Source organism: Nocardiopsis moroccensis (assembly GCF_055763695.1).
The window spans coordinates 3,016,535-3,130,629 of the sequence record NZ_CP199747.1 but is presented as its reverse complement, the minus strand read 5'-3'; the positions used below and the strand labels follow the sequence as shown (position 1 = coordinate 3,130,629).

Here is a 114,095-nt window from a genome sequence, read left to right as displayed (position 1 = left end):
CCGTCTCACCCTGTGGATAACTCCGTGTGCCCGGCGACGGCGCGCTATACCCTGGGGGTGACCCCCCTGACCCGGTGCCCTTCGACGCGGCAGGGCCCACCGGGCCGGGCGGCCTCCGACCAAGAAAGAACCTCATGAGTGACATCGAGCGCGAGGTCCACGCGGTAGCCGAACGTGCCAGGGACGCGGCGGCCGACCTCGCCCCGCTCAGCCGTGCGGTGAAGGACGAGGCCCTGCTGGCCATGGCGGACGCCCTGGTCAAGCGGGCGGACGAGATCACCGCCGCCAACGCCGAGGACGTGCGGCGGGCCCGAGAGGCCGGTACCGGCCCGGCCATGGTCGACCGGCTCACCCTCGACCCGCAGCGGATCGAGGCCATCGCCGACGCCGTGCGCGAGATCGTCGAGCTTCCGGACCCGGTCGGTGAGTCCGTGCGCGGCGGGATCCTGCCCAACGGCCTCGACCTGCGCCAGATCCGGGTCCCGCTCGGGGTCGTCGGCATCATCTACGAGGGCCGCCCCAATGTCACCGCGGACGCCGCGGCCCTGTGCCTCAAGAGCGGCAACGCCGCCCTGCTGCGTGGCTCCTCATCGGCCTACAGCTCCAACACCGCCATCATCGGGGTGCTCCGCGACGCCCTGGCCGGGACCGGGGTTCCGGTCGACGCCGTCCAGATGGTCCCGGGGCGCACCCGTGAGTCCTCCAACGCGCTGATGCGGGCCCGCGGACTCGTGGACGTGCTCATCCCGCGCGGCGGCGGCTCGCTCATCCAGGCCGTGGTCCGCGACTCCACCGTCCCGGTCATCGAGACCGGTGAGGGCCTGTGCCACGTGTACGTGGACGCCGACGCCGACCTGGACAAGGCCGTGGCCATCGCGACCAACGCCAAGGCCCAGCGCTGCTCGGTGTGCAACTCCGCCGAGACCCTCCTGGTGCACGAGGCCGTGGCCGAGGCCTTCCTGCCCCGGGTGCTGGCCTCCCTCGCCGATGCCGGGGTGACCGTGCACGGTGACCCCCGCGTCCTGGAGACCGCAGCCGCGCACCCGACCGGTGCCACCGTGGTCGAGGCCACCGAGGAGGACTGGGCGGCCGAGTACCTGTCCATGGACCTGGCCGTGCGGGTGGTGCCGGACGTGGACGCCGCGCTCGCGCACATCAGGAAGTACTCCACCCAGCACACCGAGGCGATCATCACCGACTCGCTCAGCACCTCCCGGTACTTCGTCTCCCGGGTGGACTCGGCGGCGGTGATGGTGAACGCCTCCACGCGTTTCACCGATGGCGGTGAGTTCGGTTTCGGTGCGGAAATCGGTATTTCCACCCAGAAGCTGCACGCCAGAGGGCCGATGGGGCTCCCTGAAATGACGTCCACCAAGTACGTGGTCACCGGAGACGGTCACCTGAGGTAATCACCCGCCGTTGCTTCGGCCTTGAACGGCCGCCCGGAGAACCGGGCGGCCGTTGTCGTTTCCGCCCACCCCGGAGGCGTTCCCGTGCCCCAGGGGTAGCTTGTGCCACAACGACCGTTTTCCTTCTGGAAACCTGGACAGAAGCGAATCTTCTCCGGACAAGTATTCCCAAAGCGCTCGCCTCTCGGTACTTTCACTGTGGTGTCACACGGCGCTCTCACCGCACCCCCACCAGAGCGTCGGCCCCCACCGGTCACGACGAAAGGAAATCCCCCGCATGAAGCTCGGGAGTAAGATCGCGGCGTCCACCGCCACAGCTGCCCTGGCCATCGGCGGCGTCACCCTCATGGCCGCACCCGCCCAGGCAGACCTGGTGACCGTGTGCTCCGGACACGGCGGCGCGGTCACACTGCCCACGGACCTGAAGGTCCCGGCCGGCGCGAGCTGTTTCCTGGACGGCACCGTCATCCAGGGCGACGTCACCGTCGAGGGCGACGCCAACCTGCACGTTCTCGGTGGCCAGATCGACGGAGAGGTCACCGTCTCCAGCAACGGTTACTTCGACGCCTCCGACACCTCCGTCGAGGGCGATGTGGTCAACTCCGGCTCCTACGGGACCTACCTGGAGGAGGGCACCTCGGTCGCCGGTCTGAGCGCCACGGCTGCCGAGGGCGCCGCCAACGACGGCTTCGTCTTCGTGGTCGACGCCTCCGCCTCCTCCATCGACGCCCAGGTGGGCGAACTCTACGTCTCCGGCGCCCGCCTCGGCGGTGTGTCCGCCGACGGCACGGAGTACGCCGACGTCTTCGACAGCGTGGTCCGCGGCGACCTGTCGGTCTCCGGTACCTCCTCCGGCGCCATCCTGTGCGACAGCGAGGTCCTGGGCAACGCGACCTACGCCGACAGCAGCGGCCCGGTCGCGGTCGGCGCGGGTGAGCAGGACGGCTTCTGCTCCTCCGTCAACTACGTCGACGGCGACCTGTCCGTCACCGGTGTCTCCGGCGGCGTCTACATCGACAACAACATCGTCGGCGGCGACCTGACCACCGCCCAGAACAGTCCGACCGCGCAGGTCGGGGACAACAACCGCGTCCGCGGCGGCATCATCACCGAGGAGGTGGCCATGCGTACGATGGCCGCCGAGGTGACCGCCGAGTTCGAGGAGCACGAGGCCGAGCTGGAGGAGACGGTCGAGGAGATGCGCTCCGAGACGGTCGAGGAGGCCATGGAGGCCGGCCCCGCCTTCTAGGGTCCCTTCCGGTCGAGCGGTACGACCCGGCAGGGGACGGCCGCCCTCCCGGCACCACACAGCGCCGACGGCCCCGCGCCGTCGGCGCTGTGCGCGTGGGCGCCCGGAAGACCCGCGGAAATCCCGAACCTCCACGTGAACCCCACTCACCCCGGTCGCCCCGTACGTATGTCGTGGCGGTGACGACGGTCATGGACCGGTGATACGTTCCGGGCATGGCTGACTCCGAACGGCGTGTCGTGGTCTCCGGTGGTTCCAGCGGTATCGGCAGGGCCACCGTGTTCACCTTGGCGAAGGAGGGGGACGAGGTGATCGCCCTCGGGAGGGACTCCGGGCGGCTCGCCGCCCTGGAACGCAGAGCCCGCGCCCACGGGCTCAACGTCACCTCCCGGGTCTGCGACCTCACCGACGAGAGCGCGGTCCGGACGCTGGCGGACGAGTTGGGCGAGATCTCGGTACTGGTCAACAACGCGGGGACGGCGCAGAGCGCCCCCCTGCCCGGCACCAGCCTCGAACTGTGGGAACGCCACCTGAGCACCAACACCACATCCGCGTTCCTGCTGACCAGGGCCCTCCTGCCGGGCATGCTCGAACGCGACGAGGGGCGCGTGGTCTTCGTCGCCTCCACCGCCGCGCACACCGGCTCCCGTTACACCGCCGCCTACACCGCTTCCAAACACGCGATGCTCGGCCTGGCCCGCTCCGTGGCCGCCGAGGTCGTGGGTACCGGCGTCACCAGCAACACCGTGTGCCCCGCGTTCGTCCGTACCCCACTGACGGAGCGGTCGGTCTCGCGCATCGCCCAACGCACCGGTCGCGAGCCCGAACAAGCCGAGGCCGCCCTGGCCAGGACCAGCCCGCTGGGCCGCCTCATCGAGCCCGAGGAGGTGGCCGCCGCGATCTCCTACCTGGCCAGCCCCCTGGCCCGAGCGGTCAACGGACAGTCCCTGACCATCGACGGAGGCGGCATCCAGCGGTGAGCCCGTCCCGGGTGTGCGCCCCGACCGGACAGCGGCGCCGTTTCGCCCTGTACCGGGAGGTCGGTGTGGCCGCCGTGCCCCTGGACCGGCCGGCTCAACGCCCTGACCTCCGGGGCTGCTGGGTTCCTCCAGCGAGACAGACGCCGCCCGGCACCGGCGGCGCCCCGACCCACCCCGACCCAGGGAGAGCACGGTGGTAACCGCCTATGGTGAGCACCCCAGCCAGATCGTCCACCGCTGGGCGCCGCAGGGGACCGACGCCCCCGCCCCCGTCGCCGTCCTCCTGCACGGCGGCTGGTGGCGGGACCTGCACGACGCCCGCCTGATGGACCCGCTCGCCCGTGACCTGTCCGCCGCCGGCTGGGCGGTGTGGAACGTCGAGTACCGGCGGACCGGGGCGGACGGCGGGGGTTGGCCGCAGACCCGCGACGACGTCGCCCGCGCCCTGGACCTGCTCGCCGCCACCGCGGCCCGGGACGAACGCCTCGACACCTCGCGTGTGGTCTCGGTCGGCCATTCCGCCGGAGGCCACCTCGCCCTGCTGACCGCCGCGCATTCTCCGGTCACCTCCGTGGTCCCGCTCGCCCCCATCACCGACCTGCGCCGCTGCGCCGAGACCGGGTTGGGGGAGGGGGCGGTCGGCCCCTTCCTGGGCCCCGAGCCCTCACCGGAGCTGTACGCCGAGTCCTCTCCGCTGCACCGGCTGCCGTTCGGTCTGCCCCAACTGCTGGTGCACGGCGCCGACGACCAGCGCGTCCCGGTCGCGCACAGCCGCGACTACACGGCCGCCGCCCGGGCCGCGGGCGACCCCGTCCAGTACCGGGAGGTCCCCGGGGCCGACCACTTCGCCGTCATCGACCCCGCAGGCACCGCCTGGCGCGCGGTGCGCGAGACACTCGCGACCGGCTGGGGCTGACCCGGCGGAACCGGGGACGGACCGGTCGTCCGTGCACCGCCCTCGGAGACCCGCCCGGTATCCCGGACGCATCACGGGGCGGTCGCCGTCTCGGCTGTGGCCGCCCCGTGCCTGTGGCAACTCCTCGTTTCCCTCAGCCCCGGTTCCGCTCCCGTACCGGGCCGGGGCAGGTCAGTTGCTGTTGCCGCCACCGCTGCTGTCGTCGCCGCCGTTCCGGCCGCTTGCGGTGCCGCCGCCCTGGCCTCCCCGCCAACGGTCGGCCACCGTGTCGAAGAACTGGCCCCCGGCGCGCCCGGCGCCGCCCGCCACGTCCCGGATGGTCTTGACCAGCGGATCCGAGCTGCGGTTCCACCCCTCCCGGTAGGACCTGGCCGCGTTGGCGGTCTCCTCGGAGACACTGGCGTCCCGGTCCGTGGCACGGCGCGGGTACTCGCCGTCGACGATCCGCTGGTAGTCGCCGCTCTCGACCCACCGGTGCAGCTCGGCCACCCGGACCACCGCGAACGGGTGGCTCTGCGGGACGGTGGTCATCAGCTTGAGGACGCTGTCCACGGCGTCACCGCCGCTCTCGTACTCGCGGGCCTGTTCCATGAACGCGTCGGGATTCATCTGGGACAGGTTCGAGCCACCGGCCAGCTTCATCAGGGCGCGCTTGGCGGCCTCGGGGTTCTGGCAGGTCAGCAGACCGGCACGGTCGCTGGAGAGCTCCGACTTGCGCTGCCACTCGCGCAGCCCCGCGAGGATCGCCTGGATGGCGATGGCCCCGAGCGGGATCCACATGATCTTGGTGGACAGCCACACCAGCAGGAGGAGAATGGTGCGGTACACGGCGTGGCCGCTCAACACGTGACCGACCTCGTGGCCGATGACGAAACGCTTCTCCTCGGCGTTGAACAGGTCGAACAGGCCGGTCGTCATGACGATGAACGGCTTCTTGCGGCCGATCGCCATGGCGTTGGGCTGGGGGTCCATCTTGACGTAGAGCTCGGGCACCTCGTCCAGGTCCAGGACGTAGGCGGCGTCGCGGAGGTAGTCGTGCAGCTCCGGGAACTGCGTGGGGCTCACCCGCACGGCGCTGGAGAGGAACATCAGGCGCAGCGAGCGCTCGTTGATCCGCCCGAAGAGGGACTTGACGAGGGTGTCGAACCCTGTCAGCGAACGCAGCGCGACCAGGGCGCCACGGTCCGCGGGGTGCTCGTAGGCACGAGGGGAGATGTCTGTGAGCCGGACACGTACGCGGTCTGGTGAGTTGGCCATATCGGCATGCTATGCGCCGCGTTGCCGCTTGGCCACGGTTTACGGCGAACGAGATATGACGTGATTCGCCGGTGTTTCACGAAGCCTCTGGGGAAGCAACGCGACACGGTCCTTGTTTGACCAGTTCCAGGGAATAACACGCCCGCGGTCCCACGGCGGGCGGACCCGGGCACCGCCAACGGTGTCCGGGGTCGGCTACCCTCGGTTGGCCGAAACCGGCAACACGGCAGCGCCACTGCGAAACGGAGCGCACAGTGACACAGCAGGCCACCGGCGTCTCCCACGGGGGGAGTTCCCCCGCGCGACGAGACGGTTCCGCGCCGACCAAGGTCGGCATCATGGGCGGCACCTTCGACCCCGTCCACCACGGACACCTCGTCGCCGCCAGTGAGGTCGCACACCTCTTCGGTCTCGACGAGGTCGTCTTCGTCCCCACCGGCCAGCCCTGGCAGAAGGATCTCGACAAGGTCACCCCCTCCGAGGACCGCTACCTCATGACGGTCATCGCCACCGCCGAGAACCCCCAGTTCAGGGTCGACCGCATCGAGATCGACCGCTCCGGGCCCACCTACACCCTCGACACCCTCCGTCAGATGCGCGCCACCTACGGCCCCGAGGTGGACCTGTACTTCATCACCGGAGCCGATGCCCTCGGCGCCATTTTGAGCTGGCACAACGTTGACGAACTCTTCGACCTCGCACATTTCGTAGGCTGTAACCGGCCCGGCCACCACCTCAGTGACACCGGCCTGCCCGAAGGCAAGGTCTCCCTGGTGGAGGTCCCCGCGCTCGCCATCTCCTCATCCGAGTGCCGCGAACGCGTCCGCAAGGGCGAACCCATCTGGTACCTCGTGCCCGACGGCATCGTCCGCTACATCAACAAGACCGGGCTCTACCTGGAGTCCTGAACCGCGCCGCGCACCACCCGGTCCGCGCGGCACCAGCCGAACACCGAACAAGTAAGGCAGCAAGCACAACGTGACAGCCACCGACAGGGCCGTGGAACTCGTCAAGGTCGCCGCAGAGGCCGCCTCCGACAAGCTCGCCCAGGAGATCATCGCCTACGACGTCAGCGACCAGCTCGTCATCACCGAGGCCTTCGTGCTGTGCTCGGCGCCCAACGACCGCCAGGTCCGCGCCATCGTCGACGAGGTCGAGGACCAGCTGCGCATCAAGTCCGGTGCCAAGCCCGTCCGCCGTGAGGGCGAACGCGACGGCCGCTGGGTCCTCCTGGACTACGCCGACATCGTCGTCCACATCCAGCACGAGGAGGAGCGGGGCTACTACGGCCTCGAACGCCTCTGGAAGGACTGCCCGGAGATCGAGCTCCCCGAAGGCGCCCGCGGTGCCGAACGCACCCCGCTGGACGAGCAGTAACCTCCGCGCGGCCGTCCAGGTCGCAGAACAAGAGAGACACACCGCGTGAGTGAGACCCCTCGTGTGCTGTTCTGGCGGCACGGACGCACCGCCTGGAACGTCGAGAAACGCTTCCAGGGGCAGACCGACATCGACCTCGACCCGGTCGGCCACGCCCAGGCCGAACGGGCCGGTCGGCTCCTCGCCACCCTGAATCCCGACGTCATCGTCGCGTCCGACCTCAAACGCGCGGCCGACACCGCCGGGTACCTCAGTCGCGCCTGCGGGGTCCCGGTGGAGTACGACAAGGCGCTTCGCGAACGCTTCGGCGGCTCCTGGGAGGGCTTCACCGCGGCCCAGCTCGCCGAACGCTGGCCCGCCGAACACCCCACCATGAGCATCCCCGACGGGGAGGACGTCGCCGAGGTCGGGGACCGGATGCGCGCCGCCGTCGACCGGGGCCTGGCCAGGACCCCGCCCGGCGGTCTCCTCGTCATCGTCAGCCACGGAGCCGCCCTCAGGATGGGGATCTCCCGCATGCTCGGTATCCCCGACGAACGCCGTGAGCTGCTCGGGCCGCTCAGCAACTGCTGCTGGTCCGTCCTCCAGGCCCGCGGGGACGCCTGGCGGCTCATGGAACACAACGCCGCCAGCCTCCCCGAGCCCGTGGTGCTCAGCGACGACGCCTGAATCCGTTTCGACGGACCGCCAACTTTCCGCTAAGGTTCAGGGAGTCGGAAGGGCAAGCGCCCGGCCGACTCCCGCAAGGGGCTATGGCGCAGTTGGTAGCGCGCCTCCATGGCATGGAGGAGGTCTGGGGTTCGAATCCCCATAGCTCCACAAACTCAGGGCGACCCTGCTCGCGCGTCACCGCGCTCGCCGGGTCGTCCTTCGTGTTTCCCGGGGGACGGCCCTACCGGAGGGCGCGGAAGAACGCGCACACGTCGTCGATCAGCAGGGCTGGCCTCTCCATGGCCAGGAAGTGGCCGCCCTCGCCGAGCTCGGTCCACCGCACCACGTCGTGGTCCCGTTCGGCCCAGGCGCGGACGGTCACGTCGTGCGCGGACAGCAGCACACCCGTCGGCACCGTCCCGCGACCCGGGGACCGGGAATCCGAGTTCTCGCCCCAGACCGCATCGGCGCCGTCCGGACCCCCGCCCCCCTCGCCCGCGCCGCTCCAGCCGCTCGCCGAGATCTCCTCGTAGTAGACCTGTGCGGCCGAACCCGCCGTCCCGGTCAGCCAGTACAGCGACACACACGTGAGCATGCGGTCACGGTCGAGGGCGTCCTCGGGCAGCCCCTCCTCGGGCATGGACAGTTCCTTGAACTTCTCCACTATCCAGGCGAGCTGGCCCACCGGTGAGTCGGTCAGCCCGTAGGCGACGGTCTGCGGGCGTTTGCCGTTGCACCGGAGGTAGCCGTCGTTGAAGTCCTGCACGGACTCCCAGCGGCGGCGGTCCGCGCCCTCAAGAGCCTTCTCCTCCTCGTCGCTGCAGGGGAAGGTAAGCATGGCGTTGAGGTGCAACCCGACCACGCGGTCCGGGACCTGTTCCGCCATCTCGGGGGCGACCCACGAACCGACGTCGTAGCCCTGGACGCCGTAGCGCCCGTAGCCCAGCCGGGACATCAGCTCCACGAACACCCCGGCCATCCGGGACGCCCCCATCCCCGGACCGGCCAGGGGAGTGGAGAACCCGAACCCCGGCAGGGACGGGATGACCAGGTGGAACGCGTCCGCCGGGTCGCCGCCGCGAGCACGCGGGTCGGTGAGCGGACCGATGACGTCCAGGAAGTCCGTGACCGCCCCCGGCCAGCCGTGCAGGAGGATCAGAGGTGTGGCGTCCGGCTCCGGTGAGCGCACGTGCAGGAAGTGCACGTTCTGTCCGTCGATCTCGGTGGTGAACTGCGGATACGCGTTGAGCTCCGCCTCGTGGGACCGCCAGTCGTAGGAGGTGCGCCAGTACTCGGCGAGACCGCGGAGATAGTCCACCGGGACGCCCCGGCTCCACCTCGTACCGGGCAGCTCGTCCGGCCACCGGGTACCGGCCAACCGCGCCCATAGGTCGGCCAGGTGCTCCTCGGGGACGTCGATGCGGAAGGGGCGGACGGCCTGTGGTTCCTGCTGTGTGTTCGTCATGGCCTCACGCTAGGAGCCGGTTGGGACAGGTTCCTTCCTAACCGGCGGGCAGAATGGAATCCATGGCTGAGACCTCCGCACGACTGCTCGCGCTGCTGTCGCTGCTCCAGACCCATGGGCAGCGCTCCGGGGCCGACCTGGCCCGGCGCCTCGGCGTCACCACCCGCACCGTACGCCGGGACGTGGACCGCCTGCGCGAACTCGGTTACCCGGTGCTCGCCGCCCGGGGGGCCGCCGGCTACCGGCTGGGGAGGGGTGCCGCCATGCCGCCCCTCCTGCTCGACGACGAGGAGGCCGTGGCCGTGGTCGTGGGCCTGCGCACCGCCGCCGACGGTTCGGTCAGCGGCATCGAGGAGGCCTCGCTGCGCGCGCTCGGCAAACTCGAACAGGTGCTCCCCTCCCGGCTGCGACAGCGGGTGAGCACCCTGCACGGCGCCACCGTGCGGGCGGGCGCCGAACCCGGGCCGACGGTGTCCCACGGAACGCTGATGGCGGTCGCCGAGGCCTGTCGGCGCAGGGAGAGGCTGCGCTTCGACTACACCAGCTCGCACGGCGGTGAGTCGGTCCGCACCGTCGAGCCGCACAGCCTGGTCAGCTTCGGCCGCCGCTGGTATCTGGTGGCCCTCGACACCGACCGCCGGGACTGGCGCACCTTCCGCGTGGACCGGCTGGTCCCGCGTACCCCCACCGGGCCCCGGTTCGAGCCGAGCCGCCCGCCGCACGGCGACGCGGCCCGCTACGTCTCCCACCAACTGTCCTCGGGCGTCTGGCCCCACCGGGCCGTCGTCCGGCTGCACGAACCCGTCGACGCGGTCGCCGACCGCGTGTGGCCGGGCATGGGGGTGCTGGAGGCCGTGGACGAGCGCTCCTGCCTGTTCCACCTGGGCGCGGAGAGCCCCGACCAGCTGGTCTGGATGATCACCTCGGTCAATGTCGACTTCACCCTGGTCAGCGGCCCGCCCGAACTCGCCGGGGTCCTCCGGGGCCAGGCCAGGAGGTGCGTCGCCGCCCTGGCCGGCTGGGCGGAAGCAGAAGGGGGCCGGGAGGAGTTCCGCGAGTCCTGAGCCAGTCGGGGCTTCGACTCGGCGAGCCGCTCCTGGGCTCGGACCAGTTCGGAACGCGACCGCACGACCAGCGCTGCGAACTCCGCACAGGAGGGCGTGAGCTGGGCGGAGGAGGTCAGGTACTCGTCCCAGAGGGAACGATCAACTCTTTCGGCAGAGCTGAACAGCCACCCCACCATGGTCAGTGCGGGACTGATCCCCGTGGGAGAAGCTGCCCGAAGCCTGGCTTGGGAGCGCTCCCGGATTGACCTGCAAATACAAATATTTTTTTATTTTTTATGCGTATATGTGTTATATTCCCTATTGGTTTGGATGTGCGCTTCGACCTCCCCTATCCGCATACCCCTGCCGCACGGTTTTCAGGAGACCCAGGTGCGCGTATTCCGTGGGTCCCTCCGCCGTGGGTGAAACGAGAAGGGAAGTACACGGTGAAAATCGCCAAACGAGCCGCTCTCACGGCGCTCCTCTCCGGGGTCCTCACTCTGGGGGCGATCGTTCCCGCTGCCGCTGTCATCTCCTACCCGGGCGGAGGCACCTGGGACTCGGGACTGACCTCCGATCGTGTCTACTCCAACTACCTCCACTCCAAGTGCCACAGCTCCGCCGCCTACGGCACCTACAAAAGCCATGGCCTGGGCAACCCGGGTTCCTGGTCGTACGCCAACGCCCCCCGGGCCAACAGCAATAACCAGACCTACTGGAACAACAATGTGACCGGTTGTCGGCCCACCGCGTAGGTCTACCGGCCAAGGGCGCCGACACGGTTCCGTCGGCGCCCGCAGTGACAATTCGGAGATCACGTGCTCCACCGCAGTATTGCCCTTTCCCACGTGGGGATTCTTCTCGTCGCGGCCTTCCTCTCCTTTCTGGCGGTACGTTCTTACGAGGAGATGGCCGTAACGGTTCCCTCGGGGACGGTCTGGGTCAACAGCAGTGCCGGGGACGCAGAACTGCCACAGATCATCGAGACGGTCGAGGGGTTCGCCACCCGGACCGGGGTTACCGTGGCACTCCAGACCCCTGATCTGCACGACCCCGGGAGCATCCGTCACCTGTACCTCGCGGCCGGAGCCCCGGGCACGACCGCCGCTGACTGGGTGGAGAACGGTTACCCTTCCTTCGGGCACACCGTGCACACCGAAGTCCACCCCTTCTCGGAACTGCGCCAACCCGACCCGCGCGGCTTCTACCTGGTCTTCGGCTCCGAAGAGGACACGGCGGCATTCGAAGCCGCCCTCGCCGGGGTCGGTCTGCACGACACCTTCGGGTCGGGCGCCCAAGAGCTGCGCTGGTTCCACCTGTTCCAGCCCGGCGGCGACCTCAGCGTCGCGTTGTTCATCATGGTGCTGCTCTCCGCCACTGTGAGTGCCTCCGGGGTCCTGCTCAACGCTCGCTCCTACGGGGTCCTGCGTCTGCAGGGCCACTCCTACGGTCGTATCCTCGGCCGCGATCTGGCCCAGCTCGGCCGTTTCCATCTGTCCGCGGGAACCGTGACCGCGGCAGCCGTCGTGCTCGCCCTGTACCTCTACAACGGACTGGACCAGTTCGTTCTTTTCGCCGCTGTCGCCGGCTGGCTCCTACTGCTGTTCCTGGTGGCCGGGCTGTGTGCGCACGCCTTCGCCCTGGGCCTGCTGCACGCCACCGACATCCCCGGGGCGCTCAAGGGCCGGATGCCGACCCGGTTGGCCGGAGCGAGCGCCTACGTCGTCCGTGTCCCCGCCCTGGTGTTGGTGCTCGGAGCGCTCGGAGCGGTCGCGGTCTCGGCTCAGAACGTGCGTACCCAGGCGGAGGGTTCCGCCAGCTTCGAACAGGCCGGCGACGCCTCCCGCATCGCTCTTACCGGCAGCGTGGACATGAGCGGACAGGGAGACGACCGGATGGATGACCTCATCGCCGAGTGGTTGCGCGACGCTGACACCGAAGGGCAGATCGTTCTCAGCGCGCAGGAACGCGGTGAGACCCTTCTGCCGGCCGGGGCGCCGCGCCCCGTGTTCGACGTACTCATCGTCAACGACACCTACCTGGAGCACGAGAGGATCCACGCCCCTGACGGGCAGCGCTTCGGGCCGGCCGAAGGGGCCCGCCTCCTCGTTCCCGAGTCCTTGGCGGCTCAGGAGGAGGCACTCGCCCTGGGTACGGCCGAATGGCTCCACTACTCCGGCGCGGAATCGCTCGACCAGGACCTGGAAGTGCTGACCAGCGCCGACGGGCAGCGGATCTTCACCTACGGCTCGGAGAAACCGGGGGAGTTCTACAGCCGGCCGCACCTGGAGGACCCGGTGGTCCTCGTGGTGCCCAACGGCGGTCTCGGTGACCTGGTCTACTTCAGCTTCGCCACCCGGTCGGCGATCGTGTTTCCCGACCCCGGGGTCGCCGAGGCGATCATCGCGGAGCCACCGTTCTCCACCTATGTCAACGGTCTGCAGGCGGTGGCCACCGGCGCCGCCGACCAGCACGCCTCACTCGTCCGCGACCTGAGGTTGCAGAGCTTCAACCTTGCGGCGGCCACCGCGGTGCTCCTGATGACCGCGGTCGCCGCCTGCGTCATCCACGTTCGTACCCAGGCGCAGACGATCTTCGCCCGGCACCTGAGCGGGTGGACCTTTTCCGCCACGCACCGGCGCCTGCTGCTGGTGGAGGGGGCGCTAGCCGTCGGGTTCGTCAGTTGGGCCTGTTGGCGCACCGTCGTAGCCCTGGACCGGTTCGCCGATCCCGAGCTGCCGGTGACGGGGCAGCCCACCGCGGCTGTGGCCGTCCTCCAACCGTTCCTGGCCCTGGCCATCGCCGTGACCGGACTACTTCTCGTCCTCGCCGTTCTCGGTTGCTTTCACCGCCGTATCGTCCGTGAGGGGGCGTCCCAGGCGTGACCCCCAAGGAGACCACCGTGATCAGTGCACACGACCTCAGCAAGTCCTTCGGGCAGCGCGTCCTGTGGCAAGGGGTCGGCCTGGACCTGCGCCCGGGGTCGACCCTGGCCCTGGTCGGGCCCTCCGGTAGCGGCAAGACCACCCTCCTCAACTGTCTGGGTTTGCTGGAGGAGCCCAGCAGTGGCGAGATCGTGTTCGACGGCCGCAAGGTCACCGCCTTCGGAGCAGGCGGGCGCCGCCGGTTCCGTCGCGACCACCTGGGCTATCTGTTCCAGAACTACGCGCTCATCGAGAACGCCACCGTGCGCCAGAACCTCGACGTGGTCTCCAAGGACCGCGTTCGCCAGGCGGAGGCGTTGGAAAGGGTCGGCTTGGCCGGGTGGGGGCGGGAGAGGGTGCACCACCTGTCCGGGGGTGAACAGCAGCGGGTGGCCTTGGCCCGTCTGATGGTCAAGAAGCCCTCGTTGGTCCTGGCCGACGAACCCACCGGTGCTTTGGACGGTGGCAACGGCAGGATGGTCGTCAACACGCTGACGGAGATGGCCGGGGAAGGGTGCGCGGTCGTGATCGCCACGCACAACGACGTGGTCCGAGACGCCTGTGACGAGGTCTTCGACGTGGCCTCGGTGTCCTCGAAACAGCAGGAACGGCGAGGGTAGGAGAGAAGGCCGGGGCAGACGGGCGAGGGCCCCGGACACGCGGCCAGGCCCTACTGTCACCGGGTGGGAGCCCGTTCGCTTCGGCGTCGGCCACAAGGGCCCCGCCACGGGGGCGAGGGGCGGCACCGTCCCGGGAGCCCGGCCCCGTGGCCTCGCTGAGTTGGGGAGCCCGCCTGGTGCGGTCAGGCTCCGGCGGGCACCCCCTCGCCCCGGCTCCCGGTCTCGCAGATGTGCAGCGCCGTCACGAGGTTCCGGTACAGGGTGTCCTGCTCCAGGAGCTCCTCGTGGGTGCCCTGGGCGCGGATCCCGCCGTCCTCCATCAGCAGGATGCGGTCCGCGTGGATGACCGTGGACAGGCGGTGCGCGATGGTCACCACGGCGGCCCGCTCGGCCTGTCGGCGCACGCTCCGGGTGACGGCGGCCTCGGTGATCGCGTCCACCTGTGAGGTGGCCTCGTCGAGCAGCAGTACGTCCGGGGAGCCGAGCAGGGCGCGTGCCAGGGCGATGCGCTGCCGCTGGCCGCCGGAGAACGAGGTGGCGTCCAGGGGTGTGTCCAGCCCCTCCGCCAACGAGTCGACCTTCTCGGCCAGGAGTACCTCCTCCAGCACCCGCCGGACCTCCTCCTCCCCGGCCCCGGGCCTGGTGAACAGCAGGTTCTCGCGGATGGTCCCGGGCACCACCGGGGTGTCCTGCTCGACGTAGCAGAAGTGCGACCGCACCTGCTGCGGGGACAGCTCCCGGTAGGGCGTCCCGTCGAGGGTGATCCGGCCGTGCTCGGGTTCCAGGAAACGCAGGAGCAGGGAGAACACGGTGGTCTTGCCCGCGCCGGAGGGGCCCACGATCGCGGTGTGACCGCGTCTGGGAACGACCAGGTCCACGTTGTCCAGGGCCGTGGCGGCGCCCGGCGCGTACCGGGCGGTGACCCCGCGCAGCTCCAGCAGCGGGCTCCCCTCTCCGGCGCCATCTCCGTCGGCGGAAGCGCCAGTGGTCTCCGGAGCGCTCTCCGGGGTCTGGGCCGTGGGTTCGAGCGGAATCGCCTCCACCTCGCGGATGCGCCTGGCGGCGGCGATGCCCGACTGGAGGGTGGTCACACTCTGGGAGAGCTCCATGACCGGGGTCATCAGGGTGAACGCGTACAGCAGGAACGCCACCAGGGTGGAGACCGCGATCTCACCTGAGGAGACCCGGACCGCTCCCACGCCGAGGATGGCGATGATCGCCAGCTGGATGCCGCCGAAGGCGATCGTCCAGGCCACGGCCTCTCGGCGCACCGAGCGGATGCCGTGCCGGGCCGACTCCTGCGCGTGTGTGAGGATCTGCGAACCCAGGCGCTCCTCGGCCCGGCTGACCTTGACCGTGCGGATCGCGCGCAGGGAGCCGTCGAGCACCCCGCCCATGAGCCCGAGGGAGTTCTGCGCCTTTTCCTGGGCCCTGGCGATGGCGGGCATCAGGGTGAGGAACAGGACCGTGACGACGATCACCGCACTGGCGGTCACGCCCAGCAGGACCAGGTCCAGGACGCCCATCATGACCAGCGTTCCGACCAGGAGGACACCGCCGTTGACCAGGCTGATGACGCTGCTGGAAGCCGCCTCGCGCAGCAGCACGGTGTCGGAGGTGGCCCTGGTGACGAGTTCCCCGGAGGGTCGTTGGGAGAGCGGGATCAGGGCTGCCCGGAAGTAGCGGCGCACGAGGGAGGTGCGCGCGTCCAGGACGACCCTCTCCGCGACGGCGCCGAGCACGATCCAGTGCCACAGGCCGGTCACCATGCCCACGCCGAAGAGACAGAGCAGGATCGTGATCGGCATGGCGAGGCTGCCCGCCTCGGAGACGGTGTCCAGTACGAGCTTGACCACCATCGGGTTGGCCAGTTCGAGGGCGGAGCCGAACAGGGCCAGGACCAGGCCCAGCAGGAGTTTGCGCCGGTGCGGGCGGACGAAGGACCAGAGCACCCTCAGCTGGGCGAAGCGCGGCTCCGGTGTGCTCGCCCCGGCTTCTCCCGGTGGCGCTAGCGAAGCATTGTCTACCTTTGAATGACCTTTCATACTCCAAATTAGGTCACAGGTGACCGATTATTGTCAACGAAGTACCCACGCCTCTAGGATGAGGGCATGGTGAAGAGTGCCTCCTCAGAGGAAGAGACGAGGACCCGCGCACGGACCCGCAGAGCGATCCTCGACGCGGCGGTGGACGTGCTCGCTGAGAACCGGGCGGCGCCGCTGTCCCAGGTGGCCGCGCACGCCGGGGTGGCCCGCAGTACACTGCAGCGCTACTTCCCCGAACGCGCCGACCTCATCACTGCGCTGGGCGAGTACTCCGACGAACTGGCCCAGGAGGCCACCGAACGGGCCCGCACCACCGAGGGCCCCGCCATCGACGCCTTCTCCCGCCTGGTGTCCGAGTACTTCGAGCTGCGCAGGATCGCCATGATCGCCTTCGGCGGCGAGGACCAGGCGCAGGAGTACGACGAGGAGGCATGCGGGCCCAGCGACCTCGCCCTCTACGAACTCGTCGAACGCGGACACGAGGACGGCACCATCGACCCCAGGATCACCCCGCTGTGGGCCCAACAACTCCTGTGGTCCTCGCTCTACGCGGGATGGCTCTACGTGCACGTCGCCAGGGTCCCCGCCTTCGAGGCCCACAACATGTGCCTGATGTCGTTGGTCAAGGCCCTGGCCCGGGACCGCAGGGGCTGAACGGAGCTCTCCTGGGTCGCCGGGGGCAGGAAACGGGCCGGGAGGCCGGTGCGCCGGACCCGGCCGGTCCTGTGTCGGAACCCCCGGAGGGGGCCGGCCTCACAGGTACAGGCCCGTGCCCCGCTCCGGCGCCTCGTTCGCGATCGCGTGCACGTCCCGCTCCCGCAGGATCACGTACCGCTCGCCGTTCAACTCGACCTCGCCCTGCTCCTCGGGGTCGAAGAGCACGCGGTCACCGGTCTTCACGTGCCGGGCACCGGTCCCGGCGCCGCAGACCTCACCCCACGCCAGCCGGGTCGCCAACTTGACCGTGTCCGGGATGACCAGACCCGCGCTGCTGCGCCGTTCACTCTTGTCCGGGACCGCCTTCACCAACAGGCGATCATGGAGCATCTGGATTTCAAGCTTGGATTCGGGCACCAACCCAGGATATTCGGCCTCGGCCGGCCTCGGTTCCACGCTCCCGGGGTACGCAGGAAGCCCCCTCGAAGCCATCCGGGGGCCACCCGTGGTTTCACCCTGGTTCGACCCAGTCTTGACTTCCTGTAGAGTATTCACGTGCCGAGCGGGGAAACCGCCCGGCCCACCAGGGGCTATGGCGCAGTTGGTAGCGCGCCTCCATGGCATGGAGGAGGTCTGGGGTTCGAATCCCCATAGCTCCACGGACTCAGGACGACTCTGTTCGCGCGTGATCGCGCTGGCCGGGTCGTCCTTCGTTTTTTCCGGGGAGACCCCCGAAGCCCCCGAGATACCCCCCTGTGGCCGGGGGCGCGCGGATCGGTGGGCTGAGTGAGGTCCTTGCCCACAACGCGGGGCTGCGCCTCGTGAGTTGTGGTTGATTCGCGCAGGGTCCACAAGCAGGCCCGTACGGTCAGTCGCTCCGCGACCTTCCGTGCGGGCCTGACCGCTGTCCAGGAGGTACTTCCCGCCCTGGAGCGTTCACCGGTCCGGTTCGTCACCGTACGGCGCCGTGCGTGAACAGGGCCCCGAGCCAGACCAGGCCGAGAAGGATCGTCGCGCGCTGTACCAGGCCGGCGTACCGGGAGTCGTTCTCCCAGGCCCGCCCGAAGACACCGGTGCCCACGGCGGCCGCCGCGCAGACGATCCCCGAAGCCCACTTCCAGGCCGGATCCGCCAGTACGAACGCGGCGACCAGCGCCGTCCCGGGCAGCAGTGTGAAGACGACCGCCCCGGCCGCGTCGTGGATCCGGTGGGAACGGGACAGCTCCTCGGGGGTTCGGTCCGGGGTGCCGGGCGGGTAGCCCCGCATCGGGTCCATGGCGAACACCCCCGACGCCACCAGCGCGAGGCCGAGAGCCCCGGCCGCGACGGCGAGCAACAGGCTGTCGAACACGGCGGGGACGGCGCCCGCGCCCGCCGTGACCAGCAGCCCGCACACGATGAAGTTCGTGGTCTGCAACCACCCGCGGGAGCCGAGCGCCAGGGCACTGACCGGTTGCCGCACCGGGTCGTAGCCGGGCCGGGTGAGGCCGTCCACCAGGAAGACGGCGTTGAACAGCAGGGCCCCGGCCGCGCCCGCCCACAACAGCGCCGTCACAGGGGGAAGTCCGCGTCATCTGCTGTCCGCATGCGACGACCCTAGGCCGGTCGGGCCGACCGCGGCAATCCCCGATCCGTCCGGGATCGCGGGCCGTGGCGCGATCCGGGACCCCTCAGTCCGACCGTTCCGGGCCGGACCGACCGTCGACGAAGGCCAGCAGTTCCGGGTCGTCGGAGGTCAACCGGTCCACCTCGGTGCCGCCGTCACAGGTGAGCATCGACACCGTCACCGTGGTGTCCGTGCGCGCCACCACCCGCCACAGCGCGCCGTGCTCCTCCCAACGCGACAGGGCGGCGACGTGCGGGTTCGACGGGTTCTCCTCGGACGTGCTCACAGCAGCCTCCCTCCCTCCGGGACGCCCAGGGTAGGGGAGGGCGGCGGCCCCCTCCGGGACCCGGAGGGGGCCGACGGCTCAGGACGGGAGCGAGTAGGAGGTCAGCACCGCCGCGTGGTCGGTGGTCCACTCGTTGTCCGCGTGCTCCGGGACCGGGGCGGGGTCCCCGACGACCAGGTCCTGCGAGTCCAGGACCCCGAGATCGCCCGCGTGGTAGACGAAGTCGATCCGGTCCTGCGGTTCCGCACGGCCGGTCGAACCCCCGTGGAACGGGTACAGCGGCGACCATGTGGTGCCCGGGTCGGCCACCGGGTCGGGGCGGGCCACCCGGTAGGAGTCCGTCAGCCCGGCCTCGGTCGGCAGCACCGAGGTGGGCCAGGGCACGTCGGCGTACCCGCAGTTCCTCTCCCGCGTCTCCTCGGTCCAGTCCAGGTGTGAGGGGGCGTTGAAGTCGCCCAGGAGCAGGACCGGGACCTCCCCGGCCGCGTCCAGCTGGTCGGACATCGCGTCGAGGGTGTCGGTGATCTGGGGGGTGCGGCCCGACTGGGCCTCCCGCGCCAGGACCTCCTCCACCCCCATCCCGTCGAAGCAGAAGTCATAGGGTCCGTACGGGGTGTAGCCCAGGTGCACGTTCCACAGGTTCACCTGTGACTCCTCGCCGTCGAGCGCGATCCGCACCCCGCCCGAGGCGTTGACCTCCCCGTACTCCTCCACGATCGGGTAACGGCTGATCACTCCGAGGCTGTTGGAACCCTGCCAGTGGTACCAGCCCAGGGCCTCGGCCAGCCGGGCGGCGTGTACGCCCTGCGTCTCCTGGAGGCCGACGACGTCGGCCCCGCTCTCCAGCAGGAACCGGACCTGCTTCTCGTGGTGGCCGTCGACCTGGGTGCCGCCGTGCCAGGTGTTGAGGCTCATCACACCGAGCTCGTCGACGAGCGGCTGGTCGTGGCGGCGTACCGGGACGGTCACGTCCAGGCGTGCCGTGGACCCGTCCGCCCCGGCGGCCTCGACCGTCACCCGGGCCGAGGAGTGGTCGGGGCGGGACACCCCGGGCGGGGTCTTGCGCTGGGCCGAGGCCCGCGGAGTACCCGAGAGGGTGCCGTCCGACGACACCTGGACCCAGTCGTCCCCGTCGACCTTGCCGAACTCCGTTCCCGGACCGCCGCCCGTGACCAGGCCGCTCAGGTCCGCCTCGTAGGGCTGGCCCTGGCGGGCGTTGTGCAGGGTGGCCTCCGGGACGGGGAAGGAGACCGGGCCCTGCGAGAACAGTTCCACCCCGATGGGCTCGGCCAGCCACCCGTAGCCGTCACGGGCCAGGTAGAAGGCGGTGTAGGAGCCGGGTTCCAGGGAGTCGGCGGACAGTCGCACGGTCCCCTCCGACTCGGGCGCGTACTCCCAGACCAGGGAGGGGGCGACGTACTCCTCGTCCACGGGGCCGCCCCCGGAGGCACGGTACAGGCCGACCCAGTTGGCGGGGTGCGGGTCGGGTGTGGAGTAGGCGAAGGTGAACTCCTCGCCGTCGGTCAGGGACAGGGTGCCCTGCGGGGTGGCGGAGACGGGGTGGGCGCCCAGTGCCAGCAGGAGGGCGGTGAGGACCGTCGGGATCAGGAAACGGACACGCATCCGGGGGAGGGCCTCTCGTTGCGGGGGACTGATGATCAACCACCATCCGGTACCCGGGAAACGGGCGTCCCCAACCTGCGGGGAGCACGGATCAAGAGGTGGTGAACAGTCCGGTGCGCCCCGGGGCTCCGGCGCGCGGGGGCGCCTCTCCTCAGCCCGTCGGCCCGGAGAGCGGCGCGGCCGTGGAGCCGCGGACGACCAGACTCGGGGTGAGCACCTCGTGGCGTTCCCCGGTGCGCCCGCCCATCCGCTCCAGCAGCAGTCCGGTGGCCAGCCGCCCCATCACCAGGCGCGGCTGGTCCACACTGGTCAGCCGGGGCCGCACGGTCTCCGCCAGTGACGTGTTGTCGTAACCCACCACCGAAACCCCCTCCGGGGCGGCCCGCCCCGCCTCGTGCGCCCGGTCCAGTACGGCCAGGGCGGCGAGGTCGTTGACGGCGAACACCGCCGTGTGCCCCTCGCCGAGCAGTGCGGCGGCGGCCCGTTCCCGGCCCCGGGCGGGGTCCCCGACCCCGTGCACGGCCGTCCGCCCGGCCAGTCCCAGGGCACGCATGGTCTCCCGGTACCCGGCCTCGCGGGCCCGCGAGGCCGGACGTCCGGTCCCCGCCAGGTGTGCGATCCGTTCGTGCCCCAGTTCTGCCAGGTGCCGCACGGCCGCCTCGGCCCCGGCCCGGTCGTCGTTGGCGACGGTGTCCACCCCCGGCGCGAAGGCCTCCGGACGTCCCACCATCACCACCGGCACCCGCCGCGCAGCGGCGGCCAGTACCTCCGGGTCCAGCCAGGAACTGACCACCACCACCCCGTCCACGTTCAACTGGAGCAGGGCGTCCAGCTGGCGGGTCAGCCGGGAGCGGTCCCGGCGCCCGTGCGCCAGCAGCACGGTGAACCCGCGCTCCTCGGCCGATTCCTCCACCCCCGACACGACCTCGGTGTGGTACGGGTTGGCCAGGTCGGTCAGGAGCACCCCCAACAGCATGGTGCGGCCCTGCACGAGCCCGCGCGCCAGCATGTTGGACCGGTAGCCGAGCCGCTCGGCGGCGGCGAGGATCCGCGCGCTGGTCGCCTCGCTCACCCCGTGTTCGCCGCGCAGGGCCAACGACACCAGGGACTTGGACACCCCGGCGGCGGCTGCCACGTCCACGATCGTCGGGCGCGGTGCGCGCCGTTCCTCTCCTTTTGTCACAGGTACATTCTGGCCCGGTCCGGGCAGTGGGGCACATCCGGATCTGGAACGTTCCAGGCGCGTTTCCCGAAGATCCACCCGGGGGTCGCCCGGAGTCCGGGGCACGTCTCTAACGTCACTGGTGAACACGGATCCCACCGGCAGGAGACACTCCTTGGACACGGCCCCGCTCCGGCACCGCCCCGACGCCCTCCTCCTGGACTTCGGCGGCGTCGTCTTCCAGACCCGCAAACGGCCCGAGGGGCGCTCGGACGTCACCCGCCACCTGCACGAGTTCCTGGCCCGCGCAGGCCACCGCGTCGACCCCGCCCTGCTGCGCGGCTCCCTGGACGCCGGCCTGGCCGCACTGAAGGACTGGAAGAACGCCGCGGGCCGCCGCCGCACCCCGACCGAACTCGACCACCGCACCATCTGGACGGACTTCCTCGCCTCCGACCTGGACGACCGAGCCCGGGAACTCCTCGCCGGCAGTGCCGCGGACCTCCTGGCCGACATGTCACCGCTGATCTCCGAGCACGAGGTCCGCCCCGGCGTCCGCGACCTCCTGGCCGCCGCGCAGACCCTCGGCGTGCGCGTCGGCATCGTCTCCAACGCCCACTCGGGGCGCTCCCACCGCCGGATCCTCCACGAGGCCGGGCTGGAGCACCGGTTCGGCGTGCAGGTCTACTCCGACGAGGTCGGTATCCGCAAGCCGCATCCCGAGATGATCGCCCTCGCCGCCCGTGCGCTCGGCACCGTGCCCGCTCGCTGCTGGTACGTGGGCGACACCCAGGACCGGGACGTCGTCGCCGGGCGCCGGGCCGGTGTCGGCGCCGTGGTCCTCACCCGCCACCACCACACCGACCACCCGCCCTACCCCGTCCGCGAGCACGCCGACGCGGTCCTGGACACCCCCGAGGGCCTGGTCACCCCGCTGCTGCACAGCCTCCCCGACGAGCCCGCGCACCGGGACGGCGCTCCCGCCGTCCCGGGCTCCGTACCCGCCCGGGCCGCCCGGCAGGCACCGGAAGCCGGGGAGCACGCCACTCCGTCCTCCGGCGACCCCGCCGGACCGGGGTCCGCGACCACCCGCCGGGTGCCCGGTGCGCTCCTCCTCGACCAGGGCGGCGTGATCGCGCGCTCCACCGCCACCCCCGACACCCAGCGCGACTTCGCCCGGAGCCTGGCGGCCCGCCTGGACCGCGTCGGGTACGCGGCCACCACCGACACCGTCCTCGCCCTCGTCCTGGCCGGCCGCGACCGCTACCGCGCCTGGAAGGCAACCCATCCCTCCGGCGGCCCGATCCCCGAGATCACCCCGCGCCGTTTCTGGTTCGACATGGTCGGCCGCGACCTGCCCGCCCGCGCCCGCTCCTTCCTGCTCGCCGAGTCGTCCGAACTCACCCTGGAGTACGCCCGCTCCAAGAGCCACGCCGTCATGCGCTCCGGGGTGCGTGAGGTCCTGGAGTTCTGCGCCGAACACGGCGTCCCCGTCGGGATCGTGTCCAACACCGTGTGCGGACGTGCCGTCCGGGAGGAACTCGACCGTTTCGGCATCCTGCACCTGGTCAGCGCCCACGTGTACTCCGACGAACTGGGGCTGCGCAAACCCGACCCCGCCACGGTCCGCGCCGCCACCACCGCCCTGGGCGTGGCCGCCGCGGACTGCTGGTTCGTCGGTGACAAACCCTGGCGCGACACGGCCGCGGCCCGACGCGCGGGGGTCGGGGTCCCGGTGATCGTCCGCGGAGGTTCCGCCGCCGACGACCAGATCAGCTCCGCCCAGGACGGCCCCGCCGAGCTGCGTCCCGCCCACGTCATCGACGAGATGGGCGAACTGCTCGGCCTGTGGACCGAAGCCCCCGTGCCCTCCGGCACCTGAACCCGGCCGGCCCGGCCATCGCACCGGCGCCGCCCGTCCCCGTTCCCCGACCGACCCTGTTTCCCCTCGTTCCGGCGAAAGGCATCCCCATGGCCGAGTCCTCCCGCCCCGCCACCCCGCCCACCCGCACCACCACACCCCGGCGCCACGGACCACCCGAACTCAACTCCGGTCAGAAGCTCATGGTCTTCGTCCTGTCGATGACCCTCTTCGGCCTCGCGAACATCGTCACCGAGGTCATCCCCGAAGTCCGGGTAGGACCGGTCGAGGTGGGAGTCTCCTACCTGGCCTTCGTCCCGGTCATCATGGTCGCCCTGTTCAACCCGCTCTACGCGGCCCTGGGCGCCCCGCTCGGTGAGATCGTCTTCGTCGACCTGCTGATGGGCGACTTCTCCGGCATCGGTGAACTGGAGGGCTACCTCCAGATGTTCCTGGGCCTGTACATCGCGGGCTGCCTGGTCCGCGACCCGCGCAGCCCGCGCCAGCTCTTCGCGGCGGGTGCGGTCGTCGTCATCGTCGACAAGATGCTCTCCGGGATCGTCGACATCGCCAAGGTGTCGGTGGGCGTGGAGGACGCCGAGTTCGTTCCGGGCCTGCCCCAGTCCATCCTGCTGCTGGAGGGCGTCGACTTCGTGGTCGCCCTGCTGGTCAGCGGAATCCTCTTCGGCGCCCTCCCAGCGATGGCCCTCGCCCCGCGCCTGTACGGAAAGATCGAACCCCTCCTCGGCCTGGCGCCGCGCGACCCCGGCCATCCGATCCCGCTCGCCCAACGCGGCACCGCCGCCTTCATGCTGCTCGCCCTCTTCCTCTCCTTCGTGTCGATGATCGCCGCGTTCACCTCGGAGATCTTCGACAACTTCGGGGTGTGGGAGCCGGACTTCATCGAGCAGCACGGCGACCGCTTCCTGTGGATCGGGGTGTCGGCGGCGCTCATCGTGTTCGTCGCCCTGGTCGCCGCAGTCCGGTTCGTGCTCGCCTCGCGGCGGGCCCGGGCCGCCCAGGGGTCGGACAGCCCGGACGCGCAGAACACGGGGGAGCGGCGGTGACCGGTAACGACAACACCCCGGCGATCGAGGTGTCGGGGCTCTCCTTCCGCTATCCGGGCGCCGACCGCGACTCGCTCACCGGGGTGGACCTGCGGATCGAACGCGGCGACTTCACCGCCGTGGTCGGCGGCAACGGCTCCGGCAAGACCACCCTGTGCAAGACCTTCAACGGGCTGGTCCCGCACTACTGGTCGGGGACCTTCGACGGGGCCGTCCGCGTGATGGGACACGACACCCGCGACCTGTCCGTGGGCGCCCTGTCCCACCTGGTCGGATACGTCTACCAGGATTTCGGCAACCAGCTGGTGCGCCCCACCGCCCGGGACGAGGTCTCCTTCGCCCCGGTCAACTTCGGCCTGGCCGACCACCGCGAACGCACCGATGAAGCCCTGGAGCTGCTCGGCGTCGCCCACCTCGCCGACCGGTTCACCTGGCAGCTGTCCGGCGGCCAGCAGCACCTGGTCGCCCTCGCCGCCATCATGGCCCTGCGTCCCGACGTGGTGGTCGTGGACGAACCCGTGGCCGAACTCGACCCCGTCCACGCGGACGGGATCTACGAGGCCCTCGCCGACCTCAACACCCGGCTCGGGACCACGGTCGTCGTCATCGAGCACCACGCCGAGTACGTCGCCCGTCACGCCCGCTCCGTCGTGCTGATGGCCGACGGGGCGACCGTGTGGCACCTGCCGGCCCGGGAGGCGATGGAGCGCGTCGCCGAACTCGAACGGCACGGCATCCCCGCGCCCCAGGTCGTCCGGGCCACCCGGAGCCTGGCGCCGTGGGCGCCGGTTCCGCTCACCGTTGAGGAGGCCGCCGGGCACCTGCGCGAGCACTTCTCCGACCCCGGCGGCTCGGCGTCCCCGGACCCGGGCGCAGACCCCGGGCCCTCGCCGCCCACCGCCCCGCCCGCAGCGGCGGGCCCTCCCGAGCCCCGTCGGGCCCCGGGGGAACCGGTCGCCGAGATGGTCGGGGTCCGGCACGGCTACCGGGAGGTCGGCGGCGGCCTCGCCGTCGTCCTGCACGGGTTGGACCTGACTCTGCGCGACGGTGAGCGCGTCGCCCTCGTGGGTGGCAACGGTGCGGGCAAGTCCACGCTGATGCGCCTGTTCACCGGCCTCAAGGTGCCCCGCGAGGGCACCGTCCGGGTGGGCGGCACCGACACCCGGACGGTGCGGCCGGCGGCCCTCGCCGACCGGGTCTGCTACCTCTACCAGCGCCCCGAACAGATGTTCCTCAAGGACAACGTGCGCGAGGACGTCGCCATGTTCCCCCGGGGCAGGGGCCGTTCCGACACCGACGCCCTGGTCGCCGACGTCCTGGACCGGGTCGATCTCACCGGCCTCGCCGACCGCGACGGCCGGCTCCTCTCCGGCGGCCAGCAGCGTCGGGCCACCCTCGCCATCGGTCTGGCCATGCGTCCCGCGCTGCTCCTGCTCGACGAACCCACCTCGAGCCTGGACACCGCCAGCCGCGACGCCGTCATCGCCATGCTCGACGCCCTCGCCGACACCATCCGCTGCACCGTGGTCGCCACCCACGACATGCACCTGGTCGCCGAGTGGGCCCACCGCGTCCTCGTCCTCGACCACGGGAGGATCATCGCCGACACGACACCCGCCGCGCTCTTCGCCGACCAGGCGCTGATGGCCTCCGTCGGTCTGGTCGCACCCCAGATCACCCGCCTCGGACTGAGCCTGGGACTGAACCCGCCGCCCCTGTCCGTCGGGGAGATGCTCGACCGGCACCGGACCACCGGGAGGATTCGTGCGTAAGGAACGAGACGGAATCTCCGTGGAGTGGGTCAAGCTCGAACTGCTCCGTACCGCCTACGCCACCCGGGGCGGGCTGCTGGCCGCCCGCGATCCGCGGTTCGTGATCGGCTGGTACCTGATCTTCGCGGTCGTGCCCTGGTTCACCCACAACATCACCGTGCTGGCCGCGCTGTTCACCGTCTGCGCCGCCGCAGTCTTCCTCAGCCGGGTCGGCCCGCTCGTCCTCGGCCTGTTCGTCATCGGGTTCGTCCTGGAGAGCCTCTACGTCCTGTTCGCCGCCTGGCTCTTCGGCGGCGACATGAGTACCGTCCTCGCCCTGGTCGTCCTCACCCTCAAGCTCGCCACCATCAGCCTCGCCAGCATGGCGGCCTTCGTGTCCCTGGACCCCGAGAAGCTCTCCGACGGCCTTCTCAGCATGCACGCCCCCGCCATGCTCAGTTTCGGCGTGAGCTACGGCTACCGGATGCTGCCCGTCCTGATGGAGGAGTTCCACACCGTCGTCGACGGCCACCGTCTGCGCTCCGCGCCCCTGGCCGCCAAGGGGTTCCTCGGCTGGCGCGTGGTCGTCCGCACCGCCACAACCCTGGTCCAGGCCTTCTACCCGCTCATGCTCAACACCGCCAAACGCACCCGCACCACCGTCGAGGCCCTGGAGACCAAGGGGTTCACCTACGCCGCCGAACACCCCGACGGCCGCCGCATCCGCCTCGCCCACCTGCGCGCAGACCACCGGGACGTGCTCCTCATCGCGGTGACGCTCCTGCTCGTCGCCGTCTCCTTCGCCCTCGGCCACGCCTACCCCCTCCAGGCGGGAGTGGGCTGAAACACCCTCCGACCCCGTACAACCCACTCCCCACCTCCGCTAGACTGGTGCCACAGCTTCACGGGGCTATGGCGCAGTTGGTAGCGCGCCTCCATGGCATGGAGGAGGTCTGGGGTTCGAATCCCCATAGCTCCACGGACTCAGGACGACCCTGCTCGGCGGATTTATCCGATCGGGCAGGGTCGTTCGTCGTTTCTGCCGAAGGGGTGGCCCCGACTCTCCCAGCCGCCGCGTGGCCAGGGCCGCGGCCGGACCCTCCCTTCCTAGACTGGGCGGATGGACCACGCCGCGAACGGACACCCGACCGACGGACCCGGGTCGGACGAGGTCCAGGAGGCGGACGAGGGCAGCCCCGTCAGCCGGGCTCTGGAGGGGATCCGCGAGGAGGTCGCCGCTCTGACCGGCGGGCGGGTGGCGGACTACATCCCCGAACTCGCGCACGCGGACCCGGACGCGTTCGGCATCGCCGCGGTCAGCGCCCACGGCCGCTCCTACTGTGTCGGCGACGCCGAGCACGCCTTCACGCTCCAGTCGATCTCCAAACCGTTCGTCTACGCGGTCGCGGTGGAGGAACTCGGTCTCGACGCGGTCCACGGACACGTCGGCGCCGAGCCCAGCGGGGAGCCGTTCAACGCGATCAGCCTCGACGAGCGCGGCCGCCCGGAGAACCCGATGATCAACGCGGGCGCCATCGTGACCACCTCCCTGGTCGGAGGGGCGGGAGGGCGGTTCGAGCACATCCGCTCCGTGCTCTCCGACTTCGCCGGGCGCCGGCTGTCGGTCGACGAGGACGTGTACCGCTCGGAGGCGGAGACCGGGCACCGCAACCGGGCCCTGGGCTACCTGAGTCTGGCCGGAGGGGTCCTCGTCGGGCCCGTGGAGGAGGCCGTCCAGGACTACTTCCGCCAGTGCGCCCTCAGCGTCACCGTGCGCGACCTGGCCGTCATGGCGGCCACCCTGTCGGTCGGCGGGGTCAACCCGGTGACCGGTCGCCGGGTCGTGTCCCAGCGGACCGCCCGGCACGCCCTGTCGGTCATGGCCAGTTGCGGCATGTACGACCGGGCGGGGGAGTGGGGTCTGCGCGTCGGGATCCCCGCCAAGAGCGGTGTCAGCGGCGGCATCCTCGCCGCGGCGCCGGGGGCGTTCGGCCTCGGGGTGTTCAGCCCGCCGCTGGACGAGGCGGGCAACAGCGTGCGCGGAGTGGCCGCCCTGGAACGGCTCTCCGACGACTACGACCTGCACATGCTCCGGACCCCCTCGGAGCCCCCGTCCCCGATGCACAGCGTGACCCGGGCCGGGGGCACGCTCGACGTCCGCCTGCGCGGCGAGATCGACTTCCTCGCCGCCGAGCAGGTGGTGTCCCGGCTGGCGGAGGCGATCGACGACGCACGGGTCACCTCCGTCAGCGTCGCCCTCGAACGCGTCTCCGGGCTCAGCGACGCGGCCCGGTCGCTGCTGGCGGCCGAACTCACCGAACTCGCCGACGCCGGGGTCGACGCCACGGTCAGCGACCCCCGCGGCGTACGCCGGGCCTGACCGTCACGGAAAGTCTCTCGCGCACCCCTTGACCCGGGGGTCCCACGGGCGCATAATCAACCTAACGGTTTATCAACTGGAAGGTTGAATGCACTGATGGCGAACGACCCGCTCAGCCTCACGTTCGCCGCACTGGCGGACCCGACCCGCCGGGAGATCCTCGCCCGGCTGGCCGAGGGCGAGGCGACCGTCAACACCCTGGCGGAACCGTTCGACATGAGCCTCCAGGCGATCTCCAAACACCTGAAGGTCCTGGAGCGGGCCGGACTCATCACCCGGGGGCGCGACGCCCAGTGGCGGCCCTGCCGCCTGGAGGCCGCCCCCCTGGAGGAGGTCGACCAGTGGGTGGACCGATACCGGGACCGGTGGGAGGAGCGCTTCGGCCGCCTCGACCGGGAACTGCGCAGGATCCAGAACAGCACCGAGGGAGAGAAGAACCATGAGTGACCTCCAGGTCGTCGCCGAACCCGGCCGCCAGGACATTCTCATCACCCGCACCTTCGACGCGCCGCGCGAGACGGTCTGGCGCGCGCTGACCGAGCCCGAGCTCGTGGCCCGCTGGTTCGGGCTGGACGAGACCACCACCGAGGTCGACCCGACCGAGGTCCGCACCGGCACCCCGTGGCGGGCCTCGGAGAAGACCCGGGACGGCGAGGTGTACACCTTCCACGGGGTCCACCACGACGTCCGGGCCCCGGAGCGGATGGTGCGCACCTTCGAGTTCGAGGGCCACCCCGGCCACGTCTCGCTGGAGACCCTCACCCTGGAGGAGGCCGACGGCCGTACCGAGTACCGCGTCGTGGCCCTCTTCCAGTCCGTCGAGGACCGGGACGGCATGGTCGCCTCCGGTATGGAGTCGGGCCTCGCGCAGTCCCTCGACAAGCTCGACGAGGTCCTGCGCTCCCTGCGCTGACCCCGGACGTCTCCGGTCCGGACCGCGCCTTTCGGGCCGGAGACCGCCTGTGGACGACGCCGAACCTGTCGTCGCGGCCCGGTACTGTCGACCCGTGGCAGATCTCCCCGACGTTCCCACCCTGCTCGGCGCGGCCGTCAAGGCCCTGGGCGGCAGCAGCCGAGAGGGCCAGCAGACCATGGCCGACGCCGTCTCCTCGGCGGTCGAACAACGCGAACACCTGGTGGTCCAGGCCGGTACCGGCACCGGTAAGTCCCTGGCGTACCTGGTGCCCGCGATCAGACACGCGATGGCGACCAGGACACCCGTGGTGGTCTCCACGGCCACCATCGCGCTGCAGAACCAGCTCATCGACCGCGACCTGCCGCGTCTGGCCGCCGCGCTCGCCCCGCTGCTGCCCCGCGAGCCCACGTTCGCGGTCCTCAAGGGGCGCCGCAACTACCTGTGCCGCAACCGGATGCAGACCGCGTCGGACGAGGAGGCGGAAGGCACCGAACTCTTCGACGCCCGCCAACTCTCCTCCCTCGGCCGCCAGGTCGCGCGCGTGCACGAATGGGCCGAGGACACCCTCACCGGTGACCGCGACGAACTCGTCCCCGGCGTCAGCGACCTGGCCTGGCGCCAGGTCTCCGTAGGCGGGAACGAGTGCATGGGCGCCCGCGTGTGCTCCTTCGGCCAGGAATGCTTCGCCGAGTTCGCCCGGGAGGCCACCACCGGCGTGGACGTGGTGGTCACCAACCACGCGATGCTCTCCATCGACATGTCGCAGGGCTACCACCTCCTGCCCGAGCACAACACGATCATGATCGACGAGGCCCACGAACTCGTCGACCGGGCCACCTCGGTGGCCACCGGAACCCTCACCGAGCGCGCCGTCACCGCCGCCGCCAAACGCGCCGCACGCCTGGTCGAACCGGGTGTCAGCGAACGGCTCAGCGAGTGCGCAGACGGACTGTCCCTGATGTTCACCGAGGTCCCGGAGGGCCGCCTCGACCAGATCGACGACGGCCTGGCGGGCGCGGTGGCCGCCACCAGGGACGCCGCGGCTGCCTGCGTCGCCGCCATCGGCCCCTCCCCGGGCGAACTCGACCCGGACACCGCCTCCGATCGCCGTCTGGCCCTGGCCGCGCTCGGCGAGGTCCGGGAGGCCGCCGAACGGGTCCTGGAGTCCTACGAGCCCCCGCTCCGCGACCGCACCGAGATCGTATGGCTCACCAAGGGCATGTCCAGGCCGCCGGCGCTCAACGTCGCCCCGCTCGGGGTGGGCGGGCTGTTGCGGGAGAAGCTCTTCGGTGACCGCACCGTCGTGCTCACCTCGGCCACCCTCACCCTGGGCGGCGACTTCACCGCCCTCGCCCGGCAGTGGGGGCTGGGCCGCGAGGCCGCCCAGGAAGCCGCGGACCGGGCTGCCCGAGCCGACGCGCCGGACACCGGCCCCGAACCCGTACCGGCCGCCGAGGACACCCGGGACGCGGCGCAGACCACAGGAGAGGGGTCGGCGGACGACGACGATGACGGCCCGCACCGTGCCGCCGGGGAACCGCGCTGGCGCGGACTGGACGTCGGCTCCCCCTTCGAGCACGGCCGCAGCGGCATCCTCTACGTCGCCCGGCACCTGCCCAAGCCCGGCCGCGACGGGCTCTCCGAGGAGTACCTCGCCGAGATCGCCGGGCTCATCGAGGCCTCCGACGGCCGCGCCCTCGGCCTGTTCTCCTCGATGCGGGCCGCCCAGCAGGCCGCCGACGAACTCCGTGAACGTCTGGACCAGCCCATCCTGTGCCAGGGCGAGGACTCCACCGGCCAACTGGTCCGCCGCTTCGCGGAGGAGGAACGGTCCTGCCTGTTCGGCACCCTGTCCCTGTGGCAGGGCGTCGATGTGCCCGGCCCCTCGCTCCAACTGGTCATCGTCGACCGCATCCCGTTCCCGCGCCCCGACGACCCGTTGGCCTCGGCCCGCCAACGCGCGGTCTCCGCCCACGGCGGCAACGGCTTCCTGGCGGTGTCGGCCACCCACGCCGCGCTGCTGCTCGCCCAGGGCACCGGACGCCTGCTGCGCTCCACCGAGGACCGCGGGGTGATCGCGGTCCTGGACCCGCGCCTGGCCACCGCCGGCTACGGCGGGTTCCTCAGAGCCTCCCTGCCCCCGTACTGGGGTACCGCCGACCCGGAGGTCGCCCGTTCCGCCCTGCGCCGCCTGGCCGAGAAGGCCGAGGCGGACCGGGGAGAGACCGCGGCCTGACCCGGGGCCCGGCGGTCCCGGCCCTGGTTCCGGCACGACGGCGGCCGACCACCCGTGGGGGTGTCCGGCCGCTGCCGTCGTTCCGTCCGGGCCGCGGCCCTGCGCCCCGTACCCGTGCGGTTCTCCTGTTGTTCCGGGGTGCTGCTCCGCACCCGTGCCGGCTCAGCCCTTGGTGCGGTACCCGAAGAGGCGGACCGCGTAGCCGGGGGAGTCGTCCTCCGGTTCCTGGATCTGCCAGCGGTCGTCGTGTTCGCCGACCAGCAGCTCGTTCCACATCATGTCGATGAGTTTTAGCCGGGACACCACCGAGGACTCGGGGTCCAGCACGATCGAGTAGGCGTGGTCGGTGAGCCGTTGGGTCACCATCCCCACGGACTGGCCGTCCCAGATCGCCGGGACGGAGGCGTGGCCGACCTCGACCCCGCACAACCGGAGCTGCTCCACCTCCTCGTCGAGTGCTTCGGCGGCCAGCGCGCCGTCGAGCTGGAGGGCGTCCTCCAGCTCGTCGCGTTCCTCGTCGGTCCGCAGGTAGGCGTGGTAGGTGCGGTAACCGCAGGTGCGGCACTTACGCCAGACCACGCAGCGGGCCAGCCCGTAGGCGGACTGCGCCTCGCCGACGCTCTGGTGGTCGCTCACCTCGCGAACCATGCCGCATTCGCAGCACAAGGCAGTGAGATCCTGCTTCATCGGAGTCCCCCCTCCCAGGTGAGTATGCGACGGATGGGGGTCGTTAGGGAACCCGTTCGGAGAGGAAGTCGCGGCAAGGACTCGTCATCAATGCCCAAAATGACCGAGCGACGGGTTTCGGACGTGCTCAGAGGGGGCGTCGGCGTGGCCGACCTCACCTCGGGCGGGGGCTCTCGGAGCTCTTCGGCGGCACTTCCCGCCGGGGCCCGGGAAGGGCTGTCCCACCGGGGACCGGGGCGGTGCGAAACCGGGGCGGTGTCACTCGTCCATGCTGAGACCGCGCTTGTTACGGGCGGTCCAGTCGCGCATCCGCTGGGGGTAGCCGACGATCTGCACGTCGTAGGCGGGCGCCGCGAGCTTGCTCGCGACCTTGCGGATGACCTCCGGGGAACCACAGCGCCGACGGATCCACTCGCCGTCGGTGGCGACCGCCACGGCGGTGGTCCGGGTGGCGAAGGTTTCGGGCTCGACGAAGAACTCCACCCCCACCCGGCTCTTGGCGAATTCGATCAGTGCCTTGATGTCCGAATCCTCGGAGACGCGGTCGAAGCGGGCCTTGCCCTTGCGGTTGGCCTTACGGAGCCCGAAGCGGTCTCGCCATCCCATGGGTGCTCATGTCCCCTTACTGCCTGTCCGTGACTGTCGTCCATGCGCACCGTCGAGTGTATCGGCCCGGAATCGGCCACAGCCGGGCTCCGAACGCCCAGGCTGCACCGGTTTCAAGCGTTTTCCGGACAGCTCTGTCACCGCGCTGCTACGTTCTGTTCACGCGTGACTCAGTCAGGGGGAGAGTATGACGATGTGGACATGGGCGGGGGAGGCAGGACGCCAACTACGTGCCGCGGGGCAGGACGAACTGGCCGAGGCCGTCACCAGCCTGCCTCAGCTCAGCGAGGCGGGCGACGCGGTCAAGGTGGAGGCGCTGGCCAGATCGGCGATGCGTACCGCCAGGCGCCTGGTCGCCGAAGCGGGCAACACCGAGGCCGCGGTACCGGGGGTGTTCGGTCCACCGACACTGTTCTTCCTCGCGCACTGGCCGCTCGCCGTGCGCGTGGGAGCGCTCGCCGAGGGCCGCAGGGCGCTGGAGCAGGCACGGGCGGCCGCGGAGGACGAGCCCGCTCCGCACGCGCACGGGCCGCTGCCGGTCTCCGCGCTGGAGACACTCGTCCGCTGCCACGCCAACGTCGACGCCCAGGGCACCACGGAACAGCGCCGTGAACTGCTCAGCGCCCAGCGCCTGTCCGGCTGGGAGAGCACCCCGGCCTGGCCCGCGTTCACGCTGGCACGGGTGCACCTGCTCATCGACGAGGGCCGGGCCGACCGTGCCGAGGCGGAGCTGCGCCGTTACGAACACACCGCCACCGGTCCGGCGGTCCTCGGCGCCGACGGGGTGTTCTCCATGGTCCGGGCCCTGCGCCACCAGGACAGGCACACCGACGCCCTGGACGCCCTGGACCGGATGGAGGCCGAACTCGGCCTCGGCGACACCGGCGACCCCGCCGGCAACCCGCGGCGCACGGCGCTGCGCCGAGTGATCCGCTTCGAGCGCGCCCGGCTCCTGTCCTGGCTGGCCCGCCTCGGCCTGTGCGACGCCCACAGGGCGATCGGGCTGCTGCCCACGGTGGAGGAGGCCGAGACCTACCCGAGGCTGCGCCCGGCCTGGGTGGAGGCGGTGGAGAACCTGGTGTGCCAGGGCAGCGTCCGCAACGACTGGCGGCTCGGCGTACGGGTGACGACCTGGTCCCGCTATTTCGAGCGGGTGGGCGCGCCGCGGCGCGGGGCGGAGCTCGCCCTGGCCGCCACCCGCCTGGCCAGCGGCCGGGGCGCGCGCTGGGTGGCCGAGTGCTCCGCACAGCGGGCCGAACGCCTCATCCGTGAACTCGGCGGGGCCGAGGAGATCATCGGTGACCTCGTGGAGGTCCGGTCGATGGTGCGGAGCATGAAGCCGATCCAGCCGATGGCCCCGGCCCAGAACATCCTGGAGTTCCTCCGGGCCCAGCGGACCGAGGACGTCAACCCCGAGGAACAGGCGGAACAGGTCAACGTGGCGCTCGCGGAGCAGCCGCACGACACGGCGCTGCTGAGCGCCCTGGGCCAGGTAGGCCGGACCCTGATGCTGTCCGACGCCGCGACCGAGCCCCAGTGGCGCCACGTCCGGGCACAGCCGGGTGACCAGCGCGCCGCCCTGTCGCTGCTGGAGACGCTGCTGCACGACAACGACACCGCGGGGGTGCGGAACCTGGTCAGCACGCTCGCCGCCGGGGCCCTCCACCCGGAGGGCGCCGGGGCCGCGCAGTTCAGTACGAGTCGCTGAGGGCGCGCGGTCGAGGCCGGCCGCCGTCCTCAGCCGCGCGGATCGGCGCCCGCCGCCAGCGAGCGCCCTGCCGGGTAGCTCAGGGCGGCCTCCGGCAGGGCCGCGGGGCGGCCGCTGGCCAGGACGGTCACCCTTCCCGCCCCGCGGGTCGCCGCCCGGTCCGCGCCGATCCTGCGCAGGGCCTGGGCGGCCACCGCCCGGGCCGCGGTGAACAGTTCGGCCCGACCGGACAGGGCCTCGGAGATCTCCTCGCCCACCAGGTCGTAGTGCGTGCAACCCAGCACCACCCCGCGGACGTCGGCGGGGGTGAGAGCGGCGGCGTAGGCCACGGCGTCGGCGATCAGGCCGGGGTCGGCGGACTCCACCGCCTCGGCCAGGCCCTTACAGGCCACCGGGGCCACCGACACGTCCCGCGCGAAGGTCTCCACCAGGCGGCGCTGGTAGGCGCTGTAGGTGGTGGCCTCGGTGGACCACACCGCGATCGGGGTCCCCGGGGCGGCCGCCGGTTTGATGGCGGGGACCGTGCCGATCACCGGGACCCCGGGCTCGAACTCGGCGCGCAACTCGTTCAGGCCGTGCACCGACGCCGTGTTGCAGGGCACGACCACGGCGTCCAGGGAGCCCGCGGCGTCCAGGGCGGCCCGGGCCCCGGCCAGGGCCCGGGCGATGATCTGTTCCGGGGTATGCAGACCCCAGGGCATGTGGTCCGGGTCCATCGACAGGAACAGGTCCGCGTCGGGCCGGGCCGCGTGCAGGGCGGCGGCGGTGGACAGCATGCCGATACCGGAGTCAACGAGAGCGATGCGCACGGAACGGAATCCTACGCGGATCAGGGCGTGGCCATAACAACACCGCAGGTGAGGGCCTCCGGCTTCTGCCGTCGGCTCCGCCGTGCGCCCCGTAGGGCAAGACACGTACCGAAATGGGGTGGCCGAGGACCGTTACCGATAGGTAGAACTGAGGGGATCGGCCTGCCGCGGAACGCCGTCCCGGTCCCGGCCGACCCGCGCTGTGCGTCGTAGCTCGTGAGAAAGTCAGGGGATCCGACATGACTCCGAAACAGCCCGGTACGACTTCGGGGCAGCAGGTGAACTCCGGGTCAGGGCTCGCCGAGCACATCGCGGCGGTCCAACGGTTGCGCAGGGAGTACCGGGAGCTCCCGGAGGGAGCCCCGGTCCGGTTGGCCAAGCCGACCTCCAACCTCTTCCGTTTCCGCGAACCCTCCTCGGCCCCCGCCCTGGACGTGTCGGCCTTCTCCGGGGTCATCTCCATCGACCCGGTGGAGCGCCTGGCCGACGTCGGTGGCATGACCACCTACGAGGAGCTCGTCGCCGCGACCCTTCCCCACGGCCTCATGCCCATGGTCGTACCGCAACTGCGCACCATCACCCTGGGCGGGGCGGTCACCGGTCTGGGCATCGAGTCCTCCTCGTTCCGCAACGGGCTGCCGCACGAGTCGGTGCAGGAGATGCAGATCCTCACCGGTTCGGGCGAGGTCGTCACCGCCACCCGGGACAACGAGCATCGGGACCTGTTCCACGGTTTCCCCAACTCCTACGGGACGCTCGGCTACAGCCTCCGCCTGCGCATCGAACTCGAACCCGTCTCCCCCTACGTGCACCTGCGCCACCTCAGGTTCCACGACGCGGACGAGGCGATGGACGCCCTCGGCCGGATCTGTGCCGACGCGGCCCACGAGGGGCAGCCCGTCGACTTCGTGGACGGGGTCGCCTTCGGCCCCGGCGAGCTCTACCTGTCCCTGGCCCGCTTCACCGACCGGGCGCCCTGGACCAGTGACTACACCGGTAACGACGTCTACTACCGCTCCATCCCCCGCTACGCGGAGTCCGGGACGACGGCCGGACCCGGCGACTACCTCACCACCCATGACTACCTGTGGCGCTGGGACACCGACTGGTTCTGGTGCTCCCGCGCCTTCGGCACCCAGAACCCGCTGGTGCGCCCGCTGTGGCCGCGCTCCCTCAAACGCTCCGACGTCTACCGCAGGCTGGTCGCCTGGGACCGGCGCACCGACTTCTCCCGTCTGCTGAACCACTACCGGGGCCGCCCCCCGCAGGAACCGCTCATCCAGGACGTCGAGGTGGGGATCGAGCGCGGGGCGGAGTTCCTGGACTTCTACCACGCGGAGGTCGGCATGACCCCGGTGTGGATGTGCCCGCTGCGGCTGCGCGAACCCCGCCGCCCGGGCCTGGCCGAGGACGAGCACGTCTGGCCGCTGTACCCGTTGGAGAACGACCGCCTCTACGTGAACTTCGGGTTCTGGGGAATGGTCGACATGAAGCCCGGCCAGCGCCGGGCCCACCACAACCGCCGTGTGGAGGAGGAGGTGGCCCGGCTCGGTGGGCACAAGTCCCTGTACTCGGACGCCTTCTACACCGAGGACGAGTTCTGGGACCTCTACAACGGCACCGCCTATGACCACCTCAAGGAGGCCTACGACCCGGACGGTCGGCTCCTGGACCTGTATGCCAAGTGCGTACGCAACCGCTGAACAGTCGACACCGGCCCCAGCAGCTGTCGCCGGCCGGTGGACACCACCGCTGAGCAGTCGGACACCACCAACGGGAGGCGACCCATGGCCACGGGCCGCATCCGAGAGGGGAAAGGAACAAGAGCATGCGGCTTGCAGAGATCTTCGAGCGCGTCGTCGGCCCTGACGCGCCGATCCGTTTCACCGCCTACGACGGCAGCACCGCCGGGGACCCGAACAGCGAGGTCACGCTGAACGTGCGGACCCCGGCCGCCGTCAACTACCTGGCCCAGTCGCCCAACGCCGTCGGCCTGACCCGCGCCTACGTCTCCGGCCACCTGGAGCTGGAGGGCGACATGTACACCGCCCTCAGACGGATGGCGGACTTCGTCTTCACCGAGGGCGTCAACGTCTCCGCCCGCGACGTTCTCGAGATCGTCCGCTCGGTCGGCTGGGTCAAGTTCGTGAACAGGGTGGCACCGCCGCCCCAGGAGATGCGGCCCGGCACCCTGCTCGGCCGGGGGATGCGGCACTCCAAGGAGCGCGACGCCGAGGTCATCCACCACCACTACGACGTGTCCAACGAGTTCTACGAGATGGTCCTCGGGCCGTCGATGACCTACACCTGTGCGGTCTTCGACGAGGAGGACGGCTCCCTGGACCGGGTGGACGCCTTCGACGGGGCCCTGGAGTCCGCGCAGTTCCGCAAGTACGACCTGGTCTCCCGCAAGCTGGGCCTGTCGGAGGGCATGCGCCTGCTCGACGTGGGCTGCGGGTGGGGCGGCATGGTGCGCCACGCCGCCCGGGAGTACGGCGTCAAGGCGGTGGGGGTGACCCTCTCCAAGGAGCAGGCCGAGTGGGGTGCCAAGCGGATCGCGCAGGAGGGCCTGACCGATCTGGCCGAGATCCGGTACATGGACTACCGGGACGTGCCCGACGGCAGCTTCGACCGGATCAGCTCGATCGGACTCACCGAGCACATCGGGGCGAGGAACCTGGACTCCTACTTCGCCTCGCTCAACGACAAGCTGGTGCCGGGCGGAAGGCTGCTCAACCACTGCATCACCCGGCCCCGCAACGACCTGAAGCCCATGAACACCAAGGGCGTCATCAACCGGTACGTGTTCCCCGACGGCGAGTTGGAGGGACCCGGGCAGATCCAGACCGCGATGAACGACGCCGGGTTCGAGATCCGCCACCAGGAGAACCTGCGCGAGCACTACGCCCTGACGCTGCGCCACTGGGGGGCCAACCTGGAGCGCAACTGGGACGAGGCCGTCGCGGAGGTCGGCGAGGGCACCGCGCGCGTGTGGCGGCTCTACATGGCCGGGTGCGTCCTGGGCTTCGAGCGCGACGTCGTGCAGCTCCACCAGATCCTGGGGGCCAAGCTCGACGGCACCGACGCCCACATGCCCCTGCGTCCGGATTTCTGACCGCCGCCTCCCGGACCGCTACGGCGACCGCACGGGGGTGTTCGCGCGACGCGGACACCCCCGCCCGCACGTCCCGGCCTGCACCACACGGCGGCCCCGAGACGGCATCATGGTGCCGACGCGTCCCACGACGCGAGCCCTCGCACCGAACCGCCGCACGAACCGCCCGGGCCCTGGGCCCGGGAGTCCGCACCCAGCACCGTGAAGGGACCCCACCGTGTCCTCCGACGACAACACGCCCCGGGGCGAGCAGACACCCGGGAACGACCTGCCGGACCACGTCAAGGAGACCGCGATCGCTCTGGTGAGCGCCTACGCGGACCATAACCGGGAGGAACTGGACCGGGCCGTCCCCCGGGCGGCGGACGACGTCGACGACGTCCACTCCGAGCTCAAGGTGATCGCGGCCTTCCTCGGCCGTCGGGTCCAGGGGACCGGTGTCGTGTGGAAGCCCGCCGACTCCCGCGAAGCGGTGGCCCGCACCGTCGCGGAGATGCTCCCGCCGGAGCTGGAGTTCGCGGTCTCCACGGCCTGGGAGGCCCACTCGGTCGGTGAGGAGGAGGCCGCGGAGCGCTTCGCCCAGGGCGACCCCATGGTGTTCGTGCACATGCTCGCCGCCTTCTGCGCCGCCATCGGGCTGGCCGTCTACAAGCGCGCCGAACTCGTCTCCACCCTGCGCCAGGTGTCCGGCCTGAGCGGCTGAGGAACGGTCTCCACCGGACACGCCCTAACGGCTCAGCCACAAGTCGCAGTGGTTTACTTCACAAGACGCCGTTCATTACGTAGGTTTCCTACCAACCCCCAGGGGACCCTCGAAAGGAACGGGAGGCGAGCCGATGGCCCGCAGACGAGCACACAAGTACGTCCCCCTCCCCGCAGCCACACTGGCCCTGGTGCTTGCGGCGACCGCATGTGGCGGCGGGGGCGGTGACGCGTCCGCCGACAGCCTCCAGGTGTGGATCATGGAGGGCACCAACCCGGACGCCACCGCCTTCTTCGACGCGGTCAACGAAACCTTCACCGGACAGACCGGTATCGACGTCGACGTCGAGTTCGTGCCGTGGGCCGATGCCCAGGACAAGATCTCCACGGCGATCGCCGGCGGTACCACACCGGACGTCATCGAGCTCGGTACCACCTTCACCCCGGAGTTCGCCGACGCCGGCGCCCTGCACGACCTGTCCGGCTACGTCGACGACCCCTCCCGGTTCCAGCAGGAGATGTACGAGATGGGCGTCATCGACGACGCCGCCTACGGTGTGCCCTGGTACGCCTCCATCCGCTCCATCATCTACCGCAAGGACATCTTCGACGAGCACGGGCACCAGGAGCCGGAGAACTGGGACGAGCTGCGTCGGACCGCGCTCGACCTCGCCGAGGCGGAGGAGGACATGATCGCCTTCCCGGTGCCCGGATCGGCCCAGTACTCGGTCATGCCGTGGATCTGGGGCGGGGGCGGGGAGGTCGCGGTCCAGCAGGACGACGGAACCTGGACCTCCACCATCAACTCCGAGGAGGGGCGCGCCGGGGTGGAGTTCTTCACCGGCCTGGCCCTGGAGGACGGCCTGTCCACCACGGGTGCGGTCAACTGGAACGAGATCGACGTCATGGAGTCCCTCGCCGACGAGCAGGCCATCATGGCGATCTCCAACAGCTCCAACCCCAAGGCCATCATCGAGTCCAACCCGGACCTGGAGGACAAGCTCGGCGTCTTCGTGCTGCCCGGCCAGGAGAGCGGCTACACCGACTCCTTCGCCGGCGGGTCCCTGCTGTCGGTGTTCGAGGGCACCGGCAACGAGGAGGCCGGCTGGCAGTACGTCGACCTCCTCACCAGCGGCGAGTACTTCGAGCGCTGGGGTCAGGAGAGCGGTTTCTTCCCCGCGGGCGTCGCGGAGATCGAGGCGTACGCGGACTCCGACGACCCGCTGGTGCGGCCGTTCGCGACCCAGCTCCTGGAAGCCGGGCGCAGCACCCCGGCCGTCCCGGCCTGGTCCCGGGTCGAGGCCGAGGGCGTCATCGTCGGAATGCACCAGGACATCCTGAACGGCAACGCCACCGTCGAGGAGGCCACCGACAGCGCGGCGGAGGCCATCGAGCGCATCCTCAACGAGGGCAGTTAGTTGCCCCTCACCGCCCCGGTCCGACCGACCGAAGGCGGGAGGCGGGCGCCGGTCCTGGGCATGCGCAGGCGGCGCGCCCTCCTGCCCTGGGCCCTGCTCGTCCCCCCGCTCGGGGTCATCGGCCTCCTGCTGCTGTTTCCCATCCTTCGGATCGGGTGGCTGTCCTTCCGGGACTTCAAGCTCCGCAACCTGGTCTCCGGCGAGTCGGACTTCATCGGCCTCGACAACTACGCCGCGCTCCTGACCGACCCGTACCTGTGGCGGGTCGTCCTGGTCAACACCGTCGTGTTCGCCGTGGTCGCGGTGCTCGCCACGGTGGTCCTGGGGACGCTCGTCGCCCTGCTGCTGGCCAACCTCAAACCCGTCACCAGGGTCATCGTGGTCTCCTGCATCATGGTGGCCTGGGCGATGCCCGCGGTCAGCGGTACCTACGTGTGGATCTGGATCTTCGACGTCGACCAGGGGATCGTGGCCCAGACCCTCAAGGCCCTGGGCGTGATCGAACCCGCGGGCTACAACTGGTTCGCCGACCGGTTCTGGTTCTACGCGATCGTCACGCTCAACATCGTGCACAGCGGATTCCCGTTCGTGGCCGTCACGGTCCTGGCCGGACTGCTCACCGTGCCCGGGGAGCTGCACGAGGCGGCGCGGATCGACGGCGCGGGCGCCTGGAAGCGCTTCTGGCACGTCACCTTTCCCACGCTGCGCCCGGTCTTCGCGGTCGTGACGGTGCTGTCGACCATCTGGGACTTCAAGGTGTTCGCGCAGATCTACCTGATGCCCGGCGGTGACGTCGGGGGGTCCCAGATGCTCAACCTGGGTGTGTGGGCCTACGTGCGGTCCTTCGGTCAGAACGACTTCGGTACCGGCTCGGCCATCGCGGCCATGCTCACGCTGCTGCTCCTGGGAGTGACCGTCCTGTACCTGCGCGCGATGTTCCGGGAGGACGAGCTGAGATGACCGGGCCGCACCAGCTCCGCAGCACACCGGCCGTCGGCACACCGGTGTTCCCCCCGCTACGGGGGCCGTACTCAGCCCGGGTCGGGGACCAGCTTCTCCCGCACCGCCCGCCAGTCGACCGAGGTGAGCGAACGGCGGTCCAGGTCCTCGCGGACCGCGGCCATGGTGCGCAGGTCGTAGTCGCTCAGCGGCTTCCCGTCGTCGTTGTCCCGGTTGACCAGGCTGTCGACGTACACGTGGAGCCGTCGGCCGCTGGCGTCCCGCAGGGCGTGCCGGACCGCGCTGTCGCGGAACCGGGCGTCGTGCGGGATCCAGGCGGTGATGACCTCGGTGGGGGAGGGTGCGGCAGGGTCGTTCACGCTCTCCACCGCCCGTTCCCGCTCCGCGCCCGTCCGATCGAGGAGGATTTTAGGGCATGTCCGGTGGGGGCACGCCCCGCCGCCCGCCACTCCGGCGGCGGGGCCGCTCTCCCGAACCGGGTCCCGACGGCCGCCGGGGCGCCCCGCACGGACCCGGGGACAACCCCTTCGCCCACGAGGAGGTCCGTTGGACACGCACACCGTTGAGAGGGCTTCCGCCCTGACCGGGGACGAGTGGCGGGCACGGCTTCGCGCCTCCCGGCGCCGGGGCGGCAGGCTCCGGGCGGGCCGCCTCCTGGGCAAGGCCGCCGGGGTCGGCGCGATCCTGTTCTTCACCCTCTTCCCGGTCTACTTCATGCTGGTCAGCGCCTTCTCGTCCAGCACGACCTCCGGTGGCGGGGCGCTGCTGCCGACCGCGCCCACCCTCGACAACTTCGTGTACGTCATGACCGAGGGCAACTTCGGGCTGTACCTGCGCAACTCGCTGACGGTCGCCGGGATCACGGTGGCCTTCGCGTGCGTGCTGTCGATGCTGGCGGCCGTGGCGGTGGCGCGCTTCCGCTTCAGGTTCCGCACCGCGGTGCTGGTGATGATCCTCGTCGTGCAGATGGTGCCCCTGGAAGCGCTGGTCATCCCGCTGTTCATCCAGGTGCGCGACCTCCAGCTGCTCAACACCGTTCTGGGTCTGAGCATCGTCTACGTGGCGCTGTCCCTGCCGTTGGCGATCTGGATGATGCGCGGCTTCGTGGCGGCGGTCCCCAGGGAGGTGGAGGAGGCCGCCTACATCGACGGCGCCTCCTGGCCGCAGATGTTCTGGAGGGTGCTGTTCCCGCTGGTGGCCCCGGGCCTGGTGGCCACGGCGATCTTCTCGTTCATCGTGGCGTGGAACGAGTTCGTGCTGGCGCTGACCTTCATGACCCAGAGCGAGAACTACACGGTCGCGGTGGGCCTGCGCCAGTTCTTCGGCCAGTACGCCAACGACTGGGGCCACGTCATGGCGGCCTCCACGATCATCACCATCCCGGTGATGGTGTTCTTCGTCCTGGTCCAGCGCTGGCTGGTGGCCGGGCTCTCCCAGGGCGCGGTCAAGGGTTAGGCCCGGCGGCACGGCGGAGGGGACCGCCCCGCGGGGCGGTCCCCTCCTGCCGGTCCGGGACCGTCCGGGCCCGGGACGCGCCCGGGTCCGGACCGGGGCCTAGGAGTCGCGCAGCTCGCGCTTGAGGATCTTGCCGGTGGAGGTCATCGGCAGCTCGGTGCGGAACTCGATCTCACGCGGGTACTTGTACGCCGCCAGCCGCTCCCGGGCGAACGAGCTGATGTCCTCGGTAGTGGCCTCGACGCCGTCCTTGAGGATCACGAACGCCTTGATCTCCTCGCCGTGGGTGTCGTGGGGGACGCCCACCACCGCGGCCAGGCTGACCGCCTCGTGGGTCATCAGGACCTCCTCGACCTCACGCGGGTAGACGTTGTAGCCGCCGCGGATGATCATGTCCTTGGAGCGGTCGATGATGAAGTAGAAGCCGTCATCGTCGCGTCGGGCGATGTCGCCGGTGCGGAACCAGCCGTCCTTGAGGACCTCGGCGTTGACCTCGGGGCGGTTGTGGTAGCCCTTCATGATCAGGTGGCCGCGGATCGCGATCTCGCCGACGGGGTCCCCGTCGCCCTCCTTGACGACCTCGTTCCACTCCGGGTCGATCAGCTTCATCTCGACCCCCCAGACCGGGCGGCCGATGGAGCCGGTCTTGGCGCCGGTGGCGGGGTTGTTGAAGGAGGCGACGGGGGAGGTCTCGGACAGGCCGTAACCCTCCTTGATGCCCACGCCGAAGAGCTTGGTGAAGTCCTCGGCGAGCTGGCCGGGCAGGGCCGAACCGCCGGAGACGGCGTCGACGACGTTGCCCGCGATGCTCTCCAGGTCGTACTTGCCGGGCTCGGCGTTCTGGGCGGCGTTGAGCAGGCCCCAGTACATGGTGGGCACGCCCGCGAAGCCGGTGACGCCCTCCTTCTGCATGAGTTCCAGGGCCTGGTCGCCGTCGAAGCGCGGCATGAGGACCATGGTGGCGTGGCGGTACAGAGCGGCGTTGAGCATCACCGTCTGGCCGAAGATGTGGAACAGCGGCAGGACGGTCAGCGCGACGTCGCGGCCGCTCGGGTGCGGGTTGACCAGGCTGGAGGCCACGACGGCGTTCATCATCAGGTTGTTGTGGCTCAGCTCGGCGCCCTTGGGCTTACCGGTCGTGCCGCTGGTGTAGATGATGACCGCGGTGTCGTCGGCGCTCGACTGCACGGTCTCGAAGGTGCCCGGCTGGCCGTCGAGGGCCGCCCACAGGGTCTGGGCGCCCTCGATCGTGGACTCGGTGGCCCCGGCCGTGGCGGGCATGTCCACGAAGGTCTCACAGGTGTCCACCTGGTTGAAGGCCTCGTGGGCGCGCTGCCCCAGCGGGAGTTCGGGGCTGCCGGTGAAGGCGAAGAGGGCCTTCGCGCCGGAGTCCTCCAGGTGGTAGGCGATCTCGCGCGGGGTCAGCAGTACGTTCAGCGGAACGACCACGGCGCCCGCCTTGAGCGCACCGAAGTACACGAACGGGAAGTACGGCAGGTTGGGGCTGGCCAGGGCGACCCGGTCGCCGGGCCGGATACCCCTGGAGACCAGCAGGTTCGCGACCTGGTTGGCGATCATGTCGGTGATCGCGTAGTTGAGCCGGGTCTCGCCGAAGACCAGGCACTCCTTCTCGGGTACGGATCGGGCGCCGTCTTCGAGAAGCACGGACAGGTTGAACATGGGGGCCTCCCGCAGGCAAGTGAATCCAGACAGGCGAAACGAACCAGGTGTGACCTGGGCCGCGTGTTCTGCGCCACTTTTACGGCAGAGTAACAAACCAGGCGGTCGGTGTGCAGAGGTGAGGGGCCCGTAAAATCACCGGCATTTTCGTCACCCTCCGTGACGGAGGCTGGTCCCGGCCCGTGGAAAAGCGGTCCTCCACCGGGTGCCGCAGCCGCTAACCTGAAGGCGACACACCCAGAACCGGCTAAGGAAATTTCAGCGATGACAGCGGTAGACGGCGACCAGACGACGGGCGACACCTACGACGCCCACGCCCTCCAGGACAAGTGGCAGGCGCGCTGGGCCGCCGAACTCCCGTTCGAGGCCAACGAGGACCCGGCGGACGACCGGCCCCGTTCCTACATCGTCGACATGTTCTCCTACCCCTCCGGCGACCTGCACATGGGCCACGCCGAGGCCTACGCCATCGGGGACGTGATCGGCCGCTACCGCTTCCAGCGCGGTGACAACGTCCTGCACCCGGTCGGTTGGGACTCCTTCGGGCTGCCCGCCGAGAACGCGGCCATCAAGAACGACACGCACCCGCACGCGTGGACCTACGCCAACATCGAGACGCAGGCCGCCTCGATGCGTCGCTACGGCCTGGCCCTGGACTGGTCGCACCGTCTGCACACCAGCGACCCCGAGTACTACAGGTGGAACCAGTGGCTGTTCACCCGCTTCTTCGAGCGCGGCCTGGCCTACCGCAAGGACGGCCTGGTCAACTGGTGCCCCCAGGACCAGACCGTGCTGGCCAACGAGCAGGTCGTGCAGGGCAGGTGTGAGCGCTGCGGCGCGGACGTCGAGCGCCGCGCCCTGAACCAGTGGTACTTCAAGATCACCGACTACGCCCAGCGCCTGCTGGACGACATGGACCAGCTGGACAACGGCCGCTGGCCGGACGAGATCCTGGCCATGCAGCGCAACTGGATCGGCCGCTCCACCGGCGCCGACGTGCACTTCGAGATCGAGGGCCGCGACCGCCCGGTCACCGTCTACACGACCCGGCCCGACACCCTGTACGGCGCCACCTTCTTCGTGGTGGCCGCCGACGCCGACCTGGCCGACGAGCTGTGCGCGCCCGAACAACGCGAGGCCTTCGAGGCCTACCGCACCGACGTCGCCAAGCTGTCCGACATCGAGCGCCAGACCACCGAGCGCCCCAAGACCGGCGTGTTCCTGGGCCGGTACGCGGTCAACCCCGTCAACGGCGAGCGCATGCCCGTCTGGGCCGCCGACTACGTCCTGGCCGGGTACGGCCACGGTGCCATCATGGCGGTGCCCGCCCACGACCAGCGCGACCTGGACTTCGCCCTGGCCTTCGACCTGCCGGTCCGGGTCGTGGTGGAGACCGGCGAGCCCGACCCCGCCGAGACCGGCGTCGCCACCGCGGGTGAGGGCACCCTGCGCGGCTCCGGCCCGCTGGACGGCCTGTCCAAGACCGAGGCCATCGAACGCATCATCGGCATCCTGGGTGAGCGCGGTACCGGTGAGGCCACGGTCAACTACCGCCTGCGCGACTGGCTGCTGTCCCGCCAGCGCTACTGGGGCACCCCGATCCCGATCATCCACTGCCCCTCCTGCGGCGAGGTCCCCGTCCCCGACGACCAGCTGCCGGTCACCCTGCCCGACCTCAAGGGCGCCGAACTGGCGCCCAAGGGCATCTCGCCGCTGGCCGCGGCCGAGGACTGGGTCCGCGTCGACTGCCCGTCCTGCGGCGGGCCTGCCGAACGCGACACCGACACCATGGACACCTTCGTGGACTCGTCCTGGTACTTCCTGCGCTACGTCTCCGCCCACCTGGACACCGCCCCCTTCGACACCGAAGAGGTCAACAAGTGGGGGCCCGTCGACCACTACATCGGCGGAAAGGAGCACGCGACCCTGCACCTGCTGTACGCGCGCTTCTTCACCAAGGTCCTGTACGACATGGGCATGCTGAACTTCACCGAGCCCTTCCGCCGCCTGACCAACCAGGGCCAGGTCATCAACGAGGGCCGGGCGATGTCCAAGTCCCTGGGCAACGGTGTCGACCTGGGCCGGGAGATCGACCTCTACGGCGTCGACGCGGTCCGCCTGACCATGCTGTTCGCCTCCCCGCCGGAGGAGGACGTCGACTGGGCGGACGTGTCCGTGGTCGCCGCGCAGAAGTTCCTCAACCGCGCCTACCGGGCGATGAACGAGGCCGGTGCGGCCAGCGCCCCCGGCACCGACCCGGCCGCCGGGGACACCGAACTGCGCCGCGTCACCCACCGCAGCATCGAGCAGATCACCGCTCTGGTCGAGGACAAGCGCTTCAACGTCGCCATCGCCCGCTGCATGGAGTTGGTCTCGGCCGTGCGCAAGGCCATCGACTCCGGTCCCGGCGCCGCCGACCCGGCCGTCCGCGAGGCCGCCGAGTTCGTGGCCGTCGCCCTGTCGCTGTTCGCGCCCTACGTGGCGGAGGAGGGCTGGGAGAAGCTGGGCCACACCGGCAGCGTCGCCGTCGGGAACTGGCCCCAGGCCGACCCCGCGCTGTTGGTCCAGGAGTCCGTGACCTGCGTGGTCCAGGTCCAGAGCAAGGTCCGCGACAAGCTGTCCGTGGCCCCCGACATCGATCCCGCCGAGCTGGAGCGCCTGGCCCTGGCCTCGGAGAAGGCCCAGAGCTTCATCGGGGACAAGACGGTCCGCAAGGTCGTCGTCCGGGCGCCCAAGCTGGTGAACATCGTCGTCGGCTGACACCTCTCGCGGGGCGGTGGTCGCGACCGCGGCCACCGCCCCCTACCGTTGGCGTGACAACTGACTGGGAGGCGGTGGCCGGGTGGGCTCTGCGACGGGTGGACTCCGACCCTGGGTGCGGGCTGTGATCATCGGTACGGGTGCGGCGGTGGTTTCCGCCGTCGCGGTGGCGGGAGGACTCCGGTTCGCCGGGGACGACCCCGACCAGCCACGGGACGACGACGCCCACACCGCGGCGCCCGAGTGCGGTGTGGTCCCCGAGGAAGCGGTCGCCCAGGCCCTGCCCGAGGCCGTCCTGGAGTCGGCCGGGAACGGTCCCCTGCCGGGCGGTGAGAGCACGGTGTGCGTGTGGACCTCGGCCGGGCGGACCGACGGGGGGCAGGGCGTCCTGCGCGTCAACCTGTCCGCCCGCTTCACCGACGCCTCCGCCGAACCCGCCGTCACCGGCGAGGAGTCGGCCTCCCGTGCGCAGGCGGCCGTGGTCCCCCCGCGCGGCGAAGAGGTCGTCCTGGGAGCCGGGACCGAGGGCCAGGTGTGGCGCGGACAGGTCCCGGGCACCGCCGAACTCGCCTTCCGCACCGACAACCTCCTCGTCCGCGTCTCCTACAGCGGGGTCGCCGACGGTGATCCCGTCCCCTTCGAGGAGGCACGCGAGACCACCGTGGCCTTCGCCGACCTGCTCGGGGAGGCGCTGTGAGCGCGGCTCTTCCCGGCGGCCCCACCCCCGAGGACCCCGGGGCTGTCCCACCGCAGAGCCGGGGCCTGGCCATCGCCCTCCTCGCCGTCCTCGTCCTGGCCGTGCTGGGTCTCGCCGGTTGGCTCGGCTGGTACCTCCTGCACAACGGTGTGGAGAACGGCGACTTCGAGGCGGCACCCGAGTGCGAGATCGGGGAGACGGAGGTCCTGGCTGAACTCGTGCCCGGCTACGAGACCGAGATCGAGGAGACCGTCGGCACCGTCCAGGACTCCTTCGGGACGGGCTGGCAGTGCCGATGGGCCACCCCCGAGGGAGCTGGGGAGTCCGTTCCGGCCGCCGCCACCCTCGTCCTGATCGCCGCACCGGTCGAGGGCGGCGAGAAGACCGCCGCGGAGACCATGAGCGCCACCGCGGAGCGCAGCGACCCCCAGCCGGTCGAGGGTCTGGGCGACGAGGCCCTCACCTGGGTCGAGGAGGGCGCCTTCGAGGTCGGATGCGTCGCCGTGCGGGTCTCCAACCTGTACCTGGAGTCCTGCTACACGGCCGCCACCGACTACGACGCCGTTGACTCGGTCGACGGCGACCTCGCCGCGGAGGAGGCCGAACGCCTCGCGCGCGCCGTCGTCGACCAGCTGCCCGAACCCGAGTGAGGCGCGCCCGGCCTCTTCCGGGGCGGGCTCCCGCCGGACACGGCCGGTAGCGCCGGCGCGGTCCGCCGGCGGAGGGGAGCGGTCGACCACCGGAGGTCAGCGAGAGTGCCCCGGCCTTCAGGCCGGGGGTGAATCGCGTTGCTCCTTGAGGGGGTGTCTGTGGCGCCATTCCTCCAGTGGATCGCCCTGCCACATGAGGGTGCGACCGAAGCGGTCCGGCTCGGGGAAGTCGTCGTAGTCCCGAGCGTAGTAGTAGACCGTCCGCTCAGACACTCCGAGCAGTTCAGCGGCTTCCTTGGTCGTCAAGTACTCCATACCCAACAGCGTAGGGTAAGCTTTACCCAAGAGAGTTGGGTAAAGTGGGTGGACGTGGAGATCCAGCGCGGTATCAAGCACCGCCTGTACCCGACCCCTGAACAGGTCCAGGTGCTGGACGGGCAGGCGCACGCCGCCCGCGCCCTGTGGAACCTGTTGCATGAGTGGTGGACCATGGGCTCGGAGAACCGGCGGGTGTCCTTGAAGGACGCCGACGAGGTGATCAAACAGGCCCGCAAGGACATCGGCTTCCTTGCCGCTCTGCCCGCTCAAGCCGCCCAACAGGTGTTACCGTGACCGGCGCCCGTCTGGTGCGGGAGGCCAACGGATGGCACATCGTGCTGCGCACCCACTGGGACCAGCCCCACCCCGTACCCCACCCCGGCCCCACCGTCGGTATCGACCGAGGCATCGCGGTGGCCCTCGCCCTGTCGGACGGCACCCACCACACCCACACCCCGTGGGAGCGCCCCAAGGAAACCGAACGCCTCCGCCGCCTGGAGCGCAAGGCCGCACGCCGGCGCCGGGCCAGAAAGCCGGGTGAGAGGACCAGTAACCGGCTCACGGCCACCTATGACAAAATCGCTTCCCTGCGAGCCCGCTTCGCGCGGCGCAGGTCGCACTGGCAGCATCAGACCACCCGCGCCATCGCCGACGCCTACAGTCTCATCGGGTTGGAAGACCTCAACGTCGCCGGGATGACCCGCTCCGCGCGCGGCACCGTCGACAACCCCGGACGCAACGTCGCCCAAAAGGCCGGATTGAACCGGTCCATTCAGGGCGAGGCATGGCACCAGCTCCACGCCCAACTGCTCTATAAGACCACCGAACGCGGCGGCCGTGTGGTTGTCGTCCCCGCCCCGCACACCTCCCAAGGTGCCACCGGTGCGGGTTCTCGGATGTGAGGAACCGCAAGAGCCGAGCGTCCTTCGTCTGCCAGAACCCCACCTGCGGATGGGTCGGGAACGCCGACACCAACGCCGCCCACAACATCGACCACGCCGCCCGACAGGCGGCGCTTCGAGAACCCGCGCAAGGAAGAGGCGTGGCAGGACGTGGAGGCCGACAACGGCCCGCGAAGCGTCAACCGAAGCGGAAGGGCGACCCGCATGGGAAACCCTGAGCTGGAAGCCCCCGCGTTCACGCGGGGGAGACTTCACAGCCCGTCGAGGAACTCCTCGACCACCGGGGCGACCTCGGATGAGAAGGGCCGGTCGGCGTCGGGAGCCGCGGCCCCCGGCGAGTCGTCGTATTCGCGCAGGACGTGGTCCACCCCGGGCAGGTCCACCCGCTCGGCGTCGCTCAGACCGGTCATGAGCCGGTCCACCTCCTCGCCGGTCACCTGGGCGTCCTCCTCACCCCACAGAACCAGGACCGGGGTCCGGGACGGCAGGTCCGAGGCCAGCTCCACCGGGTCGAAGGAGTCGATCCAGGCGAGGTAGTCCTCGTTCTCCGGACTGAACAGACCGGTGGCGTCCCCCGGGGGCAGTTCCCGGCCGTCGCGGATCGCTGCCCGGGCCGCCCGGGTGTCGGAGAGCATCTGGACGGCCCCCGCCGTGCCCACCGCGCCACGGGCCTCACCGGTACGGACCTGTTCGGTCAGCTGCCGGTCGATGAGGTCGAGCATGCGGGTGCCGGGCGGGGCGGCCAGCACGAGGGCGGGTTCGGCGTCGAGGACCTCGTGGGCGCGCAGGGCGAACAGGGCGCCCTCGCTGTGGCCCAGGATGACCGTGCGCTCGGGGTCCACCTCGGGCTGGGCGAGCAGTTCCTCGTAGGCGGCGGCCATCTGCTGGTCGTAGACCAGCGGGTCCACCGGGCGTTCCAGGGCCTCCAGCTCCGCCTCGTCCATGTCGGCGGGGTCCCCGCTGCCGAACTTGTCGTAGCGCAGGGAGGCCGCGCCCGCTCCGCTCAGGACCCGGGCGAGGTTGAGGTTGGTGTCGGCTTCGGGACGGGTCTGGCTGTTGCCGTCCCGGTCGGTGGGGCCGCTGCCGGAGACGAGGAGCACCCCGGGGACGGCCTCGTCACCGGTGTGGGCGGGAGCGGTGAAGGTGCCGGGCACGGTGAACCCGCCCCCGTGGAAGGAGACCTCCCGCTCGTGCCCGACCGCGCCGGGCAGGGCCGGCCCGTCGTCGTCGGCGGGGGTGCAGGAGGTGGCGATCAGAGCACCGGTGACCAGCACCGCGGCCAGCGCGGTGCGGGGGCGGCCGGTGCGCCGGGAGAGCGCGGGGGCGGAAGCAGGTGTCGACACGCCCTCAGCGTATCGGCCCGCTGGCCGCCCCCGACGTGGCCGGGAGTCGGAGAGGGATCAGACCCGGCGCATGACCGTGACGACCTTGCCGAGGACGGTGGCCTCGTCGCCCCTGATGGGCTCGTAGGCGTCGTTGCGCGGCATCAGCCAGACGTGCCCGTCCGGTTCGCGGTGCAGCACCTTCACGGTCGCCTCGTCGTCCAGCAGCGCCGCGACGATGTCCCCGTTCTCGGCGTCCTGCTGTTGACGGATCACCACCAGGTCACCATCGGTGATGGCGGCGTCGATCATCGAGTCGCCGACCACGGTGAGCATGAAGAGCCGGCCCTCGCCGACCAGTTGGCGGGGCAGGGCGAGGATGTCCTCGACCGCCTCCTCCGCCAGGATCGGGCCGCCGGCGGCGATCCGTCCGACCAGCGGGACCGAGGCGGCCCGTGCGGGGCCGGCGGCGAGCTCCTCCGCAGGCACGGCCTGCGCGGAGTCGCGGCCCGGCGTGCGCAGTTCCACCGCGCGCGGTCGGTTCTGGTCGCGGTACAGGTAGCCCTTGCGCTGGAGCACCTTGAGCTGGTGCGCGACGCTGGACGGGCTGGACAGGCCGACCGAGTCCCCGATCTCCCGGATGGACGGCGGGTAACCGTGGTCCCGGACGTACCGCTGGATGCAGTGCAGAACACTCTGCTGGCGTGCGGTGAGTTTGGGGGCTTCGGGCGTGGCAGTACCCGTGTCACCCACAGGCGAAAGAACGGTGGTGGGTCCGGAGCCCACGGCTCCGGGATTCTCCTCCGGCACGGCCGGGCCTCCTCGGCGTTCGGTTCGGTCAGGGCCTGATCGTCTGGCCAGTACCGGCCCGCGACCGCGCCGACCTGGTGGTCCACGTGACGGCGAAACCGGCGTGAAATCAAGGTCAACATTAGTCGTTGCACACGGTGATATCAAACAAGCGTTCGAGGACGTGTGGATATCTCATTGTGTTTTCACGACCCGTTTCTGATGGCCTTCGCTTATGTGTGTACACGTGTTCACCCGTCGTTGTCCCCCGAATGCGGGAAGAGGTTCGCGGAACCGGTCCGGGCGGGCCGATCCGGGTATGGGGTTCGTCTCGTGTCCGCGGTGGTTCCCGCCGCCGACAGCAGGTGGGACCGGTGCCGGGGGAGCCCGTGCCGTACCGGGGTGTGGCGTCGGGGAACCTCCTGCTCCGACGCCCTTATCCTTGGGGTCGGCGGCCGGTGCCGCCCCTTCCGCCCCCGCCCGCGCCGGGAACCCGTGCGCCGCCCCGCCGTCCGGAAGCGGCCCCTTCACCGGACACGCCGCCGCCAAGGTTGCGGGCATTCCGGCAGGCCTCTAGGTTCGACCACAACATCTGGTGTCGCCCAGGGGGTCGTGGTCCAGAAATTGTGGTTAAGTAGACCTTGAGGGTTGTTGGTCGGGTAGAGGGAAGCCAGGTGAACCGGGATGCATTGTCCGTTCTGTCGCCATCCGGACACCCGGGTGATCGACAGCAGGTCCACCGATGACGGTGCGGCCATCCGCCGCCGCCGGTCCTGCCCCGTCTGCGAACGCCGTTTCACCACCCAGGAGACCGTCCTGCTGATGGTGGCCAAGCGTTCCGGGGTCACCGAACCCTTCAGCCGTACCAAGATCATCGCCGGGGTGCGCCGGGCCTGCCAGGGCCGTCCCGTCTCCGAGGACGCCCTCGCCAAACTCGGCCAGCAGGTCGAGGAGGAGATCCGCGGCAGAGGGGTGGCCGAGGTGCCGGCCCACGAGATCGGCCTGGCCATCCTCGGGCCGATGCGGGACCTGGACGAGGTCGCCTACCTGCACTTCGCCAGCGTCTACCGGGGCTTCGAGAGCCTGGCCGACTTCGAGGCCGAGATCGCGAGCCTGCGCAGGGACCGCGAGGACGAGGACGACTCGCGGGCGGCCAGGCCCACGGCCGACACCGCCCCCTGACGGACCGGACGTTCACCGAACCGTCCGGGGTCGCAGCGACAGCAAGGACACCCGCGCGGTCACCGCAGGTCCGCGCACGAACAGCACTTCGGGGAGTCGCCGCCATGACGGAAACCACGAGCGGTCCCACGGGACGCAAGGGAAAGGGCCCGCGCAAGGGCCTGAAGGTGAAGCGGGTCTTCACGACCGCGGACACGCACCCCTACGACACCCTCGAATGGGAACGCCGCGACGTCGTCATGACCAACTGGCGTGACGGCACCGTCAACTTCGAGCAGCGCGGTGTCGAGTTCCCCGCCTCCTGGTCGGTGAACGCCACCCAGATCGTGGCCAGCAAGTACTTCCGCGGCGCCGTCGGCACCCCCGAGCGCGAGTGGAGCCTCAAGCAGCTCATCGACCGCGTCGTCGGGGTCTACACCGAGACCGGGCGCGCCCACGGCTACTTCGCCTCCGAGGAGGACGCCGAGGTCTTCGACCACGAACTGAAGTACGCCCTGGCCCACCAGTTCTTCAGCTTCAACTCACCGGTCTGGTTCAACGTCGGAACCTCGGCCAGGGCCCAGGTCAGCGCGTGCTTCATCCTCTCCGTCGACGACAGCATGGAGTCGATCCTCGACTGGTACAAGGAGGAGGGGCTCATCTTCAAGGGCGGCTCCGGCGCGGGTGTGAACCTGTCCCGCATCCGTTCCTCCAAGGAGCTGCTCTCCTCCGGCGGCAACGCCTCCGGGCCCGTCTCCTTCATGCGCGGTGCCGATGCCTCGGCCGGGACCATCAAGTCCGGCGGCGCCACCCGCCGGGCGGCCAAGATGGTCGTGCTGGACGTCGACCACCCCGACATCGAGGACTTCGTCGAGACCAAGTCCCGCGAGGAGCACAAGATCCGTGCCCTGCGCGACGCCGGTTTCGACGTGGACCTCGGCGGCGACGACATGTTCAGCGTCCAGTACCAGAACGCCAACAACTCCGTCCGGGTCTCCGACGCCTTCATGCGCGCCGTCGACACCGGCTCCGAGTTCGGCCTGACCTCCCGCACCACCGGTGAGGTCATCGCCACCGTCGACGCCAAGGACCTCTTCCACCGCATGGCCAGGGCCGCCTGGGAGTGCGCGGACCCGGGCATCCAGTACGACGGCGCCATCCAGGACTGGCACACCAATCCCGAAACCGGGCGAATCAGCGCAAGCAACCCATGCTTTCCCGCTGACCAGAAGGTGTTGACCGACCGGGGACACGTTCCCATCGGTGACCTCGTCCGCAGGGCGGCGCAGGGTGAGACCTTCGCGGTGTACACCAACGACGTCACGGCGCAGGAGGACCCGGGGGACGCGGTGGTGGCCACCGTTCCCACCCAGTACATGGTCACCGGCACCAACGAGGTCCTCGAACTGCGGTTCTCGGACGGCTCCGTCCTGCGCTGCACGCCGGGCCACCGCGTGTGGACGGGGAACCGCGGCTGGGTCCACGCTGAGGATCTGACGCAGGAGGACCAGGTCGTCCGCTCCTTCCAGTACGCCCCCAGGTCCAACCCGACCCAGGAGATCCCGGCCGCGGCCCTGGACGCGGCCCGTCAGGCCGCGGCCCGGTCCGGGGTGCGGGAACTGAACCTGCCGAACAAGTGGGACGAGGACCCGGACCTGGCCCATTACCTGGGCTGGCTGGTCGGAGACGGTTCGGTCAGCGACACCAAGGCCGTGACCGTCTACGGGACGGCCGAGGAACAGGCCGAGGTCCTGCCCCGGCACCAAGCCCTGATCGAGCGCCTCACCGGGCACCGCAGCAAGCCGAGCGTGCAGCCCAACGGGACCCAGCAGCTCAGGGTCACCCGGCGGGCGATGGTCGCGTTCGTCCAGGCCCTCGGACTCGGTGCGCACGCCGCCGGCAAGACCGTGCCGCCCGCGATGTTCGAGGCTTCAGAGGAGACCGTGCTGGACTTCCTGCAGGGGTTGTTCGACGCCGACGGGTGCGCGGTGGACCAGCAGGTGAACGGCACCCGCTACGTCGGTCTGGGAAGCCGATCCGAGCAGTTGGTCCAGGACGTGCAGGAGCTCCTGGCGCCGTTCGGGATCGCGAGCCGTATCTACCGGACGAGCCAGAACAGGCCGGACACGTTCACCTATACACGCAAGGACGGCACGACCGCCACCTACGGCAGTGACGGGCCGTTCTACGACCTGCGCATCTCCTCTGCGTCCATGCTGGACTACTCCGCCCTGATCAGCTTCTCCCTGGAGAGCAAGCGCGAGAAACTGGGCGGGGCCCTGGACCACCGACGGACCTACAACACACGGACGACCGTCCGCCTGATCTCACGCGAGTCCCGGGGCTTCGAGACGACCTACAACCTCACCGAGCCGCGCAACCACTCCTACATCGTTGGCGGCACGGTCGTCGCGAACTGCTCGGAGTATCTGTCCCTGGACGACTCCTCCTGCAACCTCGCCTCGATCAACCTGCTGAAGTTCCTGCGCGAGGACGACACCTTCGACGTCGAGAACTTCACCAGGCTCACCGAGCTGGTCATCACGGCGATGGACATCTCCATCACCTTCGCCGACTTCCCGACCGAGAGCATCGGCGAGACCACCCGCGCCTACCGCCAGCTGGGCATCGGCTACGCGAACCTGGGCGCCCTGCTCATGGCCACCGGCCACGCCTACGACTCCGACGGGGGCCGCGCGGTCGCCGCCGCGGTCACCTCGCTGATGACCGGTACCGCCTACCGCCGCAGCGCCGAACTGGCCGGGGTCGTCGGCCCCTACGAGGGGTACGCGCGCAACGAGAAGGCCCACAAGCGCGTGATGCGCAAGCACGCCGCGGCCAACGACGACCTGCGTACCGTCGGCGCACTGGAGAAGCCGATCCACGCCGCCGCCACCGTCGAGTGGGCCGAGTGCCTCAAGGTCGGTGAGCGCCATGGCTGGCGCAACGCCCAGGCCAGCCTCCTCGCGCCCACGGGGACGATCGGATTCATGCTCGACTGCGACACCACCGGGATCGAACCGGACTTCTCGCTGGTCAAGTACAAGAAGCTGGTCGGCGGCGGATCCATGCAGATCGTCAACCGGGCCATCCCGCGGGCACTGGGCAACCTGGGCTACCAGGACGAGCAGATCGAGGCGATCGTCGAGTACGTCGCGGAGAACGGGCACGTCGAGGACGCACCGACCCTGCGGCCCGAACACTACGAGGTGTTCGACTGCGCGATGGGGCGCCGCTACATCCAGCCCATGGGCCACGTGCGCATGATGGCCGCGGTGCAGCCCTTCCTGTCCGGGGCCATCTCCAAGACGGTGAACGTGCCCGAGGAGGCCACGGTCGCCGACTTCGAGCACATCTACCACGAGGGCTGGCGCCTGGGCCTCAAGGCCCTGGCCGTCTACCGCGACAACTGCAAGGTCGGCCAGCCGCTGTCCACCGGCAGGACCGAGAGCGCGGCCGATGAGACGCCCGCGGACGCCCAGGTGGCCCGCCCGGTCCGGCGCCGCCTGCCCAAGAAGCGCCCGAGTGAGACCACCTCGTTCTCCGTGGGCGGTGCCGAGGGCTACATCACCGCCGGGTCCTACCCGGACGACGGCCTCGGCGAGGTCTTCCTGAAGCTCGGCAAGCAGGGTTCGACCCTGGCCGGGGTCATGGACGCCTTCTCCATCGCGATCTCCATCGCCCTCCAGTACGGGGTGCCGCTGGAGACCTACGTGGAGAAGTTCACCAACATGCGCTTCGACCCGGCGGGGATGACCGACGACCCGGACATCCGGATGGCGCAGTCCGTGGTCGACTACATCTTCCGCCGACTGGCCCTGGACCACCTGCCCTACGAGGAGCGGGCCGCTCTGGGGGTGCTGTCCGCCTCCGAGCGCGAGGCCAGGCTGAACGGGGAGGACCCGGCCCAGGTCGCCGCTCAGGTCGAGTCGTACGCACAGTCCGCGGGCTCCGCCGAACCGGCTCCGGACACCCCGCGCCGGGAGCGGAGCGAGCCCGCCGCCGAGGCGCCGCGGGCCGAGGGCTTCATGGCCGACGCCCCGCTGTGCATCACCTGCGGCACCAGGATGCGGCCCGCCGGCAGCTGCTACGCCTGCGAGGGCTGCGGCGCCACCAGCGGCTGCAGCTGAGGCGTCCCCGGGGCGGTGCGCCGCCCCGGGGAGACCGCTGTGGTCCACACCTGTGGTTGGCGGGGGAGGGAAGCGGGTAATCCTTCGGCACCCGGCGCCAGCCAGCGGAAGGTGGTCCCATGCTGATAGCCGCGATCCTCCGGGCCAAGGGCCCGGAGGTGGTGAGCGTCGCCCCGGAGGCGACCGTCGCGCAACTGCTCACCGAACTCGCCCGCCACAACATCGGCGCCATCGTCGTCGCGGCCGGGGACGGAAGCCTCGCCGGCATCGTCTCCGAGCGCGACGTCGTCCGCCACCTGGAGCGCAGGGGCCCGGAGCTCCTGGCCGCCCCCGTCTCCGACATCATGACCTCCGACGTGGTCACCTGTACCGCCCAGGACTCCGTCGAGGAGGTCAGCGAACACATGACGACGCGCCGTTTCCGGCACGTCCCCGTGGTCTCCGAGGGGCGGCTGGCGGGGATCGTCAGCATCGGCGACCTCGTCAAGAGCCGCCTGCGCGTCCTGGAGGACGACCGAGCCCAGCTGGAGGCCTACATCCACGGCCGATGAGGTCGCCCCCGGGCCGGCGGCGCCATGCCGGGCACGCCGCCGGTCACGCCCCGCCGTCAGCTCCGCGAACGGTCCTGCGAGGCGACAGCCACGGCGGCTGTCGCCGCGGTCACTCCGAGGACGGCGGGCCAGGAACCGACCTTCTTGGCCAGCGGGTGCGACAGGCCGAAAGCGGCCACGTACACACCGGTCAGCGCGGTCGTCGCCCCCGGCCCGGAGCGGCGGCGCGCGGTCTCGAAGGCCGCGGCGCCGAACCCGGCCAGGACCGCGCCGCCCAGGGACCGGTTCCCGGTGGCGCGGGCCACCGAGTAGCCGCCGATCAGACCGGCCGTGGTCAGTACGGCACTGGGTACTGCGGGCATCGAGAACTCCCCGTTCGGTGTGGTTCGGTGCGTCCGACGTTAGTCCCGCCCCGGGCGGGGCGCCATCCGGCACGCGTGATCGGCGCCGGGAGCCGGTCGGGGCCGTGGTCACCGGGCGGCCGACTCCGCGTCACGCTCGGGAAACGGCCCCTGGGTTTCGGTCGGGGACCGTGACAGGCTAGACGCAGACCACTACTGCTTTTTCGTGCGTCGTTCCTGTTCCGGACCGGAACCGGCACACAGTACGCGACGTCGAAGCCCGTAGTTCCGATCTTCCGTCGCAAGGAGTGCATGCCTATGTCGTTCGCGCAGACCGTGCGCGGCGCGGCCGGTGCGGTAGCCCAGGGGGGCGATCCGCGCCAGGCCGTGTCCGACGCAGTCCAGCAGGCCGCGGGCCAGGTCACCGACCAGGGGTCCGGTCAGCGGTCCGGTCAGAGTTCGGAGGGCGGTCTCGATCCGCGGGACTTCGTCGCGGCACGCGAGCAGGGCGCCTCCGTCGACACCCGCATCGAGCAGAAGACCACCTCGCTCAGCAACGCGGGCGAGGCCCTCAACAGCAGCTACTACGAGCGCGGCAGCGGTGGCCCCGTCCACGTCATCTGCCCGATGGTCATCCCCCGGGGCCGTACCTTCGTCACCATGCTCCCGGCGATCGCCCTGGTGGTCATCGGTGTCATCGGGTTCTCGGCCGTTTCGGCCACCGCCATGGCCAGTGGTGCGAACCCGCTGCTGAACCCGTTCTTCGGTGTCCACTACTGGGTCGTCACCGCCGGCGTCAGCGCCTTCATGTGGTGGCGCCAGGGCATGGTCATGGTCCCGGAGGGCTGCCAGGCCATCGTCACCCGCTTCGGCAAGATGGAGAACCTCTTCCAGCCGGGCAGGGTCACCCTGTTCAACCCCTGGAAGCGCGTTTCCTACATCGTCAACACCACGCGCGAGTACCCCTTCAACGCCCCGATCCGCTCCGCCCCCACCAAGAGCGGTGTCCAGGCCTCCGTCGACCTGTTCGTGCAGTTCAAGATCGAGAACGCCACGGACTTCGTCTACACCCTGGGCGGCGTCCCGGGCTTCCAGGAGAAGCTCAACAACGCCATCAGCGAGACCACCCGAAGCCTCATCTACGAGCAGGAGGCCTCGGCGATCTACGACATGGTCGGCGAGAGCACCCAGGTCCTCCTCGACCAGCTCAACCGGCAGTTCGGCGGCATCGTCGTCCTCACCAGCGCCAACATCACCCACGCCGAGCCCTCGAGCCAGGAGTACCGGATGGACCTGGCGGCGCCGGAGATGGTGCGGGTGGCCAAGGACGCCTACACCTTCGAGTACGAGCTCCAGCTGCGCAAGGAGCAGAACGAGGGCGATCTGAACAAGGAGCTCGCCACCCTCAACGAGACGCTCTCCGCGATCCAGGCCGACATCGCCCAGTACCAGGCGCAGATGGACACCGCCCTGGAGCGCGAGACCAACCGGGCACGCGCCACCGCCCGCCAGCGCTTCGTGGAGGCCGAGTCCGAGGCCAACGCCAACGCCGCGCTCCTCCAGGCCCAGGCCCTGGACATCCGCGCGGTCAGCGCCGCCGAGGCCCCGGAGATCCTCAACTACCGTTTCCGGGAGAACCTCCTGGACAAGCTGGAGGCGGTCGCCGACAGCCTTCCCCAGGTGCTGCGGATCGGCTCGGGCGACGGTGCCAGCGTCGACTACCTGCGCATCGCCCAGGAGATCATCGGCCAGACCGACGCCGCCCTGTTCTCCGACGAGGACATGTCCGCGATCCGGGAGCGCCTGGGTGAGATCAACGCCCGTATCTCGGAGCGCGAGCAGGAGATCAACGCCCTCGTCGAGGACGAGGCCGAGGAGCGTCGCCGCCCCTCCTCGGAGGACGCGGGCGAGGACCTGGTGGAGGAGATCCGCCAGTCGGTGAGCGACGACTCCATCGACGAGCGCATCTTTGACGCCGCTCCGGAGGACGAGCCCCGGGAGTCCGCCCCTGCCGACGCACCGCCGCCCTCCGGGGCCCCGTACCAGCACCCGCAGGCCCCGCCGCCCCCGTGGTCGCAGGGCGGCTCCGAGGGCCAGAACCCGGGAGGTCAGTAGATGAGTGAGTCCTTCAACCCCGGCGGTGGCTCCAACATCAAGGAGTCCCTCGCCTCGTGGAGCGACCTCGCCGGTCTGCTGCGCGGCGGCGACCAGGGCGCCATCGTCCCGGTCGTCATCCCGCGCGACAACCGCGGCCTGCGCTGGACCGTCCTGGTCTGGTTCGGCCTGTTCGCGATCACCTCCGCGCTGATGATGTCGCTCAACGTCGCGTTCGGCGGCGCCCTGGCCGGCGTGGCCTACGGGGTCCTGGCGGTGCCGACCCTGATGGTCGGTGTGCTCAGTGTGCTGGCCGCCGGTCTGTGGTGGTGGCGCGGTTCGATCGTGGAGATCGAGGAGGGCACCACCGGCATCCTCACCAAGTACGGCGCCTTCGCCAAGAGCATCGGCCCGGGTCGTCACTACCTGTGGCACCCGTGGTCGCGTGTGGACTTCGTGGTGGACACCCGCACGGAGATCCCCTACACCGCGCCGGTCCTGGCCTGTCCCACGCGTGAGAACGTGCCGCTGAAGTCGATCGAGTTCTTCCTGAAGTTCCGGATCGAGGAGCCGTACCGGTTCGTCACGGTCATCGGCGCGAGCAACTTCGACCTGGTGCTGTCCAGCGCGGTACAGGACGCCATCCGCCAGCGCAGCCGCATGGTCAACACCGAGTCCGCCTACGACCTGCGCGGCTCGAACGTCGAGGACATGCGCAGCCTGCTCAACGCCCAGCTGCACAAGTACGGCGTGACCATCACCGGCTGCAACATCCCGGACGTGCAGCTGCCCAGCCAGTACCAGCAGCACCTGGCCACCCGGGAACGGGTCGCCAAGGAGCTGGTCGCCTACGAGCAGGAGTGGGAGCTCACGCGCAAGCGCCGTATCGACACCCTGCTGATGGACATCGAGCGCTCCAAGAAGACCCGCGACGCCAAGATCGTCGAGGTCAACGCCTCCCTGAACAAGGCGCGCAAGGACGTCGCGCAGATGCTGGAGGAGCAGGAGACCGAGGCCCAGCGGGTGCGGTACGAGATCGAGACGCGCGGCCGGGCCGACCTGGTCGCGGCCGAGAACGAGGCCAAGGCCCAGCGGCGCCTGGCCACCGCCTACCGCGACAACCGGGCGGTGTTGGAGTACGAGCTGGCCCGTCGCCGCCTGGACGTGGGCGCGGTGCTGGCCGAGCACGCGCCGCGTCCGGTCGTGGTGCAGACCGAGGGCGGTTCCGGGGACGGTTCGGCGCTGTCCACGCTGTTGACCGCGCAGCTGCTGCCGCAGGTCATGAACGGCGGGGGTAACTCCTCCGGCCGTTCGCTGGGAGCTTCGGCGGCCCAGGAGGCCTTCGAGAACGCTCAAGGGTCGGTGGCCGCGGCCGCCGCCCGCCAGCAGCAGATGGCCGAGGAGTACCAGAGCCAGCAGGACACCGCGATGCGCCAGCAGTTCGAGCGCGGTGAGGGCTACGGCGGCGGGCAGGGCAGGCGCCGCTGACCGCGGCCGATCGCCGGAGGGCCGCAGACGACAGGGGCTCCTGTAGTCCGCCTGGTGCGGACCGCAGGGGCCCTGTGCGTGTGGGAACGGCCGAGGCCGCGGGTGGTGGTCGGCCCTTCCGGGGGTCAGCCGGTGGGGGACAGGGCAGCGTAACCGGCGATGTCGATCCCGTGCCGGGCCGCGATCTCCACCAGGTCCTCGACCTCCCCGGCCTGGGCGGTGGCGAGGTCGTCGTCACCGACGGCGTGGGCGCGGCGCAGCGCGGTGATCGAATCGTGGAGGCGTAGGTGGAGGGTGAGCACGAACTCGCGCATGGGGCTTCTCCTCGGGTGGGCGACGCTGCCTTGGGGGAGAACCTTGAGGGGTGTCTCCCGGGGGATCGCCACCATCTCTACACGTCGAGGGTGAGAGTCACGTTGGAGCGGGACAGCGCCCGGCAAAGAGCCGGGTAAGAGTCCGTGGCCGGGGCGGAGGGGCGGGTCAGTGGCCCACCCAGACGTACCAGTCGCCGGACACGTGTTCGTAGATCCGGGAGTCCTGACCGGGGACGAAGACGCCCACGGGGATCTCCTCGGAGCTGTACGCCAGCCCGGCGGGCTGGAACAGCCCGGCGTCCGCCACCTCGTAGTGGGTGACCCCGTCGGTCTCCGAGACGCTGCGCAGCGAGTACAGGCCGGTCCACTCCCCGTTGCGCGGGATGGTCGTGGGGTCGGCCACTTCCTCGCGCAGTTCGAGGAGTTGTTCGGCGGAGGCCTGCACCCGAAGCTGGAGGGGCACGTCGGCGACGGCCAGCCCCAGGGCGGCGAAGGCGATGAGCGGGGCACTGATCCAGCGCAGCCAGTAGTGGCGGATCATCGGACGGGCGACGGCGAGCGCGATGCCCAGGCGCAGCGCGCCCATGCCGGCCAGGAGCAGTCCGGCGCCCAGGCCGACGAAGAACGTGGGCAGGTGCCCGGCGGGCACGCTGTCCTCGAAGAGCAGGACGAGACCGATCACCGAGCAGGCGGGGATGTAGAGCCGCCCGGGCGGACGTGAAGCCCAGCTGATCAGCCGTTGGCCCAGCGTCGGCTTCTCCGCGATCTCGATCAGCTTGGCCACGGACCCGTCGGGGGTCGGGCCGGAAGCTGAGGCGGACATGGCGTTCCCCCCACCGAATCCTGGTCGTGGTGACGCGGGTCCCGGGGCAGCCGAGGGGCTCGAACGGGCCGCGTCACAGTCGATACGGCCGTCGTGGTGCGGCCTGCCCCACAGGATAGAGCAGTGGCGGGGCGTGTTCGGGGCGCCGGGGGGAAATACCGGGAGCTTTCTCCTGTTCCGCGGATGTGGTCCGGTGGCGGACAGGCCGGGGCGCCCGGGGGCGGGGCGAGACGATCAGGTAGTCCCACGACCACCGTCCGCCACCCACCGCCATGAGCACGCAGACCGCTGTGACCAGCGCGGTCGCCCCCCAGGAGTCGAACGGGGTCAGGTGCGGGGCTCCGGCGGTGAGGCTGCCGGCCACGGCGGCCAGCGCCAGCAGCGGTCCGGTCAGCCATGTGAGCAGACCCACTGCGAAGGAGACCGAGAGCGCGACGAGCAGGGCCGGTACGAGGGGTGCCGCGAGTGCGGCGACCGGCATGCCCGCCTCGGTCAGGTGCCCGGCCACCAGGTCCTCCCTGCCGCGCAGGGCCAGGCCGTACTCCGCGAACACCCAGCCCACACCCACGCGGGTGGCGGCGGAGACGACGTCGTAGAGGCGACCGCGCGGTACACGCGGTTTCGCTCCCGGCTCGGGCCGGTGGCGCGGCGGGCGCCGTGTTGGGGTGCGCGGCCGTGTCCTCGGCGTGCTGCGCTGCATGTCCATTCCTCCCGGGCGGCCAGGCACGGCGGTTCCGACAAGCGGAAACTACCGAAAGTCATGAGCCATGACCGCTTGTCACCGTCGGTGAGTCGCACAAAACCCGCCGGATCGGGTCCGGGGCCCTCGGGGCCGGCCCCTCGGAGCGGGCCCGGGAGGTCACCGGGCAGTCCTAGGGTTGGAATGTGCCGACGACGACTTCACAGACGATCCCAGCGAAGAACGGCTCCGCCCGCGGGAGCGGACCGCAGCCCGCACCGACCTTCGAGGTCGAGGACGAACTCCGGGCGGCGGGCGCACGCGTGGTCGCCGGGGTGGACGAGGTGGGCCGGGGCGCCTGGGCCGGGCCGCTCCTGGTCTGCGCCGCGATCCCCGGCCGGGGTGCACCGCCCGCCGGGCTCACCGACTCCAAGCGGCTGACCCCCAAACGGCGCCGCGAGCTCGCCGTGCTGATCGAACCCTGGGTGGCCGACCACGCCTTCGGCTGGTCCGAGGCGGCCGAGATCGACGAGGTCGGTATGACCGAGGCTCTGCACCGGGCCGCCCGCCGGGCCCTGGACGCGTTGGATCCCCGCCCGGAGGCGGTCATCCTCGACGGTCGACACGACTTCATCGGCCGCCCCTGGAACGTGCGCACCCAGGTCAAGGGTGATCTGACCTGTGTGAGCGTGGCCGCGGCGGCGATTCTGGCCAAGGTGCGCCGCGACGCCCTCATGGCCGAGCTCGCCGAGGCGCACCCCGGTTACGGGTTCGAGAGGGCCGCGGGCTACCCCTCGCCGACGCACCGCGCCACCCTGGCCGAGGCCGGGCCCACCCCGCAGCACCGGATGAGCTGGGCCTACCTCGACGACCTGCCCCGATGGAGGCATCTGCGCAGGGTCCGCCCCGCACCCGGAGGCCAGATCCCGCTGCTGTGAACCGGGGCGGCCCGCGACACGCCGCTCCGCACTGGACATCCGGCCCCGCTTGGGGCAAGGCTGTTCCTTGTCCACGGCCATGTTCCGGGTCCCGGTCCCCTCCGGCCCCGCCCGACCCCCTCCGGCCCCGGGCCGACCACGTGACCCCCACGCAGGAAGGTGCATGGATGACGCGCGAGATGCGTTCCACCGCCGCCGCGCAGCCGGAACGCGCCTCGGGGGTGGATCGCCTGCGCGCCGTCTATCGCGGGGTCCCCCTCGGCAGGCGCCTGGTGGCCGCCCTGGTCGTGCTCACGGTGGTCGCCGTCGTCGCCTTCGTGCTGAGCCTTCCGATGCCCACCCTGCTGGTCGGCACCCTCCTGCTGCTGGTGGCCTTCTCGGCGCTGATGCGCTCGCTCGACGCCCTCCTCACCGTGCTGGTGTCGGTCGTGTGGCTGCTCATCGCCGTCCCCCTCTTTCAGATCCCCCTGCTCGGGGAGCCGGTCGTCCTGCTGGTCCTGCCCCTGCCTCTGCTCGTGGTGCCGGCGGCGAGCCGGGCCCGGGAGTTCCCCGCCTGGCACACCGCTCTGCTCTCGCTGACCGCGGGGCTCATCGCCGGCTTCTCCATCGCCCTGCTCGGGATGGTCGTCGAGCCCGTCCCGGCCGGGGCCGGGATCGCGGCCCTCTACGTCGCCGCGGGCGCCTGCCTGCTGTGGCGTCTGGCCGCCTCCGGTCAGGTGGCCAAGGAGAGCCGGGACAACGACGAGAAGAGGCGGAAGAGCGCCTCCGGCCCCCGTCCCGGGAGGAAGGACGGCTCCGGGCAGGAGGGCGGGCTCCGCCCCCAGCGCGGTCGTGCCTCCAGGGCGCCCCGCCGGGGCGAGGCGGCCGGGGGCGGCACCGGTGACGGGGAGGAGCCCGTCCCCGTCGACCAGGCCCTGGCCGAGCTGGAGAACATGATCGGACTCGACCCGGTCAAACAGCAGGTCCGCGGGATCGCCGCCTCCATCGAGGCCGCCCGGCTGCGCGCCGACGCCGGCCTCTCCGTCGAACGCCCCCTGCGCCACCTGGTCTTCTCCGGGCCGCCCGGCACCGGCAAGACCAGTGTCGCCCGCACGCTCGCCACGATCTTCCACTCCTTCGGCCTCCTGCCCACGTCCCGGGTGGTGGAGGCCCAGCGCGCCGACCTGGTGGGCGAGTACCTGGGCGCCACCGCCATCAAGACCAACGAGCTCATCGACGGGGCCCTGGGCGGGGTGCTGTTCGTCGACGAGGCCTACTCCCTGGTCAACGAGGGCGACGGCCAGGCGGACCGGTTCGGCAACGAGGCGGTCCAGACCCTGCTCAAACGGGCTGAGGACGACCGCGGCCGGTTGGTGATCGTGCTGGCCGGATACGAGAAGGAGATGGACGCCTTCCTGGCCTCCAACCCCGGGCTGGCCTCTCGTTTCGCCACCCGTATCAGCTTCCCCAGCTACTCCTCCGCCGAGCTGTTCCGGATCGCCGAGAGGCTCGTCGCCCAGCGCGGGGACGTCCTCGACCCGGACGCGGCGCGCACCCTCCGGCGCAGGTTCGACCAGACCGTCCAGCGCGAGGCCGTGGACGAACTCGGCAACGGCCGTTTCGCCCGCTCCATGGTCGAGAAGGCCTCCCAGGCCCGCGACGTCCGTGTGGTCACCTCCGGGGCGGGCGAGAACGCACCGGCGCCCCGGCCCAGCGCGGACGACCTCGTCACGGTACGCGCCGCCGACGTCGAAACCGCCTACACCGAACTCACCTCCCGCCTGCCCGGTTTCGGGGAGTCGCCGGGCCTGGAGGAGGCGATGGCCGAACTCGACGGCATGATCGGCCTGGAACCCGTCAAGGAACAGGTGCGCTCCCTGGTCGCCCAACTGCGGGTGGCCCGGCTGCGCGAGGAGCAGGGGTTGCCGCACCAGCCGCCGATGCGTCACTTCGTCTTCACGGGACCGCCCGGTACCGGCAAGACCACGGTCGCCCGCGTGCTCGGGCGCGTCTTCTCCGCCCTGGGCATGCTGGGCCGCGCCGAGGTGGTCGAGGCCCAGCGCGCCGACCTGGTCGGCGAGCACCTCGGCGCGACCGCCGTCAAGACCAACCGGCTGATCGACCGCGCCCTGGGCGGGGTGTTGTTCGTCGACGAGGCCTACTCCCTGGTCAACCCGGGGTACAGCGGCGGCGACGCGTTCGGCGCCGAGGCCATCCAGACCCTGCTCAAACGGGCCGAGGACGACCGGGACAGGCTCGTGGTGGTCCTGGCGGGCTACACCGACGAGATGGACCGCTTCCTGGCCTCGAACGCCGGGCTCTCCTCCCGCTTCAACGTGCGGGTGCGGTTCCCCTCCTACAGCCCGGGCGAGCTGTCCGAGATCGCGGACACGGTGGCGGCCCGCACCGGGGACGCCTTCGACGACACCGCGCGCCAGGACCTGCACAGCATCTTCACCCACGTGTGCGGGACCGGGTGGATCGACGAACTGGGCAACGGCCGCTTCGCCCGCTCCCTCTACGAGGGGTCCTGCTCCCACCGCGACCTGAGGGTCTCCCAGGAGGTGGGGGAGGCGGCCACCGCCACCGAGCTGACCGTCATCACCAGCGAGGACGTGCGAAAGGCGTACGCCGACGCTACCCAGCAGAGCTAGGGTCCCCCGCTGCCCGTACTGCTACTGTCCGGTATATGACCGCTTCACCCTCATCCAACGAGTCCCCCGTCACGCAGGCGCTGATCCTCGCTGGTGGACAGGCCACCCGGTTGCGGCCCTACACCGACACCCGCCCCAAGGCGATGGTGGAGGTGGCCGGGCGGCCCATCATCGACTACCAGCTGGAGTGGCTGGCCTCGCACGGAGTCGAGCAGGTCGTCGTCTCCTGCGGCTACAAGGCCGAGGTTCTGCGCGAACACCTCGAAGCGCGTCGGGGCGGCCCCGAGATCACGCTGTTGGTCGAGGACGAACCGCTGGGCCGCGGCGGTGCCCTGCGCTACGCCGCCACCGGGCTGCGCGACCCCCGAGCCCCCTACTTCGCGCTCAACGGCGACGTCCTCACCTGGTTCTCCCTGAAGGAGCTGACCGAGCACCACCGGGCCAAGGGCGGCCTCGGCACCCTGGCCCTGTCCCAGTTCCGCACCACCTGGGGCATCGTCGACGTCGACGGCGACGACCGGATCGAGGGCTTCACGCAGAGCCCCCTGCTGCCGGTGTGGATCAACGCGGGCGTCTACCTGTTCGAGCCGGGCCTGACCCCGCTCCTGCCGGTCAAGGGCGACCACGAGTCCTCGACCTTCCCCGAGCTGGCCAAGGAGGGGAGGCTGTCCGCCTACCGCATCGAGGGGTTCTGGCGCGGCGTCGACACCGCGAAGGACGTCAAGGAGGCGGGAGCCGAGATCGAGGCCCTCCGGGAGAAGTCCGGCTGAGTGTTCACCCGGAGGTGGGGCCGGGTGATGACGGGGTACCGGGGCGGTGGGTATTGTCGCCGTCGTGACGAATGACGGCTTCCTCCTCCCCAGTGCCCCCAACTTCCGCGACCTCGGCGGTCACCGCACGAGGGAAGGCCGCACCGTGCGCGACGGCCTCCTCTACCGGTCCGACGCCCTGCACAGCATCTCCGAGCAGGACCGGGCCGCCTACGACGGCTTCGGTATCCGCCAGTTGATCGACCTGCGCACCCACCACGAACGGGACCGCCTCCCCGACCTGGTCCCCGAGGGCGCGGAGTACGCCGCCGTCGGGGTACAGAACGCCGAGGCGCCCGGGGCCAACTTCGTCGATCTGCTCGCCGACCAGGAGCGGGCCCGCAAGGCGTTCGGAAACGGTGCCGCCGAGCGCTTCATGTTCGGTGTCTACCGTGATCTGGTCACCGAGGACGAGGCCCTGGACGGCTACCGCGACCTGGTCGAACGCGCCGCCAAGGGCCCGACCGCCCTGGTCTTCCACTGCAGCGCGGGCAAGGACCGCACCGGCTGGGGCGCGGCGCTGCTGCTCACCCTGCTCGGTGTGGACCGCGAGGCCGTCACCGCGGACTACCTCACCAGCAACGAGCGCCAGGCCAACACCGACCACTGGATGCGTCAGCTGTCCCGGCACAGCGGCCTGCCCTGGGAGGACGTCGAGCCGATGACCCGGGTCCGCGCCGAGTACCTCGACAGCGCCTTCGGTCACGTGGACGAGGTGTACGGATCGTTCGACAACTACGTGGTCGACGGCCTGAAGCTCTCCGGTGGGACCCTGGAGAGTCTCCGCGAGCGACTGCTCGTGTGAGCCCCGCCTACAGCGCGTCCAGCCTCCGGCGCAGGTCGCTCTCGCTGGAGGCGGAGTACAGCGTTTCGACCAGGGCGGACAGCACCGTGGGACGGTCCGCGCCCCGGTCGAGCATCCTCCGGGCCGCCGCCCACAGGTTCGCGGGGCGCCCGTCCCACAGGCGTTTGGCCAGGCGCTCGTGGCGGTCCAGCTCCTCCTCCCGCTCCGGGTCCCTCCCGGTCACCGGCCGGTACCAGCGGTCCTGGCCGGTCGAGTGGTGCCGACCGCTGTGCGGGGTGGCCGCCTCGTACTCGCCGTAGTGGTCCAGCCGCAGCAGCGCCCGCCGCCCCCTGGACGTGGCCGGGTCGAACTCCTCCGGCGCCCCGGTCACGAGTTCGCTGGCCAGGAGCGGAAAGGCGAACATCCGCCGGGCCAGTGACGCGAAGTCGCCGTCCGGCAGCAGCCGCCGCACCGCGTCCTGGCGCAGTCCGAGGGGGCGTGCCGGGTCGCGGTAGGTCCTGGCGAAGGCCGAGGTGGCCTCCCACAGGGCGTCGAGAGTCGCCCCCACCGCGACCTCGGGAAGCCGGGTCCGGGCCCCGGCCCAGCGCACCCATGCGGCGAGGACGTGCGGCATGGCCTCCTGTTCCTCGGGCAGCAGCACCACCCGTCCGGGCAGCCAGTGCAGCAGGAACGACTCCACCTTGCGCGGGCTGACCCGCATCGGGCGCCCGCTGTCCACGTCGCAGCCGTGCGTGATGATGTGGTCCGCGCACCGGCTCGCCGCGTAGGAGTCCGACAGTTCGGCGGCCTGGTCCGAGGCGAGGAACCGGGCGGCCAGCACCGCGCGCCGGTCGCGCCGCCAGACGGGGACGGGGGAGTCCGGGACACCCCTGGGCGGACGGGGGAGCCGCTGGACCCGGGACGCGGCCAACGCGAAGTGCGCGGCCAGCGAACCGCCGGTCAGGTCGGCCGCGGCGATGCCCACCGGTTCCACCGTGGGGCCGGCGGAGGGGTCGGCCGCGGCCCCGGTGACCACACGTTCGGTGCGTTCCAGGGCGCGGGTGAGCAGGGACCGGGCGTCGCTCAGCTCCAGCTGCTCGAAGCGGGCGAAGTCGTCGGCGCGGGCCTGTTCCCGGCACTGCTCCAGAAGCAGGTCGACCTTGGTGGTCACCCAGGCGTCGCGCAGCAGACCGCCGCTGTTGTGGTCCACGACCAGGATGAGGGCGTGCTCGGGCGGCAGGGCGCCGGTGCTGTCGGGGGCGTCCCGGCTGAACACGCACACCACGTCGTCGGTGTCGCCGAACCGGTCCCCGTTGACGTACACGGACACCGGGGTCACCGCGCCCAGCTGGGACGCCCAGGCCGGGGCCTGCAGCCCTCGCTCCCGCAGGGCGATCATCCCCTGCTCGGCCAGTTCCCGCTGGGAGGCCGAGGTGCCCAGGGCGGTGATCGCGGCCAGTACGCCCAGTCCCGCGGGTTTGCCGGAGGCGGCGGCGTGCGTGATGAGCCCTTCGCCGAGCAGCCGTTCGACGTCGACCCCGGGCAGCCGTTCGCCCCACCAGGAGCCGAGGAGTTCACTGAAGGCCAGTTCGGCGTCGAGCGGGTGCCGCATGGCGAGCAGGGCTCTGGCCGCGCGCAGCATCTCCTCGAAGGCTGCGGCGGGGACGTCGGGGCCTGTGGGTGAGGGCGAAGGGGAGGGCACGGTCCGAGCGTATGCCAGTTGGAACCGGCGGTGATCCCGCCTGTGCACGGCGGAGCCCCGCGGCCCCGGGCAGCCCGAAGCCGGGCACGGCGCCTACGGGGCCCGTGCCCGGCTTCGCCGCCACCGGGTCAGCGCGGTTCGGGAACCGCTCGGTGGCCGGTGAACAGTGTGGTGCCAGGGTGGCGTGTGGCCTTCCTGACGGCTTGTGAGGGCGGCACGGAGTTCACCATGGCCTCGAGGTGTTCGCGGGCGACCCGCTCTACGAGGTGTGGAGTGACCGTGATGCCCAGGTGTTCGACGCAGTTCCAGGTATCGCTGACACAGCGCTCGACGCAGCGGTGGGACAGACCGCTGAACTCGTCGTGAAGTCTCGCCGAGATCTGCCTGAGATCCTGGACCGGGAAGGTCTGGAGCATTCTTGCTCACACCCCTAGCTGAAGATGGCCTGGACGGTGACCTCCACCCATTTCACTTGTTCTGGCTGGACTGTCAACCCCTCCCGCGGCACGCTGTTGATAAAACATGGGGGAGGTGCCGTTTACCCTGGTTGCTTTGTCGTCGCAGGTCAGCGAGGCGAAAAGGACGTTTCGGGCATATAACGGTCCTGTTTCGAAGAGTTCTCTGCAAACCGTCCGGCCCGGCCCATCGCTGGTAATTATGGGAAAACACGCCCGCAAAACCCCCGGTCGGCTGTGGGGGGAGGGTTCGGTGGCCTAGCATTTACCTTCCGTGTCCGCAGCGGCTCCCCCTCCACGGCCGCCGTTGCGTGTGGACGGGTGTGTCTTATGCTTGAGCCGTGACAGCGGCCGAGAGGAGTCATGGAGCGTGACTCCCGGGGCCGCGGAGCCCCCGACCGGAATCGGCGCCCGCGCACCCCGCGCCACAGTGCCGCCGCGAACGGGTGGCGGGCACGGTGGCAGGGACGGACCCCCGCGCGGTCCACGAACAACCCCAACGAAAACACGGCTGGGGAATCCGACGGTTCCGGAGGTGTCGAGCAGTTGAGCGCCGAGACGTCCATTCCCCCACCCCGGATCAGCGTGGCGGAACTGCCTGACGCGGTGAAATCCCTTCTCACCGACGCGCCCATCGGATTCGCGTTGCTGGGGCCCGACGACGTCTTCGTTTCGATCAACCCCCGGCTGGCCACCGTCTTCGGCAGCACCCCCGCCCGCTGTCTGGGACGCACGCCCGCCCAGGCCCTGGCCGAGGCCGGCGACGAGGCCGGGGCCCGCGCCCAACGAGCCTCCGTGGCCCGGGTGCGCGAGACCGGGCACGCGGTGCGCGACCGCCACCGCGCCTCCTCCGGGCACGCCTGGGACCTCACCTGGTTTCCGGTCAACGACCCTGCCAACGGCGATGAGCACATCGCCCTCATCGCCGCCCGGGACCACGAGGACGCCGACTCCCGGCGCCAGGAACAGCGCCTGCGCGCCCTGCTCCAGACGGGCAACCAGATCGTCTGGTCCGCGGGCCCGGGCGGCGACGTCCGCGAGGACTGCCCCCAGTGGCGGGCCGTGACCGGTCAGAGCCCGGACGACTACCTGGGCCGGGGCTGGCTCGACGCCCTCCACCCCGACGACCGCAGCCGGGTGGAGCGCGCCTGGGACGACGCCGTCCTGGACGTCACCCCCTTCGACACGATGTTCCGTGTGCGCACCCGAGCGGGCGGCTACGTCCACTACCGGGCCCGGGCGAACCCGGTCATGGACGGCGCCGAGACCGCCGAGTGGGTCGGCACCCTGGCCGACATCACCACCGAGCGCGAGGCGGACGAACTGCGCCAGCGCCTCAACCAGCAGCTCAGCGAGGCGGCGATGCGTACCGCCCGCCTGCAGAAGGCCACCTCTGACCTGGCCGAGGCCCTCACCGCGGACGAGGTCGTCCAGGCCATGTCCGAGATCGGGCGTTCCGGCGTGGGCGCCGACCACACCTCCGTCGCCCTCCTGGACCGGGACCGGCTGCGCCTGCGGATGCTCTCCGCGGACGGTTGCGTGGGCCTGCCCGAACGCGGCTTCGCGCTGGACTACCCCGACGTCGCGGCCAGGGCCGTCGCCGACCGGGCACCGCGGCTGGCGGCCAGCCCGGCCGAGCTGGGCGAACTCATGGAGCACGCGCCCGAGGTGGAGAGCCTGGTCGAGCGGACCGGGGAACGCGCCTGGGTGGCGCTGCCGATGATGGCGGCGGGCCGCCCGATCGGGGCCCTGCGCTTCTCCTTCGACGCCCAGCGGGAGGTCACCGACGAGGAGCGGGTGTTCCTGGAGGCGCTCGCTGGGCAGTGCGCCCTGGCCATCGGCCGGGCCATCGTCTACGAACGCGAACACGGAACCGCCGAGGAGCTCCAGCGCAGCCTGTTGCCGGAGGAGCTGCCCGAGGTGCGCGGGGTGCGCCTGGCCGCCTACTACCGGTCGGGCTCCCAGCACGTGCAGGTCGGCGGGGACTGGTACGACGCCTTCCCACTGCCCGACGGTCGCGTCGCCGGGGTGCTCGGCGACGTCATGGGCAAGGGCATCCCGGCGGCGGCGGGAATGAGCCGGATCCGCAACGCGTTGCGGGCACTGGCGTTCTCCATGCCCGAACCGGCCGACGTGTTGACCGGACTCGACCGCATGTTCACGGCCACGGAGGGAATGGACCAGGTAACAACGCTGGTCTACTTCGTCCTGGACCCCGTCACCGGACAACTCGACCTCAGCAACGCGGGTCACCTCCCGCCGCTGGTGGTCGCCGGCAACGCGGGGCCCTCGCTGCTCGACACCGAACCGGACACACCGCTCGGGGTCAGCTCCACGAGAGGTCACCACAAATTCTTCGTACAACCCGGTAACACTGTCGCTCTCTACTCCGATGGACTGGTTGAGAACCGCAAACGTTCGGTCGACGCAGGTCTCGACGAGTTGCTCCGGAGAGCGTCCCAGGCCCAGCCCGAAGTGGTGGGCGATCCACAGCAGATGCTGGAGTACCTTGTGGAGAGCATGCTCGAAGGGTATGAGCAGGACGATGACGTCACTCTGCTCGCCGTTCAGCTTCCGGTGATCGATTCCGGGTCGGAGCGGTAGACCGTACGAACAAGTCCATTGCCTTGCCTACAGTGAAGAAGCCGCCGTGCCCCGCGAAGACGGGGGTGACCCCGGCTTCCCCGCCCAGTGGGGACGATCCCAGGCCGCAGGTGGGAGAGGGTGCAGTGCCCGGTCCCGCGTCAGCGGGCCCACGGGTCCGACAATCTCGCCACACGTCCGTTCGAGAGGTGTTTGTGTCATCTGCCAGTTCGACTCGCTCGAAGCAGTCCGAGTCACTGCAAGAGCCCGTCATTCAGCAGCTGATCGAGCGTGGGCGGTCCCAGGGCTTTCTTGAGCCCGAGGACGTGCGCCGTGCCTTCGAAGAGGCCGAAATCCCGATGTCGCAGGCGCAGTCCGTGCTCCGAAGCCTCGCCAAGGAGGGCGTGACCGTACTCGTTCCGGAGTCGGCCTCCTCGCGGCGCAAGACCACACGGCGCAAGACGGCCGCTCCTCGGTCCAGCACCACGACCCGCTCGACCACGAGCCGGGCCGCCAAGCCCACCCGTGCGGCGGCCGCCCAGGAGCAGCCGGAGACGGTCACCGCCGTCGTCGACTCCTCCGAGGGCACCGCCGCCAAGAAGCCCGCGGCCAAGAAGACGGCGACCGCCAAGAAGGCGGCTGCTCCCAAGAAGACCGCGGCGGCCAAGACCACCGCCAAGGCCCCGGCCAAGAAGGCGACGGCCAAGAAGTCGGCGAAGAAGGACCTCGAGCTCGCTTCGGGTTCGGGTTCGGGCGAGTTCGTCGAGGAGGGGCTGGACGACGACCTCGAACACACCGGTGCCGAGCTGGAACTGGTCGAGGACACCGACGCCCCGGCCAAGCCCGCCAAGCCCGAGACCGTCGGTGCCCCGGTCAAGCCGAGCAAGGACGACGACTCCTTCGTCCTGTACGACGATGACGACGACGCCCCCGCCGCGCAGGTGGTCGCGGCCGGTGCCACCGCGGACCCGGTCAAGGACTACCTGAAGCAGATCGGCAAGGTGCCGCTCCTCAACGCCGAGCAGGAGGTCGAACTCGCCAAGCGGATCGAGGCCGGCCTGTTCGCCGAGGAGAAGCTCTCCGAGGAGGGCGAGGTCCTCACCTTCGAGCTCCGTGACGAACTGGAGTGGATCGCCGAGGACGGCGGCCGCGCCAAGAAGCACCTGCTCGAGGCCAACCTGCGCCTGGTCGTGTCCCTGGCCAAGCGCTACACCGGCCGCGGCATGCTGTTCCTGGACCTGATCCAGGAGGGCAACCTCGGTCTGATCCGCGCGGTGGAGAAGTTCGACTACACCAAGGGCTTCAAGTTCTCCACGTACGCCACGTGGTGGATCCGCCAGGCGATCACCAGGGCGATGGCCGACCAGGCCCGCACCATCCGTATCCCGGTGCACATGGTCGAGGTCATCAACAAGCTGGCCCGCGTCCAGCGCCAGATGCTCCAGGACCTGGGCCGTGAGCCCACCCCGGAGGAGCTGGCCAAGGAACTCGACATGACCCCGGAGAAGGTCGTCGAGGTGCAGAAGTACGGCCGCGAGCCGATCTCCCTGCACACTCCGCTGGGCGAGGACGGCGACAGCGAGTTCGGTGACCTCATCGAGGACTCCGAGGCGATCCAGCCGGGCGAGGCGGTCAGCTTCACCCTGCTCCAGGAGCAGCTGCACTCGGTGCTCGACACCCTGTCCGAGCGCGAGGCCGGCGTCGTCTCGATGCGCTTCGGTCTGACCGACGGTCAGCCGAAGACTTTAGACGAGATCGGCAAGGTCTACGGGGTCACCCGAGAGCGCATCCGGCAGATCGAGAGCAAGACGATGTCGAAGCTCCGTCACCCCTCGCGCTCGCAGGTGCTCCGCGACTACCTGGACTAGTCAGCCGGTCCGGGTGAGGACCCACGTTTCAGGCTGAGACGACGAAAGCGAACAGGCGCGCTCTCCCGGGCTCCGGGAAGGCGCGCCTGTCGTGTTCGGTGCCCTGGTCCGCTCACGGGCGTGGCGACCCCCGCGTGTCCCTCGCATGACTTCAGGCACTTCACTGTCCCCGCACGGAGTCCGATCTCCATCCGATGCCGCCCATGCTGCCGCACGCCCTGTAGGTGTGGCATAAAGTCGCCCTGATCCGGTTTCCTGCGCGGATCGCACCGCCTGGGACGCACCCGGCAACGGACGCCTTCGACGGCCGACGGGGGGCCGGGGGACGCCTCACGCGGTCAGTCGCGGACGATCACGTCCATCGTGCGCGCGCTCCCCGGCCTGGTCGCGGGCGGCAGCTCCACGGTGTGCCCGAGGTCCCGCAGGGCCGAGACCAGCTCCTGTGGCGTGCGGGCCCGGACGTCCTCGCTGACCAGGGCACGGGCGACGTCGCCCCGCGTGGCCTTGGCCATGTGGCTGACCACGGAACGCCTGGTCACTCCGTCCACCTCGCGCTCGCGCAGCACACGTACCGCCACGGTCCGCTCGGCCGCCTCCCCGGCGGGCTTGAAGGCCGCGGCGTAGGCCGCCGAGCGGCAGTCCACGAGCAGGCGCCCCTCCGTGAGCTCGCCGAGCGGCCCGGCCAGCGCCCTGCGCCAGTACGCGCCCAGGCCGCCCAGCGGCGGCAGTTTCACGCCCATGGCCAGCCGGTAGGGCGGCAGCCGGTCGGCGGGGCCCACCACGCCCCACAGACCGGAGAACACCAGGATCCGGTCCCGGACGAGGGCCTCGTTCCCGTCGAGCAGCCCGGACAGGCCGAGACGGTCGTAGAGCACACCCGTGTAGAGCTCGGCGGCGCGCAGCGTGGGCGCGGTGACCACGTCCAGGTTGCGTTTGAGGGCGTCGCTCTGGGACACCGACAGGCCGAGAACCTCGCGGGCGGAGTCCTCGGGGCCCGAGCAGAGTTCGGCCAGCGCGTCCGTGACCCGCTCCCGTGCCGGGGCCAGCTCGGGCAGGGTCAGCGTGCCCTGGTCCAGGCGGGGCCCGTCACCGGAGGTGGCCTTGCCCTCGGAGGGTGGGAGCAGGATGAACATCTGAGGATTCTCCAGGTCGTGCGTGGTGCGGGGCCGAGCCCATGCTAGGCCGTCGCGGGATGGGGCGTGCTCCTGCCGGACACCTCCCGGGGCGCGGGTGCCGGGGGGTGGCGATCCGGCGCCCGCCCGGACGGATAGGATCTGCGGCCTTCGACCGTAGGACAGTGAGGGAACGAACATGCACGCATGGGCGGAGCGGGTGTCACGGGACTGGCCCGCGTTCCACACCCACACGCGGGGCGGCTGGCGCTTCGGCCTGGCCGACGGGATCACCAAGCGGGCCAACTGTGCCCTGGTGCAGGACCCGGGAGCCGACGTCGAGGAGGTCACCCGGTTCTACCGTGCGCGCGGGCTGCGGCCCTGCGCGCAGGTGTGGCCGGGGGAGGAGGAGGTGGACGCGCGGTTGGCCGAGCACGGTTACGCGGTGGTGGAACCGACCCTGGTACTGGCCAGAGAGCTGCGGGAACGCCCCCGGGGCCCGGGGGCGACCGGGATCTCGGACACCCCCACGGAGCGCTGGAGGGCGCTCTCGCCCCAGACGGGCGCGGGCGCGGACCACGCCGAGGGCGTCGTGCGCATCCTGAGCCGGGTGAACGCCGTCTACGGGGTTCACGGGGACGGGGACGGGGACGGCCGGGCCTGCGCGGTACTGGACGGGGAGTCGGTGGCGATCTGCGCGATGGTCACCGCACACCGCGCCCGCGGACGCGGTGTGGCCGGGGCGGTCCTGGCCGACCTGCTGGTCCGGGCGCACGACGAGGGCGCGCGCCGGGCCTACCTGTGTGTGGTCGCCGACAACGAACCCGCTCTGCGGCTGTACCGGGGCGCGGGGTTCGCGGAGGTCTCGCGCTACCACAACCGGGTGCTGGCCGACTGAGACCCGCCTCCCGGCCGGGTCGCGAGCCCGGGGGAGCCCGCCGACTGCGGGCGCCGACAACGAGGACGGCGGCCCCCGTTCTCCGGGGACCGCCGTCGACGTTTCGTGGTCGTTGTGGCTAACGCTCTACCGCGCGCTACTTGCTCTCGTTGAGCTTGTCCGTCTCGTCCTGGATGTCCGAGGCGATCTTGCGGATTGAGTCGTCATGCTTGCGCATGTGGTGTGCGCAGAACAGGAGTTCGCCGCCGGAGTCGAACAGCACTCGGACGTACGCCGGTGCACCACAGCGGTCGCAGCGGTCAGCAGCCGTCAGCGGCTGAGTGGGGGCAAGGGTTCCAGTCACTTCGCCATCCTCAATACTCGGCGTTAGTCACCTCTGACAACATCTAACCCGACCCAGACGTTCCCAACCGGACCCCGTGTACGCCGACAGCGGAATCCGCCTGATTCATGCCTGGGTGTAGCGCTATGGCACCTTTCTTGTCGGAGACCGTCCCTGCTCCTTGTTGTACCCCCGGGTGAGGCACGGCTATCCCCGGAAAACGGGAGTATCCAGGTCGCATCCACCGGAGGTGGTAGTCTCGCGCGGGGCAGGCCCGTCCGACCCCGCGTCGGCCCGTGGAGCCCGTCACAGCGGCCCCGGCGACGAAGCCGGCGCCCCGAATCCGGGGGACACGGCTCCGCCCACACACGGCCGTGACACGACGGAGCCCCCGGCCCGTCGTAGCCTGGCCCCCTCAACAGTCGGTGCGGCGCGGTACGAAGGGCACGCACCGCACAGCGCCCCGATTGCCCCTCAAGACGCAGGAGATGTCCGAGTGACCGCCTTGACCGCAGCCGTCCACGATCCCGAGGATTACTCCGCCCGGCACCTGTCGGTCCTCGAGGGCCTCGAGGCGGTGCGCAAACGGCCGGGCATGTACATCGGCTCCACCGACAGTCGTGGCCTCACCCACTGCATGTGGGAAATCATCGACAACTCCGTGGACGAGGCCCTCGGCGGCCACTGCGGGCGCATCGACGTGACCCTGCACAGCGACGGCTCCGTCGCCGTCAGCGACGATGGCCGCGGTATCCCCGTCGACATAGAACCCAAGTCCGGCCTGTCCGGTGTCGAGCTGGTCATGACCAAGCTCCACGCGGGCGGCAAGTTCGGCTCCGGGTCCTACACCGCGTCCGGTGGTCTCCACGGTGTCGGCGCCTCCGTCGTCAACGCCCTGTCCGCCCGGGTCGACGTCGAGGTCGACCGCCAGGGCAGCACCCACGCGCTGAGCTTCCGGCGCGGCATCGCCGGGCGTTTCGCCGGAGCCGGTCCCGACGCCGAGTTCACCCCGGTCTCCGGGCTCGAACAGACCCGCAAGATCGCCAAGAAGATCACCGGCACCCGGATCCGCTTCTGGCCGGACCGGCAGATCTTCCTCAAGGACGCCGAGATCACCCGGGAGAACCTGCTCGACCGGGCCCGCCAGACCGCCTTCCTCATCCCCGGGCTCACCATCGCGGTGCGCGACGAGCGCGCCGAGGGCGAGCCCGCCTACACCGAGGAGTTCCGCTTCGACGGCGGGATCAGCGAGTTCTGCACCTTCCTGGCCCCGGACGAGGCGATCAGCGACGTCCTGCGGATCCAGGGCTCGGGCAACTTCACCGAGACCGTCCCGGTCCTGGACGAGTCCGGCCACATGGTCCCCGCCGACGTCGACCGACGCCTGGACGTGGACGTGGCCCTGCGCTGGGGCACCGGCTACGACACCACCGTGCGCTCCTTCGTCAACGTGATCGCCACCCCCAAGGGCGGCACCCACATCAACGGCTTCGAGCGCGCCCTGGTCCGGGTCGTCAACGACCAGTTGCGCGCCACCAAGCTGCTCAGGAACAACGACGACCCGGTCACCAAGGACGACACCCAGGAGGGGCTGACCGCGGTCGTCACCGTGCGCCTGCCCGAGCCGCAGTTCGAGGGGCAGACCAAGGAGATCCTCGGTACCTCCGCGGCCTCCCGCATCGTCTCCCAGGTGGTCGGCAGGGAACTGCGCGAATTCCTCGCCTCCACGAAGAAGGCGGAGAAGGCCAAGGCGCGCAGCGTCATGGAGAAGGTCGTGGGTGCGGCCAAGGCCCGGCTGGCCGCCCGCCAGCAGCGCGAGACCCAGCGCCGCAAGAACGCCCTGGAGAGTTCGGCCCTGCCCGCCAAGCTGGTGGACTGCCGCAGCGAGGGGCTCGAGCACAGCGAACTCTTCATCGTGGAGGGTGACTCCGCGCTGGGCACCGCCAAGCTCGCCCGCGACTCCGAGTTCCAGGCCCTGCTGCCCATCCGGGGCAAGATCCTCAACGTGCAGAAGTCCTCGGTCGCGGACATGCTCAAGAACGCCGAGTGCGCGGCGATCCTCCAGGTCATCGGGGCCGGCTCGGGCCGGACCTTCGACCTGGACGCCGCCCGCTACGGCCGTGTCATCCTGATGGCCGACGCCGACGTCGACGGCGCGCACATCCGCTGCCTGCTGCTCACCCTCATCTACCGGTACATGCGGCCGATGCTGGAGGCCGGGCGCGTGTACGCGGCCGTCCCGCCGCTGCACCGCATCGAGCTGACCAACGTCCGGCGCAAGCGTGGAGCCAAACCGGAGGACCGCTACATCTACACCTACTCCGACGCCGAGCTCTCCCGCACCCTGCTGGACCTGGAGAAGCGCAAGATCTCCTGGAAGGAGCCGGTGCAGCGGTACAAGGGCCTGGGTGAGATGGACGCCGACCAGCTCGCCGAGACCACCATGGACCCGCGCCACCGCACCCTGCGCCGCATCCGGGTGGAGCAGGCGGAGGAGGCCGCCTCCGTGTTCAACCTGCTGATGGGCAACGAGGTGGCCCCGCGCCGCAGGTTCATCCAGGAGGGCGCGCAGGAGCTCGACCTGGAACGCATCGACGCCTGACCCGGGCACACGGGGGCCGCACCGTCCGACGGCGCGGCCCCCGTCGTCGTTCCGGGCCACGGCCCGCTCAAGGCGCCTGCGGCGGCTCCCAGACACCGTCGGCGAAGAACCGGTCGATGGCGGCCCGGTACGGCGTGGGGTCCAGACCCCGCTCCGAGACCCAGGAGTCGTTGTAGTAGCTGTGCTGGTAGCGCTCGCCGCCGTCACAGATCAGGGTGACCACACTGCCCCTGAGCCCCTCACGGAGCATCCTGGCGACCAGGTGCCACACCCCCCACAGGTTGGTGCCGGTCGACCCGCCCGCGGACCGGCCGGTGAGGTCGTGCAGGTGGCGCATCGCGGCGATGCTCGCGGCGTCGGGGACCGGCATCATCAGGTCGATCACCGAGGGGACGAAGCTCGGCTCCATCCGCGGACGGCCGATGCCCTCGATCCGGGACGGCATGCCGGTCGCGTAGTCCGGGGCACCGGTCACCCAGCCGGGGAAGAACGCGGAGTTCTCCGGGTCCACCACGGCCAGGCGCGTGTGCAGGCGCCGGTAGCGCAGGTAGCGCCCGATGGTCGCCGAGGTGCCGCCCGTTCCCGCGCCCACCACGATCCAGTCCGGGCAGGGATGGCGCTCCATCGCGAGCTGCTCGAAGATCGACTCGGCGATGTTGTTGTTGCCCCGCCAGTCCGTGGCCCGCTCGGCGTAGGTGAACTGGTCCATGTAGTGGCCGCCGGTCTCGGCGGCCAGGCGCTCGGCCTCGCTGTACATCTCCGGGGGGTTGTCCACGAAGTGGCAGCGGCCGCCGTACCGCTCGATCAGGGCGATCTTCTCCGGGCTGGTCCTGCGCGGCACCACGGTGATGAAGTCCAGCCCGACCAGCTGCGCGAAGTAGGCCTCCGAGACCGCGGTGGACCCGGAACTGGCCTCCACGATCGTGGTGCCCTCGGTGATCCACCCGTTGGCCAGGCCGTAGAGGAACAGCGACCGGGCCAACCTGTGCTTGAGGCTGCCGGTGGGGTGCACCGACTCGTCCTTCAGGTACAGGTCGATGCCCCACTCCGGGGGCAGCGGGAACACATGCAGGTGGGTGTCGGCCGAACGGGTGTCGTCCGCGACCACCTTGCGCACGGCCTCGTCGGCCCAGGAACGGGCGCTGTCCGAACATCGGTCGACCCAAGGGTCGCCCGGGTCCTGTCTGTCAGGTGTGGAAGCCATGCTCAGCAGGCTAGCCGGGTCCGGCCCCGCCGGTGCCGCGCACCCGGTTCAATCCAGTGAACCGCCGGACATCACCGCGTGCATGCGCCGGTAGGTGGCCGCCTCCTCGTGGCGGCTCTGCCTCTCCAGCGTGCGTGCGAGCGCGATGTGCGCCCAGTTGTCCACCGGGTCCAGTTCGATCAGCCTGCGGAAGGCCGACTCGGCCTTGTTGAGCTGGGCGGAGCGGAAGTAGGCGCGGCCCAGCAGCTCCAGGAGGGAACGGCTGTCCGGTTCGTCCTCCACCGCGGGTTCGAGGGTCCGGGCGGCGTAGATCGGGTCGCCCAGTTCCAGGAACATGCGGGCCCGGTTGAAGGTGTCGTAGGTGCTCTCTTCCACGGTGCTCCTCTCGGCGGCCGCCTGCCGTCGCGGATGACAACGGCCGCCGGAGCGAGCGCATTCCCGCCTCAGAGGTCGACCGGCTTCACCCTCCCGGTGTCCACGTCGTAGAGCGCACCGGCCACCGGGAGCCCCTGGGGGAGCAGCGGGTGGTGCCGGATCCGCTCCAGGTCGTGCCGGAGCGCGCCCAGCTGGTCGTTGTCGGTGTGGAACTCCAGGCTGCGGGTGTCCACCCCGTGCTCCTCCAGGATAAGGTCGTGCACGGCGTCGTCGCTGGCCACCGAGGCCATCTTGCAGCGGGTGTGCGGCAGGACCAGCACCCGGTCCACCCCCAGCAGGTACACCGCCAGGACGAGGGTCCGCAGGGTGTCGTCGGTGACCCGGGCGCCCGCGTTGCGCAGGATCTTCGCGTCACCGGGCTGCAGACCCAGCATGTCGAGCGGTTCGATCCTGGAGTCCATGCAGGTCACCAGGGCCAGACCGCGGGCCGCCAGCGGTTTGAGCCCGGCGAGTGAGAACTCCTCGACGTAGGCGGCGTTGGCGCCGAAGACATCGTCGAACGTCCCCGGGGCAGGGGTGGTGTCCTGGTTTTCACTCACTTGGTGTTACTCCCTATGCGTTATCGGTGCACGCCGGTGCCGTGCACACAGGTAAGCACACCCGTGTGCACGGCACGTTGCGTCAAGCTCAGGTGTTGGCTCCGGGAGCGGTGATCCCGGAGTCGGTCTGGCCGCTACCGACCGTGGTGATGGCACGCGGCAGAGCCTCACCGGAACCGTCCCTGCGTTCGGTCAGGTCCGGCAGCCGGACCGGCTTGCCGTCGGCCCGGGAGGCCCGGGCCGGTGCGCGTCCCACCCATGCGAACAGCAGGGTGTCCTCGCCCTTCAGGTAGCGATGGCAGCGTACACCGCCGGTCGCCCGGCCCTTCGAGGGGTAGGCCTCGAAGGGGGTCACCTTGGCGGATCCGGGCTGGGTGCCCTCCAGGGCGTTGCTGCTGCCGGAGACGGTCACCACGACCGAGTCCTCCGGGCTGGGCACCGCGCCGAACCACAGGACGCGGGCCTCCTCGGACAGGCGGACTCCGGCCACGCCCCCGGCCTGCCGGCCCTGCGGGCGGGCGGTGGCCGCCGAGAAGCGCAGCAGCTGCGCCTCGGAGGTGATGAAGACGAGGTCCTCCTCACCCGTGGAGAGCTGTGTGAGGCCGATGACGCGGTCGTCGTCCTTGAGCGTGATGATCTCGAAGTCGTCCTTGTTGGGCGGGAAGTCCGGCGCGACGCGCTTGACCACACCGCCGACGGTGCCCACGGCGAAGCCGGGGCCGGAGTTGTTCATCGACACCACCGACACGACCCGCTCACCTTCGTCGAGCTGCACGAACTCGCCGACGTCCAAACCGGCTGCCAGGGGTGGGCGCTCCGGTTCGCCCTCGCCCTGTTCGGGCAGCTCCGGCAGTTCCACGACCGGGACGCGGATCATCCGCCCCAGGTCGGTGACGAAGCCGATGTCGGACCGGGACGTGGTCGGGACCGAAACCTCGATCGCGTCGTGCGGAGCCCGAAGGCCCTCGTACACGCGCGGCGGCGCCGCACCCTTGGTCCGGGCGATGTGGCCGTCCACACCGAGCAGGACGTGGCAGGGCTGGTCGGCCATCTCCAGCGGGATCACCGCGGCGCGGGCCGCGCCGTCGCTCTCGCGCAGCTGGGTGCGGCGCGGGGTCGCGAACTTCTTGGAGACGTCGTTCAGTTCCTTGGAGACGACGCGGCGCAGCTTCTTGTCCGACTCCAGGATCGAGGTGAGCTCCTCGATCTCCTGGTTGAGCCGGTCCCGCTCGGTCTCCAGCTCCAGCCGGTCGAACCGGGTGAGCCGGCGCAGCGGGGTGTCGAGGATGTAGCGCGCCTGGATCTCGGACAGGTCGTAGGCGCCCATGAGGGACTCACGGGCCGCCGCGGTGTCGTCGGCCTCGCGGATGAGCGCGATCACCCGGTCGATGTCGAGCAGGGCGACGAGCAGGCCGCCGACCAGGTGCAGGCGCTCCTGGCGCTTCTTGCGGCGGTGCTCGCTGCGGCGGCGGACCACGTCGAGCCGGTGGTCGACGTAGACCTCCAGCAGCTCGCGCAGTCCCAGCGTCTGGGGCTGGCCGTTGACCAGCGCCACGTTGTTGATGCCGAAGGACTCCTCCATCGGCGTGAGCCGGTAGAGCTCCTCCAGCACCGCCTCGGGGTTGAAGCCGTTCTTGAGCTCGATGACCAGGCGCAGGCCCTGGTTGCGGTCGGTCAGGTCCTTCAGGTCCGAGATGCCCTGGAGCTTCTTGGACTGCACCAGCTCCTTGATCCGGCTGACGACCTTCTCCGGGCCGACGCTGTAGGGCAGTTCGGTGACGACCAGGCCGGTGCGGCGCGCGGACACCTTCTCGATGGAGACGGTGGCGCGGGTCTTGAAGGTGCCGCGGCCCTTGCGGTAGGCGTCGCGGACCCCGTCCAGACCGACGATGGTGCCGCCGGTGGGCAGGTCGGGGCCGGGGACGAACTCGGTGAGCTCCTCCAGGGTGGCGTCGGGGTGGGCGATCAGGTGGCGGGCCGCCGCGATGACCTCGCCCAGGTTGTGCGGGGCCATGTTGGTGGCCATGCCCACGGCGATGCCGGAGGCGCCGTTGACCAGGAGGTTGGGGAAGGACGCGGGCAGGACCTCCGGCTCGGTCTCCTGGCCGTCGTAGTTCGGCCTGAAGTCGACGACGTCCTCGTCGATGGACGAGACCAGCAGTTCGGCGGCGCTGTCCAGCCGGGCCTCGGTGTAGCGCATGGCCGCGGGGGCGTCGTCGCCGCCCAGCGAACCGAAGTTGCCGTGGCCGTCGACCAGGGGCACACGCATGGCGAAGGACTGGCTGAGGCGCACCAGGGCGTCGTAGATGGCGGAGTCGCCGTGGGGGTGGAGCCGACCCATCACCTCCCCGACGACACGGGCGCATTTGACGTGCCCGCGGTCGGGCCGCAGGCCCATTTCGTTCATCTGGTACAGGATGCGCCGTTGGACCGGTTTCATACCGTCGCGCGCGTCGGGCAGAGCGCGTTGGTAGATCACCGAGTACGCGTACTCCAGGAAGCTGCCGCGCATCTCCTCGGAGACGTCGATGTCGATGATCTTTTCGGCGAGATCCTCGGGGGGACGGGAAGTAGTACGGGCCATGTCCGTAATTCTGGCCTGTTCCGGGGACTGAAACGTACGGGGGCAGGGGTTCGGGCGTGTGTGAGTCGTGCGACTAGGGGGGTTTCGCCCGTTCACGGGTGGGTTTTCCGCCCCGGAGGCGGGTCCGGGAGGGGGGAACTTCCGGGCGGGGGCGGACCGTCGTGGAGCGGTCCGCCCCCGCTGCGGGCGTTCGGCGCCGGTACGGCGCCCGCGGTCAGTCGGTGAAGGGGATGCCCAGGGTGGAGCCCTGGCCGCCGCCGATGCGGATCTCGGAGTCCTGGCCGCCGAGGGCGCTCCAGACCTCCAGGCGCACCGATCCGCCCGTCAGGTCGGCGAACTCGCCGTCACCGGAGCTCAGTCCCCGGCTCTCGGTGTAGACCTCCCAGCCGGGCAGGTCGTTGGTGGGGAAATAGTGGTGGGTCTCCTCCCGGTCGTGGCTGCCGTCGCCGTCGAAGTCGTAGGAGACGCGCACCTGCACGGCGTTGCCGACGCCGTTGCCGGAGTCCACCGGCAGGGCGAAGGTGGTGCCCTCGCCGGTGAAGGAGCCGTTCAGGTCCTCCAGTTCGAGCACCACGGCGTCCGGGGGCGGGGTGCCGTCCTGGTTCCGGCCGCCGGCGTCGGGCACGGTGATCGTGCCCTCCGTGCCGTCCGGTTCGGTGGTGAGCCCGGTGGCGTCCAGGTGCAGGGTGCCCTCTCCCACGTTGCCCTCGCCCGGACCCGGTCCGGGGTCGCCGTCGTCGCCGTCGCCGGGGTCGCCCCCACCACCCTCACCTACGGTGGAACCGAGCGCGCCCGGTGCGACCCGGAGCTCGGTGCCGTCGGAGAAGGTCACGGTCAGCGGTTCGGAACCCGGGTTGAAGGCCGTGTAGGCGCGTTCGGCCCCGTTGTCGAACACGGCGTAGTGGGCGGTGTCCGCGGTGACGGAGACGTCCACGTTGCCGACCTCGGCGAGCGTGGACACCCACTGGTAGGTGTGCGGCTTGGACTCGCCCGCCTCGGGTTCGTAGGTCCGCCACTGCTCCTCGAACATCCTCAGGGCGTCCTCGCCGTCGGAGAGCGCGCGGTGCGCCCAGTGGATGTCCCGCCAGATCTCGGGTTCGCGGCCGAGCTTGTCCAGGAGCGACTCGTGGACGGCGCCGGCGTGCTCGGGGTCGTGCCCCAGGTACAGCGAGCCCGCGGTGATGGGCAGGTAGTTGATGCCGTAGTGCTCCTCGTGGCCGCCGTCCCACCAGATGCGGTAGTCGCCGCCGTCGCCCCACACCATGCCGACGACGTCCTCGTCGAAGTCCTCGGGGAAGGTGTCGCCGCCCTGGTTCTGCCAGTAGCGGGCGATGGTGGAGGCCTGCGTGGTGTGCAGGTAGACACCCAGGTCGCGCAGTTCCTCGTCGCCGGTCAGGGCCCCGAAGGTCGCGGTGGCGGCGGCGAAGTGCATGCCCTCGGAGGAGGACTCCTGGTTGTTGCCCGCGGCGAACCCGGCGTGGCCGGAGGCCCAGCCGTGCCCGGCGTAGGGGGAGAAGGAGCGCAGGCGGGGGAACATGTCGCTGTCGGGGTCGGTCCCGGCCACGTCGTCGATGAGCAGGCGGATCATGCCGCCCCAGGCGTCGTCGTCGGCCCAGTCGCGGTCGTAGCGGGCGACCACGGCGGCGGCGGAGACGAAGTACCCGTAATGGAAGTCGTGGTCGTTGATCTCGGTGGCGGCCCCGAAGCTGTCGGGGAAGCCGAGCATCGTGCCCCAGGTCCGGTCGTGGTGGAAGCGGCGGGTCCCGTCCGCGGTCAGCCAGTCCTCCAGGCGCCCCTTGACCAGGGCGAGGAGTTCGTCGCGCGCCTCGGTGTGCCCGATCGAGTCGGCGATGGGCACGAGCTGGGCCAGGCGGCCCATGGCCTTGCCGTCCCAGTAGGTGTCGCCGGGCTCGGGGAAGAGTTCCTCCTCGGCCAGCACCTCGTCGATCAGGGCGGCCAGCCGGTCGTGGTCGGCGCTGTCGACGGTGGGCAGGCTGGGCATGATGCCCTGGGTGGTGAGCTCGGTGGTGAAGGAGGCGCCCTCGGAAACCCGCATCTCGCCCCGGGGGGAGGCGTAGGACAGGTCGGTGAGGTCACCGGTGACGTGCTCCCACTGGTGCGGGTAGAGCGCGGCGAGCGTGCCCGTCTCCGCGCCCTCCCTGGCCTCGGTCTCCAACCGGTAGGTGCTGGTGAGGGTGGCCGCGGACTCGTCGTAGTCGTACTCCACGAGGGAGTCGGTGACGAAGGAGTGCGCGTAGGGGGCGAAGGCGTCCAGGTCCTCGGGCGAGGGCAGGACGGCCACCGAGTAGTACCCCTCGTCCCCGGTGGCGGCGGTGAGGGTGTCGCCGGACAGGGACCAGGGCGCGTCGGAGGGGGCGAACAGGGCGTAGTGCCTGCCGTTCACGGTGGCGCCGACGGTGGATCCGTCCTGGTGCCAGACCTCGGGGGTGCCGGTGAAGGTCACCTCGGCGTCGCCGCCCCCGGTCTCGGCGTAGGCGAAGGGCAGGCCCTGGCCGATGGTGACGCGCAGGGTCGAGCCGCCGCCCTCCCAGTGCGCGGTGACGGTCCAGTCGCCGCTGTCGGCGGTGCGGGTGTCGGGTGACTCCAGTCCGGCGACGCCGAGCGAGAGGTCGGCGACGGCGGTGTACTCGTACTTGAGGCCCTCGCCCACGAGCCTGTGGGAGTCCGGGTAGCCCATGTTGAGGCCGCCCTCGTGGGGGAGGTAGCTCAACGGGTGGGCGAACAGGTTCTCGCCGTGGGGGTTGTCGGGGTAGCGCTGGAAGATCAGGGAGGACCACCACTCGTTGGTGGGGGCCGGGCCCTCGAAGTCGTCGGTCACCTTGGGGGCGACCGGGTTGCCGTTGAGGTCGGAGGGGCCCGAGGCCCCCTCGGGGAGGGCGGTCGTGTAACTGCCCGAGCCGACGGGTACCTGGGCCGTCTCGGCCGAGACGGGTGCGGCGCCGCCGGTTCCGGCGCCGGTGACGGCAAGGGTGGCGCCGCCGACCACGAGCGCCGAGGCGGTGGCGAGCAGGCCGAGCCTGCTGCGCGGCCCCGGGCGTGCGGGGTGGCGGTAGCGGGGGTGTGCCATCGTCTGCCTTTCGTGCTTCTCGATGGGACGCGAACCCGACGGGAGCGCTCCCATAGGACATGAGCCCTGACGCTGAGTGTTGGGGCGGCTTCGCCGAAGCGCAATGGCACCTAACTGGAAAGTTTCTATTCTGTTACTAGGGTGAACTTGTGGGGGAATATGGAACCGGGTTCCGCCATGTGTCGCTTTTGAGCTCTGCGGTCTGGGCCGTTGGCCGCTCTGGCAGCGGGTCCGCGTGGTCAGCGAACCGCTGAGCGACTACATCCGTTGGGAGCACGCCGCCACCCAGTTCAACCAGGAGGCCGGGGAGGACATCCGCTGGCTTCCCCGCCACCATCCGTCGGTCGAGCGGCTGCCGCAGCGCGACTTCTGGCTCTTCGATAGCCGTTGGATCTGCGTCCTGCACTTCGACGAGGACGACGTCCCCTACGAGTACGAGGTCATCGACGACCCGGCAACCGTCGCCCAGCACTGCCAGTGGCGTGACATCGCCTGGCACTACGCCGTCCCCCACCGTGACTACGACCCCGTGTCCAGGAAGCGGTTTACTGCGTAGGTGTCCTACTCCCTCGAACGTGCCCGCCACGAGATCGGGCGAAGTCTGCGCGAGCTGCGCACCGGTGCGGGCCTGACCGGTGCGCAGCTCGCGGAGTTGGTGGGCTGGAGTCAGCCGAAGGTCTCCCGGTTGGAGACCGGTCGCCAGACTCCCACCAGCGCGGAAGTACAGGCATGGGCTGGCGCGTGCGGCCGGGAAAGGGCTGCCGAGGAGATCGTGGACCGGCTCCGCGTCCTGGAGTCGATGTATGTCGAGTGGCGGATTCAGACACGTGCAGGCATGCAAGGACCGCAGGCTGAGGCGCACCGCCAGGAACAGCGGGCCTCGTTGCTTCGCATCTATGAGTGCACCGTCGTGCCGGGCATCCTCCAGACAGAACTTTTCGCGCGGGCGGTACTCACCCAGTTCGCAGGATTCAGTGGTGTGTCCATCGGTGTGGACGAAGCGGTTCGCAAACGCCTCCAACGCCAGGAGACTCTCTACAGCAGGCGCAAACGGTTCCGCTTTCTCCTCACCGAAGGTGTGCTCCACACCCGCTACACCGACCGTGACGCCATGGTGGAGCAGCTCGACCGGCTCACCTCGGTTTCAGCGCTCGCCAACGTCTCCCTGGGCATCATCCCGTTCGACCAACGCGTGGTCTTCGACCCGGGGCACGGCTTCTGGATTCACGACGACCGGCTCGTCACCGTCGAGACCCTGTCGGCGGAGCTGCGCCTCACCCACCCCAGTGAGGTCGAGCAGTACGTCCGGGCCTTCGACCTGTGCGCGCGGGCGGCCAGGTACGGGCAGGAGGCCCGCTCCCTGATCCTGCGTGCGATCGACGCCCTGAACGGAGAATAGGCAGGCGTATTCACGTCTATTCATCCCCGTCCACCAGGCACCGTCCCCTACCGCATAGCTGCGCATTCCGCTTTCACTCCTCCTGGCCGCTCCCTAATCTGGCTCTGCGAACACAAGCGATCACCTCCCACCTCTGGAGCGGCCCGTGTTCATCACCGCCACCCTGTACGGCAAACACGACGACAACTCCACCGCAGACGGACACAAGCCCGACCGGCCCGTCCCTCCGCCCACCCCCGACGACGGAGGTTCCGGCGGAGGCAAGCACGAGAGGGACGGCAAGTAGTGATTCCGTCCCACGAGAAGCTGGTCGCCCGCCTCGTGCAGGCGGGCGACCTGCCCCAGCACTGGCGGGCCGCGTTCGAACAGGTGGAGCGGCACCGCTTCCTCCCCGACCAGATCACCGACCCTGACGGGGCCACCGTCGACCGGATCCGTGAGGCGGACCGCTGGCTCACCCTGGCCTACGACGACATCCCGGTCGTCACCCAACTCGACGACGGCACCGGGGGCGGTTCCGGGTACCCGACCAGCTCCGCCTCCCAACCCTCGATCGTCGCGGACATGCTCCGCCGTCTGGACGTGTTCCCCGGGATGCGGGCCCTGGAGGTCGGCACCGGAACCGGGTACAACGCGGCGCTGTTGTCGCACCTGCTCGGTGACGACTCCGTGACCAGCGTCGAGGTCGACCCGGAGCTGGCCGAGCAGGCCCGGGTCAGCTTGATGTCGGCCGGGTTCGCGCCCCTGGTGGTCACCGGGGACGGCACCCAGGGCTGGCCCGCCCGAGCCCCCTTCGACCGGGTGATCAGTACCGCCGCCGTGCAGCGGGTTCCCTACCACTGGATCGCCCAGACCCGGCCCGGCGGCAGGATCCTCACCCCCTGGGGCAACGCCTTCCACAACGGGGTTCTGGCCGACCTCCAGGTCGGGCCGCACGGCACCGCGCAGGGGCGCTTCGGTGGTGACGCGGCCTTCATGTGGGTGCGCGACCAACGCGTGCCCAGGCGGGTGGTCGAAACCCACGTCCGCCCCCGGGAACAGGAGTTCACCACCACCCGAACGAAGCTGCACCCCTATGAGCCGGTCGGGGACTTCGAGGCGAGCTTCGCCATCGGGTTGCGTATGCCCACCGTGCTGAACCGGGTCGAGTTCCCCGACGAGGACGAGCAGCGGTTCACGGTGTTTCTGGTCGACCCCGGTACCGCCTCCTGGGCGTCCTGGCACATCGACCAGAGCCCGGGGGCCTCCGACCACGAGGTTCGCCAGCACGGTCCCCGTGCCCTGTTCGCCGAACTGGAGGCAGCCTACGAGTGGTGGCAGCGGAGCGGTCGGCCCGAGCACACCCGCTTCGGCCTGACCGTGTCCGCCGACCGCCAACAGATCTGGCTGGACCACGAGGCGAACACCGTTATCCCGGCCCGAACCGCCTGACGGCCCGGGCCGGACCACCGGTATCACCAGAGTTCGAGCACCGGTGGGAAGAGACGGTCCAGGGTCGCGGCGTCGGGGACCTCGGCCAGGCCGGTGGAGGAGGCGACCCAGTAGGAGCCCGTTCGTTCCCCGTACCAGATGATCAGGTGCGGGTTGCGGGCTTGTACGGCGGCGGCGAGGGTGTGTTCGTTGCGGTACTCGGCCAGGTGCCCGCCGAGCCGGGGCAGCCGTTCGGCGCGGCGTCGGCGGCAGGAGGGGTGCGAGCACGAGGGGCAGGCCGGGCCGACGAGCGGGGTGCGGCGGGGCAGTGCCGGGCGGGTGCGGTACAGCGGGTCGCTGGAAGGTCGGGGTGCGGGGATAGGATTCGTCATCGATCCTGCTTTCTGGCTTTGAGAGGTCTGGAATTCGGGGTTGTTGGGGCCCGGGAAGCGTTGCCGCGCTTTCCTGGGCCCTTCTTTCGTTTCGGAGTGCTGCTAGCGGGCCAGTTCGGGCCAGGCGCTGTCCTTCAGGTCGTAGGCGAGGAAGAACCAGACCGCGCGGTGTCCGGGGCGGCCGTTGTCCCCCCAGCCGGTGGCCAGGGCGTCCACCATGGCCAACCCGCGCCCGGCCTCGGCGCTGGGGTCCAGCCCACCGGGGTCGGGGGTCAGGTAGTGGCGGTCGTGCACGCTGGTGGGGTCGTTGGCGATGCCGTCGTCGCGGCAGGTGAGGCGGAGTCCGTCGCGCTTGCGCTCGCAGAGCAGGGTGTAGCTGCGCCCGGGGAGTCCCGACCGTGAGTGTGTGAGCGCGTTGCTGGCGAGTTCGGAGCCGATGAGGGTGAACAGGTAGCGGTAGTCGGTGCTCTGCTCGGCCGCGCAGGTGTCCAGGAAGGCCCGCACGAGTGGGAGGAGCAGAGGGGAGGCACCGAAGTCGTAGCGGCGGGAGGAGTAGTAGGGGCGGTCGGGGCGGCCGTTGAAGTAGTGGCGGTAGGCGTGCGGCACCAGCTCGTGGAGGGCGATGGTCACTTCGGCCATCGGGGGTACGGGGGCGAGTGCGGGCATGACGAACAGAGCTCCTTACGCAGGCGGAAGCAGTAGATGGTTCGGGGGAGTGCCCGCTGGGTCGGTGACCTTCACGTTTTCCCCGTGCAGGGAAAGGGGCACAAAGTAGTCTGATCAGCAGAGACTCTAGGTAAGGCTCCGATCACCGACTACACACAACGCTAGACAGTAGAATCCACTCCGTCAAGTGGATTCTACTAACTACGACAACTTGGGCTAGGCTCCTCCCATGGCCGCTCCTTACAGCCCCAGCGTCCGACGGCGACGTCTTTCAGCAGAGCTCAAGCGGCTTCGCACGGAAACTGGGATGACTCTCAACGAGGTCGCGAAGCACACCGGCATCAGTAGAGCCAATCTGAGCAAGATCGAACAGGCTGAGTCCAAGACGGTCCCTGTCCCGACCTTGAACAAGCTCTTGGACCTCTACAAAGTCGACGACCCTTCCGTGCGTGCAGCCATGCACGAACTATCCAAGCTGGCTGGTTTGAAGGGCTGGTGGTCCTTGTACAAGGACCTCATGCCTCAGACCCTCGTCGACTTCGAAGCTGAAGCTTGCGCCATCCGTACCTATGAGGCCCAGGTAATCCCCGGACTACTTCAGACTCCGGCGTATGCGGATGCCATCTTCCGAGCGAACCGCGTACGGGATGACAGCGAGATCGCCCAAAGAGTGACCGCCCGTATGGCACGGCAAAGCATCCTGAACCGCCCCAACCCGCCCACCTACCTTGCGATCATCGACGAAGCAGCCATCCGCCGCATGGTCGGTTCAGCAAGCGTGATGTGTGAACAGCTACGCCACCTGAGTCACATGGCTGCGCGAGGCAACATTGACATCTACGTACTGCCGTTCACCGCGGGCGCCCACACCTCCACCGAGGGCAAGTACCTCATCATGGACTTCCCAGACCCGAGGGATGCGAGCGTCATCTATCTCGAAAGCCCCACCACTACCATGTTTCTTGAGGAAGACGAGCAGATCAGGCTGTACAACGACATGTTCGGCAGCACACAGAGTTGTTCCATGACCCCAGCGCAGAGCCTGGATTTCCTCAACCATCGGGTTCAAGAACTAGAAGAGTGAGCACAGTGACCGACCAGATGATGTGGCGCAAGAGCAGCTACAGCGGTGTCAATAACGACTGTGTCGAGGTCGCCCACATCCCCGCGGGCTTTCGGAAGAGCAGCTACAGCGGCGTCAACGGAGGCTGCGTCGAGGTCGCTGACCTCCCCTGCGGTGCCGCACTCCGGGACTCGAAGAACCCCGCCAAGGGGCACTTCCCCTTCCCCGCCGCCGAGTGGACCGCCTTCCTCTCCACCGCCCGCGCCTGACCGCTCCTCCGGTTTCCGGCGCCCCGCCCTGAATTCGTACGGGCCGGGGCGCCGCTGCTTGTCGAGCCCCGGGCCCGGTGGAGACGGCCTCGTGCCAGCACGGTCCCGGGAGCCTGTGGACAACCGCACCGACCCCCGCCGCCTCTGGTACCAAGGAAGTCATGGCCACTCCCACCCCGCCCGGCGCTCCCGTCCCGGACACAGAACCCGTCACCGACCCCGCGGACCACCGTCCCGGCGGCGCCCTGCGCGAACGCGCCGAGGAGCACCTGCGCGCCCTCGCCGGGGACTCCGCCCGCCTGCGCGAGGACCAGTGGACCGCCATCCGCGCCCTGGTCGAGGACCGGCGGCGAGCACTGGTCGTGCAGCGCACCGGCTGGGGCAAGTCGGCGGTGTACTTCGTGGCCACCGCCCTGCGCCGGGCCGAGGGCGCGGGCCCCACCGTCATCGTCTCCCCGCTGCTGGCGCTGATGCGCAACCAGATCGCCGCCGCGGAGCGGGCCGGTATCCGTGCCCGCACCATCAACAGCTCCAACACCACCGCCTGGGAGGCCACCTACGCCGAGGTCGCCCAGGGGCGGGTGGACGTGCTCCTGGTCAGTCCCGAACGGCTCAACAACCCGGAGTTCCGCGACCGGGTCCTGCCCGAACTCGCCGCCGGGGCGGGCCTGGTCGTCATCGACGAGGCGCACTGCGTCTCCGACTGGGGCCACGACTTCCGCCCCGACTACCGGCGGATCCGCTCCCTGCTGCACGACCTGCCCGACGGGGTGCCGGTCCTGGCCACCACCGCCACCGCCAACGAGCGCGTCACCCACGACGTCGCCGAACAGCTCCAGGCCGGCGCCGACCGCGCCGACACCCTGGTCCTGCGCGGCAGCCTGGAACGGGAGAGCCTGAGCCTGGCCGTGGCAGAGCTGCCCGACCCCACCGCCCGGCTCAGCTGGCTCGCCGAACACCTGCCCCGGATCCCCGGTTCGGGCATCGTCTACACGCTCACCGTCAGCGCCGCCCTGGAGACCGCCCGCTTCCTCACCGAACAGGGGATGGAGGTGCTGCCCTACACCGGGCAGACCGACCCCGAGGAGCGCAAACGGGCCGAGGACGCGCTGCTGGACAACCGGGTCAAGGCGCTCGTGGCCACCAGCGCCCTCGGCATGGGCTTCGACAAGCCGGACCTGGGCTTCGTCGCCCACCTGGGCGCCCCGCAGTCGCCGATCTCCTACTACCAGCAGGTCGGCCGTGCGGGCCGCGGCGTACAGCGGGCCGAGGCCGTGCTGCTGCCGGGCCGTGAGGACGTCCAGATCTGGGAGTACTTCGCCGGGCTGTCCTTCCCGCCCGAGGAGACCGTCCGCCAGACCCTCCAGGTGCTGGCCGAGGCCGACGGGCCCCTGTCCGTCGCCCACCTGGAGACCCGGGTGGACCTGCGCCGCACTCGCCTGGAACAGATGCTCAAGGTGCTGGACGTGGACGGGGCGGTGCGCCGGGTGCGGGGCGGCTGGACCGCCACCGGCCGGCCCTGGACCTACGACGCGGACCGCTACGCCGCCGTCAGCGCCGCCCGCGAACGCGAGCAGCGGGCCATGCTCGACTACATCGCCGCCGACACCTGCCGGATGGAGTTCCTCCGCCGCCAGCTGGACGACCCCGAGGCGGTCGTCTGCGGCCGCTGCGACGTGTGCACCGGCCGGTACTGGCCCACCGAGGTCGACTCCGGGCGGCGCAAGGCCGCCGCCGACCACCTGGACCGGCCCGGCACGCCGATCAGCCCGCGCCGCCAGTGGCCGACCGGGATGGACACCCTCGGGGTGCGCCTGTCCGGCAAGATCCCCGAAGAGCTGAGAGCGGGGGAGGGGCGCGCCCTGGGCCGCCTCACCGATATCGGCTGGGGCACCGAACTGCGCCGGATCCTCGCCGAGGACGCACCCGACGCCCCCGTGGACGAGCGGGTCCTGCAGGGGGTGGTGCGGGTACTCGCCGCCTGGGGCTGGCAGAACCGCCCCGTGGGTGTGGTGGCGATGCCCTCGGCCACCCGCCCGGTCCTGGTCGCCGACCTCGCCGCCCGCATCGCCGAACTGGGGCGGCTGGCCCCGCTCGGCTCGCTGTCCTACCGGCGGGGCGGGCCGGGCGCCCGGCGCCACAACAGCGCCATGCGCCTGGAACAGGTGTACTCCGAGCTGGTGGCGGACGAGGCGCTCACCGCGCGCCTCACCGAGCTCCAGGCCCGGACCCCGGGTCCGGTCCTGCTGGTGGACGACCAGTCCGACACCGGGTGGAGCCTCACCGTCGGCGCCGCGCTGCTGCGCAGGGCCGGGGCCCCGGAGGTCCTGCCCCTGACCCTGGCGACCTCCGGGGGCTGAGCGGCGCCTTCTTCTGCGGTGATCTTGCTACCAGAGGCAACTGCGGCGCCTATTTCGCTTCTGGTAGCAAGATCACGGGGGATTATCCCGAAGTTCCTGCTAGCGGATGCGCTGTCCGCGGGGCGCACCCCGGCGGACGGGCTGCTCCTCACCCAGGTCCGGACGGGCACCCGGCTGGTGCAGAGCACGGGCGGCCAGGTGGCTGGCCCGGCCCAGCGCCTCTTTGGGATGGCGTCCGGCCAGCCACGAGGGCAGGAACCCGGCGATGAAGGCGTCACCGGCGCCCACCGAACCGGGTGAGGGCTCCACCGGCTCGGCGGGGGCCTTCACGCAGTCCTCGCGCGTCTTGGAGGCCCACAGCCCGCCCTCCTCACCGAGCTTGATCACCACGTTGGGGAACCAGGCGGTCAGGACCTTCGCCGCGGCCTCCGCGTCGTCCCGCCCGGTGAGCACCCGGGCCTGGGCGAGGTTGACGAACAGCAGCCGGGCGCCCTGGGTCCAGTCCAGGAAGTTCTCCGCGCCCGCCCGCTCCAGCGGCGCGTGCGAACCGCCGTCCACCGAGATCGACATCCCGCTCTCCCGCGCCATCCGCAGGGCCACCCGGGCCGCGCGGCGGGAGTCGGAGTTGATCAGCGTGTAGCCGGACACGTGCAGGTGGCCGTCGGCGCCGAAGACGTCGCGGGGCAGGTCCTCGGGCTGGAGGCGGGCGTTGGCGCCGGGGTCGCTGAGCATCGTCCGGTCGCCCCGGTGGGTGATCATCACCACGCAGGTACCGGTGGGGCGTTCGGGGTCCATCACCATGCGCGAGTCCAGGCCGTAGCCCATGAGCTCCATCTCGCGGGTGCGCCCGGTGATGTCGGAGCCGCGGCGGCCGACGAACGTGGTGTCGGTGCCCTCGACGGACAGCCAGGAGGCTATGTTCGCCCCGGACCCCCCGCCGTACATGACCACCGACGCCGGTGTGTCGCTACCGCGGGCCAACGGGTAGAACGCGCGCGCGACGGCGTCGGTCATCAGGTCACCGATCACGACCACTCGAGTCATTTCGCCAGCCACCACCGAGGGTTTGAGAATCTGTGCCCGCACGACGTTAACAGCTTAACGACCAGTGTCGGGTAACGAACTGACAGCGCCCGGGACACGCTGTCACACAGGGGCTGTCGAGGGTCCTCGGACCCACCGGACCAGAGTACGCGGACCCCGTCGCGGACGGTCCCGGCGGCGGCTGGGCGGGAAGACCGCGGCGGGGATTTCGGGGAGCCCGCATGGACTTTCCCCGGAATAGACCGATTGTCGTCTAGTCTCGCAGTCGTGCAGTCCTACCCGAACCACTGGGAAGCCGACGTCGTCCTGACCGACGGAGGCACCGCGCATCTGCGCCCCATCACCCCTGACGACGCCGACCTGCTGCGCGAGTTCCACGCCCGGCTCTCGCCGGAGACGATCTACTACCGGTTCTTCGCGCCCTACCCGAAACTCTCCGACCGTGACGTCAAACGCTTCACCACGGTCGACTACGAGGACCGTGTGGCCCTCGTGGCCACGATCTCCGACTCACTCGTCGCCGTGGTGCGTTACGACAAGGTCGCCCCGGAGGAGGCCGAGGTGGCCTTCGTCGTGGAGGACGGCCACCAGGGGCGGGGCCTGGCCTCGGTGCTCCTGGAACACATCGGTGCGGCCGCCCGCGAACGGGGGATGCGCCGCTTCATCGCCGACGTGCTGCCCGAGAACCGGCGCATGATCAACGTTTTCCGTGAGGCCGGGTACACCGCCCAGCAGACCTTCGACGAGGGCGTCATCCGGCTCACCCTGGACCTGCAGCCCACCGACGACTCCAGGGAGGTCATGCAGGCCCGGGAACAGCGCGCCGAGTCGCGTTCCATCGCCCGGCTGCTCTTCCCCGAGTCCGTCGCGGTCATCGGAGCCAGCCGCACCGCGCACACCATCGGCCAGACCGCCCTGCGCAACCTGCTCGGCGGGGAGTTCCAGGGGCCGGTCTACCCCGTCCACCCCGAGGCCAAGGCCGTGGTGGGCGTACGCGCCTACCCCTCCGTCCTGGAGATCCCGGACCAGGTCGACCTGGCCGTGGTGGCGGTGCGCGCCGACATGGTCGTCGACGTGGTCGAGCAGTGCGCCGAGAAGGGCGTACACGGCCTGATCGTGGTCAGCTCCGGCTTCGGAGAGGTCGGGGCCGAGGGCCGGGCCCGCCAGGACGAGCTGGTGCGCACCGCCCGCGCCGCCGGTATGCGGGTGGTCGGCCCCAACTGCCTGGGCATCGCCAACAGCGACCCCTCGGTCTCCCTCAACGCCACCCTGTCCCCGGACCTGCCCTCCCAGGGGCCCATCGGGTTCTTCTCCCAGTCCGGCGCCCTGGGCCGGGCCATCCTCCAGCGGGTCGCCGAGCGCGGAATGGGCCTGTCCACCTTCGTGTCCGCGGGCAACCGCGCGGACGTGTCCGGCAACGACCTCATGCAGTACTGGCAGGAGGACCCCGCCACCCAGGTGGTGCTCCAGTACCTGGAGTCCCTGGGCAACCCGCGCAAGTTCACCCGGCTGGCACGGCGCCTGGCCAAGCAGAAGCCGGTCGTGGCGGTGCGCAGCGGCGGTTCCGCGCAGACCACGCCCACCGGGCACGCCGCGGGCGGTCTCGCCCTGCCCGACTACGCCGTCACCTCCCTGTTCCAGCAGGCCGGTGTGGTGCGGGTGGACGACATCACCCAGATGTTCGACGCCGCCCAGGTCTTCGCCTACCAGCCGCTGCCCCAGGGCCCCCGGGTGGGCATCATCGGCAACTCCGACTCCCTGGAGCTGCTGGTCAAGGATGCCGCCGTCCGTCAGGGCCTCAAACCGCACGATCCGGTCAACCTGGGGCCGCAGGCCACCGCCGAGGACTTCGACACCGCGATCCGGGCCGCGCTGGCCGCCGAGGACGTGCACTCGGTCGTGGTGGTCTTCGTGCCCGCCCTGCACCCCATCGGGGACGACGTGGCCCGTGTGCTGCGCGCCCGCTCCCTGGACTCGGACAAACCCATCGTCACCACCTACCTGGCCCGCCAGGGCATCCCCGAGGAACTGAGGCACATCGGGGAGCGGAACCAGACCCTGCACGGTTCGGTGCCCTCCTACCCCTCGCCGGAGGACGCGGTGCGCGCCCTCGCCCACTCCACCCGGTACGCCCAGTGGCGCAACCGCAAGCCCGGACGCCACCCCGAACTGCCCGACATCGACCGCGCCCGGGCACGGGCCACCATCACCCGCGCCCTCAGGAAGGCGACCCCGGCGATGGAGGACGTCGCCTGGTTCGGCGGCGAGCGGCGGTACGACGAGGAGACCGCGATCTCCGCCGAGGACGCCCGCGACCTGCTGGCCTGCTACGGGATCGCCGCCTACCCCGACATCAGGGTCAGCTCCGCGGACGAGGCCGTCGTCGCCGCGGGTGAGCTCGGCTATCCCGCCGTGGTCAAGGCCGACGCACCCGACCTGCGGGTACGTGCGGGCGGCACGTTCGTCCGGGCCGACCTGCGCACCCCCGAGGACGTGCGCAGCGCCTACCTCTCCCTGCTCGACCGCTTCGGCGGCGAGGCGGAGCTGGTCGTCCAGCGGATGGCGGCGCCCGGCGTGCCCACGGTGGTGCGCGCGGGCGACAACCGGTCCTTCGGGTCGGTGGTCTCCTTCGGGCTGGCGGACGTCACCGCCGAACTCCTCGACGACCGGTCGTTCCGGCTGGCACCGCTGACCGACATGGACGCCGCCGACCTCATCCACGCGGTCCGGGCCGCCCCGCTGCTGTTCGGCCTGCCCGCGGGGGCGACCTCGCTGGCCGAACAACCCAACGTGGAGGCGCTGGAGGAACTGCTCATCCGGGTGTCCCGCCTGGTGGAGGCCTTCCCCGAGATCGGTTACGTGGACCTGGACCCCGTACTGGTCAACGCCACCGGGGCCCATGTCCTGGGCGCCCGCATGTGGCTGCGCGAGGCCCCCGACGTGCGGCCGGACGCCGGCCCGCGCCGACTGCGCGGGGTGACGTTCTGATCAGGGAATGGGCCTCCCGTTTCGGTGGACGGTCGCGAAGTGTCACCGGAAGGAGGCAGGATAGGGGTATGAGGAAAACACGTGCCGTGCCCACGGACTGGCGCCTGGAGATCGAGCGGAGCGGGTACTACCCCGCCCTGGTCATCGACGCCGTCGCGACCACCTTGGGCGAGGAGGACGCCGAGGCGTTCATCGTGCACCATGAGGCGACCTTCGACCCGGCGATGGAAATGCGGCGGCACATCACCGTGATGCTGCTGACCGCGACCCGGCTCGTCGTCTGCCACACGGACGAGCACCCGCCCACCGAACCCGGTGGGACCTCGCACGCCTCCACCACGACCGACAGCATCCAGCTGGGCAATGTCCAGTCGGTGGCGCTGACCCGGGTCGTGCCCAACCCCGCCCAGTACAAGCCGGGCAGCCTGCCCAGTGAACTGGTGCTCAGCGTGAACCTGTCGGTGAACTGGGGCGCTGTCGCCCACATCGACCTCGAACCGGCCTCCTGCGCCGACGAGAGCTGTGAACTCGACCACGGGTACACCGGTGCCATCACCGCCGAACCCCTCACCCTGAGGGTGAGCGAGGCGGCCGACGGCACCGACGCCGTCACCACCATGATGCACTTCGCCGACGCCCTCTCCGCGGCCACCACCCGGCGCTGAGACCGGGGAGCCCGAAGGACGGCGTGATGCCTTCAGGGGCCGGGGCGGGGTCCGGGAACGGACCCCGCCCCGGCCCTGTTCGTGTTCCCGGTCAGGGCCCCGGAGCGGGCCGCGGGGGACCGACACCCGGGACCGGTGGGGCGGGCGGAGGCCGCGGCGGGCGCGAACGCTAGCGTGTGGTCCACGTAACACAAGCGCTGTCACGCGTGACACGGACTTAACCGGTCCGGCGGCGGTGGACGCCGTGCCGAAACAATCGGCCTGTCTACTGTTCGGGGCGGATGCGTTCCTACCGCCACAAGCGAGACGCACACGGCCACAAGCTGTTCGCGTACCGCGCGCCGTGACCGAATCCGCGCGCGTTCAACGGAGAAAGGTCAGTCTGCGATGACGCAGCACCCGACGTCCCCGAACCCCTCGGACGACGCTCCCCTCGTACGGTCGAGCGTTGACCGTGCCATCGCCACGATCACCCTCGACTCACAGCACAACCGCAACGCGCTCTCCGCGCGGCTGCGCACCGAACTCTCCCGGGCCCTGTCCGACGCCATGGCCGACGAGGACGTTCGCGGGGTCGTCCTCACCGGCAACGGACCGGTGTTCTGCGCCGGGGCCGACCTCAAGGAGATCGGTGCGGCCCTCCAGGGCACCCCGGTGGAACCCGCACCGGAGCTCCCGGAGATCTTCGAGCAGATCATGGGTGCGCCCAAACCGGTGATCGCCGTGCTCAACGGCGCCGCACGCGCGGGCGGGATCGGTCTGGTGGCCGCCGCCGACATCGCCCTGGCCCCCAAGAGCGCCACCTTCGCGTTCACCGAGGTACGTATCGGCGTGGTCCCGGCGATCATCTCCGTTCCGGTCTCGGCCCGGATGCACTCCCGGCAGCTCAGCCGCTACTTCCTCACCGGTGAGCTCTTCGACGCCTCCGCCGCCGCCAAGGCCGGGCTCGTCACCCAGGCTGTCCCCGACCGGGAGATGGACCATGCGGTGGACGCGGTGCTCCAGGGCCTGCGGGGCTCGGCGCCGAGCGCTCTGTCCCGCACCAAGGAGCTCCTGGGCGAGCTCGCGGGCGGTGTCCAGGCCGCCCCGGACCGGCGTACCGAGGCGTTCACCCGGATGGGTGAGCTGTCCGCCGAGTTCTTCGCCGGCCAGGACGCGGCGGAGGGGCGTGCGGCCTTCTTCGAGAAGCGGCCTCCTCGTTGGGCCCGGTGATCCGGTGACACCGACACGCTGAACCCGCGGGCCGGTGCGGCCCCTCCGGCGGGCCGCACCGGCGCGGAGGGCGCGCACCCGCACCACCAGGTGCGCGACCCCGGTTCGTGCGCTCTCTCCGACAGGCCACAATGGTCGGGTGAGCTACTCCGGAGATACCAGGGTCGGCGGTCCGGCCGACCTGCGCCAACTATCGAACCTGACGATCACCAAGCTGGCCGTGGGCCCGATGGACAACAACGCCTACCTCCTCCGTTGCCGGGGGACGGGTGAGGCGGTCCTCATCGACGCAGCGGCCGAACCCGACCGGATCCTGGAGCTGATCGGCGAGGAGGGGCTGGCCCGTGTGGTCACCACCCACCGCCACCAGGACCACTGGCAGGCCCTGGCCGAGGTCGTCGGCCAGACCGGTGCCCGTACGGTCGCCCACCCCGAGGACGCCGAGGAGCTGCCGGTCTCGGTGGACGAGCCCGTCACCCACGGCGGCACCGTCCCGGTCGGGGACTGCGTACTCACCGTCATCCATCTGCGCGGCCACACACCCGGGTCGATCGCCCTGCGCTACGACGACCCCGGGGGTCGGACCCACCTGTTCACCGGGGACAGCCTCTTCCCGGGCGGGGTCGGCAAGACCTGGTCCGACGGGGACTTCCAGACCCTGTTCGGTGACGTCTCGGAGCGGGTCTTCGGTGCCCTGGCCGACGACACCTGGGTCTACCCCGGGCACGGCAAGGACACCACCCTGGGCGCGGAGCGCCCCCACCTGGCCGAGTGGCGTGAGCGCGGCTGGTAGCGCGCCGGGGTGACCGCCCGCTGCGGTCACCCCTGCCTCAGGCGCCGTAGCAGCAGAAACCGACGTGTCCGAGGTGGTCGGACACCGCCTCGGACACGTCGGTGCCCGTGGCGATCGCTCGGTGGAAGGCGAGCATGGCCGCTCCGGTCCGTGCGTCCTCGACCGGGACCGGGCTGGCCACCACCGTGCGGGTGCCCCGGGCCAACAGGGCGCCCACGAACCCGAGCGGCTGCCCGGCCGCCCCGCCGAAGCCGTGGCCGCCCCAGCAGGAGGACAGGGTGACCAGGTCGGGGGCCGAGGGCAGGGAAGCCAGGTCGCAGGCGAGCAACGGCTCGTCGTGCAGCTCCAGCCGGGAGAGCATGGGCGTGCGGTCGCCCACCTGTCCGTGCCCGGCCAGGTGGGCCAGGTCCGTGCGGGCCAGTTCGGTCAGGACCCGGTCCCGGTGTGCCCGCTCCAGCAGCCGCGCCCCCGGATGGATCGCGGCCAGGGCTGCCACCTCCAGGCGGGCCTGTTCGGGTTCGGGGCCGCAGGCCAGCAGCACCCTCTCCCAGCCGCGCCGTTCGGGCGGCCGTTCCGCCCAGGACCGGGCCGTGGGCACCAGCCGCACCGGACGACCGCGCAGCGCCGGGAGCAGGCCCCATGGCAGGTCGCTCAGGTAAGGGTCACCGGTCACCACCACAGCGCGTTCCCCGACCAGGGGCAGCAACGGCCGGAACAGGGCGTCGGAGGCCTGCGTGGCGGTCGAGCGGTGCGGTTCCGCGGCCGTGCCCCCCGACGGTGCCGACCTCTCGTGTGCGAACCGGGCCAGTGCGCGGCGGACCGTCAGGAGGGGGCCGAGGTGCCGGGCGTGCACCCGGCCGTCCACCGCGAGCAGTGCCACGGCTTCCCTGCCCGCCGTGGTGTAGTGGATGAACGCCCGGCCCTCCAGGGTGGCCAGGAGCGGTTCCAGTACCGGGCCCGGGGCCGGCTCCCGGGACTCCGCCCACCGGTTCCGGCGTCCCGGGTGCAGCGCCCGCCAGCGGGCGGCCTCCCACCGCCGGGCGTAGGCGCCGGCCTCGGGGCTACCGCCCCGGCACAGCGCACGGCGGTAGCGCCCGGTCAGCTCCCCGAGCGCGGTGCCGCCGACGGTGCCCGGCCCCGGCACCAGCCCGACCGCCCAGGTGCGTCCCAGCTCCGCCCATTCGAGCGCGGTCGCGGCGTCCCCGGTGGCCAGGGCGCTCTCCAACCCGGCCCGCACCACGTGGGGGTCGCGACCGGCGCTCCCGAGCCAGGGGCCGGGCGGCGGGGCTCCCAGCCTGGAGAGCCGGGCCAGGGCCCGGTACGCGCCCGACAGCCCCTCCCGGGGCCGGCCCCCGTCCCGGGGGCCCACGGACGCGTGTCCCCGGGACGGTCGCGGCAGGGAGGGGGCGCGCAACGCCAGGGTGTCCTGTGCGCGCAGAACCGGGGAGCCGTCGTCGGTGACGCCGAGAGCGGCCCGCTCCAACCGCGTGGTGATGCCGTGCCACAGGGAACCCGGGCCCTCGCTCGCGCGGACCTGCCGGGTGAGGTGGAGCGAGCCCCGGTGGTCGCCGTCCAGGAGCCGCAGCTTGGCCTCCACGAGGGTGCGGGCGACCCCGCCCCGGGTCGCGTGCCACGGGGCCTCGGCGAGGGTGCGCCCGGCCTCCTCCACGAGCCCTTCGCAGAGCAGGGCCTCGGCCAGGTCGACGCGCAGGGCCTCCTGCCGGTCTGCGGGCATCCGGTGCACGAGTTCGTGGAAGGTGGTGATGGCGGTGGCGGTCTCGCCCCGGTACAGGTCCAGGCAGCCGAGGTTGTGCTCGGCCACCAGACCCAGCAGGGGGAGACGGCGTGCGTCGGCCAGGGAGCGGGCCTCGTTGAGGTGTTCCTCGGCCTGACCGAAACGGCCGCACAGGGTCTGGGCCAGCCCGAGGTCGGCCAGAAGGCCCGGTAGGACGGGGGCGAGTTCGGCGATGGGATGACCGTGCAGCCGTTTCCGGGTGTCGTCGAGGAGGGCGACGGTTTCCTCGAAGAGGCCGTTCCGAGCCAGCCGGACGCCCTGGGTGACCCGGGACAGCAGGATCTGTCCGGTGCTCGGGTCCCGGGTGTCCGGGAGGGTGTTCGCGGGCGTGGGGTCGGGCGCTGCGCTGGGGAGCACGTCCGGCTGCCTTTCGCCAGTGGGGCCGGTCGACTCCAGTGATAGCAGCGGTCGCGGTTCGGCGGGAGTGGCCACCCCGGGCCTGTGGACAACCCGTTGGCCGCGAACCGGGGCGAACCGGGGCGAAGGCGGGTGATCGGTCCGGGGTTGGCGCGCGCACCTAACCGGATTCGGGCCGTATCCGTTTCCCGCGATCGGTTCAGCGGCCCCCGTCGGCGGTCGACAGGGTGAACCAGTCGGTGACGGCGAGCGGGCGGCCGGGGATCTCCACGGCCAGGCTCAGGGGGCCGGGCGCCAGGTCGTGGGCCTCGAACCGGCCGTCGACCCCCACGAACAGGCGCAGCGTGCTCCCGGAGCGGCGAACGTGCACGTCCACGTGGTCGAACTCGCCGCCGACCAGGCCGGAGAGCGAGTGGTGGGCCCCGCGCCGGTGGATCTGGAGGTCCAGGTGGACGCCCCCCAGGTCGAACAGGAGGGTGGTCGGGGCGGCGCCACGGTGGTCGCGGTGGACCGCCGGCCCGGGGGCCAGGGCCGTGTCGCTGATGGTCCTGGCCTGACGGGCACGGTCAAGGGAGCGGTCGAAGGCGGCCAGTGCGGCGGCCCGCCCGCTCCGGTCCTCGGTGGGGTCCGGGTCGTTCCACACGGTTCACGCACGCCTTTCGTTCGGTTCTCTGGTTGCTCTGAGGGAGCGGCGGAGCTGGCGGAGCAGGTGTCGCCGCTGGTTCGGGGTGGTCCGGTGGGAGAGCGGGCGGGTGTCGGGTGAGTCGTCGAGGTAGTGCCGTGCGACCCGGCGGTCGACCGGGTCGGTGAGTTCTCCGATGGCCCGGTGCAGTTCGGCGTGCCTCTCCTTGAGCAGGTACTCGTGTTCGGGGTCGGTCCGGTGGTGGAGGTGCTCGGCCAGGGCCAGGGGGTCGACCGGGAGGAAGCGCCGCCGGTGCTGCCGCTGTCGGCCGCAGGCCGTGTGCGCCGCCCGGCTCAGCCAGGCGGCGAGCAGGTGCGGGGAGTGGAGCCGGGGCAGGTTCTGGTTGAGGCGGAGCCAGACCGTCTGGACGGCGTCCTCGTGGTCCTGCCGGGGGAGCCCGTAGGAACGGGCGATCCGGTTCACCATGCCCAGGTGGCGGTCGACGATGGCCTCCCACGCGTCCGCGTCCCCGTGGCAGGCGCTCAGCACCAGTTCGGCGTCGGAGCGTGGGACGTGCTCGGGGCCGGTTGTGGCCGGAACCGACAAGAAAGTGGTGGAAACATACCCTGAAGTGCGCGAATGGGTGTTTTCTGATGTTGGTTTCGGGGGGTGGATGTCTCCGTGCGACTGGTCTGGCACATCCGCCCCCACTATGATCGAACTCCCTGTCGCCGCCTGTGGCACACGCTAATCTCTGGGCGCTCCGGGCGCGGTGGGAACGCTGGAAAATACCAGCGTGCGAGATGGTTCCCAGGGTGCCCTTGGGGCACAATGGGGCAAAAGGCATTCAGGCGGGTATGCAACCTTCTCGTGGTACGAGGGCGTCGGGGAAGCGCACTCGTTCGTATCAGGAGGTTCGGTGTCCGCACGTGGCGTCTTGTACGTCCACTCCGCGCCCGCGGCGCTGTGCCCACACGTCGAGTGGGCGGTCGCGGGTGTTGTTGGAGTACCCGTGAAACTAGACTGGGTCGCCCAACCGGCGGCACCCGGCCACCACCGTGCCGAGCTCAACTGGCAGGGGAAGCCGGGGACCGCGGGGGCGGTGGCCTCCGCGTTGAACGCATGGCAGCGCCTGCGCTTCGAGGTGACCGAGGAGGGGTCGCCCGGCTGTGACGGTACGCGTTACAGCTACACGCCCACCCTCGGCGTGTTCACCGCCATCACCAGTGCCGCCGGTGAGGTCCTCGTACCCGAGGGCAGGCTGCGCGCCGCCATGGCCGCGGCCGCCGACGGCCGCGACCTGGCCGACGAACTCGACCGGCTCACCGGACGCGCCTGGGACGAGGAACTCGAACCCTTCCGCTACGCGGGTGACGGCGCCCCCGTGCGCTGGCTGCACGCGGTGGGCTGAGCGGGGGGCGGTTCCGGCCGCGCGCCCCGGTCAGGGCGGTTCCTCCCCGCTGGGCCAGATGGCCGAGGCCAACAGTACGGCCGCCCAGATCCCCAGGGGGACCAGCGGCCAGTACGGTACCCACTCACCGCCCAGAAGACTGGAGCCGGCCCACACCCCGGTCAGAAGCCCGGCCACGCCCAGCCACCACCGCCACTCCTCGCCCCACTCCTCCCACGGCACGAGCGGGCCCTGCGGCGCGGGCCCGGTGCGGCGCTCGCGGTGCGGCCTCGGCTGTGGGACGGGGATTGGCGCGCGGGCCCCCGGGAGGTCCGCTGTCAGTGAGCGGAGCTCGCCGAGCAGGACCGCGCTCAGCGCCGTACCCACTCGGCGCTCGTACTCCTCATGGTCCAGACGGCCCTCGGAGAAGGCCACCGCGAGGCGGTCCACCGTCAGGTCCCGATCGGTGTCCGAGGCTCGCATCCGGTCCATCGGCAGACGTCGGGTCTCCACTTCCCACCCCCCGAAGGCGCGAGTTGGTGACCACACGATACGCGCCGTGCCCGGCGCGCGAAAGGGAACCGCGAAGGCAGTTCGAACGGCCCGCTCCGAGCTCGCCGAGGTGCCCTGTCCTCGCAGTTCAGAGCGTTGCCCACCGGGCCACGGTGCGACATGTCGACGGGTCGGCGGCACCCACCAGACCGGTGTGCTCGAAGGCCCCCCGGTAGCTGAAGCCGGTACCGTCCAGACGCGTCACCAGACCACCCGTCTCCGCCAGGACCAGACCGGGCGCGGCCACGTCCCAGTCACGCACCGGGACGTCCTTGACGAACAGGTGGGCGTGGCCCTCGGCGATCCTGCACAGCTTCAACGAGATGCTGCCGCTCTCCAGGTACTCGCCGTAACCGAACCGCTCGTAGACGCGCCGGGCGATCCCCGTGGGCTCGGGGGTGTTGTCGGTGAGCACCCCGTGCCCCGGCGGGGTGGGCGGGTGTACGGGCAGGGGGCGGCCGTCCCGGCGGGCGCCCCGGCCGCGCACGGCCGTGTACAGGACCTCGCTCTCGGGTGCGAAGACCGCCGCCACCTCGGGGTGCTCACCGATGACCAGGGCGGCCTGGGTGACGTACCCGTCGAACCCGTGCACGTAGCTGGCGGTTCCGTCGATCGGGTCGATCAGCCAGTACCGGGGCGGGCGCCGGTGGCTCAGCGACGCGGGGTCCTCCTCGCTCACCACCGGGATCCGGCCGTCGATCGCGCTCAGCCGCCGGGAGAGCGCCCGGTGGGCCATCGCGTCGGCCTCGGCCTTGAACTGGCTGCCCTCCCACACGCCGCTGCGGGCCCTGGGGTCCCGGCGCCACTCGCGCAGCAGCCCACCGACCTCCACGACCGCCGCGGCCACCGCCGAGGCGAGGGGGTGCGGGCCGGTCACCGTGCACGCACCGGGGCGCTCGGGGGCCGTCCGCCGACGGTCGCCGCGCCCGGCGGGGCGGGTTCCCCGCCGTCGGGGGCGGGGGCCGGGGCGGGGGAGATCCCGTGCGAGGCGAACTGCTCCTCGCTCAGGAACTCGTCCGTCCACCGGCGCACCATCGCCACGCCCTCCCGCCAGTCGTCGTCCAGCCGGGGCCCGCCGCACACGGCCTGCCGCAGCAGACCGGTGATCTCGTCGACCCCGGCGGCCGCGGTGAGCGCCGCCGTAGAGGAGAACCGGGGGTTGATCTCGAAGATTCTGGGGCGCCCCAGCCCGTCCAGGCACAGTTGGACGTTGAACGGCCCGTCCGCGCGCAGGGCGCTCTGCACCGCCCTGCAGACGCGGACGACCCCGTGGTCGCGCCTGGTGACGGCGTACCTGGTGACCCCCTGTTTGAGCACGACCTCCTTGGGCACCACCGCCTGCACCTCGCCATCGCGCCAGACCACGACCGAGACCGTGTACTCGGGGCCGGTGACGCGTTCCTGCACGATCAGTTCGTCGGCGGCGTATCCGCTCTCGGCGACCGCGCGGGCCACGTCGCGTGCGGATCCGACGGTCACGACACCGCGGCTGCCCCGTCCGCTGCGGGGTTTGACGACGAAACCGCCGGAAGGGGGGTCGGTGGCGCCGGTCGGCCACTCCGAGGCGAGCCAGGTGCGGGGCACCCCGATCCCGGCCCCGTCCAGCCGTCGCATGAGGGCGTACTTGTCCAGGCAGCCGACGACGAAGTCCGGGCGGGGCAGCAGTACGGCCACCCCGTCCCCGGCGAGTTCGCCCACCGGGACGAGTTCCTCGTCCACCAGCGGAACCACGGCCACGGACCCCTCCTGGGCGCACAGGGCGCGCATCCGGGGCAGGAAGGCATCGCTGTCGCCCGGGGGCACCAGGTAACCGCGGTCGGCCAGGTAGAGGCCCGGGGCGGCGGGGTCCACGTCGGTGGCCACCACTCGGAAACCGTGCTCACGTAGGTGCAGGATGGTTCCGGGCGTCGGAGCGGAACCCGCTGTCGTGACCACGACGGTCGGTTTCCTCGAAGGCTGCTGTGGCACCGGTCGAACCCTTCCAGGCGTGTTCCGAGCGAATGGACCGAGCCTAGACGGGGGTGGGTCCCCGGGGCTTGTGAATGGCCGAATGCGGTTGTCGGGTGAACCGAACACGCCCTGGCGCGTGTCCCCTCGGCCCGGGCGGGAAAGGGCGGAGGGCGGGCGGCGCGCCGAGCGCACCGCCCGCCCCCGCGGTCGACCTGGTCTGTTACCGCTGCTCGTACGTGGGCGTGATGATCGCCCGGCCGAGCGTGTGCGAGAACAGGTTGAAGCCGAGAAAGGCGGGGCTCGCGGAGGAGTCCACGCCCAGGCTCGCCACGTCCACCGCGTGTACCACGAAGAAGTACCGGTGCGGGCCGTGCCCGGCGGGCGGCGCGGCACCGATGTAGCGGTGGCTTCCGGCGTCGTTGCGCAGGGTCACGGCCTGTTCCGGCAGTCCGGAGCCGTTGCCCGCGTCGGTCGCCAGCTCGGTGACCTCCACGGGGATGTCGCAGACCGCCCAGTGCCAGAAACCGCTCGCGGTCGGGGCGTCCGGGTCGAAGCAGGTGACGGCGAAGCTCCGGGTCCCCTCGGGGAACCCGCTCCAGGCCAGATGCGGTGAGGCGTCCTCGCCCCCGGCGCCCATGATTCCGCTGACCTGTGCCTTGGGCAGGGTCTGTCCGTCCACCACGTCGTCGCTGGTGACGGTGAACGCGTCGACCTCGGGCAGGAAGTCGTAGGGGGAGGGTGGCTTGGCCACGGCGATGGCCTCCTTCGTTCTCGTGGATGTCCGTACCGGCCGGGACGGCCGGGTACCTACGAACATACGCCCCATGGGACCCGTGCGTCGGGTGCAGCACACGTCGTGCCGGGAGCGCGCGGGGCGGCGTAGGGCGGACTCGGTCTTCTGCGGTGACCCCGGCGGCGGGTACCGTCGTGCCCATACCGAACACGAACCGGGTTCGGTTTGTAAGACCGGTCCACTGACAGGAGTCGCCATGACCGACCGCTGGGGCATCACCGTTCCCTTCGAGGGCATCCCCCTGGCCGACCAGCGTCCTCTCTTCGAGGCGCTGCCCGATCTCGGCTACACCGACGCCTGGTCCGCCGAGGCCAACAGCACCGACGCGTTCACGCCGCTGGCCCTGGCCAGCGTGTGGGCGCCGCGGCTGCGCCTGGGCACCGCGATCGTGCCCGCCTACACACGCGGCCCGGCGACCCTGGCGATGAGCGCCGCCACGATGGCCGCAGCCGCGCCGGGCCGTTTCGCGCTGGGCGTGGGCACCTCCTCCAACGTCATCGTCGAGCGTTGGAACTCCATCCCCTTCGAGGAGCCCTACAAGAAGGTCCGCGACACCGTGCGCTTCCTTCGCGAGGCGCTGACCGGACAGAAGGTCAAGGCCGACTACGACACCTTCTCCGTGAAGGGGTTCACCCTGGGTTCGGCGCCCGAACAGCAGCCGCCCATCCTGGTGGCCGCGCTGCGCCAGGGCATGCTGCGCCTCGCCGGGCGCGAGGGTGACGGCGCGATCATCAACTGGCTGTCCTCGGAGGACGTGCGCACGGTCGCCCCGATCGTGCGCGAGTTCGGCGAGGACAAGGAGATCGTCGCGCGGATCTTCGCCATTCCCGACACCGACGCCGACACCGCCCGGGAGATCGGCCGGTGGGCGATCTCGGCCTACCTGAACGTGCCCGTCTACCGGGCCTTCCACGAGTGGCTGGGCAGGGAGGAGCTCGGTCCCATGTGGAAGGCGTGGGACGACGGTGACCGCAAGGGCGCGCTGGCCGCGATCCCGGACTCCGTCGTGGACGATCTCATCGTGCACGGCCCAGCGGAGTACTGCAGGGAGCGGATCGAGGCCTACGCGCAGGCGGGGGTGAGCACCCCGATGATCGCCCCGATCGGCCCGCCCGGTCAGGATCCGGCCGCGGTGATCCGCGCACTGGCGCCCCGGGGCTGACCCGGAGGCCGTGGATGTTCCCCGCGCACCGGTGTGCGGGGAACATCCCGACCGTTCGGTATGTCATTCGTTCAGCGAGGGTCCGAGGAGCCTGCGCGCCCGCAGCACCAGTTCCAGCTCGAACCGCGCACCCGGCTCCCGCAGACGCGCCCCGAACAGCTCTTCGAGCTGCCGCATCCGGTACCGCACGGTCTGCGGGTGGATCCGCAGCCGCTCGGCCGCCTCGTTGGCGTTGGAGCCCGACGCCAGCCAGGCCAGGAGGGTGTCGGCCATCCGCTCCCGCTGCGGCGCCCGCATACCCTCCAACGGGGCCAGCCGGGACCGGGCCATCTCCGCCACCAGCTCCGTGTCCCGGGACAGCAGCAGCTCCGGCAGGTGGTCGTTCCACCGCAACACCCCCCGGCCCGACACCACCCCGGCGCGTACCAGCTCCGCCAGTTCCCGGGCCCGGGACAGCGACACCGGGGCCCGCTCCAGCGGCACCGTCGGCCCCAGTACCGCAGGGGACCCCCGCAGCGAGCGCTCCAGGGAGCGCAGCCGACCGGGCCCCTCCGGATCGGGTACCAGGGCACACGGCTCCAACCGGTCCAGGTCCGCCAACACGTCCGAGGGCAGCACCGGCGCAGCCCCCTCCACCGAGTCCTCCCGGGGCAGCAGGGCCACCGCCACCCGTTCGGGCACCCGCCACCGGGCCGCGCGGGCCAGGGTGGACAGCGCCCGCGGGTCCGGCTCCGTTCCGGACTCGGCCAGCAGTACCTCCAGCAAACGGGACCGTCTGCGCCGCAGCGCCTCCACCCCGACGCCGCGCACCTGGGCGTGGCCCTCGGCGGCCGCCGTCGAGATCTCCTCCTGGAACGCGAAGATCGCCTCGCCCAGGGCGGCCATCTGGTCCCGGTCGATCGACTCGGCCCGCGCCAGCCGCCGCCACGCCGCAGCCACCGACGTGCGCATGCCCGTGTGCAGGCACTCCAGGGTGCGCCCCTGTCGGGCCTCGCCCGCCCCGAACGCGCGGAAGGTCTCCGTGACGGTGTCGGAGCGCTCCGAGGCGGGGCCGTCCCCGAGCCGGTCCAGGAAGGCGTGCACGGCGGTGCCGATCGCCTGCCTGATCGTCTCGGTGTGCGCCGGGTCCAGGGGGTGGGAGTGGGCCTCGGCCCGTCGGCGGATCCCGTCCACGGCCTCCTCGGTCAGGTGTGGGACCAGGGGGCGGAGCCGGGCCCCCAGCGCCGGGGGCAGGACGGTGGCGGGGGCGCCCCGGGGTTCGGCCCGAAGTCGGTACGACATGTCACCTCCGGCGCGGACGCACAGCGGAACCGCTCGGCCACGTCTACGCGTGCACCGAGTCCCCGACGCACGCCCGCGCGTGCACCGATTCCTCAGGCACACCCGCGCGTGCACCGAATTTCCCAAGCACGCCCGCGCGTGCTCTGTGCGCCAATGGATGCCGTGATGCCGGTCACCCGCATCCATGACATCAGAGGTCGCCCCCGCGGACAAGCCCCGGCCCCGGTGAGGGGGCCGGGGCCGGCGGGCCGGTGCGCGCGGGACCGGCCCGCACGCACCCGTACCGCCGCTCCGGTCGGGCGCCCCTGCCTGGTCAGGGCTGTGTGTACGTGCCAGGTACGGGTACCCATGGTCATCAATCGGGTGAATGCGGTAACAATAGTGCGGTGCGGACGTCCGCCGCTGATCGACCCCACCCGCTCCCGGAAGGCAGCCCCATGCGACGCACCATCCTGTGTTCCCTGTTCCTGACCCTCGCCCTCACGGCCTGCGAAGGCGGGGAGGAGGCGCCCGCCGACGACACCGCCGGCGGGTCGGCCGCGGAAGAGTCGGACGTGTCCGCCGAGGCCGAGGCCGAGGCCGCCGAGTCGGCCCGGACCGTGGCGGAGGGGTTCGTGGCGGCCCTCGTGGCCGGAGACGGCGAGGCGGGCTGCGCCTTCACCGACGAGGGCGCCCAGTCCGCGATCACCGACCAGAGCGAGGACGCCCAGGACTGTGCGTCCGCCTTCCCCGACTACCTCGCCGAACTGCCCGGCGCGCAGGACGCGGAGGGCTTCGAGGTCGGCGAGGTCACCGTCAGCACCGACCTGGACGGCGAGACCCTCATCGCCAGCGTCGAACTGCTCCACCCCGAGGAGGCCCCCGGTGCCCTGGAGGTACGGGAGGGCGAGGACGGGCAGTGGCGCGCCACCCGCGTGCCCGGCGCCGCCCTCGGCGGGGCCTGACCGGCCCCTGCGTGAGCGACGGAACACCCCGTCACCGGCTCCGTCGGGGTTCCGCGCGTGCGCGCTCTGCAAGAGTGGTGATCCGTGGGGCACGGCACGACCGCGTGCCCCGTGGCACAACACGAAGGAGATCCGGGATGATCCTGATCGTCGTCAAGTACCGGGTGAAGCCCGAGGCCGTGGACAGCTTCCTCGACGAGGTCGCCGACTTCACCGCGGCGACCCGCGCGGAACCCGGGAACCTGTGGTTCGAGTGGTCCCGCAGCGTCGAGCGCGACGACGAGTTCGTGCTCGTCGAGGCGTTCAGGGACGGTGCCGGTGAGGCCCACGTCAACAGCGACCACTTCAGGGCCGGCCTGGCGTCCATGAAGCCGCTGCTGAAGGAGACCCCGCTGATCGTCAGCCGGGTGGTCGAGGGCGAGGGCTGGGACCGCATGGGCGAACTCACCGTCGACGAGTAGCGGCACGGCTGGGAAGGGGAGCGGACGTTGGGCACGTACGTGGCGGACGAGGCGCGGTACGACTCTTTGGAGTACCGGAGCTGCGGCAGGAGCGGGTTGAGGCTGCCGAGGCTGTCGTTGGGTCTGTGGCAGAACTTCGGCGGCGACCGGGACCTGGAGGGGCAGCGCCGGATCCTGCGCCGCGCCTTCGACCTGGGTGTCTTCCACTTCGACCTGGCCAACAACTACGGTCCGCCGCCGGGCAGCGCGGAGGAGAACCTCGGCCGGATCCTGGCGCGGGACTTCGGCCCCTACCGGGACGAGCTGGTGATCACCACCAAGGCCGGCT

The 114,095-nt window shown here is 70.9% G+C and carries 102 protein-coding genes, 3 tRNA genes and 1 pseudogene (1 of these 106 cut by a window edge); 65 read left to right on the top strand and 41 right to left on the bottom strand.

The genetic code is table 11. The features are described from left to right. Window positions 1-134: 134 nt before the first annotated feature. The 4 genes from ACUKCB_RS13955 (at window position 135) to ACUKCB_RS13940 (ending at window position 4,554) form a co-directional block, all read left to right on the top strand. Window positions 135-1,409 carry a glutamate-5-semialdehyde dehydrogenase gene (locus ACUKCB_RS13955; RefSeq protein WP_473036036.1) on the top strand — a complete coding sequence of 425 codons (1,275 nt, stop codon included), beginning with the start codon at window positions 135-137 and terminating at the stop codon, window positions 1,407-1,409. A gap of 277 nt (window positions 1,410-1,686) precedes the next feature. Continuing rightward, window positions 1,687-2,658, top strand: a complete 972-nt coding sequence (locus ACUKCB_RS13950) for a hypothetical protein (protein WP_473036035.1) — start codon at window positions 1,687-1,689, stop codon at window positions 2,656-2,658. 215 nt (window positions 2,659-2,873) lie between these two features. Further along, window positions 2,874-3,638 carry an SDR family NAD(P)-dependent oxidoreductase gene (locus tag ACUKCB_RS13945; RefSeq protein WP_473036034.1) on the top strand — a complete coding sequence of 255 codons (765 nt, stop codon included), beginning with the start codon at window positions 2,874-2,876 and terminating at the stop codon, window positions 3,636-3,638. 193 nt (window positions 3,639-3,831) lie between these two features. Beyond that, entirely contained in the window at window positions 3,832-4,554 is a 723-nt protein-coding gene (locus ACUKCB_RS13940) for an alpha/beta hydrolase family protein (protein ID WP_473036033.1), read from the top strand. A 171-nt stretch (window positions 4,555-4,725) separates the two neighbouring features. Here ACUKCB_RS13940 and ACUKCB_RS13935 read toward each other — a convergent pair whose 3' ends face one another. After that, entirely contained in the window at window positions 4,726-5,811 is a 1,086-nt protein-coding gene (locus ACUKCB_RS13935) for a M48 family metallopeptidase (RefSeq protein ID WP_473036032.1), read from the bottom strand. Between the two features lie 254 nt (window positions 5,812-6,065). On the opposite strand from ACUKCB_RS13935, the gene nadD reads away from it, so the two are divergent. The 4 genes from nadD to ACUKCB_RS13915 all read left to right on the top strand — a co-directional run bounded on the left by nadD (window position 6,066) and on the right by ACUKCB_RS13915 (window position 8,007). After that, window positions 6,066-6,719 (top strand): nicotinate-nucleotide adenylyltransferase, encoded by a 654-nt coding sequence (nadD, locus tag ACUKCB_RS13930; protein WP_473036031.1) that lies wholly within the window; start codon window positions 6,066-6,068, stop codon window positions 6,717-6,719. A gap of 70 nt (window positions 6,720-6,789) precedes the next feature. Beyond that, the gene (gene rsfS / locus ACUKCB_RS13925; RefSeq protein ID WP_191272958.1) at window positions 6,790-7,188 is read left to right on the top strand and encodes a ribosome silencing factor; all 399 of its coding nucleotides are present in this window, start codon (window positions 6,790-6,792) and stop codon (window positions 7,186-7,188) included. A gap of 45 nt (window positions 7,189-7,233) precedes the next feature. Continuing rightward, window positions 7,234-7,857: a histidine phosphatase family protein gene (locus ACUKCB_RS13920; RefSeq protein ID WP_473036030.1), complete on the top strand. Its 624-nt coding sequence runs from the start codon at window positions 7,234-7,236 to the stop codon at window positions 7,855-7,857. 77 nt (window positions 7,858-7,934) lie between these two features. Next, window positions 7,935-8,007 (top strand) — tRNA-Ala (locus ACUKCB_RS13915). A 73-nt stretch (window positions 8,008-8,080) separates the two neighbouring features. Here the strand turns inward: ACUKCB_RS13915 and ACUKCB_RS13910 are convergent. Continuing rightward, window positions 8,081-9,304: an epoxide hydrolase family protein gene (locus ACUKCB_RS13910; RefSeq protein ID WP_473036029.1), complete on the bottom strand. Its 1,224-nt coding sequence runs from the start codon at window positions 9,302-9,304 to the stop codon at window positions 8,081-8,083. 62 nt (window positions 9,305-9,366) lie between these two features. On the opposite strand from ACUKCB_RS13910, the gene ACUKCB_RS13905 reads away from it, so the two are divergent. Then, window positions 9,367-10,368 (top strand): helix-turn-helix transcriptional regulator, encoded by a 1,002-nt coding sequence (locus ACUKCB_RS13905; protein WP_473036028.1) that lies wholly within the window; start codon window positions 9,367-9,369, stop codon window positions 10,366-10,368. 2 nt (window positions 10,369-10,370) lie between these two features. Here the strand turns inward: ACUKCB_RS13905 and ACUKCB_RS13900 are convergent. Next, window positions 10,371-10,547 (bottom strand): annotated as a pseudogene (locus ACUKCB_RS13900) (hypothetical protein); the annotation flags it as partial. Window positions 10,548-10,796: 249 nt separating this feature from the next. On the opposite strand from ACUKCB_RS13900, the gene ACUKCB_RS13895 reads away from it, so the two are divergent. The 3 genes from ACUKCB_RS13895 (at window position 10,797) to ACUKCB_RS13885 (ending at window position 13,894) form a co-directional block, all read left to right on the top strand. After that, window positions 10,797-11,105, top strand: coding sequence for a lactococcin 972 family bacteriocin (locus tag ACUKCB_RS13895; protein ID WP_473036027.1), 309 nt, complete (start codon window positions 10,797-10,799; stop codon window positions 11,103-11,105). 93 nt (window positions 11,106-11,198) lie between these two features. Beyond that, window positions 11,199-13,235, top strand: a complete 2,037-nt coding sequence (locus tag ACUKCB_RS13890) for a bacteriocin-associated integral membrane family protein (RefSeq protein ID WP_473036026.1) — start codon at window positions 11,199-11,201, stop codon at window positions 13,233-13,235. A gap of 17 nt (window positions 13,236-13,252) precedes the next feature. Next, window positions 13,253-13,894: an ABC transporter ATP-binding protein gene (locus ACUKCB_RS13885; protein WP_473036025.1), complete on the top strand. Its 642-nt coding sequence runs from the start codon at window positions 13,253-13,255 to the stop codon at window positions 13,892-13,894. A 182-nt stretch (window positions 13,895-14,076) separates the two neighbouring features. Here the strand turns inward: ACUKCB_RS13885 and ACUKCB_RS13880 are convergent, their stop codons facing one another. Then, complete coding sequence (locus tag ACUKCB_RS13880; RefSeq protein ID WP_473036024.1) at window positions 14,077-15,846, bottom strand: ABC transporter ATP-binding protein; 1,770 nt, start codon at window positions 15,844-15,846, stop codon at window positions 14,077-14,079. Between the two features lie 159 nt (window positions 15,847-16,005). On the opposite strand from ACUKCB_RS13880, the gene ACUKCB_RS13875 reads away from it, so the two are divergent. Continuing rightward, a complete protein-coding gene (locus ACUKCB_RS13875; RefSeq protein ID WP_473036023.1) occupies window positions 16,006-16,593 on the top strand; it encodes a TetR/AcrR family transcriptional regulator in 588 nt (195 codons plus the stop codon). A gap of 99 nt (window positions 16,594-16,692) precedes the next feature. On the opposite strand, the gene ACUKCB_RS13870 is transcribed toward ACUKCB_RS13875, so the two are convergent. Then, the gene (locus ACUKCB_RS13870; protein ID WP_191273706.1) at window positions 16,693-16,986 is read right to left on the bottom strand and encodes a GroES family chaperonin; all 294 of its coding nucleotides are present in this window, start codon (window positions 16,984-16,986) and stop codon (window positions 16,693-16,695) included. A gap of 196 nt (window positions 16,987-17,182) precedes the next feature. On the opposite strand from ACUKCB_RS13870, the gene ACUKCB_RS13865 reads away from it, so the two are divergent. After that, window positions 17,183-17,255 (top strand) — tRNA-Ala (locus tag ACUKCB_RS13865). Between the two features lie 293 nt (window positions 17,256-17,548). Here ACUKCB_RS13865 and ACUKCB_RS13860 read toward each other — a convergent pair. The 4 genes from ACUKCB_RS13860 to ACUKCB_RS13845 form a co-directional block, all read right to left on the bottom strand. Then, the gene (locus tag ACUKCB_RS13860; protein ID WP_473036022.1) at window positions 17,549-18,151 is read right to left on the bottom strand and encodes a DUF998 domain-containing protein; all 603 of its coding nucleotides are present in this window, start codon (window positions 18,149-18,151) and stop codon (window positions 17,549-17,551) included. 115 nt (window positions 18,152-18,266) lie between these two features. After that, window positions 18,267-18,488, bottom strand: a complete 222-nt coding sequence (locus ACUKCB_RS13855) for a hypothetical protein (protein WP_473036021.1) — start codon at window positions 18,486-18,488, stop codon at window positions 18,267-18,269. A 78-nt stretch (window positions 18,489-18,566) separates the two neighbouring features. Beyond that, window positions 18,567-20,111 (bottom strand): endonuclease/exonuclease/phosphatase family protein, encoded by a 1,545-nt coding sequence (locus tag ACUKCB_RS13850; RefSeq protein WP_473041004.1) that lies wholly within the window; start codon window positions 20,109-20,111, stop codon window positions 18,567-18,569. Between the two features lie 151 nt (window positions 20,112-20,262). Further along, window positions 20,263-21,294 (bottom strand): LacI family DNA-binding transcriptional regulator, encoded by a 1,032-nt coding sequence (locus ACUKCB_RS13845; RefSeq protein WP_473036020.1) that lies wholly within the window; start codon window positions 21,292-21,294, stop codon window positions 20,263-20,265. Window positions 21,295-21,448: 154 nt separating this feature from the next. Here ACUKCB_RS13845 and ACUKCB_RS13840 point away from each other — a divergent pair, with 154 nt between their 5' ends. From ACUKCB_RS13840 to ACUKCB_RS13800, 9 genes are all read left to right on the top strand, one after another. Then, a complete protein-coding gene (locus ACUKCB_RS13840) occupies window positions 21,449-23,155 on the top strand; it encodes an HAD family hydrolase (protein WP_473036018.1) in 1,707 nt (568 codons plus the stop codon). A gap of 89 nt (window positions 23,156-23,244) precedes the next feature. After that, window positions 23,245-24,201 (top strand): DUF8171 family membrane protein, encoded by a 957-nt coding sequence (locus ACUKCB_RS13835; RefSeq protein WP_473036016.1) that lies wholly within the window; start codon window positions 23,245-23,247, stop codon window positions 24,199-24,201. After that, window positions 24,198-25,973, top strand: a complete 1,776-nt coding sequence (locus tag ACUKCB_RS13830) for an ABC transporter ATP-binding protein (RefSeq protein ID WP_473036015.1) — start codon at window positions 24,198-24,200, stop codon at window positions 25,971-25,973. Before ACUKCB_RS13835 ends, ACUKCB_RS13830 begins: the two co-directional genes overlap by 4 nt. After that, window positions 25,966-26,796 carry an energy-coupling factor transporter transmembrane component T family protein gene (locus tag ACUKCB_RS13825; protein WP_473036014.1) on the top strand — a complete coding sequence of 277 codons (831 nt, stop codon included), beginning with the start codon at window positions 25,966-25,968 and terminating at the stop codon, window positions 26,794-26,796. Before ACUKCB_RS13830 ends, ACUKCB_RS13825 begins: the two co-directional genes overlap by 8 nt. Before the next feature lie 62 nt (window positions 26,797-26,858). Then, window positions 26,859-26,931, top strand: a tRNA-Ala gene (locus ACUKCB_RS13820). A 141-nt stretch (window positions 26,932-27,072) separates the two neighbouring features. Then, window positions 27,073-28,332 carry a glutaminase A gene (gene glsA, locus ACUKCB_RS13815; RefSeq protein WP_473036013.1) on the top strand — a complete coding sequence of 420 codons (1,260 nt, stop codon included), beginning with the start codon at window positions 27,073-27,075 and terminating at the stop codon, window positions 28,330-28,332. Between the two features lie 96 nt (window positions 28,333-28,428). Further along, complete coding sequence (locus tag ACUKCB_RS13810; protein ID WP_473036012.1) at window positions 28,429-28,779, top strand: ArsR/SmtB family transcription factor; 351 nt, start codon at window positions 28,429-28,431, stop codon at window positions 28,777-28,779. Next, on the top strand, window positions 28,772-29,245 hold the full coding sequence (locus ACUKCB_RS13805; RefSeq protein ID WP_473036011.1) for an SRPBCC family protein: 474 nt from the start codon (window positions 28,772-28,774) through the stop codon (window positions 29,243-29,245). The genes ACUKCB_RS13810 and ACUKCB_RS13805 overlap by 8 nt, the downstream gene beginning before the upstream one ends. A 94-nt stretch (window positions 29,246-29,339) precedes the next feature. Continuing rightward, the gene (locus tag ACUKCB_RS13800; RefSeq protein WP_473036010.1) at window positions 29,340-31,484 is read left to right on the top strand and encodes an ATP-dependent DNA helicase; all 2,145 of its coding nucleotides are present in this window, start codon (window positions 29,340-29,342) and stop codon (window positions 31,482-31,484) included. A gap of 162 nt (window positions 31,485-31,646) precedes the next feature. Here ACUKCB_RS13800 and ACUKCB_RS13795 read toward each other — a convergent pair whose 3' ends face one another. Both ACUKCB_RS13795 and ACUKCB_RS13790 read right to left on the bottom strand, forming a co-directional pair. Then, window positions 31,647-32,171 (bottom strand): DUF6315 family protein, encoded by a 525-nt coding sequence (locus ACUKCB_RS13795; RefSeq protein ID WP_473036009.1) that lies wholly within the window; start codon window positions 32,169-32,171, stop codon window positions 31,647-31,649. 258 nt (window positions 32,172-32,429) lie between these two features. Next, window positions 32,430-32,777 carry a hypothetical protein gene (locus ACUKCB_RS13790; protein WP_191272997.1) on the bottom strand — a complete coding sequence of 116 codons (348 nt, stop codon included), beginning with the start codon at window positions 32,775-32,777 and terminating at the stop codon, window positions 32,430-32,432. A gap of 187 nt (window positions 32,778-32,964) precedes the next feature. Between ACUKCB_RS13790 and ACUKCB_RS13785 the strand changes: the two genes are divergently transcribed. Further along, window positions 32,965-34,485 carry a hypothetical protein gene (locus tag ACUKCB_RS13785; protein ID WP_473036008.1) on the top strand — a complete coding sequence of 507 codons (1,521 nt, stop codon included), beginning with the start codon at window positions 32,965-32,967 and terminating at the stop codon, window positions 34,483-34,485. Window positions 34,486-34,514: 29 nt separating this feature from the next. Here the strand turns inward: ACUKCB_RS13785 and ACUKCB_RS13780 are convergent, their stop codons facing one another. After that, complete coding sequence (locus ACUKCB_RS13780) at window positions 34,515-35,294, bottom strand: glutamate racemase (protein ID WP_473036007.1); 780 nt, start codon at window positions 35,292-35,294, stop codon at window positions 34,515-34,517. A gap of 239 nt (window positions 35,295-35,533) precedes the next feature. Between ACUKCB_RS13780 and ACUKCB_RS13775 the strand changes: the two genes are divergently transcribed. The 5 genes from ACUKCB_RS13775 to ACUKCB_RS13755 all read left to right on the top strand — a co-directional run bounded on the left by ACUKCB_RS13775 (window position 35,534) and on the right by ACUKCB_RS13755 (window position 41,489). After that, the gene (locus ACUKCB_RS13775; protein WP_473036006.1) at window positions 35,534-36,997 is read left to right on the top strand and encodes an FAD-binding oxidoreductase; all 1,464 of its coding nucleotides are present in this window, start codon (window positions 35,534-35,536) and stop codon (window positions 36,995-36,997) included. Between the two features lie 125 nt (window positions 36,998-37,122). Beyond that, the gene (locus ACUKCB_RS13770; RefSeq protein WP_473036005.1) at window positions 37,123-38,409 is read left to right on the top strand and encodes a class I SAM-dependent methyltransferase; all 1,287 of its coding nucleotides are present in this window, start codon (window positions 37,123-37,125) and stop codon (window positions 38,407-38,409) included. A 217-nt stretch (window positions 38,410-38,626) separates the two neighbouring features. Continuing rightward, window positions 38,627-39,112, top strand: a complete 486-nt coding sequence (locus ACUKCB_RS13765) for a hypothetical protein (RefSeq protein ID WP_473036004.1) — start codon at window positions 38,627-38,629, stop codon at window positions 39,110-39,112. A gap of 133 nt (window positions 39,113-39,245) precedes the next feature. Further along, window positions 39,246-40,529 (top strand): sugar ABC transporter substrate-binding protein, encoded by a 1,284-nt coding sequence (locus ACUKCB_RS13760; protein WP_473040871.1) that lies wholly within the window; start codon window positions 39,246-39,248, stop codon window positions 40,527-40,529. Between the two features lie 60 nt (window positions 40,530-40,589). After that, window positions 40,590-41,489 (top strand): carbohydrate ABC transporter permease, encoded by a 900-nt coding sequence (locus ACUKCB_RS13755; RefSeq protein WP_473041003.1) that lies wholly within the window; start codon window positions 40,590-40,592, stop codon window positions 41,487-41,489. Window positions 41,490-41,560: 71 nt separating this feature from the next. On the opposite strand, the gene ACUKCB_RS13750 is transcribed toward ACUKCB_RS13755, so the two are convergent. Beyond that, a complete protein-coding gene (locus tag ACUKCB_RS13750) occupies window positions 41,561-41,848 on the bottom strand; it encodes a hypothetical protein (protein ID WP_473040870.1) in 288 nt (95 codons plus the stop codon). Window positions 41,849-42,143: 295 nt separating this feature from the next. Between ACUKCB_RS13750 and ACUKCB_RS13745 the strand changes: the two genes are divergently transcribed. Continuing rightward, window positions 42,144-42,944 carry a carbohydrate ABC transporter permease gene (locus ACUKCB_RS13745; RefSeq protein ID WP_473041002.1) on the top strand — a complete coding sequence of 267 codons (801 nt, stop codon included), beginning with the start codon at window positions 42,144-42,146 and terminating at the stop codon, window positions 42,942-42,944. A gap of 99 nt (window positions 42,945-43,043) precedes the next feature. Here the strand turns inward: ACUKCB_RS13745 and ACUKCB_RS13740 are convergent, their stop codons facing one another. Next, entirely contained in the window at window positions 43,044-44,624 is a 1,581-nt protein-coding gene (locus ACUKCB_RS13740) for a long-chain-fatty-acid--CoA ligase (protein ID WP_473040869.1), read from the bottom strand. A gap of 264 nt (window positions 44,625-44,888) precedes the next feature. Between ACUKCB_RS13740 and leuS the strand changes: the two genes are divergently transcribed. The 3 genes from leuS to ACUKCB_RS13725 all read left to right on the top strand — a co-directional run bounded on the left by leuS (window position 44,889) and on the right by ACUKCB_RS13725 (window position 48,731). After that, entirely contained in the window at window positions 44,889-47,384 is a 2,496-nt protein-coding gene (gene leuS, locus ACUKCB_RS13735) for a leucine--tRNA ligase (protein ID WP_473040868.1), read from the top strand. Window positions 47,385-47,508: 124 nt separating this feature from the next. Next, window positions 47,509-48,081: a hypothetical protein gene (locus ACUKCB_RS13730; RefSeq protein ID WP_473040867.1), complete on the top strand. Its 573-nt coding sequence runs from the start codon at window positions 47,509-47,511 to the stop codon at window positions 48,079-48,081. Next, window positions 48,078-48,731 (top strand): hypothetical protein, encoded by a 654-nt coding sequence (locus tag ACUKCB_RS13725; RefSeq protein WP_473040866.1) that lies wholly within the window; start codon window positions 48,078-48,080, stop codon window positions 48,729-48,731. The genes ACUKCB_RS13730 and ACUKCB_RS13725 overlap by 4 nt, the downstream gene beginning before the upstream one ends. A 117-nt stretch (window positions 48,732-48,848) precedes the next feature. Here the strand turns inward: ACUKCB_RS13725 and ACUKCB_RS13720 are convergent, their stop codons facing one another. After that, on the bottom strand, window positions 48,849-49,046 hold the full coding sequence (locus tag ACUKCB_RS13720; protein ID WP_191273021.1) for a helix-turn-helix transcriptional regulator: 198 nt from the start codon (window positions 49,044-49,046) through the stop codon (window positions 48,849-48,851). A gap of 54 nt (window positions 49,047-49,100) precedes the next feature. Here ACUKCB_RS13720 and ACUKCB_RS13715 point away from each other — a divergent pair, with 54 nt between their 5' ends. Genes ACUKCB_RS13715 through ACUKCB_RS13705 form a run of 3 tightly spaced genes read left to right on the top strand, consistent with a single transcriptional unit; the run spans window position 49,101 to window position 50,169 of the window. Further along, the gene (locus ACUKCB_RS13715; protein WP_473040865.1) at window positions 49,101-49,343 is read left to right on the top strand and encodes a helix-turn-helix domain-containing protein; all 243 of its coding nucleotides are present in this window, start codon (window positions 49,101-49,103) and stop codon (window positions 49,341-49,343) included. Next, complete coding sequence (locus ACUKCB_RS13710) at window positions 49,340-49,951, top strand: RNA-guided endonuclease InsQ/TnpB family protein (protein ID WP_473040864.1); 612 nt, start codon at window positions 49,340-49,342, stop codon at window positions 49,949-49,951. The genes ACUKCB_RS13715 and ACUKCB_RS13710 overlap by 4 nt, the downstream gene beginning before the upstream one ends. Next, complete coding sequence (locus ACUKCB_RS13705) at window positions 49,948-50,169, top strand: hypothetical protein (RefSeq protein ID WP_473040863.1); 222 nt, start codon at window positions 49,948-49,950, stop codon at window positions 50,167-50,169. Before ACUKCB_RS13710 ends, ACUKCB_RS13705 begins: the two co-directional genes overlap by 4 nt. A gap of 33 nt (window positions 50,170-50,202) precedes the next feature. Here the strand turns inward: ACUKCB_RS13705 and ACUKCB_RS13700 are convergent, their stop codons facing one another. Both ACUKCB_RS13700 and lexA read right to left on the bottom strand, forming a co-directional pair. Continuing rightward, window positions 50,203-51,294: an alpha/beta hydrolase family protein gene (locus ACUKCB_RS13700; RefSeq protein ID WP_473040862.1), complete on the bottom strand. Its 1,092-nt coding sequence runs from the start codon at window positions 51,292-51,294 to the stop codon at window positions 50,203-50,205. A gap of 57 nt (window positions 51,295-51,351) precedes the next feature. Further along, a complete protein-coding gene (gene lexA / locus ACUKCB_RS13695; RefSeq protein WP_473041001.1) occupies window positions 51,352-52,059 on the bottom strand; it encodes a transcriptional repressor LexA in 708 nt (235 codons plus the stop codon). 687 nt (window positions 52,060-52,746) lie between these two features. Here lexA and nrdR point away from each other — a divergent pair. From nrdR to ACUKCB_RS13680, 3 genes are all read left to right on the top strand, one after another. After that, a complete protein-coding gene (nrdR, locus tag ACUKCB_RS13690; RefSeq protein ID WP_473040861.1) occupies window positions 52,747-53,244 on the top strand; it encodes a transcriptional regulator NrdR in 498 nt (165 codons plus the stop codon). A gap of 104 nt (window positions 53,245-53,348) precedes the next feature. Continuing rightward, the gene (locus ACUKCB_RS13685) at window positions 53,349-57,353 is read left to right on the top strand and encodes a vitamin B12-dependent ribonucleotide reductase (RefSeq protein WP_473040860.1); all 4,005 of its coding nucleotides are present in this window, start codon (window positions 53,349-53,351) and stop codon (window positions 57,351-57,353) included. 119 nt (window positions 57,354-57,472) lie between these two features. After that, a complete protein-coding gene (locus ACUKCB_RS13680) occupies window positions 57,473-57,904 on the top strand; it encodes a CBS domain-containing protein (protein ID WP_473040859.1) in 432 nt (143 codons plus the stop codon). A gap of 56 nt (window positions 57,905-57,960) precedes the next feature. On the opposite strand, the gene ACUKCB_RS13675 is transcribed toward ACUKCB_RS13680, so the two are convergent. Continuing rightward, complete coding sequence (locus ACUKCB_RS13675) at window positions 57,961-58,266, bottom strand: hypothetical protein (RefSeq protein ID WP_473040858.1); 306 nt, start codon at window positions 58,264-58,266, stop codon at window positions 57,961-57,963. A gap of 297 nt (window positions 58,267-58,563) precedes the next feature. Here ACUKCB_RS13675 and ACUKCB_RS13670 point away from each other — a divergent pair, with 297 nt between their 5' ends. Both ACUKCB_RS13670 and ACUKCB_RS13665 read left to right on the top strand, forming a co-directional pair. Next, entirely contained in the window at window positions 58,564-60,360 is a 1,797-nt protein-coding gene (locus tag ACUKCB_RS13670; protein WP_473041000.1) for an SPFH domain-containing protein, read from the top strand. Beyond that, complete coding sequence (locus ACUKCB_RS13665) at window positions 60,361-61,827, top strand: SPFH domain-containing protein (RefSeq protein ID WP_473040857.1); 1,467 nt, start codon at window positions 60,361-60,363, stop codon at window positions 61,825-61,827. 125 nt (window positions 61,828-61,952) lie between these two features. Here ACUKCB_RS13665 and ACUKCB_RS13660 read toward each other — a convergent pair whose 3' ends face one another. From ACUKCB_RS13660 to ACUKCB_RS13650, 3 genes are all read right to left on the bottom strand, one after another. After that, entirely contained in the window at window positions 61,953-62,141 is a 189-nt protein-coding gene (locus tag ACUKCB_RS13660; RefSeq protein WP_191273044.1) for a hypothetical protein, read from the bottom strand. A 166-nt stretch (window positions 62,142-62,307) separates the two neighbouring features. Next, window positions 62,308-62,964: a hypothetical protein gene (locus ACUKCB_RS13655; RefSeq protein WP_473040856.1), complete on the bottom strand. Its 657-nt coding sequence runs from the start codon at window positions 62,962-62,964 to the stop codon at window positions 62,308-62,310. Between the two features lie 73 nt (window positions 62,965-63,037). Beyond that, on the bottom strand, window positions 63,038-63,664 hold the full coding sequence (locus ACUKCB_RS13650; RefSeq protein WP_473040855.1) for a DoxX family protein: 627 nt from the start codon (window positions 63,662-63,664) through the stop codon (window positions 63,038-63,040). A gap of 185 nt (window positions 63,665-63,849) precedes the next feature. On the opposite strand from ACUKCB_RS13650, the gene ACUKCB_RS13645 reads away from it, so the two are divergent. From ACUKCB_RS13645 to ACUKCB_RS13630, 4 genes are all read left to right on the top strand, one after another. Further along, on the top strand, window positions 63,850-64,581 hold the full coding sequence (locus ACUKCB_RS13645; protein ID WP_473040854.1) for a ribonuclease HII: 732 nt from the start codon (window positions 63,850-63,852) through the stop codon (window positions 64,579-64,581). 167 nt (window positions 64,582-64,748) lie between these two features. After that, entirely contained in the window at window positions 64,749-67,214 is a 2,466-nt protein-coding gene (locus ACUKCB_RS13640; protein ID WP_473040853.1) for an AAA family ATPase, read from the top strand. A gap of 35 nt (window positions 67,215-67,249) precedes the next feature. Then, window positions 67,250-67,984 carry a nucleotidyltransferase family protein gene (locus ACUKCB_RS13635; RefSeq protein WP_473040852.1) on the top strand — a complete coding sequence of 245 codons (735 nt, stop codon included), beginning with the start codon at window positions 67,250-67,252 and terminating at the stop codon, window positions 67,982-67,984. Between the two features lie 46 nt (window positions 67,985-68,030). Continuing rightward, window positions 68,031-68,828: a tyrosine-protein phosphatase gene (locus ACUKCB_RS13630; protein ID WP_473040851.1), complete on the top strand. Its 798-nt coding sequence runs from the start codon at window positions 68,031-68,033 to the stop codon at window positions 68,826-68,828. Between the two features lie 7 nt (window positions 68,829-68,835). Here ACUKCB_RS13630 and ACUKCB_RS13625 read toward each other — a convergent pair whose 3' ends face one another. Further along, window positions 68,836-70,449, bottom strand: coding sequence for a hypothetical protein (locus ACUKCB_RS13625; protein ID WP_473040999.1), 1,614 nt, complete (start codon window positions 70,447-70,449; stop codon window positions 68,836-68,838). 188 nt (window positions 70,450-70,637) lie between these two features. Continuing rightward, window positions 70,638-70,925, bottom strand: coding sequence for a hypothetical protein (locus tag ACUKCB_RS13620; RefSeq protein ID WP_191273057.1), 288 nt, complete (start codon window positions 70,923-70,925; stop codon window positions 70,638-70,640). A gap of 585 nt (window positions 70,926-71,510) precedes the next feature. On the opposite strand from ACUKCB_RS13620, the gene ACUKCB_RS13615 reads away from it, so the two are divergent. Both ACUKCB_RS13615 and ACUKCB_RS13610 read left to right on the top strand, forming a co-directional pair. Beyond that, window positions 71,511-73,568 carry a SpoIIE family protein phosphatase gene (locus ACUKCB_RS13615; protein WP_473040850.1) on the top strand — a complete coding sequence of 686 codons (2,058 nt, stop codon included), beginning with the start codon at window positions 71,511-71,513 and terminating at the stop codon, window positions 73,566-73,568. 194 nt (window positions 73,569-73,762) lie between these two features. Beyond that, window positions 73,763-75,415: an RNA polymerase sigma factor gene (locus ACUKCB_RS13610; protein ID WP_473040849.1), complete on the top strand. Its 1,653-nt coding sequence runs from the start codon at window positions 73,763-73,765 to the stop codon at window positions 75,413-75,415. Between the two features lie 338 nt (window positions 75,416-75,753). On the opposite strand, the gene yaaA is transcribed toward ACUKCB_RS13610, so the two are convergent. After that, on the bottom strand, window positions 75,754-76,548 hold the full coding sequence (gene yaaA / locus ACUKCB_RS13605) for a peroxide stress protein YaaA (RefSeq protein ID WP_473040848.1): 795 nt from the start codon (window positions 76,546-76,548) through the stop codon (window positions 75,754-75,756). Window positions 76,549-76,726: 178 nt separating this feature from the next. Between yaaA and ACUKCB_RS13600 the strand changes: the two genes are divergently transcribed. Next, on the top strand, window positions 76,727-77,425 hold the full coding sequence (locus ACUKCB_RS13600; protein WP_473040847.1) for a GNAT family N-acetyltransferase: 699 nt from the start codon (window positions 76,727-76,729) through the stop codon (window positions 77,423-77,425). Between the two features lie 136 nt (window positions 77,426-77,561). On the opposite strand, the gene ACUKCB_RS13595 is transcribed toward ACUKCB_RS13600, so the two are convergent. Beyond that, entirely contained in the window at window positions 77,562-77,768 is a 207-nt protein-coding gene (locus ACUKCB_RS13595; protein WP_452546558.1) for a DUF7455 domain-containing protein, read from the bottom strand. 475 nt (window positions 77,769-78,243) lie between these two features. Between ACUKCB_RS13595 and ACUKCB_RS13590 the strand changes: the two genes are divergently transcribed. Continuing rightward, on the top strand, window positions 78,244-80,349 hold the full coding sequence (locus tag ACUKCB_RS13590; RefSeq protein ID WP_473040846.1) for a DNA gyrase/topoisomerase IV subunit B: 2,106 nt from the start codon (window positions 78,244-78,246) through the stop codon (window positions 80,347-80,349). Window positions 80,350-80,416: 67 nt separating this feature from the next. On the opposite strand, the gene cds1 is transcribed toward ACUKCB_RS13590, so the two are convergent. The 5 genes from cds1 to ACUKCB_RS13565 all read right to left on the bottom strand — a co-directional run bounded on the left by cds1 (window position 80,417) and on the right by ACUKCB_RS13565 (window position 88,199). Beyond that, a complete protein-coding gene (cds1, locus tag ACUKCB_RS13585; RefSeq protein WP_473040845.1) occupies window positions 80,417-81,553 on the bottom strand; it encodes an L-cysteine desulfhydrase Cds1 in 1,137 nt (378 codons plus the stop codon). A 48-nt stretch (window positions 81,554-81,601) separates the two neighbouring features. Then, window positions 81,602-81,928, bottom strand: a complete 327-nt coding sequence (locus ACUKCB_RS13580) for a tetratricopeptide repeat protein (protein WP_473040844.1) — start codon at window positions 81,926-81,928, stop codon at window positions 81,602-81,604. A 68-nt stretch (window positions 81,929-81,996) separates the two neighbouring features. Continuing rightward, a complete protein-coding gene (locus tag ACUKCB_RS13575; protein ID WP_473040843.1) occupies window positions 81,997-82,527 on the bottom strand; it encodes a beta-class carbonic anhydrase in 531 nt (176 codons plus the stop codon). An 88-nt stretch (window positions 82,528-82,615) separates the two neighbouring features. Then, window positions 82,616-85,111 carry a DNA gyrase/topoisomerase IV subunit A gene (locus ACUKCB_RS13570; protein WP_473040842.1) on the bottom strand — a complete coding sequence of 832 codons (2,496 nt, stop codon included), beginning with the start codon at window positions 85,109-85,111 and terminating at the stop codon, window positions 82,616-82,618. A gap of 214 nt (window positions 85,112-85,325) precedes the next feature. Continuing rightward, a complete protein-coding gene (locus ACUKCB_RS13565; RefSeq protein ID WP_473040841.1) occupies window positions 85,326-88,199 on the bottom strand; it encodes a glycosyl hydrolase in 2,874 nt (957 codons plus the stop codon). 157 nt (window positions 88,200-88,356) lie between these two features. Between ACUKCB_RS13565 and ACUKCB_RS13560 the strand changes: the two genes are divergently transcribed. From ACUKCB_RS13560 to ACUKCB_RS13545, 4 genes are all read left to right on the top strand, one after another. Then, the gene (locus ACUKCB_RS13560) at window positions 88,357-88,755 is read left to right on the top strand and encodes a DUF6879 family protein (protein ID WP_473040998.1); all 399 of its coding nucleotides are present in this window, start codon (window positions 88,357-88,359) and stop codon (window positions 88,753-88,755) included. Continuing rightward, window positions 88,756-89,598, top strand: a complete 843-nt coding sequence (locus tag ACUKCB_RS13555) for a helix-turn-helix domain-containing protein (RefSeq protein WP_473040840.1) — start codon at window positions 88,756-88,758, stop codon at window positions 89,596-89,598. 145 nt (window positions 89,599-89,743) lie between these two features. Further along, window positions 89,744-89,884, top strand: a complete 141-nt coding sequence (locus ACUKCB_RS13550; protein WP_191273772.1) for a hypothetical protein — start codon at window positions 89,744-89,746, stop codon at window positions 89,882-89,884. After that, complete coding sequence (locus ACUKCB_RS13545) at window positions 89,884-91,029, top strand: methyltransferase domain-containing protein (RefSeq protein ID WP_473040839.1); 1,146 nt, start codon at window positions 89,884-89,886, stop codon at window positions 91,027-91,029. The genes ACUKCB_RS13550 and ACUKCB_RS13545 overlap by 1 nt, the downstream gene beginning before the upstream one ends. 23 nt (window positions 91,030-91,052) lie before the next feature. On the opposite strand, the gene ACUKCB_RS13540 is transcribed toward ACUKCB_RS13545, so the two are convergent. Both ACUKCB_RS13540 and ACUKCB_RS13535 read right to left on the bottom strand, forming a co-directional pair. After that, window positions 91,053-91,400 carry a hypothetical protein gene (locus tag ACUKCB_RS13540; RefSeq protein WP_473040838.1) on the bottom strand — a complete coding sequence of 116 codons (348 nt, stop codon included), beginning with the start codon at window positions 91,398-91,400 and terminating at the stop codon, window positions 91,053-91,055. Window positions 91,401-91,502: 102 nt separating this feature from the next. Continuing rightward, window positions 91,503-92,066 carry an ATP-binding protein gene (locus tag ACUKCB_RS13535; RefSeq protein WP_473040837.1) on the bottom strand — a complete coding sequence of 188 codons (564 nt, stop codon included), beginning with the start codon at window positions 92,064-92,066 and terminating at the stop codon, window positions 91,503-91,505. Window positions 92,067-92,295: 229 nt separating this feature from the next. On the opposite strand from ACUKCB_RS13535, the gene ACUKCB_RS13530 reads away from it, so the two are divergent. From ACUKCB_RS13530 to ACUKCB_RS13520, 3 genes are all read left to right on the top strand, one after another. Beyond that, window positions 92,296-93,150: a helix-turn-helix domain-containing protein gene (locus tag ACUKCB_RS13530; RefSeq protein WP_473040836.1), complete on the top strand. Its 855-nt coding sequence runs from the start codon at window positions 92,296-92,298 to the stop codon at window positions 93,148-93,150. A 17-nt stretch (window positions 93,151-93,167) separates the two neighbouring features. Continuing rightward, window positions 93,168-93,398 (top strand): DUF397 domain-containing protein, encoded by a 231-nt coding sequence (locus ACUKCB_RS13525; protein WP_473040997.1) that lies wholly within the window; start codon window positions 93,168-93,170, stop codon window positions 93,396-93,398. Window positions 93,399-93,559: 161 nt separating this feature from the next. Then, complete coding sequence (locus ACUKCB_RS13520) at window positions 93,560-95,758, top strand: RecQ family ATP-dependent DNA helicase (protein ID WP_473040835.1); 2,199 nt, start codon at window positions 93,560-93,562, stop codon at window positions 95,756-95,758. 99 nt (window positions 95,759-95,857) lie between these two features. Here ACUKCB_RS13520 and ACUKCB_RS13515 read toward each other — a convergent pair whose 3' ends face one another. Beyond that, complete coding sequence (locus ACUKCB_RS13515; RefSeq protein ID WP_473040996.1) at window positions 95,858-96,793, bottom strand: carbohydrate kinase family protein; 936 nt, start codon at window positions 96,791-96,793, stop codon at window positions 95,858-95,860. Window positions 96,794-97,069: 276 nt separating this feature from the next. On the opposite strand from ACUKCB_RS13515, the gene ACUKCB_RS13510 reads away from it, so the two are divergent. From ACUKCB_RS13510 to ACUKCB_RS13495, 4 genes are all read left to right on the top strand, one after another. Then, window positions 97,070-99,790 (top strand): bifunctional acetate--CoA ligase family protein/GNAT family N-acetyltransferase, encoded by a 2,721-nt coding sequence (locus ACUKCB_RS13510; protein WP_473040834.1) that lies wholly within the window; start codon window positions 97,070-97,072, stop codon window positions 99,788-99,790. A gap of 86 nt (window positions 99,791-99,876) precedes the next feature. After that, a complete protein-coding gene (locus ACUKCB_RS13505) occupies window positions 99,877-100,455 on the top strand; it encodes a DUF5998 family protein (protein WP_473040995.1) in 579 nt (192 codons plus the stop codon). Window positions 100,456-100,842: 387 nt separating this feature from the next. Further along, complete coding sequence (locus ACUKCB_RS13500) at window positions 100,843-101,667, top strand: enoyl-CoA hydratase-related protein (RefSeq protein ID WP_473040833.1); 825 nt, start codon at window positions 100,843-100,845, stop codon at window positions 101,665-101,667. Between the two features lie 139 nt (window positions 101,668-101,806). After that, a complete protein-coding gene (locus tag ACUKCB_RS13495; protein ID WP_191273102.1) occupies window positions 101,807-102,460 on the top strand; it encodes an MBL fold metallo-hydrolase in 654 nt (217 codons plus the stop codon). 37 nt (window positions 102,461-102,497) lie between these two features. Here ACUKCB_RS13495 and ACUKCB_RS13490 read toward each other — a convergent pair whose 3' ends face one another. From ACUKCB_RS13490 to ACUKCB_RS13480, 3 genes are all read right to left on the bottom strand, one after another. Next, window positions 102,498-104,612 (bottom strand): CHAT domain-containing protein, encoded by a 2,115-nt coding sequence (locus tag ACUKCB_RS13490; RefSeq protein WP_473040832.1) that lies wholly within the window; start codon window positions 104,610-104,612, stop codon window positions 102,498-102,500. A 199-nt stretch (window positions 104,613-104,811) separates the two neighbouring features. Next, a complete protein-coding gene (locus ACUKCB_RS13485) occupies window positions 104,812-105,255 on the bottom strand; it encodes a carboxypeptidase regulatory-like domain-containing protein (RefSeq protein WP_473040831.1) in 444 nt (147 codons plus the stop codon). 3 nt (window positions 105,256-105,258) lie between these two features. After that, on the bottom strand, window positions 105,259-105,840 hold the full coding sequence (locus tag ACUKCB_RS13480; protein ID WP_473040830.1) for an RNA polymerase sigma factor: 582 nt from the start codon (window positions 105,838-105,840) through the stop codon (window positions 105,259-105,261). Between the two features lie 313 nt (window positions 105,841-106,153). On the opposite strand from ACUKCB_RS13480, the gene ACUKCB_RS13475 reads away from it, so the two are divergent. After that, entirely contained in the window at window positions 106,154-106,645 is a 492-nt protein-coding gene (locus tag ACUKCB_RS13475) for a DUF3145 domain-containing protein (protein ID WP_473040829.1), read from the top strand. Between the two features lie 30 nt (window positions 106,646-106,675). Here ACUKCB_RS13475 and ACUKCB_RS13470 read toward each other — a convergent pair whose 3' ends face one another. From ACUKCB_RS13470 to ACUKCB_RS13455, 4 genes are all read right to left on the bottom strand, one after another. Further along, window positions 106,676-107,137 carry a DUF1707 SHOCT-like domain-containing protein gene (locus tag ACUKCB_RS13470; RefSeq protein ID WP_473040828.1) on the bottom strand — a complete coding sequence of 154 codons (462 nt, stop codon included), beginning with the start codon at window positions 107,135-107,137 and terminating at the stop codon, window positions 106,676-106,678. A 127-nt stretch (window positions 107,138-107,264) separates the two neighbouring features. Next, entirely contained in the window at window positions 107,265-108,053 is a 789-nt protein-coding gene (locus tag ACUKCB_RS13465; protein WP_473040827.1) for a 3'(2'),5'-bisphosphate nucleotidase CysQ family protein, read from the bottom strand. After that, entirely contained in the window at window positions 108,050-109,111 is a 1,062-nt protein-coding gene (locus ACUKCB_RS13460) for an ATP-grasp domain-containing protein (protein ID WP_473040826.1), read from the bottom strand. The genes ACUKCB_RS13465 and ACUKCB_RS13460 overlap by 4 nt, the downstream gene beginning before the upstream one ends. Before the next feature lie 235 nt (window positions 109,112-109,346). Then, complete coding sequence (locus ACUKCB_RS13455; protein ID WP_473040825.1) at window positions 109,347-109,877, bottom strand: YbhB/YbcL family Raf kinase inhibitor-like protein; 531 nt, start codon at window positions 109,875-109,877, stop codon at window positions 109,347-109,349. Between the two features lie 238 nt (window positions 109,878-110,115). Between ACUKCB_RS13455 and ACUKCB_RS13450 the strand changes: the two genes are divergently transcribed. Beyond that, window positions 110,116-111,081 (top strand): LLM class F420-dependent oxidoreductase, encoded by a 966-nt coding sequence (locus ACUKCB_RS13450; RefSeq protein WP_473040824.1) that lies wholly within the window; start codon window positions 110,116-110,118, stop codon window positions 111,079-111,081. Between the two features lie 63 nt (window positions 111,082-111,144). Here ACUKCB_RS13450 and ACUKCB_RS13445 read toward each other — a convergent pair whose 3' ends face one another. Next, window positions 111,145-112,362 (bottom strand): PucR family transcriptional regulator, encoded by a 1,218-nt coding sequence (locus ACUKCB_RS13445; RefSeq protein WP_473040823.1) that lies wholly within the window; start codon window positions 112,360-112,362, stop codon window positions 111,145-111,147. 437 nt (window positions 112,363-112,799) lie between these two features. On the opposite strand from ACUKCB_RS13445, the gene ACUKCB_RS13440 reads away from it, so the two are divergent. The 3 genes from ACUKCB_RS13440 to ACUKCB_RS13430 all read left to right on the top strand — a co-directional run. Continuing rightward, on the top strand, window positions 112,800-113,306 hold the full coding sequence (locus ACUKCB_RS13440; RefSeq protein ID WP_473040822.1) for a lumazine-binding domain protein: 507 nt from the start codon (window positions 112,800-112,802) through the stop codon (window positions 113,304-113,306). 137 nt (window positions 113,307-113,443) lie between these two features. Then, a complete protein-coding gene (locus ACUKCB_RS13435) occupies window positions 113,444-113,767 on the top strand; it encodes a putative quinol monooxygenase (RefSeq protein ID WP_473040821.1) in 324 nt (107 codons plus the stop codon). 27 nt (window positions 113,768-113,794) lie between these two features. After that, window positions 113,795-114,095, top strand: the 5' end (the start) of a protein-coding gene (locus tag ACUKCB_RS13430; RefSeq protein ID WP_473040820.1) for an aldo/keto reductase. The gene runs 749 nt beyond the window's last position; only the first 301 of its 1,050 coding nucleotides appear in the window; the start codon lies at window positions 113,795-113,797; the stop codon falls past the right edge of the window.

Excerpts from the sequence above, each read along its gene's own strand:
- ACUKCB_RS13500 (WP_473040833.1), top strand. The coding sequence starts at position 100,843 with ATGACGCAGCACCCGACGTCCCCGAACCCCTCGGACGACGCTCCCCTC.
- glsA (WP_473036013.1), top strand. The coding sequence starts at position 27,073 with ATGGACCACGCCGCGAACGGACACCCGACCGACGGACCCGGGTCGGAC.
- ACUKCB_RS13540 (WP_473040838.1), bottom strand. The coding sequence starts at position 91,400 with ATGACGAATCCTATCCCCGCACCCCGACCTTCCAGCGACCCGCTGTAC.
- ACUKCB_RS13565 (WP_473040841.1), bottom strand. The coding sequence starts at position 88,199 with ATGGCACACCCCCGCTACCGCCACCCCGCACGCCCGGGGCCGCGCAGC.
- ACUKCB_RS13740 (WP_473040869.1), bottom strand. The coding sequence starts at position 44,624 with ATGTTCAACCTGTCCGTGCTTCTCGAAGACGGCGCCCGATCCGTACCC.
- ACUKCB_RS13440 (WP_473040822.1), top strand. The coding sequence starts at position 112,800 with ATGCGACGCACCATCCTGTGTTCCCTGTTCCTGACCCTCGCCCTCACG.
- ACUKCB_RS13795 (WP_473036009.1), bottom strand. The coding sequence starts at position 32,171 with ATGAAGCAGGATCTCACTGCCTTGTGCTGCGAATGCGGCATGGTTCGC.
- ACUKCB_RS13655 (WP_473040856.1), bottom strand. The coding sequence starts at position 62,964 with ATGTCCGCCTCAGCTTCCGGCCCGACCCCCGACGGGTCCGTGGCCAAG.
- ACUKCB_RS13620 (WP_191273057.1), bottom strand. The coding sequence starts at position 70,925 with ATGCTCCAGACCTTCCCGGTCCAGGATCTCAGGCAGATCTCGGCGAGA.
- ACUKCB_RS13720 (WP_191273021.1), bottom strand. The coding sequence starts at position 49,046 with ATGGAGTACTTGACGACCAAGGAAGCCGCTGAACTGCTCGGAGTGTCT.
- ACUKCB_RS13810 (WP_473036012.1), top strand. The coding sequence starts at position 28,429 with ATGGCGAACGACCCGCTCAGCCTCACGTTCGCCGCACTGGCGGACCCG.
- ACUKCB_RS13670 (WP_473041000.1), top strand. The coding sequence starts at position 58,564 with ATGTCGTTCGCGCAGACCGTGCGCGGCGCGGCCGGTGCGGTAGCCCAG.
- leuS (WP_473040868.1), top strand. The coding sequence starts at position 44,889 with ATGACAGCGGTAGACGGCGACCAGACGACGGGCGACACCTACGACGCC.
- ACUKCB_RS13665 (WP_473040857.1), top strand. The coding sequence starts at position 60,361 with ATGAGTGAGTCCTTCAACCCCGGCGGTGGCTCCAACATCAAGGAGTCC.
- ACUKCB_RS13945 (WP_473036034.1), top strand. The coding sequence starts at position 2,874 with ATGGCTGACTCCGAACGGCGTGTCGTGGTCTCCGGTGGTTCCAGCGGT.
- ACUKCB_RS13850 (WP_473041004.1), bottom strand. The coding sequence starts at position 20,111 with ATGCGTGTCCGTTTCCTGATCCCGACGGTCCTCACCGCCCTCCTGCTG.
- ACUKCB_RS13870 (WP_191273706.1), bottom strand. The coding sequence starts at position 16,986 with ATGCTCCATGATCGCCTGTTGGTGAAGGCGGTCCCGGACAAGAGTGAA.
- nrdR (WP_473040861.1), top strand. The coding sequence starts at position 52,747 with ATGCATTGTCCGTTCTGTCGCCATCCGGACACCCGGGTGATCGACAGC.
- ACUKCB_RS13520 (WP_473040835.1), top strand. The coding sequence starts at position 93,560 with ATGGCCACTCCCACCCCGCCCGGCGCTCCCGTCCCGGACACAGAACCC.
- ACUKCB_RS13905 (WP_473036028.1), top strand. The coding sequence starts at position 9,367 with ATGGCTGAGACCTCCGCACGACTGCTCGCGCTGCTGTCGCTGCTCCAG.
- ACUKCB_RS13600 (WP_473040847.1), top strand. The coding sequence starts at position 76,727 with ATGCACGCATGGGCGGAGCGGGTGTCACGGGACTGGCCCGCGTTCCAC.
- ACUKCB_RS13770 (WP_473036005.1), top strand. The coding sequence starts at position 37,123 with ATGCGGCTTGCAGAGATCTTCGAGCGCGTCGTCGGCCCTGACGCGCCG.
- ACUKCB_RS13660 (WP_191273044.1), bottom strand. The coding sequence starts at position 62,141 with ATGCGCGAGTTCGTGCTCACCCTCCACCTACGCCTCCACGATTCGATC.
- ACUKCB_RS13685 (WP_473040860.1), top strand. The coding sequence starts at position 53,349 with ATGACGGAAACCACGAGCGGTCCCACGGGACGCAAGGGAAAGGGCCCG.
- ACUKCB_RS13650 (WP_473040855.1), bottom strand. The coding sequence starts at position 63,664 with ATGCAGCGCAGCACGCCGAGGACACGGCCGCGCACCCCAACACGGCGC.
- ACUKCB_RS13835 (WP_473036016.1), top strand. The coding sequence starts at position 23,245 with ATGGCCGAGTCCTCCCGCCCCGCCACCCCGCCCACCCGCACCACCACA.
- ACUKCB_RS13755 (WP_473041003.1), top strand. The coding sequence starts at position 40,590 with ATGCGCAGGCGGCGCGCCCTCCTGCCCTGGGCCCTGCTCGTCCCCCCG.
- ACUKCB_RS13805 (WP_473036011.1), top strand. The coding sequence starts at position 28,772 with ATGAGTGACCTCCAGGTCGTCGCCGAACCCGGCCGCCAGGACATTCTC.
- ACUKCB_RS13445 (WP_473040823.1), bottom strand. The coding sequence starts at position 112,362 with ATGTCGTACCGACTTCGGGCCGAACCCCGGGGCGCCCCCGCCACCGTC.
- ACUKCB_RS13935 (WP_473036032.1), bottom strand. The coding sequence starts at position 5,811 with ATGGCCAACTCACCAGACCGCGTACGTGTCCGGCTCACAGACATCTCC.
- ACUKCB_RS13790 (WP_191272997.1), bottom strand. The coding sequence starts at position 32,777 with ATGGGATGGCGAGACCGCTTCGGGCTCCGTAAGGCCAACCGCAAGGGC.
- ACUKCB_RS13435 (WP_473040821.1), top strand. The coding sequence starts at position 113,444 with ATGATCCTGATCGTCGTCAAGTACCGGGTGAAGCCCGAGGCCGTGGAC.
- ACUKCB_RS13785 (WP_473036008.1), top strand. The coding sequence starts at position 32,965 with ATGACGATGTGGACATGGGCGGGGGAGGCAGGACGCCAACTACGTGCC.
- ACUKCB_RS13680 (WP_473040859.1), top strand. The coding sequence starts at position 57,473 with ATGCTGATAGCCGCGATCCTCCGGGCCAAGGGCCCGGAGGTGGTGAGC.
- ACUKCB_RS13775 (WP_473036006.1), top strand. The coding sequence starts at position 35,534 with ATGACTCCGAAACAGCCCGGTACGACTTCGGGGCAGCAGGTGAACTCC.
- ACUKCB_RS13570 (WP_473040842.1), bottom strand. The coding sequence starts at position 85,111 with ATGGCCCGTACTACTTCCCGTCCCCCCGAGGATCTCGCCGAAAAGATC.
- ACUKCB_RS13450 (WP_473040824.1), top strand. The coding sequence starts at position 110,116 with ATGACCGACCGCTGGGGCATCACCGTTCCCTTCGAGGGCATCCCCCTG.
- ACUKCB_RS13950 (WP_473036035.1), top strand. The coding sequence starts at position 1,687 with ATGAAGCTCGGGAGTAAGATCGCGGCGTCCACCGCCACAGCTGCCCTG.
- ACUKCB_RS13675 (WP_473040858.1), bottom strand. The coding sequence starts at position 58,266 with ATGCCCGCAGTACCCAGTGCCGTACTGACCACGGCCGGTCTGATCGGC.
- ACUKCB_RS13955 (WP_473036036.1), top strand. The coding sequence starts at position 135 with ATGAGTGACATCGAGCGCGAGGTCCACGCGGTAGCCGAACGTGCCAGG.
- cds1 (WP_473040845.1), bottom strand. The coding sequence starts at position 81,553 with ATGGCTTCCACACCTGACAGACAGGACCCGGGCGACCCTTGGGTCGAC.
- yaaA (WP_473040848.1), bottom strand. The coding sequence starts at position 76,548 with ATGTTCATCCTGCTCCCACCCTCCGAGGGCAAGGCCACCTCCGGTGAC.
- ACUKCB_RS13535 (WP_473040837.1), bottom strand. The coding sequence starts at position 92,066 with ATGCCCGCACTCGCCCCCGTACCCCCGATGGCCGAAGTGACCATCGCC.
- ACUKCB_RS13635 (WP_473040852.1), top strand. The coding sequence starts at position 67,250 with ATGACCGCTTCACCCTCATCCAACGAGTCCCCCGTCACGCAGGCGCTG.
- ACUKCB_RS13640 (WP_473040853.1), top strand. The coding sequence starts at position 64,749 with ATGACGCGCGAGATGCGTTCCACCGCCGCCGCGCAGCCGGAACGCGCC.
- ACUKCB_RS13875 (WP_473036023.1), top strand. The coding sequence starts at position 16,006 with ATGGTGAAGAGTGCCTCCTCAGAGGAAGAGACGAGGACCCGCGCACGG.
- ACUKCB_RS13910 (WP_473036029.1), bottom strand. The coding sequence starts at position 9,304 with ATGACGAACACACAGCAGGAACCACAGGCCGTCCGCCCCTTCCGCATC.
- ACUKCB_RS13530 (WP_473040836.1), top strand. The coding sequence starts at position 92,296 with ATGGCCGCTCCTTACAGCCCCAGCGTCCGACGGCGACGTCTTTCAGCA.
- ACUKCB_RS13625 (WP_473040999.1), bottom strand. The coding sequence starts at position 70,449 with ATGCTGCGCGCGGCCAGAGCCCTGCTCGCCATGCGGCACCCGCTCGAC.
- ACUKCB_RS13525 (WP_473040997.1), top strand. The coding sequence starts at position 93,168 with ATGATGTGGCGCAAGAGCAGCTACAGCGGTGTCAATAACGACTGTGTC.
- ACUKCB_RS13760 (WP_473040871.1), top strand. The coding sequence starts at position 39,246 with ATGGCCCGCAGACGAGCACACAAGTACGTCCCCCTCCCCGCAGCCACA.